The organism is Pantoea sp. YU22 (genome assembly GCF_003970755.1).
GTDB classification, from domain to species: domain Bacteria; phylum Pseudomonadota; class Gammaproteobacteria; order Enterobacterales; family Enterobacteriaceae; genus Pantoea; species Pantoea piersonii.
The window spans coordinates 57,672-172,166 of the sequence record NZ_RYDU01000005.1 but is presented as its reverse complement, the minus strand read 5'-3'; the positions used below and the strand labels follow the sequence as shown (position 1 = coordinate 172,166).

Genomic DNA, 114,495 nt, shown 5'->3' with positions numbered 1-114,495 from the left:
TCGCGAGAATAGTGCCGTCGAGATCGCGAGCGGTGCTGCCGCGCAGACGGTAACCGTTAAGCTGCGCGCCCTGACCGCGTACGGCGGTAAACAGCTCGTTACGCATGGGATCGTAGACCACGGCGACTTCAGTACGGCCTTTAATACGTACGGCGATAGAGACAGAGAAATGCGGCAGGCGTTTGATAAAGTTGGTAGTGCCATCCAGCGGATCGATAACCCATTGAATGTCCTGATCGTCGCCCGCCAGTTCGCCACTCTCTTCGGTAATGATAGAGTGCTGCGGGTAGGATTTGCGAATCACTTCGATAATCAGTCGTTCTGCATCACGGTCAACATTGGTTACAAAGTCGTTGCTGCCTTTCTGGCTGGCTTCGACCGCGTCCGGGGTTTCATAATTCTTGGCAATCAGGTTGCCGGCCTTGCGCGCAGCGCGCACGGCGATGTTGAGCATCGGATGCATCGGTATCTCTCACTGGATGTTAAAGAACGAGGAAAAACGGCGCGAAGTATAGCAGCGCGTTCTTTAAATGTCTCCAGTTATGTTAGCATGCTGCCCATCATTTCCTGACTGACGCCAATTTATGCTGCAGAATATTCGAATCGTGCTGGTGGAAACCTCTCACACCGGCAATATGGGCTCCGTGGCCCGCGCGATGAAAACCATGGGCTTAAGCAATCTTTATCTCGTCAACCCGCTGGTAAAACCTGACTCGCAGGCGATCTCCCTGGCGGCAGGCGCCAGCGACGTTATCGGCGACGCGAAAATCGTCGATACGCTCGACGAGGCGATTGCCGGCTGTAGCCTGGTGGTCGGCACCAGCGCCCGTTCCCGTTCGCTGCCCTGGCCCATGCTGGACGCGCGCGAATGCGGCGTCAAAAGCGTGGAAGAGGGCGAGCAGGCCCCTGTCGCGCTGGTATTTGGCCGCGAACGCGTCGGTCTGACCAACGAAGAACTGCAAAAGTGCCACTACCACGTCGCCATCCAGGCTAATCCAGAGTACAGCTCGCTCAATCTGGCGATGGCGGTGCAGATTATCGCCTATGAAGTGCGTATGGCGTGGCTGGCGGCGCAGGAAAAAGCGCAGCCTGCACCGGTCTATGCTGAGTCGCCTTATCCGCTGGTGGACGATCTGGAGCGCTTCTATCAGCACATGGAACAGATGATGCTTAACAGCGGATTTATCCGCGAAGGCAATCCGGGACAGGTGATGAGCAAGCTGCGTCGCCTCTATACACGTGCGCGTCCGGAACGCGACGAGCTCAATATTCTGCGCGGCATGCTCGCCTCGTTTGAAAAGCGCAAAGGCGAAAAAGAGTAGTTGAGTAAATTACTCGGTTAAATAGTTGACCAAAATACTCGGGAATGTCAGACTTCGGCTATCTTTTGCTAATCCTCCGATAACCGGACGCTATTGAGGTAGTACGCTATGAGACTGACATCCAAAGGACGTTACGCCGTTACCGCGATGCTGGACGTTGCCCTGCATTCCCATGAAGGGCCGGTTCCGCTGGCTGATATTTCCGAGCGTCAGGGCATTTCGCTCTCCTATCTGGAGCAGTTATTCTCGCGTCTGCGCAAGCATGGCCTGGTGGCCAGCGTCCGCGGACCGGGCGGCGGCTACCTGCTGGGCAAAGCGTCCAGCGCCATTGCAGTCGGCGAAGTAATTACTGCCGTCGATGAATCCGTTGATGCCACTAAATGCCAGGGCAAAGAGGGTTGTCAGGGCGGCGAACGCTGCCTGACGCATGTGCTGTGGCGCGATCTCAGCGTACGCATCAGCGATTTTCTGAACAACATCACGCTGGCCGAGCTGGTGAACAACCAGGAGATCCTCGACGTGGCCGATCGCCAGAATTCACAGGACAATCGTCGTTTCCAGAACAATCGCGTTCAGGAAATCAACGTCAATCTTCGCGCTTCCTGATCCCCTTCTGTGCGGCCCTTACTGCTAACGCGGTCAGGGCCGAATCTGCTATAAAGACGTATGATTTTCGATACGGAGCTTTAGCGCAATGAAATTACCGATTTACCTGGATTATGCCGCAACGACGCCGGCCGATCCGCGTGTGGCCAGCAAAATGATGCAGTTCCTGACGCTGGACGGCACCTTTGGTAACCCGGCTTCGCGCTCGCACCGTTTCGGCTGGCAGGCTGAAGAAGCGGTCGACGTGGCGCGCAATCAGGTAGCGGAACTGGTCAACGCCGATCCGCGTGAAATCATTTTCACTTCCGGCGCGACCGAATCTGACAACCTCGCCCTAAAAGGCGCTGCGCATGCCCAGCGCGGGCGCGGCCTGCACATCATTACCAGCCAGACTGAACATAAAGCGGTACTCGACAGCTGCAAACAGCTGGAGAGCGAAGGCTTTACGGTCACTTACCTGACACCGCCCGCCAGCGGCATTATCACGCCAGATGCGGTGCGCGACGCGCTGCGCGACGACACCGTGCTGGTATCGCTGATGCACGTTAATAATGAAATCGGCGTAATCCAGGATATCGCCGCTATCGGCGAACTGTGCCGCGCGCGCGATATTCTCTTCCATGTCGACGCCACGCAAAGCGTCGGCAAGCTGCCGATCGACCTCAGCGAATTAAAAGTCGATCTGATGTCCTTCTCCGCCCATAAACTCTACGGCCCGAAAGGCATCGGCGCGCTCTATGTGCGCCGTAAACCCAAAGTGAACATCGAGGCGCAGATGCACGGCGGCGGTCACGAGCGCGGCATGCGCTCCGGCACCCTGCCGGTGCATCAGATCGTCGGCATGGGCGAGGCGTTTTCGCTCGCCCGTGAAGCACGGGAAACGGAGATGGCGCGTCTGGCCGCGCTGCGTGCGCGACTGTGGCAGGGGCTAAGCGCGCTGGACGGCGTACAGCTTAACGGCGACCTGGCGCAGAGCGCGCCCAATATTCTGAATATCAGTTTCGCTGGCGTCGACGGTGAATCGCTGATTATGGCGTTAAAAGATCTGGCGCTCTCTTCCGGCTCGGCCTGCACCTCCGCCAGCATGGAACCCTCTTACGTGCTGCGCGCGATCGGCCTTGACGAAGCGCTGGCGCACAGTTCGCTGCGCTTTTCGCTCGGCCGCTTCACCACGGAAGAGGAGATCGACTACGCCATTGCGCTGGTGCAAAAGGTGCTTCCCCGCCTGCGTGCGCCGGTGTCCGCTTCACGCTAATTTCTGCGCCGTCTCCCCGGTGAAATCTGGAAACGGCGCGCCTCCGACTAGATCCGCTGGCGTCACCCGGCAATATCTGTTATCAGGTCTGACGTTTAACGGCTAAAGCCTGCGCTTCTGGCTGGATGATACTTATAACGCATATGGAGTTTCGCGATGACAACACAACCGATGAACATTACGCTGAGCCACCAGCCCGCTGATGCGCGCTGGGGCGAGAAAGCGATTCTGACCAGCAACGACGACGGCATGACCATTCACCTGAGTGGCGCGGATCAGCTCAATACCATCCAGCGCGCAGCGCGCAAAATTGACGGGCAGGGTATTCGCCATGTGGCGCTGAGCGGCGAAGGCTGGGATCTGGAGCCATGCTGGGCGTTCTGGCAGGGCTACCGCAGCCCGAAAGGGCAGCGCAACGTGGTCTGGCCGACGCTGAATGAACAGGATCAGGCGGAGTTTGCGCGTCGTCTGCGCATTATTGACTGGGTGCGCGACACCATTAACCTGCCGGCGGAAGAGCTGGGGCCGGAAGATCTGGCGCACAGCGCTATCGATCTGATCAGCGAAGTGGGCGGCGAAGCGGTCAGCTATCGCGTGACGCGCGGCGACGACCTGCGCGAGCAGGGTTATCTCGGCCTTCACACCGTAGGACGCGGCTCCAGCCGCCCGCCGGTGCTGCTGGCACTGGACTACAACCCGACCGGCGACGACAGCGCGCCGGTATTCGCCTGTCTGGTGGGCAAGGGCATCACCTTCGATACCGGCGGCTACAGCCTGAAGCAGAGCGCTTTTATGGACTCGATGAAGTCCGATATGGGCGGCGCGGCAACCCTGACCGGCGCGCTGGCGCTGGCTATCTCTCGCGGCCTTAAGCAGCGCGTTAAGCTGTTCCTCTGCTGCGCCGACAATATGGTCAGCGGCAACGCTTTCCGCCTGGGCGATATCATCCGCTACCGCAACGGTAAATCAGTGGAAGTGATGAATACCGATGCGGAAGGGCGTCTGGTGCTGGCCGATGGCCTGATCGACGCCAGCGAACAGCATCCGACGCTGCTGATTGACGCCGCGACGCTGACCGGCGCGGCGAAAACCGCGCTCGGCAATGACTACCACGCGCTCTTTACGTTCGACGATGTGCTGGCGCAGTCGCTGATGGGCAGCGCCACCAGTGAGAACGAGCCGTTCTGGCGTCTGCCGCTGGCGGAGTTCCACCGCAACCATTTGCCGTCTAATTTCGCCGATCTCAATAATATCGCCAGCGCGGCGCATTCGGCGGGCGCAAGCAGCGCGGCCGCGTTCCTGTCGCACTTCGTGACCCGCTATCAGGAGGGCTGGCTGCATATCGACTGCTCGGCTACCTACCGCAAGAGCGCGGTGGATCAGTGGTCGGCAGGCGCAACCGGCATCGGCGTGCGTACCCTGGCGAATCTGCTGCTTAAGTAAAGGATCTGGCGGCGGCCTTGCCGTCGCCTTATGTAGAAAGGCAAAACATGAACCGTCTTGAAGAGGTGCTGAAGCTGGCGGCTACCGAGCCGGCGCACCGCCCGGAATTTTTTCAGTTGTTGCTGGCCGCGGACGTCTGGGTGCCAGGCGAAAGCACTGAGACGCAGTTCGCCGCGGATACGCCGGTCGATCTGCAACACTGGGAAAAAGAGGATGGCCGCAGCGTCATTCCTTTTTTTACCTCGCAGGAGGCGATGAGCGAAGCGATCGCGGGCGAGCAGGCTTATTTGCGCCTGCCGGTGCGCACGCTGTTTGAGATGACGCGCGGCGAAACGCTGTTCCTCAATCCCAAACTGCCTGCCGGCAAAGAATTCTCTCCGGCGGAGATCGCCCACCTGCTGGGTGAAGAGGGCGACGCCCTGAGCCAGCAAACCGTGCTGGAAGGCGGCCAGGCGCTGCTGCTGTCAGAAATAGCAACGCCGCCCGCGCAGATGATCGACTCGCTGACGCAGCTGTTCAGTAAATACAAACAGGTGCGCCGCGCCTTTGTCGCCAGCATTCGCGAAAGCGCGGATCAACAGCCGAACCTGCTGATTGGCATCGAAGCGGAAAGCGATATTGAGGCGATTATTCAGGCGGCGGGCAGCGTCGCGACCGATACGCTGCCGGATGACGCGCCGATTGATATCTGCGAAGTGGTGGCGGACGAGAAGGGCGTCAGCCACTTTTTTACTGCCCACATCACGCCCTTTTACGAACGTCGCTGGGGCAGTTTTTTGCGCGACTTTAAAGGCAGTCCGCGTATTATCTGAATCGGGTGCGGCGTCTGCCGCACCTCTCTGTTACTTCTCGATCGGCAAATCATCTCTGCTGCCCCATTCGCCCCACGATCCGTCATAGAGCGTAACGTTGCGCGCGCCCAGTACGGTCAGCGCCAGGATCACCACCGCGGCGGTGACGCCGGAACCGCAGCTCGCCACGATCGGCTCATCCAGCTTCACGCCTGCTCTGGCGAAGATAGCGCGCAGTTCGGCTTCCGGCTTCAGCGCGCCGTTCGTCACCAGATCGTTCCAGGGCACATTGCGGCTGCGGGGAATATGGCCGCGGTGCAGACCCGGACGTGGCTCATCGACCTCGGCGTTAAAGCGGTTCGCCGCGCGAGCATCGACAATCTGCGCGCCGCCTTCATGGCTAATCAGCAGCACATCGGTCAGACGCTTGACCTGCGCCTCATCGAACGTCGCCTCAAATTCGCCCTCTGGCAGCGCGACCTGTCCGGTCGCCAGCGGCAGGCCAGCCGCTTTCCAGCCCTGCAGGCCGCCTGCCAGAATCGAGACCTGCTCAACGCCGAACGTGCGCAGCATCCACCAGGCGCGCGGCACGGAGAAGAGGTTGCCCTCATCGTAAACCACCAGATGCCTGTCGCTGTGAATGCCCAGTTCGCGCATCGCCACGGCGAAACGCTCGGCGCGCGGCATCATATGCGGGTAAGGACTGCTGTGATCGGAAAGCGCTTCAATATCGAAGAAAGGCGCGCCCGGCAGATGGCCCGCCAGATACTCCGCTGTGATATTGCGCACGGCCTCCTGGCCCGGCGGCAGCATACGGGCATCCAGCACCTGCACGTTACCTTCGGCGTAATGTTCATTTAACCAGTCGGCGGAGACAAATATGGCTGTCATAGCAACCTCTTCTTATCATCAGGAAAAGCCCAGTGTCGGGGAATGTGAACGCTATCTCAAGGGCAGCATTGCTAAAATGGCGGGTTTGCGGTGAAATTGCGCGGCGAAATTATACCTTCGGGACGGGTGAGGGATTTACCATGGCAAGAGCTGTAAAACGTCTGCTCTCTGGCGTCGTACTGGGCGCGGCGCTGCTTGGCGGCGCAACTACCTTTACGCTGCCCGCCGCAGAGCCTGCCGCAACGCAGCAAGCGGTAAAAGTCGTGTCCGTTATCGACTTTTCTGAGCTTCAGCTGGACGGCGCGGCCGCGCTGGTGCTCACCTTTAACACCCCGCTCGACGACAAGCAGGATTTTGCGGCGCGGGTGAAGCTGGTTGATGACAAAAGCGGCAAGGTGGACGGCGGCTGGGAGCTGGCGCAGAACGGCAAGTCGCTGCGCTTTCGCCATCCTGAGCCGTCGCGCAAGCTGACGGTGAGCGTAGAGGCGGGATTGCGCGCCGCCAACGGCACCACTTTATCGACCCCCTTCAGCCAGTCGCTGACCACGCGCGATATTCAGCCGATGGTCGGTTTCGCCAGCCGCGGCTCGCTGCTGCCGCTGCGCCTGACCCAGGGCCTGCCCGTACTGGCGCTAAACGTTTCGCGCGTCGATGTCGACTTCTTCCGCGTTAAAAGCGCGTCGATGAACGATTTTCTTGCGCAGTGGAACTACGGCAACAACCTTTCTTACTGGTCCTCGCGCGAGCTGCTCAATAACGCCGATCTGGTCTATAGCGGACGCTTCGAACTTAATCCGGCGCGTAACACGCGCGAAAAACTGCAGCTGCCGCTGGGGGATGTGGCGCCGCTGAAGCAGCCGGGTGTTTATCTGGCGGTAATGAAACAGGCTGGCTCCTATAACTATACGCTGCCCGCCACGCTGTTTACCCTCAGCGATATTGGTCTGTCCCTGCACCGCTTTCCCGGCGAAATGGAGCTGTTTACGCAGAGCCTCGCCAGCGGCGCGCCGCTGGCGGACGTCACTGTGCAGCTGCTGGATGAGAAGGGACGGAAGCTTGCCGGCGGCGTCACCGACGGTAGCGGTCATCTGCGTCTGCCGACGCAGGCGAAAGGCAAGGTGCTGATCGCCACGCAAAAGGAGCAGACGTCGCTTATCGACCTCAATCTGCCCGCGCTGGACCTGGCGGAGTTTCCTGTCGCCGGACCGCAGGGGTACGACAAACAGCTGTTTGTTTTCGGCCCGCGCGATCTCTATCGCCCTGGCGAAACGGTGATCGTTAACGCGCTGCTGCGCGATGCCGACGGCAGACCGCTGCCTGCGCAGCCGCTGAAGGCTGAAGTGGTGCAGCCCAACGGCGAAGTCGCGCAAACTTTTGTCTGGCAGCCGGAGAACGGCTTTTATCAGCAACGCTTTTCGCTTCCGGCCTCGGCGATGACCGGCGACTGGACGCTGCGGCTGAACAGCGGCGACAGCCAGCCGCGCAACTGGCGCTTTCACGTTGAAGATTTTCTGCCGGAGCGCATAGCGCTGACGTTGCAAAACAGCGACAGTCCGCTGTCGCCTGATGACGACGTCATTTTCAATATTGAAGGGCGCTATCTCTACGGCGCGCCGGCGGCGGGCAACGAACTGCAAGGGCAGCTGATGCTGCGGCCCGCGCGCGAAGCGGTCGCCGCGCTACCGGGCTACCAGTTCGGCGACATCATGGAGGAGAGCAAACGCAACCTGGATGATATCGACGACACCCTGGACGATGATGGCAAGCTGCAGCTGACGGTAGAGAGCGAGTGGGCGCAGATCCATTCGCCGCTTAACTTAACCCTGCAGGCGAGCCTGCTGGAGACGGGCGGCCGGCCGGTTACGCGCCGCGCTACCCAGGCCATCTGGCCCGCGCCCGCGCTGCCCGGCATTCGGCCGCTGTTCAAGAGCGAATCGGTCTATGACTACCGCTACGATCGTTACACCCAACAGCCCACGGTGCCGGAAAACAGCCTCGCCGACTTCGATATCGTTTACGCCAACAGCAAAGGCGAGAAGCTGGCCGCGAAGGATCTTGAGGTTCGCCTGATCCACGAGCGGCGCGACTACTACTGGAGCTTCTCCGACAGCGAAGGCTGGCAGATGCGCAATGATGAGAAGGATCTGCAGGAGGATGCGCAGCGTATTTCGCTGGCCGCGGGCGACAGCAAAAAGGTCAGTTTCCCGGTGGAGTGGGGATCTTATCGTCTGGAAGTGCAGGCCGGAGAGAAGATTATCTCCAGCGTGCGGTTCCGCGCGGGCTACTGGTGGGAAGACAACACCAACGGCACCGGCGCGCTAAGGCCCGATCAGGTGAAGCTCAAGCTCGATAAAACCGCTTTGCGGCCCGGCGAGACCGCCCATGTGCAGGTGGAGTCGCCTGCAGCAGGGAAAGGCTATCTGATGGTTGAGTCAAGCAGCGGCACCCTGTGGTGGCAGCCGATTAACGTGCCTGCGGGCGGCGCAACCATCAACGTGCCGCTTGATGCCAGCTGGAAGCGCCATGACCTGTATCTCAGCGCTATTGTGGTGCGCGACGGCGATAAGGTCAGCGGTGCCACGCCGAAGCGCTCCATCGGCCTGCTGCATCTGCCGATAGCGATCGACGCGCGCCGTATCGACCTGGCGCTGGACGCGCCGCTGAAAATTCGCCCCGAGCAGACGCTGAAGGTAAAAGTTAAAGCCAGCCGCGTCGGCGGCGAACTGCCGGAGAAAATTCAGGTGCTGCTGTCGGCGGTGGACAGCGGGGTACTGAACATTAACGATTACAAAACGCCCGACCCCTGGGAAGGCTTCTTTGGCCGCAAGCGCTATAACGCCGACCAGTATGATGTCTTCGGCCAGCTGATTGAAGGCGGCGGACGTCTGGCGACGCTGCGTTTTGGCGGCGATGGCGACGACGACGCCCAGTCGCGCGGCGGTAAAAAGCCGCTGACCGAGGTGAATATCGTGGCGCAGCAGCTTCAGCCGGTCACGCTCGATAAAAACGGCGAAGGCACGCTGGAGTTGCCGATCCCGCAGTTTAACGGCGAGCTGCGCCTGATGGCGCAGGCGTGGAGCGCCGACAGCTTCGGCTCGGCGGAGCGAAAAGTGGTGGTTGCCGCGCCGCTGATCAGCGAACTGGCGACGCCGCGCTTTATGGCGAGCGGCGATCAGGCGATGCTGGCGCTCGATCTCACCAATCTCACCGAACAACCCCAGGCGCTTAAGGTGGATGTGCAAACGCAGGGCCAGATTACGCTGAGCGGCGGTGCCACGCACCGCGTTCAGCTGGCGAAAGGGGCGCGCACCACGCTGCATATACCGGTGAAAGCGCAGGGCGGTTTCGGCGAGGGCGCGGTGCAGGTGCGGGTCTCCGGCCTTACGATCGCGGGCGAGGCGCTGGCCGACAGTCAGCGCAGCTGGAAGATTGGCGTGCGTCCGGCTTATCCGGCGCAAACGCTGAGCTTCGATGGCGTGATGCAGGCGGGGCAGAGCTGGCAGGTGCAGGCCGCTGCCTTTAGCGGCCTGCAGCCTGAGACGCTGAGCGGACAGTTTACGCTCAGCAATCAGCCGCCGCTGAATATCGGCCACTATATCAGCGCGCTTTACGCTTACCCCTACGGCTGCCTGGAGCAGACCGCCAGCGGCATCTGGCCGTCCGTTTTCACTAATCAGGCGCAGCTCGCCGCAATGGGCATCAAAACCAGCAGCGACGAGGCGCGGCGCGCCGCCATTGATACCGGCATAGCGCGCCTGGCGGGCATGCAGCGCGGCAACGGCAGCTTTGGCCTGTGGAGCAAAGAGAGCGACGAAGAGTTCTGGCTAACCGCCTACGTCACTGATTTCCTGCTGCGCGCCAGCGAGGCGGGCTACAGCGTGCCGCAAGAGGTTATCACGCGCGCTGACGAGCGGCTGCTGCGCTATTTGCAGGATCCGGCGCAGATCGAAACCCGCTGGAGCAGCAATGAAGAGGCGATGCGCTTCAGCGTGCAGGCCTATGCGGGTATGGTGCTGGCGCGTCAGCAGCAGGCGCCGCTCGGCGCGCTGCGCGCGCTCTATGAGAAGCGCGACAAGGCTAAATCGGGACTGGCGCTGGTGCAGCTCGGCGTGGCGCTGAAGCTGATGGGCGATCCGCAGCGCGCGCAGCTGGCGCTGGCGCAGGGCGTCGGGCTGACGCGCGAATCAGACGGCTGGCTGGGCGATTACGGCAGCCCGCTGCGCGACCGCGCGCTGATTCTGGCGCTGCTGACGGAAAATCAGCTGTTGCCGGAAATGCAGGACGCGCTGATGCAGGATCTGGCGAAAGCGGCGCGCGGCCAGGTCTGGTTCTCTACGCAGGAGAATAACGCCCTGTTCCTGGCGGCGCGCACGTTGCAACAGCATAAAGGCGAAGCCTGGCAGGCGGCGCTGGAGGGCGACACGCAGCCGCTGGAGGGCACCGGCGCGCTGACGCAGGGGTTGAACGCCGACCAGCTGCAGCGCGGCGTCACGCTGACGAGTCACAACCAGTCGCCGCTCTACGGCGTGCTGAACGTAACGGGCTATCCGTTCGCTGCGCCGAAGCCGATGCACAACGTGCTGAACGTGACCCGCGACTATTTCACCCTCGACGGCGAACCGGCGGATCTTGATAACCTCAGCAGCGGTCAGCTGCTGGTGGTGCGTCTGAAGGTCTCCGCCAGCAAACGCGTCAGCGATGCGCTGGTGGTGGATCTGCTGCCTGCGGGGCTGGAGCTGGAGAATCAGAACCTCAGCGACAGCAGCGCCAGCCTCGGCGACGGCGCGGATGCGTTGAAGGAGAGCATGACGGAAATGCAGCAGGCGGATATCCGCCATATTGAATTCCGCGACGATCGTTTTGTCGCGGCGCTGGCGCTGAGCGGCTACAAAACGGAGACGCTGCTCTATCTGGCGCGCGCCGTGACGCCGGGCAGCTACCGTCTGCCGCCACCGCAGGTCGAGTCGATGTACGTGCCGGAGTGGCGCGCCGTCGGCGCGACGCCGGAGAAGATCAGTGTACGTTAAGGCATGAAACTGCAAGGCTGGAAAAAGCGGTGGCTCTGGCCGCCGCTTGTTTTTGTCGCGCTGTTTCTGGCGCTGCTCGGCATGGATCGGCTGTTTCCTCTGCCGCTGCGGCAGGTACAGCCGGCGCGCGTGGTAGTGGCGGAAGATGGGACGCCGCTCTGGCGCTTTGCCGATAAACAGGGCGTCTGGCGCTATCCGGTCACGCTGGATGAGGTTGCGCCCGCCTATCTTGACGCACTGCTCAACTATGAGGATCGCTGGTTCTGGCGTCACCCCGGTGTCAACCCGATCGCCATCCTGCGGGCGGCAGGGCAGAACCTGCGCGCCGGCGCCGTTGTCTCCGGAGGCAGCACCCTGACCATGCAGGTGGCGCGTCTGATCGATCCCCAGCCGCGTACGCTGTCTGGCAAAATGGTGCAGGCGTGGCGGGCGTTACAGCTGGAGTGGCATCTGTCGAAGCGCGAGATCCTTACCCTCTATCTCAATCGCGCGCCCTTTGGCGGCACGGTCGAAGGGGTGGGCGCGGCAAGCTGGATCTGGCTCGGCAAGCCGCCTTCACAGCTGACTAAGGGCGAAGCCGCGCTGCTGGCGGTGCTGCCACAGGCGCCTGGCCGCTTACGTCCGGATCGCTGGCCGCAGCGCGCCGAGGCGGCGCGCAATAAGGTGCTGAAGCGGCTGGCGGAGAATCATGTCTGGCCGCAGCAGGAAGTCGATGAAATCCGTCAGGAGCCGGTCTGGCTGCCGCCGCGTCAGATGCCGCAGAGCGCGCCGCTGCTGGCGCGTCGTCTGCTGTCGCTCTCCAGGCGCGATAAGATCGTCTCGACGCTGGATAGCTCGCTGCAGCGCGAGCTGGAAACTCTGGCTCTCTCCCTTAAGCCGCAGCTGCCGCCGCGTACCTCGCTGGCGATTCTGGTGGTCGATCACACCGATATGAAGGTGCGCGGCTACGTCGGCTCGGTGGATTTTCGTGACGAGAGGCGTTTCGGCCATGTCGATATGATCGCCAGCGTGCGCTCGCCGGGATCGGTGCTGAAACCTTTTATTTATGGCATGGCGCTGGATGACGGCCTGATCCACGGTGAATCACTGCTGCAGGACGTGCCGCGCCGCTTTGGCGATTACCGGCCCGGCAATTTCGACAGTGGTTTTCACGGCCCGGTGAGCGCGAGCGAAGCGCTGAAGCGATCGCTTAATCTTCCCGCCGTACAGCTGCTTGACGCGCTCGGGCCGAAAAGCGTGACGGCGCGGCTGCGCAACGCTGGCCTGAACCTGCGGTTTCCGGCGGGCGCGGAGCCTAACCTGTCGCTGGCGTTAGGCGGAACCGGCACCCGAATGGATGAGCTGGTGGCGGCCTACAGCGCCTTTGCGCGCCAGGGCAACGCTGCCCAGCTGCGCTTGCTGGCGGATCAGCCGCTGCAGCAGCGTCGTCTGCTGTCGCCGGGCGCGGCCTGGATCGTGCGGCGCATACTGGCGGGCGACGCGCAACCTTCCGCCAGCGGCGCGGTGAGCGACATTGTACCGCTGGCGTGGAAAACCGGCACCAGCTACGGCTATCGCGATGCCTGGACCATCGGCGTCACGCCGCGCTATCTCATCGGCGTCTGGGTTGGCAGACCGGACGCCACGCCGGTCGCCGGTCAGTTCGGTTTCGCATCGGCGGTGCCGGTTATGCATCAGGTGGCGAATCTGCTGGCTGGCCATATGCCCGTCGGCGGCACGCCGCGCGATCCGCGTCCCGCGACGGTCAGCGCGCAGAGCATCTGCTGGCCGGGCGGTCAGCCACTGCCCGCCGGGGATGATAGCTGTCGTCAGCGCCGTCAAAGCTGGGTGCTGAACCAGACCCTGCCGCCGACACTGCTGGCGCCAGGGCAGGAAGGGGTTAACGGCCTGCGGCTGCGCTACTGGCAAAATCCGCAGGGAAGACGCGTGGCGGCGGACTGCCCCGATGCCCAGAGTCGCGAACGGCTGCTGTGGCCGCTGCCGCTTGAGCCCTGGCTGCCAAAAAGCGAACAGCGCGCGCAGCGTTTGCCGCCGGTTGACGAAGCCTGCCCGCCGCTGCATCAGGGCAATGCGGCGCCGATGGTGATTACCGGCGTCATCAATGGACAGCATGTGCAGCCGCTGCCTGGCAAAGCGGTGCTGATATTGCCGGTAGCGGTGCAGGGCGGGCAGGGCGAGCGCCGCTGGTGGTTTTTAAACGGCGAGCCGGTAGAGCAGGGCGTAGAGAAGGATCGCGCGCAGCTGGCGTTGCGCGACGCCGGCGCCTGTCAGCTGGTGGTGATGGATGAGGCGGGGCAGCTCACTACCGTCTCCTTTACCCGCGACTGAAAATGACGCAATGCACATTATTTGCCTGCCTGCATCGACAATTATCAATAATTTTCAATAAATCATACGATAGCTAATAGGCAACGCCCGTTGATCTCCCTATAATCGGCGCGTTTTCTTACCGGGAGTGGGTTCCCGGTTTCTTCAGGATGCTAAAGACAGAGGTCAACATGGCAATCGAACGTACCTTCTCCATCATTAAACCAAACGCCGTTGCTAAAAACGTAATTGGCGCCATCTACAACCGTTTTGAGAGCGCAGGCTTCAAAATCGTTGGCGCTAAAATGCTGCAGCTGAGCAAAGAGCAGGCTGAAGGTTTCTACGCTGAGCACCAGGGCAAACCGTTCTTCGACGGTCTGGTTGAGTTCATGACTTCTGGTCCGGTTGTGGTGTCTGTGCTGGAAGGCGAAAACGCCGTTCAGCGTCACCGCGATCTGATGGGCGCGACCAACCCGGCTAACGCGCTGGCTGGCACGCTGCGCGCTGACTACGCTGACAGCTTCACCGAGAACGCGACCCACGGTTCTGACTCCGCTGAGTCTGCCGCGCGTGAAATCGCCTACTTCTTTGGCGAAAACGAGATCTGCCCGCGCACGCGTTAATCGCGTCGAGGCCAGCCGGACCGCGCGCTTTACAAATTTATCGCTAACGCGCGCCGTCTACCCTGGCATCACACCGCAGATGTTGTACAATATCGCGCCCTTGTTGAGCTTGTCTCAGCAAGGGCGTCTTTTTTTTCTATCCTTAACCAGAGCCATAACGTGTAATAACGAGGCCAGAGAACATTATGTCCGAACAGATTGTGACGCCGTCGTCCGCTTCCCCCGTTGCCGTTGCCCCCAAAAGCGAAAAAATTAACCTGCTCGATCTCAATCGCCAGCAGATGCGCGAGCTTTTTCTCTCTATGGGCGAAAAGCCGTTCCGCGCCGATCAGGTGATGAAGTGGATGTACCACTACTGCTGCGATGATTTCGAGCAGATGACCGACATCAATAAGGTGCTGCGCGGGAAGCTGAGCCAGATTGCGGAAATCCGCGCGCCGGAAGTGGCGGAAGAGATGCGCTCCAGCGACGGCACCATCAAATGGGCGATCCGCGTCGGCGATCAGCTGGTGGAAACCGTTTATATCCCGGAAGACGATCGCGCCACGCTCTGCGTCTCTTCGCAGGTTGGCTGCGCGCTGGAGTGTAAATTCTGCTCAACGGCGCAGCAGGGCTTTAACCGCAACCTGCGCGTTTCGGAGATTATCGGCCAGGTATGGCGCGCGGCGAAAATTATCGGCGCCGCGAAGGTCACCGGTCAGCGTCCCATCACCAACGTGGTGATGATGGGCATGGGCGAGCCGCTGCTCAACCTCAACAATGTCGTACCGGCGATGGAAATCATGCTGGACGATTTCGGTTTCGGCCTTTCCAAGCGTCGCGTCACGCTCTCCACCTCAGGCGTAGTGCCAGCACTGGACAAGCTCGGCGATATGATCGACGTCGCGCTGGCGATTTCGCTGCACGCGCCGAACGATAAACTGCGCGACGATATCGTGCCAATTAACAAAAAGTACAATATCGAGATGTTCCTCGGCGCAGTGAAGCGCTATCTGGCGAAGTCGAACGCCAATCAGGGACGCGTCACTATCGAATATGTGATGCTGGACCATGTGAACGACAGCACCGACGATGCGCATGAGCTGGCGGCGCTGTTAAAAGATACGCCGAGCAAAATCAACCTGATCCCATGGAACCCCTTCCCGGGCGCGCCTTACGGCCGTAGCTCCAACAGCCGGGTTGACCGCTTCGCTAAGGTCTTGATGGAATATGGATTTACGACTATCGTGCGTAAAACGCGCGGCGACGATATCGATGCAGCCTGTGGTCAGCTGGCGGGCGACGTTATTGACCGCACCAAGCGTACGATGCGTAAGAAAATGGCGGGCGAACCCATATCTGTGAAGGCGCTCTGAAACAGGGAACATCGCAGTTTTCCCTGGTCGTGACGCGTGGCAGGCTGCTGCCACGCAATTAACGTCGCGAACAGGAGAATGAAGATGGGTAAGGGATTACCAGCCAGCCTGCTGGCCCTGATTGTTGTAACCGGGTGTGTCAGTCGTAGCCCTTATTCGGGCGCGGCGGAGACCCGCCTGGCGCTGGGTATGCACTACCTGGCGGCGGACGATTTCGTCGCCGCGCGCCGCAACTTTCAGCGGGCACAGGCCGCCGCGCCGCGCGACTACCGAATGGCCCTGGCGCTGGCGCGTCTGGCGGAAAAACAGGGCCGCCGCGATGAGGCGGCGCGCGACTATCAACAGGCGCAGCGGCTGGCGCCGACAAATGGCTACGTCGCTAACAATTACGGTGCGTTTCTCTGCGCTTTAGGGCAGTATGACGAAGCGCATCAACAGTTTAAGCGGGCGATGAGCGCGTCGGAGAGCGAAGCGCGCATCGATGCGTGGGAGCTGTCGGGATATTGTTATCTTCAGGCGGAAGATATGCTGGCCGCGCAAGCGGCGCTGAGTCGGGCGCTTGGGGCGAACCGCGCGAAAGGCGACGCATTACTGGATGAGGCGGAAAAACAACGCCCCCTCTATCCGGCGCGTGCTCTACTGTTAATGGAGCTTTATCAGCAATATCTGCCTGCTACGGCGCGCAGCTTAGAGTTACAGATACGTTTCGCCGCGCAACAGGGAAACGCTGCTGACGTTACACGTTATGGCGACCGGTTGGCGCGAAGTTTTCCACAATCGATACAGTACCAGCGTTATTTAGCTAATGAATACTGAAGCCACTCAAGACAACTCTGCAGTACATTCCACAGGCGAACGCCTGCGTCTGGCCCGTGAGAAAATGGGGCTGACTCAGCAAAACGTGGCTGAACGCCTGTGCCTGAAACTTACGACCGTACGCGATATCGAAGAGGACAAATCGCCTGCCGATCTGGCGTCGACCTTTTTGCGTGGATACATTCGCTCTTATGCGCGTCTGGTGCACATTCCTGAAGAGGAACTGTTGCCGATGATGGCGAAGCAGACGCCGGTGCGTGCCGCCAAAATCGAACCGATGCAGAACTTCTCGCTGGGCAAACGCCGCAAAAAACGCGACGGCTGGCTGATGATTTTCACCTGGCTGGTGTTATTTGTGGTGATCGGCCTGACCGGCGCGTGGTGGTGGCAAAACCATAAAGCTTCGCAGGACGATCTGGTCTCTATGGCCGATCAAAACGGCAGCAGCGGCGACAATAGCCAGTCGATTCCGCTCGACGGCGGCAGCAATGACGCCAGCAATGAGACGGCTGCGCCTGCCGCGCCGGACGAAACTAACAGCGCGGACGCCAGCGCGGCGGCGCCTGCCGCCAGCCAGCCCTCCAGCACCGCGCCTGCACAGCCAGCCGCCAACAGCGCCGCGCCAGCCGCAACGTCGGCGAACAGCGCCGTCGTGTCGCCGAGCCAGGCGCCGGTCGGTAACGCAGCCAGCCCGTCAGCTACCGCTGGCCAGCTGCCGACCAGCGGCGCAGCCGTTGGCGAAGCGGCCGCCGATCCTAATACCGTCGTAATGAACTTCAATGCCGACTGCTGGCTCGAAGTCTCCGACGCCACCGGTAAAAAACTGTTCAGCGGAATGCAACGTAGCGGTGGTAAACTCAGCCTTTCCGGTACTGCGCCTTATCGCCTGAAAATCGGCGCGCCGTCTGCGGTGCAGGTGCAATATCAGAACCAGCCGGTTGATTTAAGTCGTTTTATCCGTAATAACCAGGTTGCTCGCCTGACGTTGGGTGCGCAATAACGCTGCATCGCGCCCCGGGCAATTGTGGAGAAAGAATATGCATAACGAAGCACCCATCATCCGTCGTAAATCGACCCGGATTTATGTCGGCAAGGTGCCTGTCGGCGATGGCGCGCCTATCGCCGTTCAGTCGATGACCAATACCCGTACAACCGATGTAGAAGCCACGGTCAATCAGATTAAAGCGCTTGAGCGCGTCGGCGTAGATATCGTCCGCGTCTCTGTGCCGACCATGGATGCCGCCGAAGCCTTTAAGCTGATCAAGCAGCGCGTAAACGTACCGCTGGTGGCGGATATCCACTTTGACTATCGCATCGCGCTGAAAGTCGCCGAATATGGCGTCGACTGCCTGCGTATCAACCCAGGCAATATCGGCAACAACGAACGTATCCGCCAGGTGGTGGATTGCGCGCGCGACCACAATATTCCGATCCGTATCGGCGTGAACGCCGGTTCGCTGGAAAAAGATCTGCAGGAAAAATATGGCGAACCGACGCCGCAGGCGCTGCTGGAATCAGCGATGCGCCACGTCGATCATCTCGATCGCCTTAACTTCGATCAGTTCAAAGTCAGCGTAAAGGCTTCGGACGTTTTTCTCGCCGTTGAGTCCTATCGCCTGCTGGCGAAACAGATCGATCAGCCGCTGCACCTCGGCATTACCGAAGCGGGCGGCGCGCGTGCGGGCGCGGTGAAATCAGCTATCGGGCTGGGGCTGCTGCTCTCTGAAGGGATTGGCGATACGCTGCGTATTTCGCTGGCGGCCGATCCGGTAGAAGAAGTGAAAGTCGGCTTCGACATTCTGAAGTCGCTGCGCATCCGCGCGCGCGGCATAAACTTTATCGCCTGCCCGACCTGTTCGCGTCAGGAGTTTGACGTTATCGGCACGGTGAACGCGCTTGAACAGCGGCTGGAAGATATCATCACGCCGATGGACGTCTCAATTATCGGCTGTGTGGTTAACGGTCCCGGCGAAGCCACGGTGTCGACGCTGGGCGTGACCGGCGGCAACAAGAAAAGCGGCTTCTACGAAGATGGCGTGCGTCAGCGCGATCGTCTCGACAACGACGATATGATCGATCAGCTTGAAGCGCGTATTCGCGCCAAAGCGACTATGCTGGACGAGAATCGCCGCATCAACGTACAGCAGCTGGAAAACTAAGCGTCGGCGCGCGCAGCGCGACTTTGTTTAATGAACCTGTGCGGTTTCATCCTCATAAGGTATGATGCCGGACAGGTTTTTTTGTATTAAGAGATTTTAACGTGGCGAAGAATATTCAAGCTATCCGCGGCATGAACGACTACCTGCCAGCGGATACGGCTATCTGGCAGTGCATTGAAGGCACGCTCAAGCAGGTGCTGGCCAGCTACGGCTACAGCGAAATACGCATGCCGATCGTAGAGCAGACTCCGCTGTTTAAACGCGCCATCGGCGAAGTCACCGACGTGGTCGAGAAAGAGATGTACACCTTTGACGACCGCAACGGCGAAAGCCTGACGCTGCGTCCCGAAGGGACCGCGGGCTGCGTGCGCGCCGGTATCGAACATGGCCTGCTCTACAATCAGGAGCAGCGTCTGTGGTATATGGGTCCGATGTTCCGCTATGAGCGTCCGCAGAAGGGCCGCTATCGCCAGTTTCATCAGATGGGCGCCGAGGTGTTCGGCCTGCAGGGCCCGGACGTGGACGCCGAGCTGATTATGCTGACCGCACGCTGGTGGAAAGCGCTGGGCATCGCTGACCATGTGCGCCTGGAGCTTAACTCCATCGGTTCGCTGGAGGCGCGCGCCAACTATCGCGAAGCGCTGGTGGCGTTCCTTGAGCAGCACAAAGAGACGCTGGACGAAGACAGCAAGCGCCGTATGTACACCAACCCACTGCGCGTGCTGGACAGCAAAAATCCAGAGGTGCAGACGCTGCTTAACGACGCGCCGCAGCTGATGGATCACCTCGACGATGAATCACGCGAGCATTTTCAGGGGCTGTGTGCCTTGCTGGACGATGCGGGCATCGCCTATCGCGTCAATCAGCGCCTGGTTCGCGGCCTCGACTACTACAACCGCACCGTTTTCGAATGGGTGACCGAGAGCCTCGGCGCGCAGGGCACTGTGTGCGGCGGCGGTCGTTATGACGGGCTGGTCGAGCAACTGGGCGGCCGCGCCACGCCGGCGGTGGGTTTCGCCATGGGCATGGAGCGTCTGGTGCTGCTGGTTCAGGCGGTGAATCCTGAATTTGAACCGACGCGCGTTGTTGATGTCTATGTTATCGCTTCGGGCCAGGGCGTTCAGTCCGCTGCTATGCAGCTGGCGGAAAAACTGCGCGACGAAGCGCCGGAACTGAAGCTGATGACCAACTTTGGCGGCGGCAACTTCAAGAAACAGTTTGCCCGCGCCGACAAGTGGGGCGCTCGCGTCGCGCTGGTGGTAGGCGAAGATGAAGTGAAAGCCGGTCAGGTCGTTATCAAAGATCTGCGCAGCGGCGATCAGCAAACGCTGGCGCAGACAGAGGCTGCTGCTGCATTGCGCACGCTGTTACAGTAAGCGTGGCACGGCGCCAACCAGAGAAAGGAGAGGGATCGCGTGGAAGTTTATAGCAATGAAAATGAGCAGGTTGACGCGTTACGTCGCTTTTTTGCTAATAACGGCAAGGCGCTGGCGGTCGGCGTGATTATCGGCATTGCCGCGCTGGGCGGCTGGCGCTACTGGGCCAGTCATGAAGAGGGCTCCTCAAAAGCGCTTTCCGCACAGTATCAGCAAGTGACCACTGCCATGAAAGCCGATCAGCCAGCGACGCTGGATGCGGTAGCGAAATTCGTCAGCGAAAACAGCAATACCTACGGTGCGCTGGCGGCGATGGACGTGGCGAAACAGTATGTTGACGCCAACCAGCTGGACAAGGCTTCTTCCCTGCTGGAAAACGGTCTGAAGAACACCAAGGATGCCAATCTGCAGGCGGTGATTAACCTGCGGCTGGCGCGCATTCAACTGCAACAGAATCAGGCGGATGCCGCCCTTAAAACCCTCGACGCTGTCAAGGGCGATGGCTGGACAGCCATTGTGGCGGATATTCGCGGCGAAGCGCTGCTGAGCAAAGGCGATAAGCAGGGCGCGCGCGATGCGTGGAGCAAAGGCGTTGAGTCAGACGCTTCTCCGGCGCTGAAGCAAATGATGCAGATGAAGATGAATAACTTAAGCTAAGCCAGTCAAGAGAGAGCGCATGGAATTACGTAAATACCTGCTGCCAGGACTGATTTCAGTCACTTTGCTCAGCGGTTGTTCGCTGTTCAGCGGCGAAGAAGATGTAGTGAAAATGGCCCCGCTGCCAAAGGTGGAAAACCAGTTTACTCCCCAGGAAGTGTGGAGCACGTCGGTTGGTGACGGCGTTGGCGATTTCTACTCTAACCTGCATCCGGCATGGCAGGACAATACCGTATTTGCGGCTGATCGTTTCGGCGTGGTAAAAGCGCTGGATGCGTCCAACGGCAAAGAAAAATGGAAAGTCGATCTCTCTGAGAAAACCGGCTTTTTCTCGAAAAATATCTCAGCACTGCTCTCCGGCGGCGTGACCGCTGCAGGCGATCATCTCTACATCGGTAGTGAGCGCGGTCAGCTGTTCGCCCTGAACAGCAGCGACGGCAGTCTCGCCTGGCAGACCAAAGTCGCTGGCGAAGCGCTGTCGCGCCCGGTAGTGAGTGACGGTCTGGTGCTGGTGCATACCAGCAACGGTATGCTGCAGGGACTGGATCAGAGCAGCGGCGTAGTGAAGTGGAGCGTTAACCTCGACATGCCTGCGCTGTCGCTGCGCGGCGAGTCTGCGCCAGCGACCGCCTTCGGCGGCGCGATTGTCGGCGGCGATAACGGCCGCGTCAGCGCAGTGATCATGAATCAGGGCCAGTTAATCTGGCAGCAGCGTATCTCCCAGCCGAGCGGCGCGACCGAAATCGATCGCCTGAACGACGTCGATACGACGCCGGTAATCGTCAACGGTGTCGTCTATGCGCTGGCGTACAACGGCAACCTCACCGCGCTCGATCTGCGTTCCGGCCAGATCCTGTGGAAGCGTGAAATCGGCGGCGTCAAAGATCTGATTGTCGATGCCGGCCGCATCTATCTGGTGGATCAGGATGACCGCGTTATCGCGCTGAATGCTGATGGCGGCGTCGCCATCTGGCGTCAGAGCGATCTGCTGCACCGCAACCTGACGGCGCCGGTGCTGTTTAACGGCTACCTGGTCGTGGGCGACAGCGAAGGCTATCTGCACTGGCTTAATACCGCTGACGGCCGTTTCGTGGCGCAGCAGAAAGTGGACAGCGATGGCTTCCAGACCGAGCCGGTCGTCGCCAGCGATAAGCTGATCATTCAGGCTAAAGGCGGCGAGGTTTACGCGATTACGCGTTAATCCGCTACCGGAATTTGCCTTCCGTCTAACGGCTCCTGACGCGTCAGGAGCCGTTTCGTTTTTAGTCAGGCATGATATTCTTAGCGCCTTCAGCCTGAACCTGGCGGTTAAAACCGTTATAATCACGCCATTCGGGCGATTAATTTTTTTATTGAGGCATTGTTATGATACCTGTGGTCGCGCTGGTTGGGCGTCCCAATGTGGGGAAATCCACGCTGTTTAACCGCTTAACGCGCACTCGTGATGCGCTGGTGGCGGATTTTCCTGGACTGACTCGCGATCGCAAATATGGTCGCGCCGAAGTGGAAGGGCGCGAATTTATTGTTATTGATACCGGCGGTATCGACGGCTCTGAAGAGGGCGTCGAAACGCGTATGGCTGAGCAGTCGCTGCTGGCGATTGAAGAGGCCGATGTCGTGCTGTTTATGGTGGATGCGCGCGCGGGCCTGATGCCGGCGGACAAGCAGATCGCTAACCATATCCGTTCGCGTAAAAAGCCGACGTTCCTGGTGGCGAACAAAACCGACGGCCTCGATCCCGACTCAGCGGTTGCCGATTTTTACTCGCTGGGGCTGGGTGATATCTACGCTATTGCCGCATCGCACGGTCGTGGCGTCACCAGCCTGCTGGAAACCGTCTTGCTGCCGTGGATGGATGAAGTCGATCCGCGCGAAGTAACGGAAGAGGACGAGAACGAAGCCTACTGGGCGGCGCTCGCGGCGGAAGAGAACGGCGAAACGCTGGAAGAAGAGGAAGAAGAGGCGTTTGACCCGACCGGTCTGCCGATCAAGCTTGCTATCGTCGGCCGTCCCAACGTCGGCAAGTCCACGCTGACTAACCGTATCCTCGGCGAGGATCGCGTGGTGGTGTACGACATGCCGGGCACCACGCGCGACAGCATCTATATCCCGATGGAGCGCGACGATCGCGAATATATCCTGATTGATACCGCTGGCGTGCGTAAGCGCGGCAAGATCACCGATACAGTCGAAAAGTTCTCGGTTATTAAAACCCTGCAGGCGATTGAAGACGCTAACGTTGTGTTGCTGGTAATCGACGCGCGTGAAGGTATCTCCGATCAGGATCTGTCGCTGCTTGGCTTCATCCTTAACAGCGGCCGCTCGCTGGTGATCGTGGTGAACAAATGGGACGGCCTGACGCAGGAGATCAAGGACGAGGTCAAAGAGACGCTGGATTATCGTCTCGGCTTTATCGACTTTGCCCGCGTGCACTTTATTTCTGCGCTGCACGGCAGCGGCGTCGGCAACCTGTTCGAATCGGTCACCGAAGCCTATGACTGTTCGACCAAACGCGTTAACACTTCTATGCTGACGCGCATTATGAATATGGCTGCCGAAGACCATCAGCCGCCGCTGGTGCGCGGACGCCGCGTGAAGCTCAAGTATGCGCATGCGGGGGGATATAACCCGCCTATCGTAGTGATCCATGGTAACCAGGTGAAAGACCTGCCGGATTCCTACAAGCGCTATCTGATGAACTACTTCCGTCGTTCGCTCAACGTTATGGGCACGCCGATTCGTATTCAGTTTAAAGAGGGCGACAACCCCTTTGCAGGCAAACGCAACCTGCTGACGCCGACGCAGCAGCGCAAGCGTAAGCGCCTGCTCGCGCATTTGAAGAAAAACAAGCGTTAAACCCAAGGGACCGAAAGGTCCCTTTGTTGTTTTCAGGGGCAGAGAAAAACCTCTGACGCTTTTCTCACTTTTGCAAATGATCCTGGGCGGGTTGTAAGAAGCAATGAAACAGCGCGGCTTGCCCGGGTGTTTGTAGCAAAAATGCTATTGTCGCGTTTACATCCCGTTATAAATGTTCACCTCATAATGTACCAGGTGGTACAATCCTGCCCTGTATTGCGACGAGGGCAGAACATCATTTATGCCTCCTCGCTCACAATGCCTGCAACCTGGACATGGGTCCGTACTATTACGAAATAAAATAAAGCTATATCCGGCGCGTCAGACAACGTCACGCTTAGCGACATTGTTCGGTGCGTTCGCTGCGGCGCGGATGCTTTATTTTTTCAGGAGAGTTTGTGTTATGGCTGAAACAACATCCCGATCCGGCAAAGGATTGGGTATCTGGTCGATCTTGCTGGGGCTGGTGCTGCTGGCAATCGGCCTGTTCTTTGCTATCGGCGGCGGTAAGCTGGTTTCGCTGGGTGGTAGCTGGTATTTCCTGATTGCAGGTATTGTGACTCTGCTGTCAGCGATCCAGTTCTTCCGTCGTAAGTCCTCTGCCGTTGTGCTGTTTATTCTGGTATTCGTCGGCACGCTGATTTGGGCGCTGGCGGACGCGGGCTGGTCGTTCTGGCCGCTGGTATCGCGCCTGATGGTGCCGGCTGGTCTGATGCTGCTGGCGTTTCTTACCTGGCCTGCGCTGCGCAAGCGCGAAGGAAAGTCTTCGCTGGCGAAAATCTCTTATGCGCTCTCAGCGCTAATCGCTGTTGGCATGGTCGGCACGCTGGTGCAGATGTTCCAGCCGCATCCAACCGTGGCGTTCACCGGCAAAGAGCTGCCGCTGATCCCGGTTGATAAAAGCAAACCGCAGCAGGACTGGAATAACTATGGTCGCACTCCAGGCGGCGATCGCTTTGCCGCTGTGGATCAAATCACGCGCGACAATGTAAAAGACCTGCAGGTCGCCTGGACATTCCATACTGGCGATACGCCGATTAGTCCAACCGGCAACGGCGCGGAAGATCAGCAAACGCCACTGCAGATTGGCAACACGATCTATCTCTGTACGCCGCACAATAACGTGATTGCGGTTGAAGCGGACAGCGGCAAGCAGATCTGGAAACGCGAAATCAACGCGCAGGCGGAAGTCTGGCCGCGCTGTCGCGGTCTGGCCTACTTCGACGCCACCAAACCGCTGACCCAGCCGAGCAAACCAGGCTCAACGCCGGTGCCGGCAGCCAACCTGGCGGCGGGCGATACCTGTCAACGCCGTATTCTGATGAACACCATTGATGCGCGTCTGATCGCCATCAACGCCGACAACGGCGAGTTCTGCGAAAACTTCGGTGACCATGGCGTGGTCAGCCTGAAAGAAGGGCTGGGCGAAGCGCAGGATCCGAAATATCAGCTGACTTCAGCGCCGACGCTGGCGGGCACGACGGTAGTGGTCGGCGGCCGCGTTGCGGATAACGTTCAGACCGATATGCCGGGCGGCGTTCTGCGCGGCTTCGATGTTATTACCGGCAAGCAGCGCTGGGCGTTCGACCCAGGCAATGTCGATCCAAACGCCGTGCTGATGCCGGGTCAGAATTACAAACGCAGCACCCCGAACTCCTGGGCACCGATGTCATACGATCCGGCGATGAACACGGTGTTTATCCCGATGGGCAGCTCTTCTGTGGATCTCTGGGGCGCTAACCGTACCGCGCTGGATCATAAATATGGCGCCTCCGTACTGGCGCTGGATGCAACCACCGGTAAAGAGAAGTGGGTTTATCAGACCGTTCATAACGATCTGTGGGACTTCGATCTGCCGATGCAGCCAAGCCTGGTCGATTTCCCGATGAAGGACGGCACCACTAAACCCGCGGTCGTTATCGGCGGGAAAACCGGCATGATCTTCGTGCTGGATCGCGAAACCGGCAAGCCGCTGACCAAAGTCGAAGAGCTGCCGATGCCGCAGGGCCATATCCCGAACGAGCAGTACACCAAAACCCAGCCGCATTCGACCGAGATGCCGCAGATTGGCAACCAGACGCTGACCGAGTCGGACATGTGGGGCGCGACGCCGTTTGACCAGCTGGCGTGCCGCATTGCATTTAAATCAATGCGTTACAATGGGCTGTTCACCGTACCGGACACCGATAAGTCGCTCAGCTTCCCGGGTTCGCTCGGCGGGATGAACTGGGGCAGCATCTCCTTTGACCCGAACAACCAGTACATGTTCGTCAACGATATGCGTCTCGGCCTGTGGGTGCAGATGATCCCGACCGATACCAGCAAAATCGCTCGCGGCAGCAACGGCGGCGAAGCGATCAATACCGGTATGGGCGCGGTTCCGCTGAAAGGCACGCCGTATGCGGTCAACAAAAACCGCTTTATGTCGCCGCTGGGCATCCCATGCCAGGCGCCGCCGTTTGGCACGCTGTCGGCGATCGATATGAAGACGCGTAAAATCGTCTGGCAGGTGCCGGTAGGCACGGTGCAGGATACGGGTCCGTTCGGTATCAAAATGCATGCGCAGATGCCGATCGGCATGCCGACGCTGGGCGGTACGCTGGCGACGCAGGGCGGTCTGGTGTTTATCGCCGGTACGCAGGATTACTATCTGCGCGCCTTTGACAGCTCAACCGGTAAAGAGGTGTGGAAAGCGCGCCTGCCGGTGGGCAGTCAGGGCGGCCCGATTAGCTACGTATCACCGAAAAACGGTAAGCAGTACATCCTGATCTCCGCAGGCGGCGCGCGTCAGTCGCCCGATCGCGGCGACTATGTGATTGCCTATGCGCTGCCATAACGGCTAAGCGTTTTTACTAAAAACCCTGCGCTCCGGCGTGGGGTTTTTTTATTTGGCACACAAGGAATTGTAAGCGTGACGGCAATTGCATAAACGCCTGATAAGCAGCTCGCTAAGTAGTAGCGTGCGGGTTGGGCAGGGGAGAGAAGAGGGTATAATTGCGGTGGCGCTTGAGGTTTCTGCCTTAAGCGATCGGCATGCTGATTGTCAGGCAGCGCGGAAATCGCTGTGTGAAATTCGCTACCGGGACAACCAGCGCGAGGTGGCTGCTTCGATGGCTTACGAATCTGGTAAGTAGCAACCGGAAGGCGGGGAGTGAATCCCCGCCTTAACCGACTGTTGGCTGGACAGGCCTGAAGCGCCTTCATAAGGCCGTCACTTGCGTGACGGCCTTTACTCTTCAGGATCTTCGCCGTCACGCCAGAGCGCCTCCAGCGCCGGCGGCGCGATCTGTTCCGGGATCAGCAATACAATGGTGCCGACTTCACGGTGCGTGGCATAGCTGATTTGTATGCGGAAGTAGCGTTGATCGCTGCGCCCCATCTCCGGCGCTTTATCTTCAGGCTCGCCCAGCGGCAATGCCTGTTCCAGAACCTGACAGACGCGCTGCTTTTGCGGTTGCGGCAGCTGAGCCAGCGCGAAGCGCCGCGCGCCGCGCAGGCCCGGGATAAAGGCCAGCCCGCCTTCGCGTTCGACCTCAATGACCGCATCGTCGGTCAGTTCAGGAAAGGAACTCATAGCACACCAACCTCCTTCCACGCTTGCTCAATCGACTGCGCCACCGAACGGTTAAAGCGACGTTCGCCGTGCTGAATAGTCAGGCGCGCAAAGGTGCTGAAATCGGCATCCTGAGGCAGGGATTTATCGCACACCGTGTCGTACCAGGCCCAGCCCGCCAGCTCCCAGGCATAGCCGCCTAGCGCTTTCGCTGCGAGGTAAAAGGCTCGGTTAGGTATGCCGGAATTAAGGTGAACGCCGCCGTTATCTTCACGCGTCTGCACATAGTGATCCATATGCGCGGGCTGAGGATCCTTACCCAGCATTGGATCGTCATAGGCCGTACCCGGCTCTGCCATCGAGCGCAGCCCACGTCCTTTAATGCCGCTTGCCAGCAGCCCTTCGCCGATAATCCAGTCGGCGCTATCGGCGCTCTGCTTGAGATGGTACTGCTTCACCAGCGAGCCGAATACGTCGGAAAGCGATTCATTCAGCGCACCCGCCTGCTCGAAATAGATCAGCCCGGCTTCGGTTTCGGTTACGCCATGCGTCAGCTCATGCGCGACCACGTCGATAGCGATGGTAAAGCGATTGAATATTTCGCCGTCGCCGTCGCCAAACACCATCTGCTGTCCGTTCCAGAAGGCGTTTTGATACGCCTTGCCATAGTGAACGGTGCCAAGCAGCTTCAGCCCCTGATTGTCGAGCGAATTACGTTGATAGGCCTGCCAGAAAAAATCGTAGGTGACGCCAAGATAATCCCAGGCTTCTCTGGCGGCGATGTCGCCCGTATCTGACTGACCTTCGGTGCGCAGCAGATCGCCTGGCAGGTTTTGAGTGTTTTTCGCATCGTAGATTTCACGCTCAACATGACCGCCCGCCGCCGTCTTTGGCGCAACCGGCTTCTGCCAGTTCTCTGCCATCAGATGCTGAACGTGCAGCAGCGTACGGCGTGCATAATCCTGTTGATGACTGGAACCGTGGGCGACGATGTTACGCAATATATAGGGAGGAATAACGCTGTAGGACATACCCGACTCCTTGGCACAAGTGATGTGTCAAAAAGTATAGTCTTTGCTCAGGAAGTGGTCTTACGGCGTCGTTTTTTTTCTGGCAGCAGGCTGGTCACCTGGCTTTCCACCCAGCCGTCGTCGAGACGCGTGCGCAGCGTATCGCCGCTCTGTAGCTGGGCCGTTTTTTTCACCACCTGACCCGTGATATCGGTGGTGACGCTGAAGCCGCGCGCCAGCGTCGCCAGCGGACTGACGCCTTCCAGCTGCGCGGCAAGCGTCGCAAAGCGTTGCCTGTCGCGGTTGAGCATCTTTTCCATGCCTTGCTGCAGGCGATAGCGCATCTGCTCCAGCTGGCGCTGCGCCTGAAACAGACGCGGCTGCGGCTGATGGGCGGCGAGACGCTGCGCAAGGCGATCCTGCTGGCGCAGCGTCTGACGCAGCTGGTTTTCCATCGCCTCGCTCAGCCGCTGTTGCAGGCGGAACAGGGCGGTCTGCTGTCGTGCCAGGCGAAGCTGAGGATGCTGCTGCTGCAGGCGGTGATCGAGGCGGGAGAAGCGGCGTTGTTGCTGCGCCAGATAATAATCCATGGCCATTTCCAGCCGTTGTTGCTGGGAGAGCAACTGTCGCAGCAGTTCTGTCTGATTTCTGCTCACTATTTCAGCAGCGGCAGAAGGGGTGGGCGCGCGCAGGTCGGCGACAAAATCGGCGATAGTCACGTCGGTTTCATGGCCGACCGCGCTGACGACAGGAATGCGGCTGGCGAAAATGGCGCGTGCCACGCGCTCTTCGTTAAAGCTCCAGAGATCTTCCAGCGAGCCGCCGCCGCGCCCGACAATCAGCACGTCGCATTCCGCACGCTGGTTCGCCAGTTCAATTGCGCGCACGATAGCGGCTGGCGCGTCGGCGCCCTGAACTGGCGTAGGATAGATAACGACCGGCAGTGAAGGATCGCGACGATGCAGCACGCGCAGCACATCATGCAGCGCCGCGCCGGTCGCCGAGGTGATCACGCCGACCTGTTTCGCCGGTTCGGGCAAGGGCTGTTTGTGCTGCTGGTCGAACAGGCCTTCGCTCGCCAGTTTCGCCTTCAGCAATTCGAACTGCTGCTGCAACGCGCCTTCGCCCGCCGGATGCATGCTTTCGATAATCAGCTGGTAGTCGCCGCGCGGCTCATAAAGCGTAATGGTAGCGCGCACCAGAATCTGCTGGCCATGCTGTGGACGAAAGGTGACGCGACGGTTGCTGTTACGGAACATGGCGCAGCGCACCTGTGCGCCGTCATCCTTCAGCGTGAAATACCAGTGGCCCGAAGCGGGCTGGGAAAAATTAGAGATCTCCGCGCTCAGCCACACCGATCCCATCTCCTGTTCCAGGAGCTGACGCACCGTCGTATTCAGGCGGCTGACGGTAAAAACATTGGCAATCGGCGGTAGCGACATGTGATGGAGATCAAATAGTAAATCAGAGGGTTAATTAACCGATACTACATGGCTGATAGAGAGGATCAAGAGTTTTTCTAAAATAATGCTGGAGGCAAACGATTACGGCCTGTATAATGCCGCGGCAATATTTTATCTGTTCTCATTCACCCCAGGTTGAGATATTGCCATGCTAAGAATCGCTAAAGAAGCCCTTACTTTCGACGACGTTCTGCTCGTTCCTGCTCACTCCACCGTTCTGCCTAACACGGCCGATCTCAGCACTCAGCTGACGAAAAATATTCGTCTGAACATCCCGATGCTCTCCGCCGCTATGGACACTGTGACCGAAGCGGGCCTGGCTATTGCGCTGGCGCAGGAAGGCGGTCTGGGCTTTATCCATAAAAATATGTCAATTGAGCGCCAGGCGGAAGAAGTTCGCAAGGTGAAGAAACATGAAAGCGGCGTGGTAACCGAACCGCAAACCGTACTGCCGACCACGACGCTGGCGGAAGTGAAAGCGCTGACCGAGCGCAACGGCTTTGCCGGCTATCCTGTGGTGAACGAAAGCAACGAGCTGGTCGGCATCATCACCGGCCGCGACGTGCGCTTCGTCACCGATCTGACGCAGCCGGTTACCGCAGTGATGACGCCGAAAGCGCGTCTGGTGACGGTAAAAGAGGGTGAGGCGCGTGATGTCGTGCTGCAGAGAATGCACGAAAAACGCGTTGAGAAAGCGCTGGTGGTGGACGACAGCTTCCATCTGCTCGGCATGATCACCGTTAAAGATTTCCAGAAAGCAGAACGTAAACCGAACGCCTGTAAAGATGCGCAGGGACGTCTGCGCGTTGGCGCGGCAGTCGGCGCGGGCGCGGGCAACGAAGAGCGCGTCGATGCGCTGGTCGCTGCTGGCGTCGATGTGCTGCTGATTGACTCGTCGCATGGCCATTCAGAAGGCGTGCTGCAGCGTATCCGCGAAACGCGCGCAAAATACCCCGATTTAGACATTATCGGCGGCAACGTCGCGACCGGCGCAGGCGCACTGGCGCTGGCGAAGGCGGGCGTAAGCGCGGTAAAAGTCGGCATCGGCCCTGGCTCTATCTGTACTACCCGTATCGTGACTGGCGTAGGCGTTCCGCAGATCACTGCCGTTTCTGACGCTGTTGAAGCGCTGGAAGGCACCGGCATTCCGGTTATCGCTGACGGCGGTATCCGCTTCTCTGGCGATATTGCTAAAGCTATCGCTGCCGGCGCGGCAGCCGTTATGGTCGGCTCTATGCTGGCTGGTACCGAAGAGTCCCCTGGCGAGATCGAACTTTATCAGGGCCGCTCTTTCAAATCCTATCGCGGCATGGGTTCGCTGGGCGCGATGTCAAAAGGCTCCTCTGACCGTTACTTCCAGAGCGATAACGCCGCTGATAAACTGGTGCCGGAAGGCATTGAAGGCCGCGTCGCCTATAAAGGCCGCCTGAAAGAGATCGTTCACCAGCAGATGGGCGGCCTGCGCTCCTGTATGGGTCTGACCGGTTGCCAGACCATTGACGACCTGCGCACCAAAGCGGAGTTTGTACGCATCAGCGGCGCGGGCATCAACGAAAGCCACGTGCACGATGTGACCATCACCAAAGAGTCACCGAACTACCGTATGGGATCCTGATCCCTTAAGATTTACCGCCCGGCATAAGCCGGGCGCTTTCATTATCAAGTTACCCGCTCTGGAAACGCCTCAATGACGACGGAAAATATTCATAAACATCGCATTCTGATTCTCGATTTTGGTTCTCAATACACGCAACTGGTCGCGCGCCGCGTCCGTGAGCTGGGCGTGTACTGCGAACTCTGGGCATGGGATGTCACCGAAGAGCAGATCCGCCAGTTCAACCCGAACGGCATCATCCTTTCCGGCGGTCCGGAAAGCACCACTGAACTCAACAGCCCGCGCGCGCCGGAGTACGTTTTCAACGCCGGCGTTCCGGTGCTTGGCGTCTGCTACGGCATGCAGACCATGGCGATGCAGCTGGGCGGCAAAGTCGAAGGCTCTAACGAACGTGAATTCGGCTATGCACAGGTAGAAGTCATCACCCCGAGCGCATTGATTCGCGACATTGAAGACGCTATCAGCGCCGCAGGCAAGCCGCTGCTCGACGTCTGGATGAGCCACGGCGATAAAGTGACCGCCATTCCGTCCGATTTTGTGACCGTCGCCAGCACCGAAACCTGTCCGTTCGCCATTATGGCTAACGAAGAGAAGCGTTTCTACGGCGTGCAGTTCCATCCGGAAGTCACGCACACCCGCCAGGGACTGCGCATGCTGGAGCGTTTCGTGCTCGACATCTGCGAATGTGAAGCGTTGTGGACGCCAGCGAAAATCATTGAAGACGCAGTTGAACGTCTTCGTGTGCAGGTCGGCAACGACAAAGTGATCCTCGGCCTGTCAGGCGGTGTAGATTCCTCCGTAACCGCGATGCTGCTGCACCGCGCTATCGGCGAGCGCCTGACCTGCGTATTCGTCGACAACGGTCTGCTGCGTCTGAATGAGGCGGAGCAGGTGATGGATATGTTCGGCGACCACTTTGGCCTCAATATCGTCCACGTACCGGCTGAAGCGCGCTTCCTTGACGCGCTGGCGGGCGAAAACGATCCAGAAGCCAAGCGTAAAATCATTGGCCGCGTCTTTGTGGAAGTGTTCGACGAAGAGGCAAGCAAGCTGACCGACGTGAAATGGCTGGCGCAGGGCACCATCTATCCGGATGTGATCGAGTCCGCCGCCTCCGCTACCGGCAAAGCGCACGTAATCAAATCGCACCACAACGTGGGCGGCTTGCCGAAAGAGATGAAGCTGGGCCTGGTTGAGCCGCTGAAAGAGCTGTTCAAAGATGAAGTGCGCAAGATTGGTCTGGAACTGGGCCTGCCGTACGATATGCTCTATCGCCATCCGTTCCCGGGTCCGGGGCTCGGTGTGCGCGTGCTGGGCGAAGTGAAAAAAGAGTATTGCGATCTGCTGCGTCGCGCCGATGCGATCTTTATTGAAGAGCTGCGTAAAGCAGATCTCTATAACAAAGTGAGCCAGGCGTTTACCGTGTTCCTGCCGGTGCGTTCAGTGGGCGTGATGGGCGACGGTCGTAAATATGACTGGGTCGTTTCGCTGCGTGCCGTAGAGACCATCGACTTTATGACCGCGCACTGGGCGCATCTGCCGTACGATTTCCTCGGCCGCGTCTCTAACCGCATTATCAACGAAGTCAACGGCATCTCCCGCGTGGTATACGATATCAGCGGCAAGCCGCCAGCGACCATTGAGTGGGAATAACCTTTCCGCTTACACTGAAGCGCGTTGATTAATCCATCGCCAGCCTGTCGCCAGACAGGCTGGCGATTTTCTTTCTGCCCCTTACTCCCGGATACCCCTATGCTGCCACTTAAAGCACTGAGCCTTTGCATTCTGCTGGTGATCCTGCTGTCGCTGGGCGCCAGTCTGGCGCAGGCGACGCGCCATGGAGAACTCTCCGGCGGTCAGGGAGGCTGGTGGTCAGCACGGCGCGACTCCGCGGGCCTGGCACCCGATCCGCAACGCTATGCAACTCAGGCTATTGTGCAGGTCTATGCCGCGCCGACCTACGGCTGGAAAGGGGCGGTAGCGGTGCACCCGTGGATTATCTTCAAGCGTGCGGGCGAGACGCATTACAACCGTTATGAAGTGATCAGCTGGGGCAGCGGCGACAAAGTACGCCGCAACAGCAATTTGCCGGACGGCTACTGGTATGGCGCGAAGCCGCGCCTGCTGGTAGAGCACCGCGGCGCGGAGGCTGAAGCGATGATCCCACACATTGAGGCGGCGATTAAATCCTACCCCTGGCCAAATACTTATCACGCCTGGCCGGGACCGAACAGCAATACCTTTCTTGCGCATATTGGACGTGAAGTGCCGGCCTTGAAACTCGACATGCCAGCCAACGCGCTCGGCAAAGATTACCGGCCGCTGTGGCGTCCTGTTGGTTTGCCGCCCTCGGGCCGTGGAATTCAGATTTCCATTCTGGGCGTCGCTGGCGTGACGCTGGGGGCGGAAGAGGGGGTTGAGCTTAACGTCCTGGGACTAAATATGGGCGTGGATTTTACCCCGCTGCGTCTGCGTCTGCCCTTTATCGGCGGTCTCGGTAACCAGAACGTTCAGCAGGACAATCCGCCGGGCTAAAGGCCCGGCGCAGGCGTCAGCAGACGCCGAAATCTCCATCTTCGTGGTAGAGGTTAACGCTGTCCGCCTTCACTTCGATCTCTTTTTTCGTCGCGTCATCAACGCGCGCGCACCACAGCGTTTCGTCTTCCACACGCAGCACCAGCATCTTTGGTCCACCGGTTTTCGATTGCACAAAATCATCAGGTTTAAACATGCTTTTCTCCTTTGGTTTTAAGGAAGTGTAGGGCGCACGGCGTCCCCCTGCATAAAATTTTTTGCGGCGGCTCTTCCATGATTTTTCATGGAATTCCCTGAACAAAGCAACATAAGGCATGCTGCTGAGCAGACAAAAAAAGCAGCCTGGTTGTCAGTTGACAACCTGAGGTGTTCAGGGTAAGGTGCATTACGATGGAAAGAAGACGGCATCCAGCTAAAGAGATTGAAACGGCGCTGCGTCATGCCGAAGCGTACGGGTGGCAGATAGTGACAATGGGGCATCATGGCTGGGGCAAAATGTATTGTCCCATGCACTCGGTGGCATGCCGCTGCGGAGAGTTTTGCATCAGCGTTATCTGGAGTACGCCGCGGAACGCTTTTAACCACGCGCGAGCGCTGCGGCGGGTGATTGATAAATGTATTGCGGTGCGCAAACTGCATTAAGGAGCAAACATGGAATATATTTTTACGCTGCGTTTTCAGCTGCCGAAACCTCTTTTACCGGAAGAAGAGCTGTTAAAGCAGCTGATCGACGCGGGCTGTGACGATGCGCTGGTGGGGCTGGGCGTGCCGGGAAAAGTGGCGCTGGAGTTTACCCGAGAGGCGTCCAGCGCACAGCGAGCGGTGCTGAGCGCCATCAGGAATGTGCAGAGCGCAATGCCCGGGGCGCAGCTCACCGAGGCTGCGCCCGACCTTGTCGGCCTGACGGATGTCGCCGACATTATCGGCGTTTCCCGACAGAATATGCGTAAGCTGATGCTCAGCCACAGTTCGCAGTTTCCGCTACCGGTGCATGATGGCAAAACCGCGCTCTGGCATCTGGCGGATGTGCTGGAGTGGCTGGAACAGCGCGGCAGCTACGCTATTCCCAATGCGACGCGTGAGCTGGCGCAGGTGACGCTGCGGCTCAACCTGCAACAGACGATGCAGCGCTATGCGCACTGCATAGCCTCCGCCGCTGACGGCAACAATCAGTGATGGAGCAAAAACAGCGTCGCCAGACCGAGGAAGATAAAGAAGCCGCCGGTATCGGTAATTGCCGTAATCAGCACGCTGGAGCCTACCGCCGGGTCGCGTTTCAGTCTGGTCATGATCAGTGGGATCAACACGCCCATTAGCGCCGCCAGCAGCAAATTAAGCATCATCGCCAGCATCATTACCCCACCCAGCTCGAGATTGTCGTACATCAGCCAGGTAATCAGCCCCATTGCGCCGCCCCAGAACAGGCCATTAAGCAATGCGACGCCGAGTTCGCGCGCAATCAAAAACGAGAAGTTGCCCGGTTCGACCTGATGCAGCGCCAGCGCGCGCACAATCATCGTGATGGTCTGGTTGCCAGTATTGCCGCCGATACCGGCTACAATCGGCATCAGCGTTGCCAGCGCCACCAGTTGGGAGATGGTGTCTTCAAACAGGCCGATAACGCGCGACGCGATAAAGGCGGTACAGAGATTGATTGCCAGCCAGGCCCAGCGTCGGCGCACGGCTTTGCGCACCGGCGCAAATACATCCTCCTCCTGACTGATGCCGCCCATGCGGCGAATATTGCTTTCGTTCTCTTCGTTAACCAGATCGACCACGTCCTCAATGGTGACGCGCCCAATCAGCTTGCCTTTCGCGTCGATGACCGCAGCGGAGATAAGGTTATAGCGTTCAAACGCGCCCGCCGCGTCCTCGGCTTTATCATTGAGCTGAAAGGTGGTAGGCGAGGTGTTCATCACCTCCTCGACGCGTTTTTTCGGCTTGTTCAGCAGAATATCGGTCAGCGACAGCTCGCCCAGCAGCAGGTTGTTTTCATCGGTAATGAAAATTTTATCTGTGCCGTTCGGCATGCTTTTTCTGTGGCGCAGATAGCGCTGCACCGTTGCCAGCGTGACGTCGGCACGCACCGTCAGGATATTGAAATCCATAATGCGCCCGACGCGATCGCGATCAAAATCGACCACGCTGAGCACGCGTGCACGCTGGCCCGGCTCCAGCGTCGCCAGCAGACGCCCGGTCAGATCGCGCGGCAGGTAGCGCGCCAGCCAGACCTGATCGTCAATATCGAGCGGCTCAATGGCGCGCAGGATATCGCGGTCGCTCATCTCTTCCGTCAGGCTGGCCCAGACGGTTTCAGATGCCTCGACCAGCACATGGCCGCGCTGCACGGTAGGAACCAGACGCCACAGCGCCTGGCGCTCCTCTTCCGGTAGCGCTTCAAGAATATCGGCTAAATCCGCTGCGTGCAGCTGAGCGATATCCTGCTCCAGCGCAGCCTGGTGCGCCGCATTTTCACGTTGCTGTTCAGGGCTGCGCTCGCCAGATTTCTCCAGCAGCGCGTCCACCAGATCCGGCTCACTGAGCAGCAGCGTCAGAATGCGATGACGAATTTCACTTAAACGTTGAGTATGCGAGGCAGACATAACGAGTCCCTTGTGTCTGAAAGTTACAGCACGAAGTGTAGCGGTTCGCCTCGCAAAAGGTCGCAAAAAAAGACGCGGTTATTCAGGCTGCGTTTCGTCTGGAGATGCAAAAGTGAAGGATGGTTAAGTGTTGTCGCGAATAGCTGTGCTCAAAGGGGCAGATTGCGGCGCGGCTTTTTTCTGCTGATGATGTTCAAAAGCGGCAGGCAGGATAAAGATCAGGCGGCTAGCGAGAATAATAAAGCTAATCAGTAAAACGATCCGGGTAAATGAACCGGATTTGGGACGTCTTCGGGAAGGGATGGCGCTGTTCACGCGAGGTGTTTCCTGTAAAGACCCTGTCGGGCGATGGCAACATTTAGTCATAATGCTGCGTTGAAATCAACCGCCGATTAAAAAAAGAGCAGGGCTGGAGGGCCGCGTTACGCAGCCCCGGTTTACAGGCTGGCTTTTTGCGCCAGCAGCGTGGCGAAACGGCAGCTGATGCGGTTGCCTTGTTCGTCGCGCTTATGTAACTGACCAACATGCTCGTTGTATTTCAGGATGTGCCAGTTGCGATAGTAGTGGCTCAGCTCGCCCGATTTAAACGTAAAGGGGAACGCAAGCGGGCAGGGGTAATCATCGGTGCTCATCGCCGCGACAATCAGGTTATGCCCGTCTCTCACCGTGCTCGCCTGCATATCGGCAATCAGCTGCGGAATGGTTTCTGGCTGCAGGAACATCATTACAACCGTGGAGAGCACAAAGGTGTAGCCGCCGTTGAAGCGCGTCTGATTCAGGTCACGCTGCTCGGTATGAATATTGGTTATCCCTTCCTGCGCGACGATCTGCTCGAGACGCGCCAGGCTGGCGGGATTGTGGTCCCAGGCGGTAACGTCGAAGCCATTCTGGCTCAGAAACAGGCTGTTGCGGCCATTGCCACAGCCGAGATCCAGCGCTTTGCCTGGATTGAGATGAGGCAGCGCCGCCAGCACTTCAGAGTGCGTCGGCGTCAGCCCATAGGTTTCGGCAAAATAGTTTTCAGTTTTAATCATGGTTCGCTTTCATTACGTGGGCGCAGGCGCCCACCTCCTCAGGCTTCTTCTTCCAGCGTCAGTTTCCAGCCGGTGACCTCAGTCCAGTAGGTCTGTTCACGCTCCAGATCGAGCTGTACCAGATTGTTCTGGCTGAAATAGCCCGCCGGGAACGTCAGCGTCCAGTGCCCCTCATCGGTGGTCAGCTTGAGCGAATCGGGTCGCGTAGTCGCCTGACGCTGATTATTGAGTAAGGTGCCAAGGCGCAACAGAAACAGCAGCGGCAGGAACTGTTTTTTCTTGAACAGCGTGACGCGCGGCAGATCTTCGACCTTGACGGCTTTGCGATGGAAGCGTACCAGCGCAGCCAGCAGCGTTTGCTGATCCTGGTTAAAACCGGGCAGGTTAGTGTTTTGCAGAATATAGGCAGAGTGGCGTTGCATGCCGCTGTGGTTAATGGTCAGTCCGACTTCATGCAGCATCGCTGCCCACTTCAACAGCGCCGCCAGCTGCGGGTTCGCCAGCTTGGGATTCTGATCGCGCCACTGCAGATAGAGCTGATCGGTGGTATCCAGCACGCGACGCGCTTGATCGTTGTCGATGGCGTAATGGTTCGCCAGGCTCTGCGCCGTACGGCTGCGGATATCCTGATGGCGGAAGCGGCCCTCCATCTCGTAGAGGACGCCTTCGCGCAGCGCGCCGTCAGAGAGGCGCAGCTCGCGAATCGCCAGCGCGTCGAACACGCCGCAGATAATCGCCAGCCCCGGCACGAACACCGATTTACGCTCTTCAGAGAGGCCCGGCAGGCTCAGCGCGCTGAAAGATTTATGCTTCATAACCTCGTCATAGAGCATGTCCAGCCGCTCTGGCGTGATCATTTTTTCTTTTTCGCCCATCGCCTGCAGCACTTCGCACGCCGCCTTGATGGTGCCTGACGCGCCGAGCGCGTACTGCCAGCCGTGCAGGCGATACTGCCACGCCAGCGTTTCCAGCTTTTGCGTCGCCGCAAGGCGCGCGCGGCGGAAGTTTTCGCGGCTGATTTCACCGTTGGGGAAGTAGAGCTGGGCGAAACTGACGCAGCCCATGCGGCGGCTTTCAACCAGCTGCGGCTCGAAGTTTTCGCCGATCACCAGTTCGGTCGAGCCGCCGCCGATGTCGATCACCAGCTTGCGTCCTTTCTCCGGCTGCGTATGTTCGACGCCCATAAAAATCAGGCGCGCCTCTTCATGACCGGAAATGACCTCGATAGGGTAGGGGATAACCTCCGCCGCGCGCTGCAGAAACTCTTCCGCGTTTACCGCCTGGCGCAAGGTATGGGTGCCGACAATGGTGACGTTGCTCGCGCTGAAACCCTGCAAACGTTCGGCGAACAGCGCCAGGCAGCTCAGCCCGCGCTCCATCGCCTCTTCGCTCAGGCGATTTTTGCTGTCCAGACCGTCAGCCAGATGTACGCGCTGCTTCAGACGACCAAGCACCTGCATAGCGCCGTCGACCACGCGCGCGATGACCATATGAAAGCTGTTTGAGCCAAGATCGATTGCCGCAAATTCTTGCGGTCTCGGCGTACTTTTATGAGAAATGGGCATAGATTATTCAGGCTGTTCCAGTTTCTTGATGTAATCATAAATCGCCAGTTGAGAGCGGACCTTACGACGATTGCCGCGCGGAACATAGCGGTTCCCCAACTCTTTATCAACGATACGCGCTTTCACCGTATCACTAAACAGAATAGCGATAATGTCCAGAATGCGTTGTTTCACGCGCGGATCGAGGATCGCGACAGCGACCTCGATACGATGATCGATATTACGCGTCATCCAGTCAGCGGAAGAGAGAAAGACTTTTTTGTCGCCGCCGTTTTCGAAAATATAGACGCGATCGTGCTCGAGATAGCGATCAACGATACTGATCACGCGAATATTTTCACTGATCCCAGGCAAATCAGGAATGAGCGAACACATGCCGCGTACCAGCAGATTGACCTTCACGCCCGCGCCGGATGCCGCATAGAGACGATCGACCAGACCGTTATCCACCAGGTTATTAATTTTCAGCGTAATGCCACTCGGGCGACCCTGCTGCGCGTTGGCGATTTCCGCATCGACAAGCTGGTAGAGCATCTGACGCGAGTTCTGCGGCGATACCATCAGGTGCTCAAAGCTCACCGGACGATAAGGGTTTTCAATAAAGTTAAACACCCGGCGCACTTCGTTGGTGATGCGCGCATCGGCGGTCAGCAGCGAATAGTCGGTATAAAGGCGCGCGGTTTTCTCGTTAAAGTTGCCGGTGCCGATATGGGCATAGCGCACCACTTCGTCGCCTTCTCTGCGTGAGATAAGAAACAGCTTGGCGTGAATCTTCAGGCCTGGCGCAGAGAAAATAACGTGCACGCCCGCTTCGGTTAAACGTTTGGCCCACAAAATATTGGCCTCTTCGTCGAAACGCGCCTGCAGCTCCACCACAACGGTGACCTTTTTGCCGTTATAGGCGGCGTGCATCATCGCATCCATAATGCGCGAATGCTTCGCGACGCGATAGATGTTGATTTTGATCGCCAGCACGCTCGGGTCAAAGGAGGCCTGACGCAGCAGCTCCAGCACATGCTCAAAGGTGTGGTAGGGGTAATAGAGCAGAATGTCGCGATCGCGAATGGCGTCGAAGCCGTTACGGAAGCCATCAAAGCCAATATGGCGGATCTGCGGCAGCGGACGGTTGACCAGGTTGCTTTTGCCGACGTCCGGAAAACCGATAAAATCTTTAAAGTTATGGTAGCGACCGCCCGGCACGATCGAATCGTAGTTGGAGATGGTCAGCTTATTACACAGCAGCTCTACCATGGCGTCAGGCATATCACGCTGATAGACAAAACGCACCGGCTCGGCAGTCAGACGCTGCTTGAGGCTGGAAGACATCAGCTCCAGCAGGCTCGACTCCATCTCCGTGACCAGATCGTATTCCGCATCGCGCGTCATCTTCATCGAGTAGGCGTTCAGCGCATCGTAATCGAAGAACCCTTTAAAGATATCGTCGAGACAGTAGCGCAGAATGTTATCCAGCAGGATCATCGGCTTGCGGCGGCGCGGCGATTCGGCGGGCAGGTTAACGAAGCGCGGAACCTTATCGGAGGGGATCTCCAGCAGCGCATAGCGAATCTCATCGCCGCGGATGATCTCTACCGCCAGGTAGGTGTAGTCATCTTTTAAGAATTCGGTGAGATCGGTGTCGTGATTAATAAGGATCGGCGTGATGTGCTGACGCAAATCGTGTTTGAAATAGTGACGCAGCCACACCTGCTGATTAGGTGAAAGCTGGCGCTCGTTAATCAAAAAGATTTGGTTGCGCGCCAGTTCCAGCAGCAGTTCGTTATAGAGACCGTCGAATTCCTGTTCCGACTTCATGACGCGCTGCTGAATTTTCTTCAGCAGATGGCGCGGCAGGCCGGGCGATCCCTGTTCTTCGCCAATCAGGATGCGACGCTTAAGATCGGCAAAGCGTACTTTGTAAAACTCATCAAGGTTATTGGAATAAATCCCGAGAAAACGCATGCGCTCAATTAACGGGTTAGTTTTGTCCGCCGCCTCTTGTAAAACGCGCTCGTTGAAGGATAACCAGCTTAATTCTTTTTCTATATACAGCTTTTCCTGACCCATTCTGACTCCATATCGCGTTCGCAGGACTTAAAGAACCAGTGTCCGTCATCATTATGGCGAGAGTATGGCAACCTTGTCCAACGTCAATAGTTGTCTTATCAACCAGCTACGGGCAACATAGCGGCTTACTACCGATCTCATTCAGAGCCGCATGAGCCTAAAGCATATTCCCGTCAACTTCAGCGACCGCCGCCGCCGCGCTATCGACCGTTTTACGCGGCGTCTGGTCACATCCTGCGGCATCGCTATTTTACTGCTGATGCTGCTGCTCTTTTTCTGGTTGATTTGGGTGGTACTGCCGCTCTTCGCCGCGCCGGGCGTGCATCCCCAGGCCGCGCAGCGGCTGTGGGATAGCGAGCCCGCGCTGATAGTGGGAAATCAGGGCGATCGGGGCTGGCGGATCGGACAGGATGGCGCGGCGCGCTTTATTCCGCTTAACGGTCAGCCCGCGGAAACGCCGCTGATGCTGCGTCCGGCGCCGCAGCAGGCGGTCAGCAGCGCCGACCAGCGCACGCTGCTGCTTAACGCGCAGGGCGCGCTGACGCTGCTGCAGCCGGTAGACGGCGCATGGCGCTATCCGCTCGGCGATACGCCTTTGCGGCTGCCGGACGGCGCGGTAAAAGCGATGGCGCTGGCGACGCTAAACGAAACCAAATGGCGTGTCAGCGTGTTGACCGACGCGGGGCTGCGCGTAGTGACGCTGGCGCCTCAGCAGGCACCGCGCATCATCGAGCTGCCGCAGGCGCATGCCGATCATCTGCTTTTGTCGCCGCAGGGCGATCTGCTCTATGCCAGCGAGGGCAATGTGCTGCGCGTCTGGCAGCTCGACGACGATCGCGCAACATTGCGCGAAACGGTGACGCTGGCGCAGACGCCGCGTAGCCTGCATCTGCTGGCGGGCGGGCGGAGCCTGTTGATTCAGGATGGCCGCGGCGTCACGCAGTGGTTCGCTATCGCCGGAGCGGAAGGGCCGCGCCTGCATGAAATTCGCACTTTCGCCGGGAGCAGTCCGACCGCAGATATCGTCACGGAAACGCAGCGCCGCGTCTTCGCCACGCTGGAACCCGGCGGCGCGCTGAAACTGTTCGCCAGCAAGCAGCCTGGCCCCGTTCTGCAACGCCAGCTTGCGCCAGGAATAAAAAGCGCCGCCTTCTCACCGCGCGGCGACGCGCTGCTGCTGGAGCGCGCCGGCAGCTGGCAGGTTTTGCGTCTCGATAATCCCTGGCCGGACGTCAGCTGGCGCAGCTTCTGGCAAAAAATCTGGTATGAAAACTACCCCGCGCCGGACTGGGTCTGGCAGTCCACTAACGCTGCAGACAGCTATCAGGCGAAATTCAGCTTTATGCCGATGGTTACCGGCACGCTAAAAGCGGCGGCGCTGTCGCTGCTGTTCGCCACGCCGCTGGCGCTGGCGGCCGCTATGTATACCGCCTGGTTTATGGCGCCGGGCTTGCGACGCTGGGTCAAGCCGGCGATCGAGATGATGGGTGCGCTGCCCAGCGTGGTTATTGGGCTTATCGCCGGACTGTGGCTGGCGCCGCATATCAGCCAGGCGCTGCTCGGCGTATTGCTGCTGCCGCTGACGCTGGCGGCGACGCTGCTTATCTGCGGCGCGCTCAGTCGGCATCTGCCGCCGCGCTGGCGTCAGCCGGGGCGCGAAGTCATGCTGCTGCTGCCGTTACTGCTGATGGTGACGCTGGCTACGCTGATTATCCCGACGTTCCTGATGCGCGACGCTGCGGAATGGCTGCCGCACTACGAACAGCGCAACCTGCTGGTTGCCGGTCTGGCGATGGGGTTCGCGCTGGTGCCGCTGATTTTTACCCTCTCGGAGGATGCGCTGTTCAGCGTGCCCGCGGCGCTGGGGCAGGGGTCGCTGGCGCTGGGCGCGACGCCGTGGCAGACCCTGACGCGGGTGGTGCTGCCTGGCGCGTCGGCCGGGATTTTCGCCGCGCTGATGATTGGCTTTGGCCGCGCGGTAGGGGAAACCATGATCGTGCTAATGGCGACCGGCAACACGCCGCAGAGCCAGGGCGGTCTTTTTTCCGGGCTGCGCGCGCTTTCCGCTAACATCGCCATTGAGATGCCGGAGGCGGCGGCAGGCAGTGCGCACTACAGAATCCTGTTTCTCAGCGCGCTGATGCTGCTGGTCTTTACCCTGATTATTAACACGCTGGCCGAGCTGATCCGTCAGCGCTTGCGCCAGCGATACAGCCAGCACGAGGGCCAGGCATGAAGGCGATGCGACAAAATGACCGCTGGCGCTGGCTGACCGCAGGCGCGGTCGGCGTCTGTCTGCTGGCTTTTACCCTGATGATTGCGCTGCTGGCATGGCAGGGAGTACGCGCCTTCTGGCCGCAGCGCGTCGATCTCTACCAGCTGACGCAGCCCGGCGGCCAGCCGACGGCGTTGCTGGGCGAAACCCTTGAGCATCAGCCGCATTTCCCCGCGCCAGCGGCGGAAAATGATGCGTTGCCGCCGGTAAGCCAGGTCCATCGTTACCTGATCAAAACCGGCAACCGCGACTGGGACGCGCCCGATTTCCGCGTGATCTATGCGCGTGAGGCGCTGCATGTCAGCCAGCCGAAAGAGGTGATGGTGCTGCAGAGACGCAGCGGCGGCAACGCCTACGGCTGGTTTGCCGGACTGCGCGAAGATAACGAGGCGCTGACGGCGCGCGATCCCGATGCGCTGCTGCACCAGCGGCTGGATCAGGTGCGCGCGCTACTGCATAAAATCAACCGCATTCGTCACGTCGATCTGACGCGCCTTAACGACCAGCTGGCGGCGCTGGATGCGCGCGCCGATCGGCTACGGCAGCAGCAGCAGTTCGATACGCGCGCGCTGTCGGAGTTCGAGGCCAACCAGGCGGCGCTGCAGCGCCGTTTCGCCCGGCTCAGCAGCCAGCTGGCCGACTTGCAGCGCGAGAGCCAGCGCGACGTGTTGATTCTGCGCGACGCGCAGGATCGCGAACATGCCATTCCGCTGGCGCAGGTGGTTGAGGGGCGTGGCGTCCCAACGGCATGAACGCGCTGCAAAAGCTCACGCACACGCTGCGTCAGATCTGGCATTTTGTCAGCGATTCACCCGCGGACGGCGAAAGCGAAACCGGTGCTTTTCCGGCAATTTTCGGCACCGTACTGATGGTGCTGCTGATGTCGCTGGTGGTGATGCCGTTTGGCGTCATCGCCGCCATCTGGCTGCATGAATATGCGGGCCGCAACACCCTGACGCGGCTGGTGCGCATTGCAGTGGTGAATCTGGCGGGCGTGCCGTCGATTGTATATGGCGTTTTCGGGCTGGGCTTTTTTGTCTGGCTGGCAGGCGGCACGCTCGATCAGCTCTTCTTTTCCCGTTCGTTGCCTAATCCCACCTTCGGCACGCCGGGGCTGCTGTGGGCGTCGCTGACGCTGGCGCTGCTGACGCTGCCGGTGGTGATTGTCGCCACTGAAGAGGGATTGTCGCGTATCCCCGACTCACTGCGTCAGGGCTCGCTGGCACTCGGCGCGACCCAGGCGGAGACGCTGTGGCATGTCGTGCTGCCGATGGCGCTTCCCGCGATGCTGACCGGCCTGATTTTAGCGGTGGCGCGCGCGGCGGGAGAGACCGCGCCGCTGATGCTGGTAGGCGTGGTTAAAATGGTGCCGGAGCTGCCGGTCGATGCGGTCTTTCCTTATCTGCATCTCGACCGCAAGTTTATGCACCTCGGCTTCCAGATTTACGATCTCGCCTTTCAGAGCCCCAACGTCGAGGCCGATCGTCCGCTGGTGTACGCTACGGCGCTGTTGCTGGTGGTGATTATCCTGTCGCTCAACCTGCTGGCGATGGCGCTGCGCCATCGGCTGCGCGAACGCTATCGCCTGATGACCCAATAAAAGATGATGACTATGATGCCCGATAACGAAACGGCGCTGACGCTAAACCACCTTTCGTTGTGGTATGGCGAGCGTCAGGCGCTGCACGATATTTCGCTGCGTATTCCTGAGAAGCGCATTACCGCACTGATTGGGCCGTCCGGCTGCGGCAAATCGACGCTGCTGCGCTGTTTTAACCGCATGAACGACGTGGTGGATAGCTGCCGCATTGAGGGCGAGATTCTGCTGGGCGACCACGCCATTATGCAGCCGTCGCAGGATCTGTCGGCGCTGCGGCGTCGTATCGGCATGGTGTTTCAGCGGCCCAATCCGTTTCCCAAATCGATTTATGAGAATGTGATTTATGGCCTGCGGCTGCAGGGCGTGCGCGACAGACGGGTGCTGAACGAGGCGTGCGAACGCGCGCTGCGCGCGGCGGCGCTGTGGAGCGAAGTAAAAGATCAGCTGGGGCAGAACGCCCTGACGCTTTCCAGCGGACAGCAGCAGCGTCTGGTCATCGCCCGCGCCATTGCTATCGAACCGGAGGTGTTGCTGCTGGATGAGCCGACCTCAGCGCTCGATCCCATCTCTACGCTGGTGATTGAGGAGCTGATGACCACGCTGAAGCAGCATTTTACGCTGGTGCTGGTCACTCACAATATGCAGCAGGCGTCGCGCGTCTCCGACTACACCGCCTTTATGCATCAGGGCGCGGTGGTGGAGTTTGATGAAACGGATCGCATTTTTACCTCGCCGCGCAACCGACGCACTGAGGATTACATTACCGGACGCTACGGCTAGCGGAGGGTGATATCAGCCCATTGCAAAAGCGTTAAGGCGTCCCTGACGCGGGACGCCTGCGTGTAACTTTGCGAGCCGCCTGCTGGCAACGGCTCGGTATCTGTTAGTCGTGCGCATAGCCCTGCGGCGGCAGCGGCTGATTATCCAGCCAGGCCTTGCCTTCGCGCATCGCTAAACGTCCCTCGACAAACCAGCTAATCACCAGCGGATAGATTGCATGCTCCTGATGCTGCACGCGCGCGGTGATCTCATCTTCATTGTCGCCGGGGAAGACCGGCACGCTGGCCTGCAGCACGACGGGACCGCCGTCCAGTTCGTCAGTGACGAAGTGCACGGACGTGCCGTGTTCGGCGTCGCCATTCTCCAGCGCCTGACGATGGGTATGCAGGCCGGGGTATTTCGGCAGCAGCGAAGGATGAATATTCAGCAGGCGATCCTGATAGTGAGCGACAAAGGCGCTGCTCAGAATGCGCATATAGCCCGCCAGCACCACCAGATCGGGCGCGTAGGCGTCGATCTCCTGCATCAGCTGGCGATCAAAGGCTTCGCGGTCGGGAAAATGGCTGGCCGCCAGCGTATGGGTCGGCACGCCCGCCTCGCGCGCGCGCGTCAGGCCGAAAGCGGTCGATTTATTACTGAAAACGGCAGCGACGCTGCCGTTAATACGCCCGCTTGCGCAGGCGTCGAGGATGGACTGAAGATTGCTTCCGTTGCCGGAAATCAGCACAACCAGCTTTTTCATGCGTTAATAACCACGCGCTCTTCCGAGTCTGAGGCTTTAATCACGCCGATTTTCCAGGCTTTCTCGCCTGCAGCGCGCATTAGCTCGACCGCTTTATCTGCTTCGGCGGCGCTTAGCGCGATCACCATGCCCACGCCGCAGTTAAAGGTGCGGTACATCTCGTGACGGCTGACGTTGCCTGCCTGCTGCAGCCAGTTAAAGACGGCAGGCCATTCCCAGCTCTTCTCGTCGATAATCGCCTGGGTATTATCTGGCAGTACGCGCGGAATATTTTCCCAGAAGCCGCCGCCGGTCAGGTGAGCAATCGCATGGACATCGACCTGCTCGATCAGGCTCAGAATATTTTTCACATAGATGCGGGTCGGCTCCAGCAGATGATCCGCCAGCGGTTTGCCGTCCAGCTGCTTAGTCTGCGGATCGGTCTGGCTCACCTCGAGGATTTTGCGCACCAGTGAATAACCGTTGGAGTGCGGGCCGCTGGAGCCCAGCGCGATCAGCACGTCGCCGTCCTGCACTTTTGACCCGTCGATAATTTCCGATTTCTCGACCACGCCGACGCAAAAACCGGCCACGTCATAATCTTCGCCGTGGTACATGCCCGGCATTTCTGCGGTTTCGCCGCCGACCAGCGCGCAGCCGGACTGCAGGCAGCCCTCGGCGATGCCGGTGATAACGGAAGAGGCGGTCTCGACGTCCAGCTTGCCGGTAGCGTAATAGTCGAGGAAAAACAGCGGTTCCGCGCCCTGAACCACCAGATCGTTCACGCACATGGCGACCAGATCGATACCGATAGCGTCATGGCGCTTCAGATCCATCGCCAGACGCAGCTTGGTGCCGACGCCGTCGGTTCCGGAGACCAGCACCGGCTCGCGATATTTCTGCGGCAGCGCGCAAAGTGCGCCGAAACCGCCCAGCCCACCCATCACTTCCGGGCGGCGAGTCTTTTTCACTACGCCTTTAATACGGTCAACCAGAGCATTACCAGCATCGATATCAACGCCGGCGTCTTTGTAGCTGAGAGAGGTCTTGTCGGTCACTGCGGAATCCCCACGCGATTGCGGTTGGTGGTTAACAAAAAGCGCGGCAATTCTAACAGCGCAGGCAAACGTTTGCGAGCCCCATTGCCTGGTCAAATTGCGCGCCGGACGATTTTCATCAATCCTTGAATGCAGGATCTAAAGTTTCCCTCTTTGCGCAACGACATATGGCGCGCTTGCGAAAAGGCGGTATAATCCCGCGATTTTTTTTTAGCTCAACTCATTCCGGGAGAACACCAATGAAGATCGTGGAAGTCAAACACCCGCTGGTCAAACATAAACTGGGCCTGATGCGTGAGCACGATATCAGTACGAAGCGCTTCCGCGAGCTGGCGTCGGAAGTCGGCAGCCTGCTGACCTACGAAGCCACCGCCGATCTGGAAACCGAGCGCGTCACCATCGAAGGCTGGAACGGCCCGGTGGAAATCGATCAAATCAAAGGTAAAAAAATCACCGTAGTGCCGATTTTGCGCGCCGGTCTGGGGATGATGGAAGGGGTGCTTGAGCATGTGCCGAGCGCGCGCATTAGCGTGGTCGGGGTCTACCGCGATGAAGAGACGCTGGAGCCGGTGCCTTACTTCCAGAAGCTGGTTTCCAATATCGAAGAGCGCCTGGCGCTGGTGGTCGACCCGATGCTGGCAACGGGCGGCTCGATGATCGCCACTATCGATCTGCTGAAGAAAGCGGGCTGCACCAGCATTAAAGTGCTGGTTCTGGTTGCCGCGCCGGAAGGGATCGCCGCGCTGGAGAAGGCGCATCCGGACGTGGAGCTCTACACCGCTTCAGTCGATCATGGACTCAATGAAAAGGGCTATATCATTCCGGGGCTGGGCGATGCCGGCGACAAAATTTTCGGGACTAAATAACTGAATCAGCCGACCAGAGAGTCGGCTTTTTTTTGGCAAAAAAACACAACCTTTTAAGGGGATAAATGATGACTCGTCGCGCCATTGGCGTTAGCGAACGCCCGCCGTTACTGCAAACCATACCGCTCAGCCTGCAACATCTCTTCGCCATGTTTGGCGCGACGGTGCTGGTGCCGATCCTGTTCCATATCAACCCGGCAACGGTGCTGCTGTTCAACGGCGTTGGCACGCTGCTTTATCTTTTTATCTGTAAAGGCAAAATCCCCGCCTATCTCGGCTCCAGCTTCGCCTTTATCTCGCCGGTGCTGCTGCTGTTGCCGCTGGGCTATGAGCTGGCGCTGGGCGGTTTTATCCTGTGCGGTGTGCTGTTCTGTATCGTCGCGCTGATTGTGAAAAAGGCGGGTACCGGCTGGATCGACGTGATGTTCCCGCCGGCGGCGATGGGCGCAATCGTGGCGGTTATCGGGCTGGAGCTGGCGGGCGTGGCGGCCAATATGGCGGGTCTGCTGCCGGCGGAAGGGAGCAGCGCCGACAGCACGACGATAATCATTTCGCTGGTGACGCTGGCGGTGACGGTTTTCGGCTCGGTGCTGTTTCGTGGTTTCCTCGCCATTATCCCTATCCTGGTCGGCGTGGTCGTGGGCTATGCGCTCTCTTTCGCAATGGGCATCGTCGACTGGACGCCGGTCTATAACGCGCCCTGGTTCGCGCTGCCGACCTTCTATACGCCGCGTTTCGAATGGGCGGCGATGCTGACGATTCTGCCCGCTGCGCTGGTGGTCATCGCTGAACATGTCGGGCATCTGGTCGTAACCGCGAATATCGTGAAAAAAGATCTGATCCGCGATCCCGGCCTGCACCGCTCAATGTTCGCGAACGGTCTTTCAACCGTCATCTCTGGCTTCTTCGGCTCGACGCCGAATACCACCTACGGCGAAAATATCGGCGTTATGGCGATTACCCGCGTCTACAGCACCTGGGTAATCGGCGGCGCGGCGATCATCGCTATCCTGCTGTCGTGCGTCGGCAAACTGGCGGCGGCAATTCAGGCGATCCCGGTGCCGGTCATGGGCGGCGTCTCGCTGCTGCTTTATGGTGTGATTGGCGCGTCGGGCATCCGCGTGCTGATTGAATCGAAGGTCGATTACAGCAAGGCGCAAAACCTGATCCTGACCTCCGTTATCCTGATCATCGGCGTCAGCGGAGCGAAAGTGCATATCGGCGCCGCCGAGCTGAAAGGCATGGCGCTGGCGACGCTGGTCGGCGTGCTGCTGGCGCTGATTTTCCGCGTTATTTCGCTGCTGCGTCCGGAGGAAGTGGTGCTGGACGCTGAAGAGAAGGGCGGTCACTAAGCCCCTGCGGGCAGGGACGCCCGTTATCCTCTCCCGGCGAAAACTGTGGTAGACTTGCCCCGTTTTTTGCCTGTTCTCTTTGAGGTGCTTCTGAACACGCCGGCACAACTGTCACTGCCACTTTATTTACCGGACGACGAAACTTTCGCCAGCTTCTGGCCGGGAGAAAACCCGTCCCTTATTGCCGCGCTCAAAGGCGCCCTCAATCAGCAACACGGCAGCTATCTCTATTTCTGGTCGCGCGAAGGCGGAGGCCGCAGTCATCTGCTGCACGCCGCGTGCGCGGAGATGTCGGCGCGCGGCGAAGCGGTCGGCTATGTGCCGCTGGATAAACGGACCTGGTTTGTGCCGGACGTGCTGGACGGCATGGAGCATCTGGCGCTGGTCTGCATCGACAATATCGAATGCATCGCGGGAGAAGAGGCGTGGGAAATGGCGATCTTCGATCTCTATAACCGCATCCTGGAAACGGGCAAAACCCGACTGCTGATCACCGGCGATCGGCCGCCGCGCCAGCTTAATCTTAATCTGCCCGATCTGGCGTCGCGCCTCGACTGGGGCCAGATCTACCGGCTGCAGCCGCTGAGCGATGAAGATAAACTGCAGGCGCTGCAGCTGCGCGCCGGTATGCGAGGATTTGAGCTGCCAGAGGACGTGGGGCGCTTCCTGCTGAAACGCCTCGATCGCGAAATGCGCACGCTGTTCGATACGCTGGATCGTCTCGATCACGCCTCCATCAGCGCGCAGCGCAAACTCACCATTCCCTTCGTAAAAGAGACGCTCGGTCTTTAAAGGATCGCCAGCACCGCTTCCGGCGGACGGCCGACTCGCGCCCGATCGCCATTGACGACCACGGGCCGCTCCAGCAGGGCCGGGTGCGACGCCAGCGCGTCAAGCAGTTCGCTTTCGCTGGCGTTTTCCAGCCGCAGCGTTTTATAGAGCTCATCTTTGGTGCGCATTAGCTGACGGGCGCTGCTCAGACCGAGTTTTTGCAGCAGGATTTGCAGCGTTTCGCGATCTGGCGGGGTCTCCAGATAGCGCACGATTTCCGGCTCGATGCCCTGCGCCTCCAGCAGCGCCAGCGTTTCGCGGCTCTTGCTGCAGCGCGGGTTGTGATAAAGAGTGACCATCGGCGTTTATCCTTTTTGATACTGTTTAAAACGGCTCTGCAACTGGCGCAGCTGGTCAATTCGCGCGTCGTAGCGCGCCTGCTTCAGGCTGCCGACAGGCACCTGCGCGCTGGCGCTGCTCAGGGCGGTGATCGCCTGATCGAGCTGGCCGTTAAGCGCCAGCGTCTCGGCGCGCGCCGACATCTCTTCGTCATTGAGCCCCTGCTGCGCTGACGCCTGCGCCAGCAGATCCCAGCCGTTGGGGTCGTCAGGATGCGACCAGGTATAGCGGTTAAGAATGCGGCTGGCGTTAGCGGGCTGTTTCGCCTCGACGTAAGCGTTCGCCAGGTTAAGCTGCACCACCGGGCTGTTTTTTGCGCCACCTGCGGCGTTAAGCAGCGCGATCGCCTGCTGCGGCTGGTTCAGACCGATATCGATATCGGTCATAATATCGAGAAACCAGATGTTATCGGGCTGCTTCGCCAGCAGCGGCTCAATGATCTTTTTCGCGCTGGCGAAACTTTTCGCCTGTAAAAACTGCACCGCTTTGCCGTACTGCGCCGCCTGCTGCTGGCGGCTATTGCCGCGGCCATACTCATCCAGCAGCTCGTCGGTAAGCTGGTTGCGGCCGGTGGCGTACATGCCGAGCGCGCGCACTTTCGCCATGTAGTAATCCTGCGAGGACTGCACTACCACCGGGCGCATCTGGTTGGCGCGGTTGCGCGCATCCGCCAGGCGGCTGTCCGGCAAGGGGTGCGTCAGCAGGATTTCCGGCGGTTTCGAGGAGAAGCGGCTCTGATCGGCCAGCTTCTGTAAAAAATTCGGCATCGCTTCGGGGTCGAATCCGGCGCGTTGCAGCACCTGAATGCCGATGCGATCGGCCTCCTGTTCATTGCCTTGGGTAAAGCTGATAATGCCCTGCTGCGTACCCGCCAGCGTACCGGTAAGCGCCGCCATGCCCGCCTGCGGACTGGCCATCGCCAGCAAAATCGATCCCAGCGCGCCGACCCAGGTCAAAGGCGCGTTGCGCTTCTGATCTTCCATTGCGCGCGCCAGATGGCGCTGGGTGACGTGAGAGATTTCATGCGCCATTACCGAGGCGAGCTGGCTCTCATTCTCGGTAAAACGAAACAGCGAGGCGTGCAGCACCACGTTGCCGCCAAAAAAGGCGAAGGCGTTAAGCTCGTCGTTCTGGATCAGAAAAAAGTGAAAGGGCGTCTTTACCGAGTCGGCATGGGCGACCAGCCGCTGGCCGAGCTGGTTAATGTATTGATTAAGCAGGGGATCGTTAATCAAGGGCGCGCTGGCACGCAGCTGCCGCACATAAAAGTCGCCCATCTGCATCTCCTGGCCGATAGAGAGCGTCGAGCCCGCGGTTGTGCCCATATCAGGCAGCGAGTCGCTGACGTCAGCCCAGGCAGGCGCGTGCGGCATCAGCATCAGCGTGGGAAGCAGCGCGGCGAGTAGCGTTTTCTTTAACCGGTTCAACATGCCTGGATCCTGTAGAGAAACTCAGAGGCCTGGAAAGTACATTGTGCTTTTTCAGGGTAAAAGACGCGTCGCGTCTATCTTAACCAGAGCCTTGAGAGAAAGAAACGGTCTGCTCCGCCATTAACGGAGGCCGTAACAGTGCTTTTGCAGCAAAAAATTGAATATTAACGGCTGGCAAGCTTTCATTAAAAAACACGACGCGCATTGACGCTGGTACGCCGCATCGCCAGCATAATCGCGCTGTAGCAGCGAACGCTTTTATTCACGAGCCTGTAAAAGGCGCTTTCTCCAGTTGAATCAGTGGGCTCCCGATCCCTCTCTCGATTAAAGATATGTAAATTTGCTCAAAAAAATTGAATGTGGCATGTTTTTTTCCAGGCTTACTCTGAAAAAAACAGCTGAAAAAGCGCTGGGTAGTGAAAGTGAAAATCAATAATTTTTATTGTGAAATAGCGCTAGTCTTTTGAACAACATTAATCGCTGGCCCGTTATTTAACCCAGACCTTTTTATTCTCCTTGCCTCTTCTCTTTTATATCGATCCACTTCAATACAGACCTGTACACGCAGCGCCATCAAACTCCTTTATTAAGCTGGTGAATTAATAATTTCATTTGAAATTAATAGGGCGCAGCGGCTCAGCGCCGCACCCTTTTGCCACGCCGGGGCTGTGGTATAGATAGCTCACCCGATTCAGGATGTGAATCAGCCCTACGCTGTTGTCCGGAGATAATTTATGCGTTCAGCTGTATCTTACGCGCTCATCGCCATTATTGGCGGTGCTGTTGGCGCGGGCGTTACCCAGAGCGGCGCGCTCTATCAAAAGGTCGTTAACCACTTCGCCGCCAAACCCAGCGATCCCGAAGGCTTCTGGAGCACACCTGCCGTCGAAGGCTACGGAAAGATCCACTACGAGCCGGATGCCGCCTTTAAACCGGTCGCGGGCCTGAGCAATAAAATCGTTTTCCAGATCACCCGCAGCGACGGTGAGATGACCGACGTTAACCTTGGCCTGGAGCGCGTAGCGCGCGTGGTCAATCTCTATGTCGCCTCCGGCGTGCCCGCCGAAGATCTGAAATTCGTGGTCTCGGTGACGGGTGACGCAACGCCAGCGATGCTGGATAACGCCCATTTCAAACAGTTTTATGGCGTAGACAATCCCAACCTTAAGCTTATCGGCGAGCTGAATAAGCTGGGCGTGAAGGTCTCCGTCTGCGACCAGTCGGTGGCTTTCCATCATTACCCCAACGACTGGATCGATAAATCAGTTGTCCATGCGCTTTCCAGCCCGACCACGGTCTCAACCCTGGAGAACCAGGGTTACGCATGGCTACAGATGTAATCACACTTTGAAAATAACAAGCAGGAGAATAACGATGCGTCCAGCGGCCTATATTGTGGTGGCGGCTATAGCCGGTTTTATTGGCGGCAATGTGTTACAGCTGCCGGAATTATATGAAAAAGTAAGCGGCAAATTCGCCGATAACAACACGCAGCCAGCAGATTTCTGGAGTACGCCCGCGATTGAAGGCTACGGCAAAATTCACTATGTCGATACGCCCGCTTATAAGCCAGGCACCGTACCGGGCCTGAGCAATAAAATTGTGTTCCAGATTAACCGCAGTGAAGGCGATATTCGTAAGCCGAACCTGGGGCTGGAGCGCGTTGCCCGTGTGACTAACCTCTATTACGCCGCAGGCGTGCCGCTGAATCAGCTGAATTTCGTGGTATCGATCAACAGCGATGCGGTGTCGGCGGCGCTGAACAACGAGCAGTTCCACAAAGCGTACGGCGTGGACAACCCGAACCTTAAGCTGATCGACGAGCTGGAAAAAGCGGGCGTGAAGGTGTCGATTTGCGACCAGTCGGTGGCTTTCCACAACCTGCAGCGCGAGTGGATCGATCAGCGCGTTACCCACACCATCTCCAGCGGCACCACCGTCGCAACGCTGCAAAACGAAGGCTACGCCTTCCTGATGCTGTAAACCTCTCTCTGACAGCGGCCGCGCGCCGCTGTCATCTGTTCGTCATCCCGCTGCGATTGTTCTGTCATACAACCCCTTTACTTTGAGCGCCAATGAGATCGTTCTCATCAGCGTATTGAGGGGGAAAAATGACGGATTTAGTCAGCGTAGCGAAACTGGCGGGCGTTTCTCGCGCCACGGCGGCGCGCGCCTTTTCCGATCCCCATTTGCTGAAAGAGAGTACGCTGCAGCGCGTGCTGGCGGCTTCCGACCAGCTTGGCTTCCGGCCCAACCATATTGCGCGTCAGCTGCGCACCCAAAGCTCCACCACGCTTGGCGTATTGCTGCCCTCGCTGTTAAACCCGGTATTTGCGCAGCAGCTTCAGGCGATGGAGCGACAGGCGCGGCTGGCCGGATTTGGCCTGCTGGTCGCCACCAGCGACTATCAGGCCGAGCGCGAAGCGGCGATTGTGGAGCATATGCTGCGTCAGCGCGTCGCCGGGCTGGTGTTGACGGTGGCCGACGCGGATCGCAGCGCCGTGCTGCCGACGCTCGCCGCGGCGCAGATGCCGTTTGTGCTGGCGCATAACGTGCCGCAGAGCGCGGGCTGGCCGAGCGTCTGCGTTGATAACCGCCGCGCGATGGCAGAAGCCACTGAACATTTGCTGACGCTGGGCCATTGTCATATCGGCATGGTTACCGGGCCGGTCTGGCAGTCCGATCGCGCGCAGCAGCGCTTTCTCGGCTACTGCGATGCGATGCAGCAGGCGGGGCTGAAACCCTTTCCGCTGATTGAGATGCCGAGCCATACGCGCTCCGATTTTCAGCAGCTGCGGCCACGTCTGCAGGGTGCAAATCCGCTGACGGCGGTGATCTGCAGTAACGACCTGCTGGCCATCAGCCTGATGGGTGCCGCCGCACGCGCAGGCGTTCAGGTGCCGACTCAGCTCTCAATTATGGGCTTTGACGGCATTGAAACCGGCGAACATCTTTCTCCGTCGCTTGCCTCGGTAGTGCAGCCCAGCGATCTGCTTGGCGCATGCGCTATCGATATGCTTTTACAACAATCCAGCGGCGGGCCCCGCATGCTGGCACACCACCTGCGGTTGGGCGAGAGCATCGCGCCCGCGCCGCGCTCTACTTTCGTCAACTCCAGGGAATCCACATGTCAACGCACAATAAAATGAAAATGTTAACCGCTGCGGCGCTGCTGGCTGCATGCGGTATGGCGAGTCAGGTCGCCCACGCGGCGGAAAGCGCGATCTGCTACAACTGCCCGCCGGAATGGGCGGACTGGGGAACGCAGCTGAAAGCCATCGCGCGCGACACCGGCATTCAGGTGCCGCAGGACAATAAAAACTCCGGCCAGGCGCTGGCGCAGATGGTCGCCGAGAAGAGCAATCCGGTCGCCGACGTGGTCTATTACGGCGTAAGCTTTGGCATCCAGGCGGCGGGCACTGGCGTGATCGCCGACTACAAACCGGCGCACTGGGATACGATCCCGGCAGGCATGAAAGATCCCGACGGCAAGTGGGTGGCGCTGCACTCCGGCACCATGGGCTTTATGGTCAATGTCGATGCGCTGGGCGGCGCGCCGGTGCCTCAATCCTGGGATGATCTGCTCAAGCCGGAATATAAAGGTATGGTGGGCTATCTTGACCCCTCCAGCGCCTTTGTTGGCTATGTCGCCGCCGTGGCGGTGAACCAGGCGAAAGGCGGCACCATGCAGGACTTTACTCCGGCGCTCAGCTGGTTCAAAAAGCTGCAGGTCAATCAGCCGATCGTTCCAAAGCAGACCGCCTATGCGCGCCTGATTTCAGGCGAGATCCCGATTCTGCTCGACTACGACTTCAACGCCTACCGCGCAAAATATAAAGACCATGCCAACGTCGCCTTTGTGATCCCGAAAGAGGGCACGGTAACGGTGCCTTACGTCATCAGCCTGGTGAAGAACGCGCCGCACGAAGCCAACGGCAAAAAGGTGATCGACTATGTGCTCTCGGATAAAGGGCAGGCTATCTGGGCTAATGCCTATCTGCGCCCGGTGCGCCCGTCGGCGATGTCCGCCGAGGCGAAGGCGAAGTTCCTGCCTGACAGCGACTACGCCCGCGCCCAGACAGTTGACTACCAGCAGATGGCCGATGCGCAGAAAGCCTTTTCCGCCCGCTACCTGAGCGAGATCCGTTAATGTCGCTGCTGGATACCCGCAGCCGCGCGCCGACGGCCCTGCGCCGTCGGGCGCATCAGGGCGCGCGCTGGCCCTGGATGCTGCTGCCCGCGCTGCTGTTTTTTGCCGCCTTCTGGCTGCTGCCTTTTGCGCGTCTGCTGCAGATCGGCGTCACGCCGGACCGCACCACGCAGCAGAGCGGCTACTGGACGGTCATTAGCCAGCCGCAGTATCTGCAAAGCCTGCTCAACACCGTGCTGCTGTCGCTGGCGGTGACGCTGATGACGCTGCTGATCGCCGCCGTGGTCGGCTGTTTTCTGGCGCGTCAGCGCTTCGCCGGGCGCGGCACGCTGCTGGCGCTGCTGACCTTTCCGCTCGCCTTTCCCGGCGTTGTGGTGGGATTCCTGGTGGTGATGCTGGCGGGCCGCCAGGGCGTGCTGGCGCAGCTGAGCATGAGCCTGTTTCACGAGCGCTGGACGCTCGCCTATTCGCTCAGCGGCCTCTTTATCGGCTACCTCTATTTTTCGCTGCCGCGCGCCATCGTCACGCTGGTGGCGGCGAGCGAAAAACTGGATCGCTCGCTGGAAGAGGCGGCGCGTTCGCTGGGTGCCAGTCAGTGGCGCATTACCTGGGACGTCATCGTGCCGGGACTGAAGCCGGCGCTGCTTTCCAGCGGCGCGCTCTGCTTCGCCACCAGCATGGGCGCCTTCGGCACCGCGTTTACGCTGGGCACCAGCCTTAGCGTATTGCCGCTGACGATTTACGGCGAGTTCACCAACTACGCCAACTTCGCCACCGCTGCGGCGCTGTCGGTGGTTATGGGGGCAGTAGCCTGGCTGGGCCTGATGCTGGCGCGCGCCCTGACGCGGGCATCGGGAGAGGAAGCGTGATGAAACGTCGTACGCTGTTTTATCTGCAGGCCGGCATTACCACGCTGACGGCGCTGTTTATGATCGTGCCGGTGGTGCTGTCGATGCTGGCGGGCGTCACGGAGAACTACTTTATCGGCCTGCGCAGCGGCCTGACGCTGAAGTGGGTCGGACAGGTATGGGAGCTGTACGCCGATACCTTCTGGCTGTCGCTGCTGATTGCGCTCTGCTGCCTGGCTATTACCGTCGCGATCGGGCTGCCCGCTGCCTGGGGTTTGCTGAAGGCGCCGCCGCGCTGGTCCGCCCGCATCGAAGAGTGTCTGATGCTGCCGGTGGCGCTGCCGGGTCTGGCTACCGCGCTCGGCATTATTCTGCTCTATGGTCGGTTTAACGGCCTGCGCGACAGCTGGCTGTTTATTTTGATCGGCCACGTGCTCTTTACGCTGCCCTTTATGATCCGTCCGGTGCTGGCGGTGATGCAGGCGATTCAGCTGCCGCGCCTTGAAGAGGCGGCCGCCAGCCTGGGGGCCGGATTCTGGCGTCGTTTTTTCACCGTTGTGGTGCCCAACTGCCGCAACGGCATCCTGGCGGGCGCGTTTATGGTAATTACGCTCTCGGTAGGCGAGTTCAATATCACCTGGATGCTGCATACGCCGCTGACGAAAACGCTGCCGGTAGGGCTGGCGGACAGCTACGCCTCGATGCGGCTGGAAGTGGGATCGGCCTACACGCTGATCTTTATCGTTATGATTTTACCGCTGTTGCTGATGCTGAACGCCTGCAATCACTGGCTGACGCGCCAGGCGACGCGAAACGCTGTTAAGGAGCTGGCATGAATAACGATGCCGTTACCGTCACGCTGCGCGGCTGCTCGCGCCGCTTTCATCAACATACCGCGCTGCATCCGCTCGATCTTACCGTTCACGCCGGTGAAACCCTGGTGCTGCTCGGGCCATCCGGCTGCGGCAAAACCACCACGCTGCGCATTATCAGCGGGCTGGAGAGCAGCGACGAGGGCGGCAAAGTCTGGTTCGACGATCGCGACGTCACCGCGCTGCCGATCGAGAAGCGCAATGTCGGCATGGTGTTTCAAAACTACGCGCTGTTTCCCAATATGAACGTGGCGCAGAACGTCGAGTACGGCCTGAAAGTGCAGGGCGTGGCGCGTGTTGAGCGTGAAGCGCGGGTGAAAGATATGCTGGCGCTGGTGGATCTCAGCGCGCTGGCGAACCGCGCTATCGACAAACTCTCCGGCGGGCAGAAGCAGCGCGTGGCGCTGGCGCGTGCCCTGGCCGCGCGGCCGAAAGTATTGCTGTTCGACGAGCCGCTGGCGGCACTTGACGCCAAACTGCGCGAGCGTCTGCGGCTTGAGATCGGTGCGCTGCTGAAAAAGCTCGCGATTACCGCCGTTTACGTCACGCACGATCAGCAGGAGGCGATGGCGCTCGGCGACCGCATCGCGGTGATGGAGCAGGGGCGTATCGCCCAGATCGACACGCCGCAGGCGATTTACCAGCGGCCGGCGACGCGCTTCGTCGCCGATTTCGTCGGCGCGATTAACTGCGTCGAGACCGACGTCCACGGCGAGCCGCGTCAGTTCTGCCGCCCGGAGGATATCTTACTGGCGGACGACAACCGCTACGCGCGCCACGGCTACATTGTCGGCAGCACTTTTTTAGGCGCCGCGCAGCGTTTGCAGATCGATATCGGTCTCGCCGCGCCGATTCAGGTGGAGCGTCATGCGCGGGAAGCCTGGCACGCCGGGCAACGCGTTACCTGGACGCTGGCGCCGCGCGCCGCGCTAGAATTTACCGGTTATTAAGGAGAGTTTTGTGTTTGCCAAACCTACGCTGATTGCGCAAATCAGCGATCTGCATATTAAGGCGAACGGTCGCCTGTCCTATAAAAAAGTGGATACGCAGGCCGCGCTACTGCGCGCCATTGACACCCTTAACGCGCTGCGGCCGCAGCCGGACATGGTGGTGATCACCGGCGATCTGGTCGATTTCGGCACGGTGGAGGAGTATCAGACGCTGCGTCTGGCCCTGCGCCGCCTGCAGCTGCCGTTCCGCCTGATGCCGGGCAACCATGACGATCGCCAGGCGCTGCGCGCCGTCTTTATCGATCATGACTACCTCCAGCACGGCGCTACGCTTAACTGGCAGCTGAAGGTAGGGCCGCTGAAGCTGCTCGCGCTCGACTCCAGCGTGCCGGAACAGCCTTGGGGTTATGTCGATGAATATCAGCTGACGTGGCTGGAGGAAAGCCTGACGCGCGAACCGGCTGCGCCGACGCTGGTCATGCTGCACCATCCGCCTTTTACCTGCGGCATCGATCATATGGATCGCCAGCGGCTGCGCAATCCCGACGCGCTCGCGGCCATTATTGCCCGCCATCCGCAGGTAGAGCGGGTCCTGTGCGGCCATCTGCATCGCAGCCTGCAGACACGTTTCGCCGGTACGCTGGCGGTGTGCGCGCCGGGCGTTTCCCATCAGGTGGCGCTTGACCTGCAGCCGGACGGTCCGGCCCATTTCGTGCTGGAGCCGCCAGGCTTCCTGCTGCATTGCTGGCAGCCGGAGCAGGGCATGGTGACGCACCAGTGCGCCATCGGCGACTATTCCGGTCCCTGGCCCTTCTACGATCAGCACGGTTTGATCGATTAGCGCCGGGCGCGAATCGCGGGTTTCAGAGAATGTAACGGTTGGAAAGGTGCTCAGGAGGGCGGCAGGGTGTACACTTGCCTCTTGCCTCACCAGGGCAGATAACCTCCAACAATAACGACATTCTCAGGCCTTTCAGCATGTATTTATCTTTTGCAGCGGGCGCGCTATGTTAATGCGCCTGCGTCCCCGAACCGATCTGCGCACGCTTATCGCGTTACTCGCTATCGTCAGCATCGTGGTTACGCTGACCAACGCGCTCTATGCTACCTGGCGCGTGCAGCGTATGGCGCTAATCGACAGCACGCTGGAGGCGAACCGCGCCTATGCCACCAAGCTGGCCTCCACCACCGAAATCTTTTTCCAGCTGGCGCAGTCGCAGCTGCACTACAGCGCCAGGCTGCTCGGCGACGATTTTAACGATCCCGCGCTGCTGCGTCGGGAGGTCGATCGCCTGCGCGAGCAGACCAGCAGCTTTAACTCAGTGGCGGTGGTCGACGCTAACGGCGTCGTTAAGGCTATCTCGCCAGAATCCCTGATGCTGCAGGGCATGCATCTTACCAGCGAGGCGTCGCGCGAAGCGCTAAGCGCGCGGCAGCCCGCCATCAGCAAACCCACCATTTCGGCGGCGAACAACCTGATTATCTTCGTCTCCTGGCCGATCTGGAGCCGTGACGGACGCTATCTCGGCTATGTGGGCGGCACCATCTACCTGAAAAAGAAAAGCATTTTAAATACGCTGCTCGGCGAGCAGTACTATCGCGACGGCACCAGCGTCTACGTGCTGGACAGCGAGAGCCGGGTGCTCTATCACCAGAACGGTCAGCTGATTGGCAAAACGCTGCCTGCGCTGCTTAACGGTCATGATGAAGAGACCAACGGCTCGCTACAGCTACAGCTGGCGGGCGAACCGTCGCGCCTCGCTGGCTATGCGGTGGTGCCGACTACGGGCTGGACAGTGGTGGCGCTTAAGCCCACCGCCGTAACGCTTGAGCCGCTCTCCGGCCTGCTGATGCAGGTGCTGAAACGCTCGGTGCCTTTCGCGCTGCTGACACTGCTGGTGGCGGTGATCCTGGCGCGGCTGATTGCGCTGCCGCTCTGGCAGCTGGCGCGTAAGGCGCGTCAGATGGATGCGCCCGGCGTCTCACAGGAGCTCAGCGCTGTTCATGCCTGGTATTTCGAGGCGGCGCAGGTAAAACGCGCGCTGCTGACCGGCATCGGCCTGGTGCAGGACAAAATCGGCCGCCTTAAGTCCGAAGTGCAGACCGATCCGCTGACGCAGCTGCTCAACCGGCGCGGCCTGAGCGCGGTGCTCGACTTTTATCAGACGATGCGTCAGCCGTTCGCCGTGCTGGCGCTGGATATCGATCACTTTAAGCGGGTCAACGATAACTGGGGGCATGATGTTGGCGATCGGGTGATTCAGCAGGTGGCGGAAACGCTGAGCGCCAGCGCGCGTCAGAGCGATGTGGTATGCCGCAACGGCGGAGAGGAGTTCCTGATGCTGCTGCCAATGACCAATATCGAAGAGGCGCGCCACATTGCCGAACGCATACGCGCCGAGATCGCCGCGGCATCGCTTGCCGATGTCGGCACTATCACCCTTTCAGTCGGGGTGGCGGCCTGGCAAGATGAATCGGTGCCGCTGGAACAGAGCCTGAAACAGGCAGACGCCGCGCTTTATCAGGCGAAAAATGACGGGCGAAACTGCGTCAGGGTAGCGGAAGCGCAAACGCCGCTTTCGGGAAGTGCTGTCTCGTAAAGAGAGGCGGCGGGATGCGGCGCTAAGCCGCATCCGCGTGTGTTAAAGCGACTTCAGGTAATCCATCACGATATCGTGGTGGTTGGACGTTTTGAAATCGTCGAACACCTTTTCGATCTTGCCGTCGGCGCCGACCAGGAAACTGATGCGGTGAATGCCGTCATAGGTTTTACCCATAAAGGATTTTTCGCCCCAGACGCCGAACGCCGCGCAGACCTGATGATCTTCATCAGAGAGCAGCGTAAAGTTCAACAGCTCTTTTTCAGCGAAGCGCGACAGCTTTTCTGGTTTATCAGTGCTGATACCCAGTACCTCCACGCCCGCTTTTTTCAGTTCATCCATATTGTCGCGCAGGCCGCAGGCCTGCACTGTGCATCCCGGCGTCATCGCTTTCGGGTAGAAATAGACCAGAACGCGCTGTCCCTGGAAGTCGGTTAAATTTACCTGTTCGCCATCCTGGTCGGGCAAGCTAAATTTCGGTGCGGTGTCACCGGCTTTCAGTGGATTCATCACTACTCTCCATTTTTCTTTATGCTGTGGGCGACAGGCTGCCTGACGAACCGCGTCAGGTGGAAAGTCGCCATCAGGGGATATTGCGCCACATAGCCAGACATCAGTGATGTGGAGGAATAGCCCCGGTTTATTTACAGCTTAGCGTGAACCCTGAAGCGTCGCCGCATCTTCATCGGCCAGGCTGTAAAAACGCAGCGTACCTTCGGCATTGAGTTCGCGACACAGTCCATAAAACGCCTGTTCAAACTGCGAGTCGCCGACGCCCGCCGGGCTATGCGCCGTTATTTGAATATAGAGCGTCGGCGTCTGATCCGCCTGACCCGGCTTGATGCGCGAACCCAGCTCAGCGATATTCATCGCATGTTTGTCGAACAGATCGGTGAACCGTTCAATAAGGTGGGGTGAATCAGGCACCTCGACCTGAACCCAGACCGTCGCCGGCATCGGCGGACGCGTTCTGGCGCTGGTGCGCTTCATCACGATCAGCAGCTCAAGCTCCGCGCCTTTCAGCGGCAGCGTCGATTCGATCAGCGCGATGGCGTTCCAGCTGCCGGAGAGCAACATAATAAAGGTGAACTCATCCCCGAGCATGGCGAGACGGCTGTCTTCGATATTGCACCCACAGCTGCTGACGTGGCGGGTAATGGTATTGACGATACCCGGACGGTCAACACCCAGTGCGGTGATCACCAAATGGTGGGGTTGAGACTGCGGCAAAGTGGGATTTCCTGTTCATTCGCTAATAACCATAAGGTAAACATAAAAAAAACTGCTGACAAGCGCAGGAGGGGCGTGGCCTGCTTGCTTTTCAACAGAAGTAAAACGTACCATGAAGCACTTGTTTGTCGAGGGGATCGCCAATGTTCACGGGAAGTATTGTTGCGCTCGTTACGCCAATGGATGACAAAGGTAATGTCTGCCGTACGAGTCTGAAGAAACTGATTGATTATCACGTCGCCAGCGGCACCGCGGCGATCGTCTCCGTCGGCACCACCGGCGAATCCGCGACTCTGAGCCATGAAGAGCATGGCGATGTGGTGATGCTGACGCTGGAGCTGGCGGACGGACGTATTCCGGTGATTGCCGGTACCGGCGCCAACGCCACCGCAGAAGGCATCTCTCTCACCAAACGTTTCGAAAACAGCGGCGTGGTTGGCTGTCTGACCGTAACGCCGTACTACAACCGTCCGACGCAGGAAGGGTTGTTCCAGCACTTTAAAGCGATCGCGGAAAGCACGGCGCTGCCGCAAATGTTATATAACGTCCCCTCACGCACTGGCTGCGACATGCTGCCGGAAACCGTCGCGCGCCTTGCTGAAATCAAAAATATTATCGGAATCAAAGAGGCGACCGGGAACTTATCGCGCGTTAGCCAGATCCAAGCACTGGTCGATGAGGACTTTATTATTGTCAGCGGCGACGACGCCAGCGCGCTGGACCTTATGCAGCTGGGTGGCAAGGGCGTTATCTCGGTAACGGCCAACATCGCGGCGCGTGAAATGGTTGAACTGTGCGCGCTGGCGCAACAGGGCAATTTCGCCGAGGCGCGTCGTCTGAATCAGCGTCTGATGCATCTGCACCAGACGCTTTTCTGTGAACCCAATCCTATCCCGGTCAAATGGGCGGCGAAACAGTTAGGATTAATCGCCAGTGACACGCTGCGTCTGCCGATGACGCCGCTGACTTCAGCGGCCATACCAAAAGTTGAGCAGGCGCTGATTAAAGCGGGTTTGCGATAAGTTAGGGAGTTTCAATGAATCATTCTGTAAAGCGCTCAACGGTTGCGACCGTCGTGGCGCTGTCTACTGCGATGCTGTTAACGGCGTGCTCTAGCGATCAGCGTTATAAACGTCAGGTAAGCGGTGACGAGTCCTATTTACAGGCCAGCGAGCTGCACGATCTGCAGGCGCCGGCTGGCATGATCCTGCCGGTGGCGCATGGCGATTACGACGTGCCGCACACCACCGCCAGCGGCAACGTCGGCAAGCAGCTCGACATTCGTCCGCCGGCTCAGCCGCTGGCGCTGGTTAACGGCGCGCGCGCGCAGTTTACTGGCAATACCGGCGTGCTGATGCTGGAAAAAAACCGCGGCTCCGTCTGGTCGCAGGTGAGTAAAGTTGTCGAATCCAGCAATTTCCCTGTTGCGCAGCGTAACGATGCGCGGCAGCAGCTGACCACCGACTGGGTGCAGTGGAATCGCGCCGACGAAGACAATCAGTATCGCGGCCGCTATGAGATCAGCGTGCAGTCGCAGAGCTACCAGCAGGTGCTGACAGTACGCCTGCTTGAGCTGCAGCAGAAAGGCGAAGCGGTCACGTCGCCGGTGCAGATCCAGCGCTACACCGCGCAGATGCTTAATGCCATCAGCGCCGGGCTGGACAAAATCGACCTCGCCAGCGAAAACGCGGCGGCGGGTCGCGCCAGCGGCAGCATTGATGTGCAGAGCGGTGCGGACGATACCGGTCTGCCGATGCTGGTGCTGCGTACGCCGTTCAACGTCGCCTGGCAGCGTCTGCCGCAGGCGATGAAGCGCGTCGGCATGGAAGTAACCGACAGCAACCGTCCGCAGGGCAGCCTCAGCGTCACCTATAAATCGCCGGGCAGCAGCGCGTGGGATGATGTCGGCGCGAAAGATCCGGAACTGCCGAACGGCGACTATAAAGTACAGGTCGGCGATCTGGATAACCGCAGCAGCCTGCAGTTTATCGATCCCAAAGGCCACGTGCTCACCCAGTCGCAGAACGATGCGCTGGTGGCCGTGTTCCAGGCGGCTCTTAACAAATAAATCGCCTCAGGGCCGGAGATTCTCCGGCCTTTTTTTTTCGTCTCTGGCATAATAGCGCGCGGCGAAGTAAACGATTGCGTCGCGGCAATCCCCAGCGGCCCGCCGTCGCAGAACACCCGAAATTTTCAAGTCTGGAGTTAACAAGATGCAAAAGCGAGCTGAGTTGTATCGCGGTAAAGCGAAAACCGTATACAGCACCGACAATCCGGATCTGCTGGTACTCGAATTCCGCAACGATACGTCAGCAGGCGACGGAGCCCGAATCGAGCAGTTCGATCGCAAAGGAATGGTAAACAACAAGTTCAACCATTTCATCATGACTAAACTGCAGGAAGCGGGCATTCCGACCCAGATGGAGGCGCTGCTTTCCGACAACGAAGCGCTGGTGAAAAAGCTGGAGATGGTGCCGGTGGAGTGCGTAGTACGCAACCGCGCGGCCGGCTCGCTGGTAAAACGCCTGGGCGTGGAAGAGGGGATGATCCTCAATCCGCCGCTGTTCGATCTGTTCCTTAAAGACGACGCGAAGCATGACCCGATGGTCAATGAATCCTACTGTGAAACCTTCGGCTGGGTGAGCAAAGCGAACCTGGCGCGCATGCAGGAGCTGACCTTTAAAGCCAACGAGGTGCTGAGCAAACTGTTTGACGACGCAGGCCTGATCCTGGTCGATTTCAAACTGGAGTTCGGCCTGTTCAAAGGCGAAGTGGTGCTGGGCGATGAATTTTCGCCGGACGGCGCGCGCCTGTGGGACAAGCAGACGATGGACAAGATGGATAAAGATCGTTTCCGCCAGAGCCTGGGTGGCCTGATCGAAGCCTATGAAGAGGTAGCGCAGCGGCTGGGCGTTAAGCTCGACTGAACTAACCGCGTCTGAAAGCGAAAAGGAGAGCCCCGGCTCTCCTTTTTTCATTTAGCCGCAAGGCTGGTAGTTGTCTCGCCGCGCAACTAAAATCACGGTAACTATCTTAATCAGGAGCAGATTATGCGCTGGCAAGGACGTCGCGAGAGCGACAATGTAGAAGACCGTCGAGATCAAGGGCCAGCCTATGGCGGCGGAAGGCAGATCCGGCTGCCGCGCGGGAAGGGCGGCATTATTCTGTTAGTCGTGGTCGCGGTCGCTGGCTATTACGGTTATGACCTGACGGGGCTGCTTACCGGTGGCAATGTCGCGCCCACCAGCCAGCAGCAGCGCGTCAGCACCAATGACGACGAAGCGGCGAAATTTACCCGCGTTATCCTGGCCTCCACCGAAGATACCTGGAGCAAGCTGTTCCAGAAGATGGGCAAAGAGTATACCGCGCCGACGCTGGTGATGTACCGCGGCGCAACCCAGACCCGTTGCGGTACTGGCCAGACGGCGATGGGGCCGTTTTACTGTCCGGCGGATCAACGCGTCTATATCGATCTGTCATTCTACGATGAAATGAAAAACAAGCTCGGCGCGGGTGGCGAGTTTGCGCAGGGTTATGTTGTCGCGCATGAGGTGGGGCATCATGTGCAGAAACTGCTCGGCATCGAACCGAAAGTGCGCGAAATGCAGCAGGGCGCGAGCCAGACGCAAATCAACCATCTGTCGGTAAAAATGGAGCTGCAGGCGGACTGTTTCGCTGGCGTCTGGGGTCACTACGTCAGCAAAGATAACTGGCTGGAAACCGGCGACCTGCAACAGGCGCTCGACGCGGCGCAGGCTATTGGCGACGATCGCCTGCAGCAGCGCAGCCAGGGACGCGTGGTGCCTGACAGCTTTACGCACGGCACCTCGGAGCAGCGCTACAGCTGGTTTAAACGCGGATTCGACAGCGGCGATCCTGGACAGTGCAACACCTTTGCAGCTAACTGATGTCGCCTGAACAGCTCAGCCGTCAGATGCAGCAGGCGGGCGTCAGACGGCTCTGCGTCATTAGCGGCGAGTCGGACTGGTCGCTGGCGCGCGTCGCCGAATGGCGCGCCGCTTTACCCGGCGACTGGCTGGTGGTGAGTGATGCCCCCGTCGACGACAACCTTCCGCACTGCGCGCCAGCGGCGTTACGCACGCTGCTCGGCCGCGAATTTACTCACGCTGTTTTCGATGCGCGCCGCGGTTTTCACGCGGAGGCGTTCGCCGCGCTGGCGGGCACGCTGCGCGCCGGAAGCTGGCTACTGCTGTTAGCGCCGCCGTGGATGCGCTGGCCGCAGCAGCCTGACGAGGACAGCCTGCGCTGGGCCGACGTCGCTCATCCTCTTCCTGCACCGCACTTTGTTCGCCATCTGCAAAAAATGGTGCTCGCCGATCCTGGCGTGGCGCTGCTGCGACAGGATGAGCCTGCGCGTATCGCGCCGTTGCCAATCATGCCTCGCTGGCAGTGCCGCGCGCCGCAGCAACAAAGTGCGATAGTCCAGCAGCTGCTGGCGATGACGTCAGGCGTCGCAGTGCTTACCGCACCGCGCGGCCGCGGCAAATCGGCACTGGCGGGAATGCTGGCGCAGCAGATCCCCCGGGCGCTTATCACCGCGCCGGCGAAAGCCTCTACAGAGGTGGTGATGCGCTTTGCGGCAGATCATTTTCACTTTATGGCGCCCGACGCCATTCTCGCTCAGCCCGATGTTCCCTCCGCTGACTGGCTGATAGTCGATGAAGCCGCGGCGATCCCTGCGCCGCTCCTTACCCAACTGGTGGCACGCTTCCCGCGCGTGCTGCTGACTACCACGGTTCAGGGATACGAGGGCACCGGGCGAGGTTTTATCCTGAAGTTCTGCGCCGGACTGGCGCAGGTGCGTTACTTTACGCTGGATGAGCCGCTGCGCTGGTCGCGTCAGGATCCGCTGGAAGCCTGGATCAACCAGACGCTGCTGTTTGAGGACGCCGCGCCCGTGCCGGTTTCCCTGCCCGCCGCGCCGCGGCTCATGCCCGCCGATGCCTGGCGCGACGACCCCGCGCAGCCGGAGGCCGCATACCGCCTGCTGGCCAGCGCGCACTATCGCACCTCGCCGCTCGATCTGAGGCGGTTAATGGATGCGCCTGGCATGACGCTGTGGCTGAGCGGCGAAGCGTCCGCTTTACAGGGCGCGCTCTGGCTGGTGGAGGAGGGCGGCTTAACGCCCGAACTGGCGCAGGCGGTCTGGGCGGGCAGGCGACGGCCACGCGGCAATCTGGTCGCACAGTCGCTGGCCGCGCACGCCGGATTCGTCGAGGCGGCGACGCTGCGGTCCCGCCGTATCAGCCGCATCGCGGTGGCGGCGGAACAGCGTCGTCAGGGCATCGGGCAGGCATTAGTGGCCGCTGCGCAGAGGCGACAGGATGTTGATTTTCTCTCTGTCAGCTTCGGCTATACCGAGGCGCTGTGGGCCTTCTGGCGCGCCTGCGGCTTTACTCTGGTGCGCATCGGCACGCAGCGCGAGGCCAGCAGCGGCTGCTATGCGGCGATGGCGATGCGCGCGCTGACGCCCGCAGGCGCGGATCTTCAGCAGCGTGCTGCTGAGCGGCTGGCGCGCGACTGGCCGCAGCTGCGTCAGCAGGTAACGGAGTCCATTGCGCTGCCTGAGATGCCGCTCTCTTTCACCGACGAAGACGCCTGGCTGGCGGCGGGGTTCGCCTGGGCGCAGCGACCGCTTGAGGCGAGCCTGCCGGTGCTGCACCGGCTCGCCGCCAGGATTTCTGTTCCTCCGCTGCTGAAGGCCGCGCTGCAGCCGCAGGCGGATATTGGCCACCTCGCGCAGCAGGCGGGGCTGAGCGGGCGCAAGGCTTTGGTCGCTCAACTCCGCCTTGACGCCGCCGCCGCCCTGAGCGCGCTGGACGCGGCGCGCGCCAGTCAGCTGCGTCAGCAAGTGGAATAAATCCACAAACTTGTTCAAATTTTCCCAATAGCGCTCCGCGCAAGGCGGCGTATAGTGATCCGAGGAGGTCGATATGACACTGCAATACGTTATTGTTCAGCAGCCGAGCGCGACAGCGCAGCAGCTGTTCCTGCTCTACCACGGCGTCGGCGATAATCCCCACTCTATGGCGCAGCTGGGTGGCTGGTTCGCGCGCGAGTTTCCGCAGGCGCAGGTAGTGGCGGTCGGCGCGCCTGCGCCGGGCCATTACTGGTTCAGTGAAACCGCGCAGCACGACCAGAGCGAGCAGCAGCGGGTTAACGCCGTACTGCCCCAGTTCGTCGATTCAGTGCGACACTGGCAGGAGCAGAGCGGCGTGCGCGCCGACGCTACCGCGCTGGTGGGATTCTCGCAGGGCAGCACCATGGTGCTGGAGGGCGTGAAAGCGCAGCCGGATCTGGCGGGCCGCGTCGTGGCTTTCAGCGGCCGCTACGCTACGCTGCCGGAGCAGGCGTCGACGCGCACCACTATCCATTTAATCCACGGCGAGTATGACGAGCAGATCCCGATGCAGCACGCCGAGCAGGCTGCGCAGCGGCTGACCGCGCTGGGCGGGGACGTGACGCTCGATATTGTGGAAGATCTGCCGCACGCGGTAGACGACCGCAGCATGGCGCTGGCGCTGAAGCACCTGCACTACACCGTGCCGAAGCGCTATTTCGATGAGGCGTTAAGCGGAGCGAAACCGGGCGACGACGATGTGATTATGATGATGTAAAAACGCCCTCGCGCAGGCGAGGGCGTCAGCAGGGAAGCGTAGTCTGACCTGTTACTTCTTCTTCTTCGGCCAGTCGTCGTCATCGTCCCACTTATCGTTAAAGTCGCGATGCGGCGGCAGGTCGGGTTTATTCGCCATATATTTTTTATGGTCGATGCGTTTCAGATCCTTATAAACATTCATCAGTACGCCGACCAGCAACAGGATCACAATGATCCACCAGTAATCTTTAATAAATTCCATTTGCCTGCTCCTCTCGATCGCGATCAGGCGACCAGCTGTTCCATAATGCGCTGATACATGCGGCTCAGCGTCTGCAGATCGGCTGCCTTCACGCATTCGTTGATTTTGTGAATGGTGGCATTCACCGGGCCAAGCTCAACCACCTGTGCGCCCATTCGCGCGATAAAGCGCCCGTCTGAGGTGCCGCCGGTGGTCAGCAGCTGCGGCTTAATTTCATTATAGTGCGATACCGCCTTAACCACGGCGTCAACCAGCCTGCCGCGCGCCGTCAGGAACGGCTGACCAGAAACCGCCCACTCCAGGGTATAACGCAGCTGATAGCTGTCGAGCAGCGCCGCGACGCGATCTTTAATCATCTGATCGGTGAGTTCGGTGCTGAAGCGGAAATTGAACTGCACAAAGAATTCGCCCGGGATCACATTGTTGCTGCCGGTGCCAGCCTGCACGTTAGCGATCTGCATGCTGGTCGGCGGGAAAAATTCATTGCCGCGATCCCACTCGGTGGCGACCAGCGCATTAAGCGCCGGCATCGCGCGGTGCACCGGGTTATCCGCCAGATGCGGATAGGCGACGTGGCCCTGTACGCCATGAATGGTCAGGTTGGCGGTCATCGAGCCGCGACGGCCGTTTTTCACTACGTCGCCCACCACTTCGGTGCTGGAGGGTTCGCCGACCAGGCAGTAATCCAGGCGCTCGTGACGCGCCATCAGACGCTCTACCACCTTCACCGTGCCGTTTTTCGCGCTCGCCTCTTCGTCAGAGGTAATTAAAAACGCCAGGCGGCCTTTATGGTTGGGGTGCGCCGCGACAAAACGTTCCGCTGCGACCACCATCGCCGCCAGCGAACCTTTCATATCCGCCGCGCCGCGGCCGAACAGCATGCCGTCGCGAATGGTGGGTTCGAAGGGCGGATTGATCCAGCGGCTGGCGTCACCCGGCGGCACTACGTCGGTATGGCCAGCGAACGCCAGCGTTTCGCCCTGACCGCGGGTCGCCCAGAAGTTTAGCGTGTCGTCGATGTGCATCGGCTCTACGTGAAAGCCAATCGCTTCCAGACGCGCGATCAGCAGCGCCTGACAGCCCGCGTCATCCGGGCTCAGCGAGGGGCGGCGGATGAGCTGCTGCGCCAGTTCGATTACAGGACAGAACATATTATGACTTCTCCTGGAGAAACGCGTGGTAAGCGGCTTCGCTGAAGCCGGAGAGCAGCGTGCCATCCGGCGCGCGCAGCAGGGGACGTTTAATGATGGCGGGCTGCGCCAGCATCAGCGCTTTGGCGCTGTCGCTATCGGTAATGGCGTCGCGTTCCGCTTCCGGCAGCTTGCGCCAGGTCGTGCCGCGCGTGTTAAGCAGCGTCTGGTAGCCTAGCTGATCGATAAACTGCGTCAGCAGCGCATCGCTCAGCCCGCTGGCGCGGTAATCATGGAACGCGACGTCGATGTCGGCGGCTTCTAAAAAGCGGCGCGCTTTTTTTATGGTGTCGCAATTTTTTATGCCGTACATCACCCACTGCGCTGTCATCAGGATCCCTCGTCAAAAAATGAGGGCATCAGTTTACCACAGTGAGCCAGCGTGCTAACCCGCCTCGCGGGAAAAGCAGCGAAATAACGCGAATAAAATCATTAGGATTTGTCTTAGTAACCGCTTTCATTCGTGCGGGTTATTGTCACGCTGTTTATCATGATCCTGTTAAGAATTATCTTAGAGTGTGCTTAAGCGAGCTGGTCCGGTTAATAGCAGCTTTTTCTCTGCGTTTATAGCGGTTTGCTGAAATGTGCGTCAGCTAGCAGAGCGAAAAAACTACAGTAATTAATCGCCTTTGCCGATAGTGAAAACAGGTGTAACCGTATTCACCTGACGAAAATTTACGCGTAGAATCGACAGCACAATAAGAGAGAGGTCTATATGATTGACGCTGAAATGGGGAACTGGAAAGAATTCATCGCGGCGATGTTACGCAACAAGTAACGCGCGGCGAACAGGCAGGAAGATTCCCCCTTGCTCTGATTCTGACCACACATAGCAATAAGGCAGCCACTTCGGTGGCTGCCTTTACTTTTGCACTCAGTCGTGCGGCTTTGCCCGCAGCGGGAAGCGACGACGCACCAGCACGAAAAACAGCGGCACAAAGAAGATAGCCAGCAGCGTGGCGGAGATCATGCCGCCCATAACGCCGGTTCCGACCGCGTGCTGGCTGCCGGAGCCGGCGCCTGCGCTGATCGCCATCGGCAGCACGCCGAAAATAAAGGCCAGCGAAGTCATCAGAATCGGGCGCAGGCGCTGGCGCGAAGCGGAGAGCGTCGCCTCGACCAGCTCGCCGCCTTTGCTGTTCATCTCGTTGGCAAACTCTACGATCAAAATAGCGTTCTTTGCCGAGAGGCCCACGACCGTCAGCAGCCCTACCTGGAAATAGACATCATTTTCCAGCCCGCGCAGCCAGGTGGCGACCAGCGCGCCGACCACGCCGAGCGGCACCACCAGCATTACCGAGAAGGGAATCGACCAGCTCTCATAGAGCGCCGCCAGACAGAGGAAAACCACCAGCAGTGAAATGGCGTAAAGCGCAGGCGCCTGCGAGCCTGACAGCCGCTCCTGATACGAGGCGCCGGTCCACTGAAAACCGACGCCGAGCGGCAGTTTTTCCACCAGCTGTTCCATCACATCCATCGCTGTGCCGCTGCTGACGCCTTGCGCCGCCTCGCCGACAATCTCGATTGAGGAGTAGCCGTTGTAGCGTTCCAGGCGCGGCGAGCCGGTCTCCCAGCGGCTGGTGGCGAAAGCGGAGAAGGGCACCATACCGCCGCTGCTGTTGCGCACGTACCACTGATTAATATCGTCCGGCAGCATGCGAAATGCCGGCGCGGCCTGCACGTAGACCTTTTTCACGCGTCCGCGGTCGAGGAAGTCGTTAACGTAGGTCGACCCCCAGGCGGTCGTCAGGGTATCGTTGATCGTATTGATCGAGACGCCCAGCGCCTGCGCTTTGCGCTGATCGACATCGATCTGCAGCTGCGGGCTATCGTCCAAACCGTTGTGGCGCACACGCGACAGCGACGGGTTGCTGTCCGCCATCTCCAGCAGCTTATCGCGCATCGCCATCAGCTGTGTGTGGCCGATACCGGCGTGATCCTGCAGCTCCATATCAAAGCCAGACGAACTGCCCATGCCGGTAATGGCTGGCGGACTGCTGGCGATAACGCGACCCTCTTTAATGGCGCGGAAGGCTTTAGTGGCGCGTTCGATAATGGCGAAAGAGGTGCGATCCGCGCCGGGGCGTGCTTCCCAGTCTTTCAGACGCACAAAGAGTCGCGCCACGTTCTGACCATTGCCGCCCGGCCCTGAGCCGATGGTCGAGAACACCGACAGCACGTTCTCTTTCTCCTGCGTCATATAGTAGTTTTCGACTTTCGCCACGACGTCGGAGGTTTGCTGAAGCGTCGCGCCTGGCGGCAGCTGCACCTGCGTCAGGAAGACGCCGCGATCCTCAAGCGGCAGAAACGAGGTCGGCAGGCGGGTAAACAGGAACGCCATCAGGCCGATAATGGCAAGATAGAGCAGCAGCCAGCAGCCGCCTTTTAGCAGAATGCGCGCGACGCCGCGCTCGTAACGGTCGGCGTTGCGGTTGAAGTGGCGGTTAAACCAGCCGAAAAAACCGCGACGGCCATGATGTTCTCCCTGCGCCAGCGGCTTGAGCAGCGTGGCGCACAGGGCAGGCGTCAGGATCATCGCCACCAGCACCGACAGCACCATCGCCGAAACGATGGTAATCGAGAACTGACGATAGATAGCGCCGACCGTACCACCGAAAAAGGCCATCGGCACGAAAACCGCCGACAGCACCAGCGCGATCCCGACCAGCGCGCCCTGGATTTGCCCCATCGACTTGCGCGTCGCCGCGCGCGGTGAGAGGCCCTCCTCGCTCATAATGCGTTCGACGTTTTCCACCACCACGATGGCATCATCCACCAGCAGGCCGATAGCCAGCACCATCGCGAACATGGTGAGGGTATTGATGCTGAAGCCGCAGGCGTAGAGCACAGAGAAGGTACCAAGCAGCACCACCGGCACCGCGATGGTGGGGATGAGCGTGGCGCGAAAGTTCTGCATAAACAGATACATCACGCCGAATACCAGCACAATCGCCTCCAGCAGCGTTTTCACCACGTCAATAATAGAGGCTTTAACGAACGGCGTCGTTTCATAGGCGACTTTGGCTTCCAGCCCGTGCGGGAAAAAGTGTGACAGCTCTTCCACGCGCTGACGCACCAGCTTGTCGGTATTCATCTCATTCGCGCCGGAGGCGAGCTTAATGCCCAGACCCGACGCCGGCTGGCCGTTATAGCGGCTCAGATAGTCATATTTTTCCGCGCCCAGCGCCACCTGCGCCACGTCGCCCAGCGTCACGACCGAACCGTCGGGATTGGTTTTCAGGGTGATGGCTTTGAACTGCTCCGGCGTCTGCAACAGCGACTGCGCATTGACCGTGGCGTTCAGCGCCTGTTTGTCCACTGACGGCAAACCGCCAACCTGCCCAACGGCGACCTGCGCGTTTTGCGCTTCGATAGCGCTTACCACGTCGTCGGTTGTCAGCGAGTAGGCGATAAGCCTGGCGGGATCGAGCCAGATGCGCATCGCATACTGCGAGCCGTAGGCATCGACCTGGCCGACGCCATCGATACGGCTCAGCGGATCCTGAATATTACTGGCGACATAATCTGCAATGTCTTGTTTATCCATACTGCCGTCGGTAGAGACGAAGGCGAGCATCAGGATATTGCTGTCGCCGGTTTTATTGACCGTCACCCCCTGAGACTGCACCGCCTGCGGCAGCTTGCGCAGCGCGGACTGAAGCTGGTTTTGCACCTGCTGCCGCGCTTCGTCGGGATTGGTGCCAGCGGAGAAGGTGAGCGTGATTTGCGCCTGGCCGGTATTGCTGCTGTTGGAGGACATATACATCAGGTTGTCGATGCCGGTCATGTTCTGCTCGATAACCTGCGTAACGGTATTTTCCAGCGTTTCGGCCGAGGCGCCGGGATAGTTGGCGGTGATACGCACATTGGGCGGCGCGAGGTCGGGATATTGCTCAATCGGCAGAAAAATAATCGCCAGCGTGCCGCAAAGGCTGATTAAAATCGCCAGCACCCAGGCAAAAACGGGACGGTCGATGAAAAAATTCGACATCGAGTCGACACTCCTCAGCAGCGTTTCGCTTTTATTATCAGAATGCGGCCCGCGCTTCGCGCGGGTCGTGCGGGCAGGGAAAGAGACGGTTTCTGCCGAAACTTACTCTACGTGCTGTCAGTCAGGATATCGTGGAGAAATTGTGGAGAAAGTGTAAATCCCCCGTCAGGTCAGCTGTTGCGGCTCTCCAGCCACATTACGGTGGCGGCGACGCGCGAACGAACATCAAGTTTTTTCAGCAGATTGCGGATATGCACTTTTACCGTCTCTTCTGAAATATGCAACGTGGCGGCGATCTCTTTATTCGACAGGCCGCGCGCCACCTCCTGCAACACATCGCGCTCGCGCTCGGTCAGCTGGCGAAACGGGCTGGCGCTGTGCTGGCGCGTGGCAAGATAGTCCCATACTGCGTCGCTGAAGATTTTCTCGCCGCGCGCCGCCTGCAGAATCTGTCCTGGCAGCAGTTCCGGATCGCTGTCTTTGAGCAGATAGCCATCGGCGCCAGCATCAACCATTGCGTCGATATCGCTGCGCGCATCCGATACGGTAAAGATCAGAATACGTGAACTGATCCCTTCATGACGTAGCGCCTTCAGCGTATCCAGCCCCGACATGCCTTTCATATTCAGATCGAGCAGAATGATATCCGGCGCCAGGCGGCGCGCTTCGGCCAGCGCTTCGGTGCCGTTGTTGGCCTCGGCGATCACTTCCAGCCGGGGTTCCAGCGTCAGTAGCTGGCGAATACCGCGGCGCATTAGTGGATGGTCGTCCACGATCATTACCGTCAGCGTGGGTTGTTGCATATTGACTCCCGGGGAATTACGCGAAAAGCGCTTCTGAAAAGGTTAAAAAGGCGCGTTGCAGTCAACGCAATACTATTATGTCAGCCGCGTTGCGGACTGCGGCGGAAAACGCAGCGCCACCTGGGTGCCGCGCGCCTGCGCCTGAATCGTCAGCTCGCCCGCCAGTCGTGCGGCGCGCTCCGACATGGTGGTTAAACCGTAATGGCCTTGCGGCTCTTCTGTAGTGGCGATGCCGACGCCGTCGTCAGTCACCGTAAGTAAATGCTCTCCTGCTGCGTTGCGCTCATAGCGTACGCTTATCGTCGCGGCATCGGCGTGGCGGATGGCGTTCAGCACCGCCTCGCGGGCTATCTGCAACAAGTGAACCTGCTGCTGCGCATCCAGGGTTTCCAGGCCGGGCTGAAAGCTAAAGCTAATTTTAGCCGTAACCTGTTCCTGCAACGAAGCGATCATCGCCTGCATCGCCGCAACCAAATCGGCCTGCTCAATCGTCAGGCGGAAAGTCGTCAGCAGCTCGCGTAGCTGGCGATAAGCATCTGAAAGCGTACGGTCAACGTCAGCGATAATGCTTTGCGCCTCGCTGTTCGAGCCGCCGAGGGCGCGGCGCAGCAGCGTAAACTGTATACGCAAAAAGGAGAGCGCCTGCGCCAGCGAATCGTGCAGCTCGCGCGCGATAGTGGCGCGCTCTTCGATCAGCAGCATTTGCTGAACCTGCTTTTGCGTCTGCCAGATCCAGATGGCGCGCGACAGCATATTTCCCAGGCTCTGCATCAGCGCCTGACGCGGCCGGGTCTGCTCGCTCTGCCAGCGCAGCGCGCCGGTCTGTTCATCATCCTGCTGCAGCGGCACGCTGTGCCAGCTGAGCGTCTTATCGCTTTCGCCTGTGCTAAACCGGCCATGCGCGCTCTCCAGTACCAGCACGCGCAGGTTTTCGCGTTCGCGCACCTGCGCCATGACGCTTTCAAACAGCGCCGCGCTGAGCGGCCGGGCGGTCAGCATCTGCGAGCTTTCATACAGCAGCGACAGGGTACGGTTAGCTTCCTGTAAATCGCGCGTCTTCTCTGCTACCGCGCTGGCGAGGGCCTGATGGTGCGAGTGCAGACGCGCCGCCATGGCGCTGAAAGTCTGCGCCAGCACGCGCAGTTCGTTGTTCTGCTCTACTATCAGCGGCGGAAAGTCGAAGTTGCCGCTTTCAACATAGCGGCTGGCGGTCACCAGCGCATTGAGCGGACGCACGACCTGGCGGCGGCTGTAGCGAATGGTGGCTAACGCCAGCGCCACAATTAACACCAGGCCCAGCAGACTGCTGGCCGCCACCAGCTCCATTTTCCTTTCGCTGTAGTGCTGCAACCCCATGACGAAACGATCGATTTCGCCGACGTAGCTCGCCACCTGCTGTTGATAGAGGCGTGCGTCGCCGCGCTCCAGTTGCTGCTGTAGCGCGGGCCAGGCGGTACGCAGATGGTGATAACGGCTGATGACCTCTTGCGGTACCCAGGGACGATCGAGATCGCGCAGCGCGGGTTTATTGAGCGTCTCTTTATACTCCAGCAGATGCTGCCGGATCTGCTGCGGATCGCTGGTGCTGTCCCAGGCCAGCCGGTAGCTCTGCATGCGCAGCGAACCGGCCAGATTGATCGCTTCGGCGTCGCGCAGGCTGCTGGAGAGCGTCATCAGCGCCAGCCCGGTCGTGAGCAGCGCCAGCAGAACGATAGCACTCAACGCCTGAGCGATACTGCGGGTCACTGAACGTTTCACAATCACGGTAATATCCCTGTTTTTGGTGCGGGCATTATAAAGGAGGGGGCGGTAAGCCGCCAGGCCACTCTGATACTATCGACACGCTGGGTTACATTCTGCACAAAAAAGAAGCTCTGCTGACATAACCCAGGAGAATGCGCAGTGCGATGCCTAAAAAGGAGACAGCTTTACACCGGCCAAAGACTGGCTTTCATTGTGGCGATAATAATTCTAAACGGCATTAAGCAAACCACCTGCAAACCAAGGAGCATGCGATGAAAAAACCTGTTTTGATTCTGGCTGGCGCCCTGTTAGCAACCGCTTCGTTCTCCACGCTGGCGGCCACGCCGGTAAACCAGGCGCAGGCGCAGGGTCTGCAAAGCATCGGCAGCGTCTCCGTAACCAACGCGCGCGGCTCGCTGGATGACGCAACGCGCCAGCTTTCGCAAAAAGCTGAAGCGATGGGCGCAAGCCACTACCGTGTTATCGGCGTCGAAAACCCGGGCGACTCCAGCCTGTGGCGCGGCACCGCAGAGATTTATCGCTAACCCTCAGCCCTGATTTTCCCTCCCTGTAGCCTTTGCCGGTCCGTTAGTGACCGGTTTTTTTGTGCAGCAAACCCGATTATTACAAAACACTTTGTGCGCCTTACCGGTATCTTTTGCTTCGTTCACGCAGAACGGGTAGGATTCATCGCCGTAATTTCCCCTGCCGCTTTACCTATAACTCACAGGCAGATAAGTCGGGCAGTTACCCCATTTCGCATGGCGCGCGCAATCGTTTGTGATCGCCGTGATTGATGGTCAGGACAAACAGGAAGGCTATGAAATCTACTAAAAAAACCGCAGCCGAAATGCGTGCTGCGAAAAGACGCTGGCTGAACTCACATGACACCGGCTACCACAAGGCGATGGGCAATCGTCACGTTCAGATGATTGCTATCGGCGGCGCGATCGGCACCGGCCTGTTCCTCGGTGCAGGCGGACGTCTGCAGGCGGCGGGGCCGGCGCTGGCAATAATCTATCTGGTCTGTGGCATCTTCTCGTTCTTTATCCTGCGAGCCCTTGGCGAACTGGTATTGCACCGTCCGTCAAGCGGCAGCTTCGTTTCCTACGCGCGCGAATTCCTTGGGGAAAAAGCCGCCTACGTTGCGGGCTGGATGTACTTCGTGAACTGGGCGATGACCGGCATTGTCGATATCACCGCCGTGGCGCTCTATATGCACTACTGGGGCGCGTTCGGTGATGTGCCGCAGTGGGTCTTCGCGCTGGGCGCGCTGGCGATCGTCGGCACCATGAACATGATCGGCGTGAAGTGGTTCGCTGAAATGGAGTTCTGGTTCGCGCTGGTGAAAGTGCTGGCTATCGCCATCTTTCTGGTGGTGGGCGTGGTGTTTCTCGGCACCGGCAAGCCGCTCGACGGCAACGCCACCGGCTTCTACTTAATCACCGATAATGGCGGCATGTTCCCGCACGGCCTGCTGCCTGCGCTGGTGCTGGTGCAGGGCGTGGTGTTCGCCTTCGCCTCTATCGAGCTGGTGGGCACCGCCGCAGGCGAGTGTAAAGATCCGGCGACCATGCTGCCGAAGGCGATCAACAGCGTTATCTGGCGTATCGGTCTGTTTTACGTTGGTTCGGTAGTGCTGCTGGTAATGCTGCTGCCGTGGAACGCCTATCAGGCGGGACAGAGCCCGTTTGTAACCTTCTTCTCGAAGCTGGGCGTGCCCTACGTTGGCAGCATCATGAACATCGTGGTGCTGAGCGCGGCGCTCTCCAGCCTTAACTCTGGCCTTTACTCTACCGGCCGTATTCTGCGCTCGATGGCGATGGGCGGTTCTGCGCCGAAGTTCATGTCGAAAATGAGCAAGCAGCAGGTGCCTTACGCCGGCATTCTGGTCACCATTGCGGTCTATGTGATTGGTGTGGTGCTCAACTACTACGTGCCTTCACAGGTATTCGAGATCGTGCTGAACGTCGCGTCGCTGGGCATTATCGCCTCCTGGGGCTTTATCGTGATCTGCCAGATGCGCCTGCGTAAAGCGATCAAAGAGGGCAAGGCGGACGACGTCAGCTTCAAGCTGCCGGGCGCGCCGGTCACCTCCTGGCTGACGCTGCTGTTCCTGCTGAGCGTGCTGGTGCTGATGGCGTTCGATTACCCGAACGGCACCTATACCATCGCCGCTATTCCGGTTCTGGCGGTTATCCTGGTGCTGGGCTGGTTCGGCGTGCGCAAGCGCGTTCAGGCTGTCGCGCAGACCGAGCACGATCATCTGCATGACGACGAAAAACCGCACGCGCTGGCGGACGACGCCGCGCGCTAAGCGACATTGATACGGGCGATACCGCCCGTGCTGAAAAAGCCTGCCCGCTAACGGCAGGCTTTTTTCTTCCCGCCTCTTATAGTTTTCCCGCACGCTTCCGCCTATGATGGCAGGCTCCCTCAAATCGGCAGTGGAGCCATCATGTCGTTCAAGATCAACATCATCAAAGACAAACTTCTCTCCGAAAACTACTTTATTCTGCGTAACTACACCTATGAACTCGCCACCAAAAGCGGCGAAATGGTGCGCCACAAGCGCGAGGTGTATGACCGCGGCAACGGCGCCACCATCCTGCTCTATAACCGCGAGAAGAACAGCGTGGTGCTGACGCGCCAGTTTCGCATCGCCACTTACGTCAACGGCAACGCTAACGGCATGCTGATTGAGGCGTGCGCGGGGCTGCTGGATAACGACACGCCGGAGGATTGCATTCGCAAAGAGGCGATCGAAGAGACCGGCTATGCGGTGGGCAAGGTGGAAAAACTCTACGAAGCTTATATGTCGCCGGGTGGCGTCACCGAGCTTATCCATTTTTTCGCCGCCGAATATAATGAGTCGCTGCGCGATAATGCCGGCGGTGGCGTAGAAGATGAAGATATCGACGTGCTGGAAATGCCTTTCCCTGAGGCGCTGGCGATGGTGAAAGATGGCCGCATCCGCGACGGCAAAACCATTATGCTGCTGCAGCATGCCCAGCTGGCGGGCTGGCTGAAAGCCTGACGATGAAGGATGACGCGTCGGGGCAGGGCGGCGCGTCTTAACGATTGTCCGATAAATCCGATTGAGATAAACCCGCGCGCTACCGATAGTGTAAACGGTGATTTCTGTGGCGCCGCATCGCAATATCGTATGCTTTTTCAGCAGTTAAGTGCGCTTTCCGGACGTGGTCACAGTTTAGGTCCACCGGATGTCCGGCCGTTGCGCTATCATCTCCACTCTGAGATTTTGGGGACCGTTTTTCCTGATGCCGACCTGGACGAAGTCACTGCTGGTATTGCCATTCCTTTTCATTGCCTGCGTTAAAGCCGATCCACTGCAAAAGTCATTTTCCGACTGGCAGGTGACCTGCAATAACGCCGGGTTCTGCGTGGCGCGCAATATACCGGGCGACAAAGGGCTGGTGATGACTATCGCGCGCCATGCCGGCGTTAACGATCGTCCGCTGCTGCGTATCGACTACGGCAGCGCCTACAGCGGAGAAATTCCCGGCGCGCCGCTGCAGGATAATTTGCTGCTCGATCAGCGTCGCCTGCGTCCCGACTTCAAGCACTGGACGGTAGAGCCGCACCATCTTGCCACCAGCAATACTATCGCCATTGATGAATTTTTAGCGCAAATCCTCGACGCGGATGCAATACAGCTCACCTACAACGCGCAGGCGGCTATCTCGCTGCATGGCCTGAAAGCGGCGCTGCTGCTGATAGATGACGTGCAGGGCAGAGTTAACGGCATGAGCGCCTGGATAAAGCGCGGCTCGCGCGCGCTGTGGGATGTGCCGCCTGCGCCACCGCTGCCGCAGCTGCCCGCCCAGGGAACGCCACCGGCCGCGCTGACGCATGAGGAAACCAGCGGGCTGCTTGATTACGGCACCTGGCGACTTAACAGCGATGCCTGCTCGCTCGATCCGATGCGGCGTGAAGTCAACGTCGCGCCGCTGACGGACAGCAAGGCGCTGCTGATGGTGAGCTGCGAGATGGGGGCTTACAACGTGATCGATCTGGCGTTTGAGGTGACGCGCGCCGCACCCTATGTGGCGCGCGGCATTAGCCTGACGCTGCCGTTTACGCCGCCGCGCGGTGAGCGACAGCTGGAGCTGATCAACGCCGACTATGACGCCAACACCGGCCAGCTGTATACCTTCAGCAAAGGGCGCGGACTGGGCGACTGCGGCTCTGCCACGCGCTGGCGTTTTAACGGCAGCGACTTCACGCTGGCGGAATATGCCGAAGAGTCCACCTGCGACGCCTGGCACAGCAGCGACGACTGGCCGACCCTGTGGGTATCCCAGCCGTCGCCCGCGACCGCGCCTTAGCGCATCGCCTGTACCATCATCGGCGAACCGTTCTGGTTGCCGACCAGCTCCGCCAGCATATCGTTGACGCCGTCGCTCATCGCGGTAAAGCGCGTCAGCGGCGAGCGGGTGATCACGACAAACACCCCAACGTTATGCTGCGGCACCATCGCTATATAGGTGATGAAACCACCGCCGCCGCCAGTCTTCTGGATAATGCCGGGGCGGCCATTTTTCGGCCCCATATAGACCCAGCCCATGCCAATCGCATCGGCTCTGCCCGGCACGTCCATGCCTTCCACCTTCGCCAGCTGGTCGCGACGGTAGATTAGCGTCTGCATGCGATCGACCTGCGGCGAACGCGGGCTAACCGCCGAGTCGAGGAACTGCTGCATCCAGCGGCCCATATCTTCCGGCGTCGAGTAGACGCCGCCGCTGCCGATGGCGGCCAGCGTATTATTGCAGGGGCTGGCGCCTTTCTCCGCCACCATCAGGCGGTCGCACTGCTCCGGCGAAGGCGTGAAGGTGGTGTCTTTCATGCCGAGCGGGCGAGTGATGAGCTGTTGCAGCAGCGCCGGATAGGGCGTACCGGCAGCACGCGCCAGCGCGTCGCCCAGCAGGTCATAGCCCAGATTCGAATAGGACGCGTCGGTGCCCGGCGCGGCTTTCAGCTTCGCGCCAGCCAGCCAGTCCCAGCGTTCGCTGCGCGTCGGCCAGACAAAGACCGGACGATGCGGTTTGCCGCCGGGCTGTTCACGCGGCAGGCCGCTGGTGTGGGTAGAGAGGTTAATCAGGCGAATTGGCTGACCGGCGTAGCTCGGCACGCGCGCGCCCGGCGGCGCGTATTTGCTCAGCGGGTCGTCCAGACGAATTTGTCCGCGCTCCGCCATTTTCACCATCACTTCGCTGGTCAGCAGCTTGCTGAGCGAGGCGATGCGGATCAGGGAATCTTTTTGTGGACGCACGTTGTTGCCTGGTCGGGTTTCGCCAAAGCTGGCGAAAACGCGCTGGTTCCCGTCGATAGCGACCAGCGCCATGCCGGTAGCGCCGCTGCCGTAAAAAATGTGTTCAGCGTACCGATCGACAATTTGGGAAGAGAGCAGCGGATCGGGCGTGATCTGCGCTTTGCCTGCTAATGGCATCAGGGAAACCATTAAGGCCAGTAAATAAGGAGTACGTTTTTTCAACGGGAAAGCATCCAGCCAGATGAGTCAGGGAAGGATCCTATAGTAATGGGTTTACGCAAGCGGTGAAGGGGGCTAAAGCGATTTTTTTCTGTTTCAGGCTGTGAAAGGAGAAGGCCCTCTCCGCAGCAAGGGAGAGGGCCTGAAGCATTACGCGGGCTTGAGTAACGACTCCGCCTGCGCCACGACGTTTTCAATCGTGAAGCCGAAGGCAGGGAAGAGTTTGCCAGCTGGCGCGGATTCGCCGAAGGTGGTCATGCCGACGATTTTGCCGTCGATACCGACATATTTGAACCAGTAATCGGCGATGCCCGCTTCCACCGCGACGCGCGCGCGCACCGTGGACGGCAGCACAGATTCGCGATAGGCGATATCCTGCTTGTCGAACACGTCGGTGCTCGGCAGCGACACTACGCGCACCTTATGGCCGTCGGTGGTCAGTTTCTCCGCCGCGCCCAGCGTGATCTCCACTTCCGAACCGGTTGCGATCAGGATGACGTCCGGCGTGCCGTCGCAATCCTTCAGCACGTAGCCGCCGCGCGCGATATTCTCGACCTGGGCAGCGGTACGTTCCGGCTGCAGCAGGTTCTGACGCGACAGGATCAGCGCGGTCGGACCGTGATGACGCTCAATAGCGGCTTTCCACGCCACCGCCGTCTCAACCTGATCGCAGGGACGCCAGGTGCTGAAATTAGGCGTCAGGCGCAGGCTGGCGAGCTGCTCGACCGGCTGGTGCGTCGGACCATCTTCGCCGAGGCCGATGGAATCATGGGTATACACCATAATCTGACGCGCTTTCATCAGCGCCGCCATACGCGCGGCGTTACGCGCATATTCCACGAACATCAGGAAGGTCGCGGTGTAAGGCACGAAGCCGCCGTGGTGGGCGATGCCGTTAGCGATAGCGGTCATACCGAATTCGCGCACGCCGTAGTGAATATAGTTGCCCGCCGGATCTTCTTTAATCGGCTTTGAACCAGACCAGATAGTCAGGTTGCTGGGCGCCAGGTCCGCTGAGCCGCCCAGCAGCTCCGGCAGCAGCGAGCCGAGATGCTCCAGCGTATTTTGCGACGCTTTACGGCTGGCGATTTTCTGCGGATTAGCCTGCAGGTCGGTGATGAATTTAAGGGTCTCTTTTTCCCACGTCGACGGCATTTCGCCGTTCATGCGGCGCTGATACTCTTCGGCCAGCTCCGGATGCGCCTGTTTATAGGCCGCCAGCTTGTCGTTCCAGGCGCGCTCGCGCTCGGCGCCCGCCTCTTTGGCGTCCCACTGCTGATAAATTTCCTGCGGGATTTCAAACGGCGGCGAAGTCCAGCCCAGCTCTTTACGCGCCAGCGCCACTTCCGCGTCGCCCAGCGCCGCGCCGTGCGACTCCTCTTTACCGGCTTTGTTCGGCGAGCCGAAACCGATAATAGTGCGGCAGATAATCAGCGACGGTTTGTCGGTTACGCTCTGCGCTTCTTTAATGGCGCGGCTCACCGCCTCAGCGTCGTGGCCGTCGATCTCGCCGACCACATGCCAGTTATAGGCTTCGAAGCGTTTATGGGTGTCATCGGTAAACCAGCCTTCGGTTTCGCCGTCAATGGAGATGCCGTTGTGGTCGTAGAAGCCGATCAGCTTGCCGAGACCCAGCGTGCCCGCCAGCGAGCAGACTTCGTGGGAGATCCCCTCCATCAGACAGCCGTCGCCCATAAAGACATAGGTGAAGTGGTCGACGATATCGTGACCCGGGCGGTTGAACTGCGCGCCCAGCGTGCGTTCAGCGATCGCCAGACCCACGGCGTTGGCCAGACCCTGGCCCAGCGGACCGGTGGTGGTTTCTACGCCCGGCGTGTAGCCGATTTCCGGGTGGCCTGGGGTTTTCGAATGGAGCTGACGGAAGTTTTTCAGCTCTTCCATTGGCAGATCGTAGCCGGTAAGGTGCAGCAGGCTGTAAAGCAGCATCGAACCGTGGCCGTTGGACAGGATAAAACGGTCGCGGTCGGCCCAGGCAGGGTTAGTCGGGTTGTGCTTCAGGTAGTCGCGCCACAGCACTTCGGCGATGTCCGCCATGCCCATTGGCATGCCCGGGTGACCTGAGTTTGCTTTTTGTACCGCATCCATACTTAACGCACGAATTGCGTTCGCCAGCTCTCTGCGTGATGACATAGGGTTCTCCCTTCGTTGAGCAGAAGTGCGGGCGGGAAAACCCGCCCGACAAAGTTAAACAGACAAAAACTACAGGCGTGCAGCCAGCACGTCTTCGAGTTTCTGCTGATCGACGGCAAACTGACGGATGCCGTCGGAAAGTTTTTCTACCGCCATCGGATCCTGGTTGTGCTCCCAGCGGAACTCCGCTTCAGAGAGCGACGCAGGCTGATGGAAACCTTCGGTAGACGGCTCCAGCTTGCGCTCAACCGGCGCATCGCTGTTCTGCAGCTCTTCCAGCAGGTTCGGGGAGATAGTAAGACGGTCGCAGCCCGCCAGCGCGATAATCTGTTCTACTTTACGGAAGCTCGCGCCCATGATGATGGTGCTGTAACGGTGCTTTTTGTAGTAGTCATAGATGCGACGCACTGATTTCACGCCCGGATCTTCATCAACAACGTACGGGTCGAGCGGTTTACGGCTGTTGTACCAGTCGTAAATACGGCCGACGAACGGCGAAATCAGGAAAACGCCCGCTTCCGCGCAGGCGCGCGCCTGAGCGAAGGAGAAGAGCAGGGTCAGGTTACAGTGAATGCCGTTCTTCTCCAGCTCTTCAGCCGCCTTGATACCTTCCCAGGTAGAAGCCAGCTTGATCAGAATGCGCGAGCGGTCAATGCCGTGATCTTCATACATGCGAACCAGTTTTTCTGCTTTGGTCACACACATGCCACGATCGAAAGAGAGGCGTGCATCTACTTCGGTCGAAACACGGCCCGGTATGCTTTTCAGGATCTCCATACCGAGATTGATCGCGACTTTATCGCTGGCGTTGATAATCTGCGTCTCTTTGCTGCCGCCTTGCTTTTTCGCATAGTCGATGGCGTCGTCGATCAGGTGCTTGTAGCCTTCGAGGCCGGAAGCTTTCAGGATCAGAGAAGGATTAGTGGTGGCGTCTTCAGGATGGTAGTTGCGGATGGATTCGATATCGCCGCTGTCCGCCACGACGGTTGTGAACTGTTTTAGTGCCTCTAGCTGGTTCATCTTTTAACTCCTTGATGAGCAATTCTTTATTGCGAATGATTTCACCCTGCAACACAGTGCATCAGGCGTTCGATGATGAAAATACTCTTTTTCTGATTATTGCGATGGGCTGAACTCATCGGGGCCCCGCGCGGCGAAAACAGCGTGACGTCAAACAGGGATAGCGTGCTGCAACATCCTGTCAGTCAGCCGGGGGGCGAAAATCGCGCATCTCAAAGGTTAGCAGAACTGACGATTTCTGCCGGATTAACCGCACTTTCCGCCCTGCGCGCCCTTTACGTACCGAACTGCCTTATCGCGATCGCCCCGACGTTTTCCTTTCGGTCCGCCTTTTATACTGCCAGCGCACTGAAGCTGAAAAAGGAACCGAAGATGGACGACCAACTCAAGCAGAGCGCGCTGGATTTTCATCAGTATCCCACTCCGGGCAAAATCCAGGTTTCCCCCACTAAACCTCTCGCCACCCAGCGCGATCTGGCGCTGGCCTACTCGCCCGGCGTCGCCGCGCCCTGTCTGGAAATTGCGCAGGATCCGCTGGCGGCCCATAAATATACCGCGCGCGGCAATCTGGTGGCTGTGATCTCCAACGGCACTGCGGTGCTTGGACTCGGCAATATCGGCGCGCTGGCGGGCAAACCGGTGATGGAAGGCAAAGGGGTGCTGTTCAAAAAATTCGCCGGTATCGACGTCTTTGATATCGAGATTGACGAACAGGATCCGGAACGGCTGATCAACGTTATCGCCGCGCTGGAGCCGACCTTTGGCGGCATTAACCTGGAGGATATCAAAGCGCCGGAGTGCTTCTATATTGAGCAGCAGCTGCGCCAGCGCATGAAGATTCCGGTATTTCACGACGACCAGCACGGTACGGCAATTATCTGTACCGCGGCGGTGCTTAACGGGCTGCGCATCGTTAACAAAGAGATTGCCTCGGTGCGGCTGGTGGTCTCCGGCGCGGGCGCATCGGCTATCGCCTGCCTGAATCTGCTGGTGGCGCTCGGCATGCAAAAAGAGAACATTGTGGTGTGCGATTCGAAAGGGGTGATCTACCGCGATCGCGAAGCCAGTATGGCGCCCACCAAAGCCGCCTATGCGGTAGAGGATAACGGCGCGCGCAGGCTGGAAGAGGTGATCGAAAACGCGGATATCTTTCTCGGCTGCTCCGGGCCGCGGCTGCTGACGCCGGAGATGGTGCAGAAGATGGCGCGCGATCCGCTGATTCTGGCGCTTGCCAATCCCGAGCCGGAAATTATGCCTCCGCTGGCCAAAGCGGTGCGCCCTGACGCCATTATCTGCACCGGCCGTTCTGACTTCCCGAATCAGGTCAATAACGTGCTCTGCTTCCCGTTTATTTTCCGCGGCGCGCTCGACGTGGGCGCAACCACCATCAATGAAGAGATGAAGCTGGCGGCGGTGCACGCCATCGCCGCCCTGGCGCAGGCGGAGCAGAGCGATGTGGTCGCTTCCGCCTATGACGATCAGGATCTCAGCTTCGGGCCGGACTACCTGATACCGAAGCCCTTCGATCCGCGCCTGATTGTGCAGATCGCACCGGCGGTGGCGCGCGCCGCGATGGAATCTGGCGTGGCGACCCGTCCCATAGAAGATTTTGATGCCTATCGTGAGAAGCTCGCCGAGTTCGTCTACAAAACCAATCTGTTTATGAAGCCGATCTTCTCTCAGGCACGCAAAGCGCCGAAACGCGTGGTGCTGGCGGAAGGGGAGGAGGTGCGCGTACTGCACGCCACGCAGGAGCTGGTGACGCTCGGGCTGGCGCGGCCGATCCTGATCGGCCGTCCCAACGTGATCGCCATGCGTCTGCAGAAGCAGGGTCTGAAGATCGAAGCGGGTAAAGATTTCGACGTGGTGAACAACGAATCAGATCCGCGCTTCAAGGCGTACTGGAACGAGTATTACCAGATGATGAAGCGGCGCGGCGTGACGCCGGAGCAGGCGCAGCGCGCGGTGATCGGCAATCCGACGCTGATCGGCGCCATTATGGTGCATCGCGGCGAGGCGGACGCGATGATCTGTGGCACCATCGGGGACTACCATGAGCACTATGACGTAGTGGAGAAAGTGTTCGGCCTGCGCGACGACGTGAAGGTGGCGGGCGCGATGAACGCGCTGCTGCTGCCCAGCGGCAATACCTTTATTACCGATACCTACGTCAATGAGGATCCGACGCCGGAACAGCTGGCCGATCTGACGCTGCTGGCGGCGGAGACGGTGCGCCGCTTCGGCATTGAGCCGCGCGTTGCGCTGCTGTCGCACTCCAGCTTCGGCACCTCAAACGCGCCCGGGGCGCGCAAGATGCGCGAAGCGCTGGCGATTATCCAGCGTCGTGCGCCGGAGCTGGAAGTGGATGGCGAGATGCACGGCGATGCGGCGCTGATTGAGAGCATACGCCGCGAGCTGATGCCAGACAGCCCGCTGAAGGGGGCGGCGAACCTGCTGATCATGCCGAACGTCGAAGCGGCGCGCATTAGTTACAACCTACTGCGCGTCTCCAGCTCGGAGGGCGTCACCGTCGGCCCGGTGCTGATGGGCATCAGCAAGCCGGTGCATGTGCTGACGCGCATCGCTTCGGTCAGGCGGATTGTGAATATGGTTGCGCTTGCCGTCGTCGAAGCGCAAACCGCGCCTTTATAACCAGTCGCGCACCGGTAAAAAGTCGCGCGTCAGCGCGGCTTCCGGCGAATCCGGCTCCGGCTGGTAGTCATACTCCCAGCGCACCAGCGGCGGCATCGACATCAGAATGGACTCGGTGCGGCCGCCGGTCTGCAGGCCAAACAGGGTGCCACGATCCCACACCAGGTTGAATTCCACGTAGCGTCCGCGGCGATAGAGCTGAAACTGGCGCTCGCGCTCGCCCCACGTCAGCGCTTTGCGGCGCTCGACAATCGGCAGATAGCCATCGAGGAAGCCGTGGCCCACCGCCTGCATAAAGCGGAAGCTGGTCTCAAAGTCCGGCGTGTTGAGATCGTCAAAAAAGAGGCCGCCGATGCCGCGCTGCTCGTCGCGATGCTTCAGATAGAAGTAGTCGTCGCACCATTTCTTGTAGCGCGGATAAACCTCATCGCCGAACGGCTGGCAGAGATCGAACGCGGTCTGATGCCAGTGCACCGCATCCTCCTCGAAGCCGTAGTAGGGGGTCAGATCGAAGCCGCCGCCGAACCACCACACCGGATCGGCGCCCGGCTTTTCGGCGATAAAAAAGCGCACGTTGGCGTGGCTGGTCGGCACATAGGGACTGTGCGGATGGATCACCAGCGACACGCCCATCGCCTCAAAGCTGCGGCCCGCGAGCTCCGGACGGTGCGCCGTCGCCGACGCTGGCATCTGGTCGCCGTGAACGTGCGAAAAGTTAACGCCTGCCTGTTCAAACACCGCGCCATCGCGCAGCACGCGGCTGCGACCACCGCCGCCGCCGGGACGCTGCCAGCTGTCTTCGATAAACTGCGCGCCGCCGTCGACTGCCGCCAGTTGATTACAGATTGTCTCCTGCAGGTTCAGCAGAAAGGCTTTAACGCGGGAAATATCGGGCATGACATCTGACTCATTGCAAAAAAGTGGCGCGATTATACCTGACCATTGCGGCGATCGTATTCATCAAAATAGCGGGTAATGCCGCCAGCGATGGCCGTCGCGATTTTGCTGCGGAACGCGGCGGTGCCGAGCAGCTGCTCTTCACGCGGATTGGTGATAAAAGAGGTCTCGACCAGCACCGACGGAATCGACGGCGATTTCAGCACGGCGAACGCCGCCTGCTCGGTATGCTCGCTGTGCAGATGATGCACCGGGCGGATCTGATCCAGCACATGCTTGCCCAGCGTCAGGCTGTTGCGGATGGTATCGGTCTGCACCAGATCGAACAGGATCTGGTTCAGATAGTGATCCTGCTGCTCAACCTTCGCGCCGCCGACCTTATCCGCCGCATTCTCTTTATCTGACAGATAGCGCGCCATGGCGCTGCTGGCGCCGCGGTTCGAGAGGGCGAATACCGAGGCGCCGCTCGCCTCGGGGCTGGTAAAGCCGTCGGCGTGAATCGACATAAACAGGTTCGCGCCGTGCTGGTGCGCGATCTCAACGCGCTGATACAGCGGAATAAAGTGGTCGCTGTCGCGCGTCAGCCGCACCTCAATGCGCGGATGCGACTGCAACAGCTGGCGCACGTTGTTCGCAATCTCCAGCACGATATGTTTCTCTTCCGAGCCTTCGCTGCCTACGGCGCCGGAGTCGATGCCGCCGTGGCCGGGATCGATCATCACGATGCGCTTGCCGTTTTTCTGCGGCGGCGCAGGCTGCGCATGGCGCGGGCTGGCGCGCAGCGGGGCGCTTTCCTCTTTCGCCTGAACCGCGCGCGGGGAGAGCACGGCCAGCGCCAGGCCGGAGAGCAGCAGCTGACGACGGTTGGTAAGACGCTTGAGCAGAGAAAGTGTGGGCATAGGCCGGTCCATTAGCGGAAATTGTGCAGAGTGTTATATCGTAACATTTTGTCCGCTGCGAGGACCTAACCCTTTCAGCTCTTTACTTTGTATGTCAGGTTGCTAACGGGAAAACTGGCGTTTTTTGCTCCAGGCTGCGTTAGCCGGGGTTGCACGCGGCTCCGAATGCGTGATAATCAGCGAATTGTGCTTATTTGCAAGGTAAAGAAGATGGAAATCCGCGCCTTCCGCCAGGAAGATTTTGAAGAGGTGATTACGCTCTGGGAGCGTTGCGATTTGTTACGTCCGTGGAATGACCCGGAACTGGATATCGAACGCAAGATGAACCACGATGCTGACCTCTTTCTGGTTGCGGAAGTCGGCGGCGAAGTGGTCGGCACGCTGATGGGCGGCTACGATGGCCATCGCGGCTCCGCCTACTATCTGGCGGTGCATCCTGACTATCAGGGCCGCGGCTTCGCCAATGCGCTGATGAACCGGCTGGAGAAAAAGCTTATCGCCCGCGGCTGCCCTAAAATCAACCTGATGGTGCGTGAAGAGAACGATCAGGTCGTCGCCTTCTATGAGAAGCTGGATTACGAACCTGTGGATTCAGTGCTGCTCGGCAAGCGGCTGATTGAAGACCGCGAGTATTGATGCAGTGAACTATCTGCCGGATGAATATGATGCGAAAGGGCAGCTGCGGCTGCCGTTTCTTTTTTGGCTGACGCTGCTGCTGCTGGCGCGCACCTGGATCCTGCTGGTGATGGCGGGCGCGTCGCGCCAGCAGGGCAGCGATCTGCTGGGGCTCTTCTATCCCGACCGCCAGGCGTTCTGGCTCGGGCTGGCGCTTGGGGCGCCTGCGCTCATCGGCCTGCTGCTGACCGGCTATCGCGCACGCTGGCCGCGGCTGTGGCAGATGTGGCGCTGGGTGCTGGCGCTGTCGCTGGCGGTCAATCTGGCGTGGCAGGGCGCAACGTTCGCCTCTGGCGATCTGCTCACCTCGCCCTGGCCGCTGCTGCTCACGCTGTTCGACGGCCTGGCGCTGCTGTGGCTGCTGCTCAACGTCAGGCTGCGCGACTGCTTTCTGCCGGAACATCAGCTGACGGAATAAACTTTTTTGCCGCTGGCGACTCCAATGAGTTCTGCCGTTTGGCACCGTGTTAACAGGAGTTTTAATGAAAGCGTTACCCTCTTCGCTGCTGGTAGCCGCCGCGCTGCTTAGCAGCTGTGCCAGTACCGGTTCCGCCTCTGAGTCAGACGTAAGCTGGTATAACCCGCTGAGCTATCACTGGTCGTCTGCGCTGCCGTGGAACTGGTTCGGTTCATCGCTGACGGCTACCGAGCAGGGCGTCGGCGGCGTCGGCAGCGCGACCGCAATGAGCGAAAGCGCGATCGGCGACGGCCTGAAAGGCAACTACAAGCTGCGTCAGGGCATGCGCAGCGAGAACGGCGATGTCATCGCTTTCTGGCAGGCGCTGGACGACGGTAAAGTGAAACTGCAGATCAGCGGGCGCAGCAGCGTAGAGCGTATTGAGGTGATGGACAGTGATATCGCCGCGCAGGATGGCGCTAAAATTGGCGACGCCTTTAGCGACAAATTCAGCAAGGCTTTTAACAACTGTAAGCTGGCGGGCGGCGCGGGCAATCACGACGTGGAGTGCCGCGCGCCGGGCAGCCAGCATCTTTCCTATGTCTACAGCGGCGACTGGCATGGCCCGGACGGCCTGATGCCGTCGGACGACGTGCTGAAAAGCTGGAAGCTGAGCAAAATTATCTGGCAGCGTTAATCCTTTAAAAGCCATAGCCCGTCCCCTTCCGCAGGGTGCGGGCAAAACGGCTTGTGGCATAGCGCCGTAACAGCCGCTGTCACTCCCTCCGGGCCGCCTGACGCGGCCCGCGCTTTTGCTGCCTGGCGCATAAACTTTTGCGCTGTCTTATGCCATTTTCGACTTTGAAATCATCAAACGATATATAAAACCGCTACTGCTTTTCACAGGGTTATAAATACACTGGGCAAACGGCTGGCGTAAGCCGGATCTCTTGTTTTCTCAGGGTGCCCAATGACCAAAAGAACGATGAAAAATATCGTTGGCGGTATCGCCTTGTCGCTCAGTCTTGCAGGCGCGGCCAGCGCCACTGAACTGCTCAATAGCTCGTATGACGTTGCGCGCGAGCTGTTTGTCGCCCTGAATGCGCCGTTCGTAAAACAGTGGGATGCCAGCCATCCCGGTGACAAACTCACCATTAAGATGTCGCACGCCGGTTCCTCGAAACAGGCGCTGGCGATCCTGCAGGGGCTGCGTGCCGATGTCGTCACCTATAACCAGGTGACTGACGTGCAGGTGCTGCACGATAAAGGCAACCTGATTGCCGCTGACTGGCAAAGCCGCCTGCCGAACAACAGCTCGCCGTTTTACTCCACCATGGCGTTCCTGGTGCGCAAGGGTAATCCGAAGCAGATTCACGACTGGGCCGATCTCGGCCGCGACGATGTGAAGCTGGTCTTTCCTAATCCGAAAACCTCCGGCAACGGCCGTTATACCTGGCTGGCGGCCTGGGGCGCGACCAGCAAAGCTAACGGCGGAGACGAGGCGAAAACCCGCGCCTTTATGGCGAAATTTTTGAAGAACGTCGAAGTGTTTGATACCGGCGGACGCGGCGCGACCACCACCTTTGCCGAGCGCGGTCTGGGCGACGTGCTCATTAGCTTTGAGTCCGAGGTCAACAATATTCGTAACCAGTACGGCAAAGATGAGTATGAAGTGGTAGTGCCGAAAACGGATATTCTCGCCGAATTCCCGGTGGCCTGGGTCGATAAAAACGTCGCGCACAATAATAACGCCGACGCGGCGAAAGCCTATCTCAACTATCTCTATACGCCGCAGGCGCAGCAAATCGTTACCGACTTCTACTACCGCGTGAACAACCCGCAGCTGATGAACGAGCATAAAGATCGTTTCCCGCAAACGCAGTTGTTCCGCGTGGAGGATCAATTTGGCGGCTGGGATAAGGCAATGAAGAGCCACTTCGCCAGCGGCGGCGAGCTGGATCAACTGTTATCAGCGGGGCGTGGATAATGTTTGCGTTAACTCAGAAACGCGTGCTGCCGGGATTTGGTCTGAGCCTCGGCACCAGCCTGCTGTTTACCTGTCTGATTCTGCTGCTGCCGGTCAGCGCGCTGCTGATGCAGCTGTCGAAGATGACGCTGGCGCAGTACTGGGAAGTGATCAGCAACCCGCAACTGGTCGCAGCCTACAAGGTTACGCTGCTCTCGGCAGCCGTTGCCTCGCTGTTTAATGCGGTGTTCGGCATGATTATGGCGTGGATCCTCACGCGCTATCGCTTTCCTGGCCGCACGCTGCTGGATGGCCTGGTGGATCTGCCGTTCGCCTTGCCGACGGCGGTCGCAGGCCTGACGCTGGCCGGGCTTTTCTCGGTAAACGGCTGGTATGGCGAGTGGATCTACAACGCCTTCGGCATCAAAGTCTCCTATACCTGGCTCGGCATTGCCGTCGCGATGGCTTTCACCAGCATCCCCTTTGTGGTGCGCACCGTACAGCCGGTGCTGGAAGAGCTGGGGCCAGAATATGAAGAGGCGGCGCAGACGCTAGGCGCGACGCCATGGCAGAGCTTCCGCCGCGTGGTGCTGCCGGAAGTGGCGCCCGCGCTGCTGGCGGGCACCGCGCTCTCCTTTACCCGCAGCATCGGCGAATTCGGCGCGGTGATTTTTATCGCCGGTAATATCGCCTGGAAAACCGAGGTCACCTCGCTGATGATTTTTGTGCGCCTGCAGGAGTTTGACTACCCGGCCGCCAGCGCTATCGCGTCGGTGATCCTCGCGGCGTCGCTGGTGCTGCTGTTTGCGATTAACACTCTGCAGAGCCGCTTCGGCCGCCGTCTGGGAGGCCACTAATGGCGGATATCTCCCACATCAACGCCGCTGACCGCCAGCCGGTCAACTGGAGCAAATGGCTGCTGATCGGCATCGGCGTGCTGGTATCGCTGCTGCTGCTGGTGGTGCCGATGATCTCTATCTTCTACGAAGCGCTGAAGATGGGACTGGGCGTCGCTTTTCAGAATCTCGGCGACAGCGACATGCTGCACGCCATCTGGCTGACGGTGCTGGTCGCGCTGATTACCGTGCCGGTCAATCTGGTGTTCGGTACGCTGCTCGCCTGGCTGGTGACGCGCTTTAACTTCCCTGGTCGCCAGCTGCTGCTGACGCTGTTCGATATTCCCTTCGCCGTCTCGCCGGTGGTGGCTGGTCTGATGTATCTGCTGTTCTGGGGTGTTAACGGGCCCGCAGGAAGCTGGCTGGATGCGCATAACATTCAGGTGATGTTCGCCTGGCCTGGTATGGTGCTGGCGACCGTGTTCGTTACCTGTCCTTTTGTTGTGCGCGAGCTGGTGCCGGTCATGCTGAGCCAGGGCAGCCACGAAGATGAGGCGGCGGTGCTGCTTGGCGCGTCCGGCTGGCAGATGTTCCGCCGCGTTACGCTGCCGAATATCCGCTGGGCGATGCTGTACGGCGTGGTCTTGACCAATGCGCGTACCCTCGGCGAGTTCGGCGCGGTCTCGGTGGTATCGGGATCGATTCGCGGCGAGACCTATACGCTGCCGCTTCAGATTGAATTACTGCATCAGGATTACAACGTGGTAGGCGCCTTTACCGCCGCCGCGCTGCTGACGCTGATGGCCATCGTCACGCTGTTTCTGAAAAGCATGTTGCAGTGGCGTTTAGAGCAACAGCAGCATCGCCTGCAACAGGAGGAAAATCATGAGCATTGAGATTAAACAGATCAATAAATCTTTCGGCCGCACTTCGGTGTTGAACGATATCTCTCTGGATATTCCTTCTGGCCAGATGGTGGCGCTACTGGGGCCGTCTGGCTCGGGGAAAACCACGCTGCTGCGCATTATCGCCGGACTGGAGCACCAGAACAGCGGGCAAATCCGCTTTCACAATAAAGATGTCAGCGCCCTGCATGCCCGCGACCGTCAGGTCGGCTTCGTGTTTCAGCACTACGCGCTGTTCCGCCATATGACGGTATTCGACAATATCGCTTTTGGTCTGACGGTGCTGCCGCGCCGCGAACGGCCTTCCTCGGCTGAAATCAAACAGCGTGTGACGCGCCTGCTGGAGATGGTGCAGCTGGCGCATCTGGCGAACCGTTTTCCGGCGCAGCTGTCGGGCGGCCAGAAACAGCGCGTAGCCCTGGCGCGCGCGCTGGCGGTCGAGCCGCAGATTCTGCTGCTCGACGAACCTTTCGGCGCGCTGGACGCGCAGGTGCGTAAAGAGCTGCGCCGCTGGCTGCGTCAGCTGCATGAGGAGCTGAAGTTTACCAGCGTTTTTGTCACCCACGATCAGGAAGAGGCGATGGAAGTAGCCGATCGCGTGGTGGTGATGAGCCAGGGCAATATCGAACAGGTGGGTACGCCGGACGAGGTATGGCGCGATCCCGCCACCCGCTTCGTGCTGGAGTTTCTCGGCGAAGTAAACCGCTTCGACGGGGAGATCCACGGCTCGCAGTTCCACGTCGGCGCTCACCGCTGGCCGCTGGGCTATACGCCGGCGCATCAGGGCGCAGTCGAACTTTTCCTGCGCCCGTGGGAAATTGACGTTTCGCGGCAGAGCAGCCTGGAAACGCCGCTGCCGGTGCAGGTTCTCGAAGTGAGCCCGCGCGGGCATTTCTGGCAGCTGGTGGTCCAGGCGACCGGATGGCAGAGCGAGCCTTTTTCGCTGGTATTCGACGGCGATCGAAGCGCGCCGGTACGCGGCGAGCGCCTGTTCGTCGGCCTGCAGCAGGCGCGTCTCTATCAGGGTGCGACGCCGCTGCGCGCTGTTGCCTTTGCCGAAAGCGCCTGATATTTTCTCACGCGACAGCGGGTGGGACCTCGTCCCGCCCCTTTTTTTGCTCGCTTATGTTCGCCGGGAAACGCATCTTGACCACTCTGCAAAACACCATCGGCAATACGCCGCTGATCAAACTCCAGCGCCTGACGCCTGCCAACGGCAGCGAAATCTGGCTCAAGCTGGAGGGCAATAATCCTGCCGGTTCCGTTAAGGATCGCGCCGCCTGGTCGATGATTAATCAGGCCGAACTGCGCGGCGAGATCGCGCCAGGCGATCGCCTGATTGAGGCCACCAGCGGCAATACCGGCATTGCGCTGGCGATGATCGCCGCGATGAAAGGCTACGCGCTGCGCTTGCTGATGCCTGAAAATATGAGCCGGGAGCGGCAGGACGCGATGCGCGCTTACGGCGCGGAGCTGGTGCTGGTAAGCCGCGAGCTGGGTATGGAGGGCGCCCGCGACCTGGCGCTGGCGATGATGGCGCGCGGCGAAGGTCGCGTGCTTGACCAGTTCAATAACCCCGATAATCCGCTCGGCCATTACCAGACCACCGGTCCGGAAATCTGGCAGCAGAGCGGCGGGCGTCTGACCCATTTCGTCTCCAGCATGGGGACCACCGGCACGATTACCGGCGTTGGCCGCTACCTGAAAGAGAAGAGCGACAGCGTAACCATTATCGGCCTGCAGCCGGAAGAGGGGAGCGCCATTCCCGGCATTCGTCGCTGGCCGCAGGCCTATCTGCCTGGCATCTATCGGCCCGAGCTGGTCGATGTGGTGATGGATATGGGGCAGTCCGAGGCGGAAGAGACGATGCGGGCGCTGGCGCGGCGTGAAGGCATCTTCTGCGGCGTCAGCTCCGGCGGCGCGGTGGCGGGTGCCTTACGCATCGCCCAGGCGCAGCCTGGCAGCGTGATCGTCGCTATCGTCTGCGACCGCGGCGACCGCTATCTTTCGACCGGCATCTATCGGTAATTCCTCTCTTGAGCGGCCCGGCGGCGCCAGAGTGGAGGGGTCGGGCCGTTTTTGTCTATAGTCATCCTGAGCATCGTCTGACGGCAAATCTGTAAGGAACGCGTAAAACCGGCTGCGTCCGGCGCTCGCTCGGGACAAAATAGCGTCAATTCAGGCGAGAGACCACCATGAAAATTTTGTTAGTTGATGACGATGTGGAGCTGGGCACCATGCTCAGCCAGTACCTTATTGCAGAAGGGTTTGAAACCCAGCTGGTATTAACGGGCAGCGCGGGCATTGAAGGCGCGCTTTCCGGCCATTACACCGCAATGATCCTTGATATTATGCTGCCGGATATGAGCGGCATCGACGTGCTGCGGCAGGTGAGGCAGAACAGCCGCCTGCCGGTAATCATGCTGACCGCCAAAGGCGACAATATTGACCGCGTGATCGGGCTGGAGATGGGCGCGGACGACTATATGCCGAAGCCCTGCTACCCGCGCGAGCTGGTAGCGCGTCTGCGCGCGGTTTTGCGTCGCTTTGAAGAGCAGGCACCCCTGCCAGATAAAAAAGAGCTGCTGCGCTGGGGCGAACTGACGCTTAATCCCGCCACGCGCATTACCGAATGGCAGGGCAAACCCTTCGATCTCACCGCCTCGGAATTCAACCTGCTGGATCTGCTGATGCGCTCACCGGATCGCGTGGTGTCGAAAGATGAGCTGTCGGAAAAAGGGCTGGGCCGCCCGCGTGAAGCCTACGATCGTAGCGTAGATGTGCATATCAGCAATATCCGTCAGAAACTGTCGGCGCTTACCGCCGACAGCGTCAATATCGAAACGGTGCGCAGCATCGGTTATCGCATTCGATGAAGCAAAACTATCGCGGACGCATGTTCTGGAAGATTTTGATCGGCTTCTGGATCGTGTTCGTTATTATCAGTCAGCTGCTCTGGCTCGGTTTTACGTTTGCCGGAAATCACCACGAGCCGCCGGAGATCATCGCCACGCGCCGCATCGTTAATCTGCAGATGGCGTCAGCGGTATCGGTGCTGGAGCGCGGCGGTCTCAGCTCGCTGGACAATATGATGGCGGACTGGGAGCCGAACGATCGTCAGTTCTTTTCCGTCATCCAGCATGCGCGGCCTGCTCATAGCGAATCGCTGCCGGAAACCTTTAACCCGCCGTTTCAGGGCAAATTCCCGGACGTTATTGTGCGCTGGGTGAAAGGCGCGGACGGCAAGCAGTATGAGCTGCGCTATGACGTCAAAGGCCTGCGCGAAGACAGCTCGATGGGAATGACCGGGCCGCGTCACATTCTGAATATCCCTGAACCGATGTTCGTGTTTGCCGGGTCGGTCGGGTTGCTGTTTAGTCTGCTGCTGGCATGGAACCTGACGCGGCCGATGCGCCAGCTGCGCGAGGGCTTTGCACGCGTATCGAACGGCGATCTCAGCGTGCGGCTCTATCCCATGATGCGCAAGCGTCATGATGAGCTGTCTAACGTGGCGGAGGCGTTTGATGCCATGGTAGAGCGGCTTGATACGCTGGTGCGCGCGCGTGAGGAGTTGCTGCATGATATTTCGCATGAGCTGCGTTCGCCGCTGGCGCGCCTGCAGCTTGCGACCGGCTTAGCGCGCCAGACGCCGGAGAGCGTTAACGCCTCTCTGGATCGCATCGACGAAGAGGCGCGGCGGCTGGATAAGATGATTGGCGAGCTGCTGACGCTGTCGCGCGCCGGGCATGAGAGTATGCCTGACGAGCAGTATTTCGATCTGACCGGCCTGGTGCATGCGGTTGTCACCGACGTGCGCTACGAGGCGCAGATCCCCGGCGTGAACGTTAATTTTCAGGTTGACGAAAGCGCCGATTACACGGTGCGCGGCAACGCCGAGCTGATCCGCCGCGGCATCGAGAACGTGCTGCGCAACGCGCTGCGTTTCTCGCTGCCCGGTCAGCATATTCAGGTCAGGCTTCAGGCGGAGCAGCAGTGGCTGGCCATCCGCGTGCGCGATCAGGGGCCGGGCGTGGATGATGAAAAGCTCTCCAGCATCTTCGATCCCTTTGTGCGGGTTAACTCGCCGCTGCTGGGTAAAGGTTATGGCCTGGGACTGGCTATCGTGCGTAAGGTGGTGCTGGCGCATCACGGCGAGGTGCAGGCGGTAAATCGCCCTGAGGGCGGGCTGGAGCTGACTATTCGTCTGCCGCGCTGGCAATCGCAGGATAAGCGCGCATAAGGAGCGCGGCTGCGCCCGCTTCAGGGGACGGAACAGATAAACAAAAACGGCACCCTGAGGGTGCCGTTTCTCTTAGCTGAATCTGTTACTTTTTGATGCGGATCACCGGCGTTTCGCCAACGGTAACCTGACCAGAGAGCTTAACCAGCTCTTTGATCTCATCCATGTTGGAGATCACGACAGGCGTCAGTGTAGATTTGGCTTTCTCTTCCAGCAGCGGCAGATCAAACTCGATCACCACATCGCCTTTCTTGACCTTCTGGCCTTCTTCTGCGATGCGCTTGAAGCCTTCGCCTTTCAGCTCGACCGTGTCGATGCCAAAGTGCACAAACAACTCGATGCCGTTGTCAGACTCGATTGAAAACGCATGGTTGGTTTCGAAAATCTTGCCGATGGTGCCATCGACCGGCGCAACCATTTTGTTGCCGGTTGGTTTGATGGCGATGCCGTCGCCAACGATCTTCTCGGCAAACACCACATCCGGTACGTCTTCAATGTTTACGATTTCGCCTGACAGAGGCGCAACAATATCAATCGTCCCAGATGTGCTTTCTGATTTATTGCCAAAAAGCTTGTCAAGAAAACCCATATTCTTCTCCTAAACAGTATTGTTGGGCCAGCGTCTCGTGGATCAGCAGAGTGTTTTCTCTTTAATGAACTTGTTAACCAGGTTCATCAGTTCTTCCGCTGTAGGTTGAGCCAGAGCCTGCTCCGCCAGAGCTTTCGCATCTTCGAAATTCGTATTACGAATAATTTTCTTAATGCCTGGGATCGAAATGGCACTCATGCTGAATTCGTCCAGCCCCATACCCAGTAACAGTAGTGTAGCACGTTCATCACCAGCCAGCTCACCGCACATGCCGGTCCACTTACCTTCGGCATGAGAAGCATCGATCACCTGCTTGATCAAGCCCAGCACCGACGGCGACATCGGGTTATAGAGGTGCGAAATCAAATCATTACCACGATCGACCGCCAGAGTATACTGCGTCAGGTCGTTTGTCCCAATACTGAAAAAATCCACTTCTTTAGCCAGATGGCGTGCAATAACCGCTGAAGCAGGGGTTTCCACCATAATGCCGACTTCAATAGTTTCGTCGAACGCTTTGCCTTCTTCGCGCAGCTGCGCTTTCAGAAGCTCCAGCTCGCCCTTCAGGATGCGTACCTCTTCAACAGAGATAATCATCGGGAACATAATGCGCAGCTTGCCGAAAGAGGAGGCGCGTAAAATCGCGCGCAGCTGGGCATGCAGGATCTCTTTACGATCCATGGCGATACGAATCGCGCGCCAGCCGAGGAACGGGTTCTCTTCTTTCGGCAGGTTCATGTAAGGCAGATCTTTGTCGCCGCCGATATCCATAGTGCGCACGATAACGGCCTGCGAGCCAACGGCTTCAGCAACCGCTTTATACGCCTGGAACTGCTCTTCTTCGGTTGGCAGCGAGTCGCGGTCCATAAACAGGAACTCGGTGCGGTAGAGGCCGACGCCTTCCGCGCCGTTGCGCTCTGCGCCAGCAACATCGCGCACGGTGCCGATGTTGGCGCACACTTCAACCTGATGTCCGTCCAGCGTGATCGCCGGCAGATCTTTCAGCTTAGCCAGCTCATGTTTTTCGCTCAGATACTGAGTCTGAACAGCCTTCAGCTCTTCCAGCTCGCTCTCCGACGGGTTGACGTAAACTTGATTGTTAACGCCGTCCAGAATCAGGAAGTCGCCGTTTTTCACCGTCGCGGTCACGTTGCCGGTGCCGACAATCGCAGGCAGCTCCAGCGAGCGCGCCATAATCGACGTGTGCGACGTACGGCCGCCGAGATCGGTAATAAAGCCCAGCACCTTTTTCAGGTTCAGCTGCGCGGTTTCCGACGGCGTTAAATCTTTTGCTACCAGAATCGATTCGTCCTGGATAGCGCTCAGGTCAACAATATGCAGACCGAGAATGTTTTGCAGCAGACGTTTGCCGATATCGCGAACGTCAGCGGCGCGTTCTTTGAGGTATTCGTCATCGAGCTCTTCGAGCGCCTTTGCCTGACCGTCGATAACGGAGTAGGCGGCAGCGTCGGCCGACGCGTGATCTTTTTTGATCAGGTCGATGATTTCCTGCTCCAGCTCTTCGTCTTCCAACAACATGATGTGGCCTTCGAAGATGGCTGCTTTCTCTTCACCAAACGTTTCACCCGCTTTCACTCTGATCGCTTCCAGCTGCTGCGCAGCCTGAGCGCGGCCGTCGAGGAAGCGTTTTACTTCCTGATCGACCTGGTCTTCAGAAATCTTTTTGCGGTTGATGACGATCTCATCCTCAATCAACAGCAGAGCTTTGCCGAAAGCGATACCTGGTGATGCTAAAATGCCTGAAATCATAACCCTACCTTTTAATCACGATGGCTCTTTGACCCAATGCGTTGCCATTGTCGCGGGAGCTGTACTCTACGGATGTGATAACGCGGACAAGTTGTCCGCGATCAAGATGTTTGCACTCAATGGGGCAAAGGAGTCGGTATACAGCAAAAGCTGAGTGGATTACTCCAGTTCAGCCATCAGTTTAACCAGATGCTCCACGGCCTGCTGCTCATCTTCGCCTTCGGCAGAGAGCGTGACAACCGTGCCCTGAGTCAGACCCAGCGTCTGCAGTTTGAACAGGCTCTTGGCGCTGGCTGATTTGCCGTTAGAGGTGACGGTGATTTCTGACTGGAACGCTTTCGCTTCTTTAACAAACTGCGCGGCAGGGCGAGTGTGAAGACCATTAGGCGCGGTGATAGTAACTTCTTGCTGGAACATTCTGTTTCCCCAACGTTATCAGGTTTGGTGTTATGGACTTAAAGTCTAGCCTGGAGCCGTAACTTTAGCCTGTGTAGGTGCGCGGGTATAGCGTTACGCTGACCAATAAATGCGCTTGAATGAGTACGTCATTCCAGTTGAAGGGTCAAATTCCCTGTCGAGCGCTTCAGCTGCTAATTATGCCGTGATTCGCCATATCGCCAAATCCTTAAATCGATTCAGCTTGATCCACTTCAAAGGCGGATTAATTTCAGGCACCGAAATAATTGGCAGCTTAAATACCAGAGCAGCGTCACTGAAATCAATCTGGGCGGTGGCGAAAGTGGGATCTACGCCACAAAAAAGCACCCGTTTGGGTGCTTTTTTCAGCATTTTCAGAATCTGGCGTTACTGCTGCAGCTCTTTCTCGGTGAAAAGATCGGCAAACAGCGCGGTACTCAGATAGCGCTCGCCAGAGGAGGGCAAAATGACGACGATGTTTTTGTTGGCGAACGCCTCATCTTCCTGCAGCTTCAGCGCCGCCGCGACGGCTGCGCCGGAGGAAATCCCGGCGAGAATGCCTTCTTCTTCCATCAGCTGGCGCGCAGTGTTGATCGCTTCTTCGTTGGTGATGGCCACCACGCGATCGATCAAATCGAGATCCAGGTTGCCGGGAATAAAACCGGCGCCGATGCCCTGAATCTTATGCGGCCCGGGTTTAATCTCTTCCCCTGCCATAGCCTGAGCGATGACCGGCGAGTCGGTTGGTTCGACCGCCACGGTAATCAGATCTTTTTTGCCTTTGGTATTTTTGATATAGCGAGAGACACCGGTCAGCGTGCCGCCGGTGCCGACGCCTGAGATAAACACATCCACAGCGCCGTCGGTATCTTCCCAGATTTCAGGGCCGGTGGTCTTCTCGTGGATTTCCGGGTTGGCCGGGTTGCTGAACTGCTGCAGCAGCACATATTTGTCCGGGTCGCTGGCGACAATCTCTTCTGCTTTAGCGATAGCGCCTTTCATACCCTTGGCCCCTTCGGTCAGCACCAGGTTGGCACCCAGCGCTTTCAGCAGCTTGCGACGCTCAACGGACATGGTTTCCGGCATGGTCAGCGTCAGCTTGTAGCCGCGCGCGGCAGCGACGTAGGCCAGCGCGATGCCGGTATTGCCGCTGGTCGGCTCGACCAGTTCGACGCCAGGTTTCAAAATACCGCGTTTCTCTGCGTCCCAAATCATATTGGCACCGATACGGCATTTTACGCTGAAGCTCGGGTTACGGGATTCTACCTTCGCCAGAATGCGGCCGTTACCGATGCGGTTCAGTCGAACCAGTGGCGTATGACCAATTGTCAACGAGTTATCTTCATAGATCTTACTCATAGCCTGTCCTTAACTGTATGAATTATTGGGAGCCCTCTGAGCATACCCTTTCTGTCTGCGCGCGGAAGGAAAGAAAACGCATATCTATATGTCCCTGCGCAATAAGCCTCTGCAAAAAATGCATAAGGCGTTCTGATGAGTACTAGCGTAGCTCACTACGACCCAGTTGCCCGCGATAGCGATCGACCCACATCGCCGTTGCGCCGCACACCGCTACCGGCATTATCGCCAGGTTGAGGATGGGGATCATGGTAAACAGGCTGACCAGCGCGCCGAACTGCATATTGGCCGATTTATGTCTGCGCAGGGCGCTGCGCATCTGCTGGAAACTCACCTTGTGGTTATCGAACGGATAGTCGCAATATTGCACGGAGAGCATCCATGCGCTGAACAGGAACCACAGCACCGGCGCCACCGTCTGGCCAAAGCCTGGAATAAAGTAGAGCAGCAGCAGGCCGAGCGCGCGCGGCAGATAGTAACCGAGCTTTTGCAGTTCGCGCTTCATAATGCGCGGTACATCTTTCAGCATCGCCAGCCAGCCGCTGTCCGGCATCGCTTTGCCCGTCAGGCGACCTTCCAGCTGTTCCGCCAGCAGCCCGCAAAACGGCGCGGCGATCCAGTTGGCAATAGTAGAAAAGAAGTAGCTGAACACCAGCACGATAGAGATAACTGACAGCGGCCAGAGCAGATAACTCAGCCACTGCAGCCAGTCGGGGATATACGCCATAAGCTGCGGGATCCAGCTGCCCAGCCGGTAAAACAGCCAGACGAATGCGCCGCCCAGCAGCAGGATATTGACCAGCAGCGGGACAATGACGAAACGTCGGATGCCTGGCAGACGAACCAGTCTCCAGCCTTCGCTAAAATAGTGCACGCCGTTGAAACTTGAGACAGTGTTCTTGTTGGCCATACAGGCAACTCTCCAGAAAATAATCAGGCGAGACCATGATAACCTGGCTTTTTCTCCTGACCATGAGGCGATTGTGTGAAAAAAGAGCAAAAAAACGTGGGGTGACTATCTTATTTGTCAGAAAATACTGCACGAGCTTGCACTTGTTTAGCTGGGCAAATACAGTTAGAGGATAAAGTTTGCCGCGGTGGCAAGGTATTGGAACAACAGAGAATACAATGATGCAGGATTTGCGTCTGATATTAATCGTTGTTGGCGCGATCGCCATTATAGCGCTCCTTCTTCACGGGCTGTGGACCAGCCGTAAAGAGCGCTCGTCAGTGTTCCGCGATCGCCCGCACAAACGGCTCAAACAGCGCGACCAGCGCGATGATGATGAAGATAGCCTGACTGACGATGAAGAGGGCGTCGGCGACGTTCGCGTGCGCCATGAACGGCCGCATCAGGAGCCGCGCATCGATAATTTCCGCGACGAGCCGCAGGATGATACGCCTCCCTTCAGCGCGACGCCGGAGAAGCCGCGTCAGCCAGCCGCGCGCCCTCAGCCGCAGCCGGAAAACGATCCGTTGCTGACGCCGCAACAGCCGCGTACTCAGCAGCCGCGCCCGCAACCACAACCGCAGCCGGTTCAGACACCAGCGCCGCAGCAACCTGCGCCGCGCTTTGCGCCAGCGAAGCCCATACAGGCCGATCCGCTGCTGGATTTAGATCCGCTGGAAGCTGTACAGCCTGAGCCGGAATTCCAGGCCGAGCCGGAGCATGAGCCGCAGCACGCTGCTCATCACCAGCCGGAATATCAGGAGCCTCAGCACGAAGAACCGGTTCGCCAGGAGACGCCTAAAGCGCCGGGTAAGCCGAAGGAGACGGTGCTGGTGCTTCACGTCGCTGCGCACACCGGCGGCACGCTGAACGGCGAAGCGCTGCTGCAGGGCATCCTGCAGGCGGGCTTCCAGTTCGGCGAAATGAATATTTTCCATCGTCATCTCAGCCCTGCGGGCAGTGGCCCGGTGCTGTTCAGCCTGGCCAATATGGTTAAGCCAGGCTCGTTTAATCCAGACGAGATGTCTGATTTTTCCACGCCGGGCATCTCTATCTTTATGATGGTGCCTTCCTACGGCGACGCGAACCAAAACTTTAAGCTGATGCTGCAGTCCGCGCAGCGTATCGCCGATGATGTCGGCGGCGTGGTGCTGGACGATGAGCGTCGTATGATGACGCCGCAGAAGCTGGAAACCTACAAGACCCGCATCCGCGAGGTCATTGAGTCCAGAGAATAATCCAGGCCATTAATCCTGATTCACCAAACCCCCGCCTGTCGGGGGTTTTTTATCTGATGGGGCAATATGAAATCCGTTCAGGACCAGATCACCGAACTGCGCACCACGCTGCGCCATCATGAATATCTTTATCACGTTATGGACGCGCCCGAGATACCGGACGCCGAATATGACCGCCTGATGCGCGAACTGCGCGCGCTGGAAGAGCAACATCCCGATCTCATTACGCCCGATTCGCCGACCCAGCGCGTTGGTGCGGCGCCGCTGACGGTATTTGAACAGGTGCGCCATGAGGTGCCGATGTTGTCTCTGGACAATACCTTTGACGAAGCCGGTTTCCTCGCCTTCAACAAGCGCGTGCAGGATCGCCTGAAAAGCAGTGACGATATCGCCTACTGCTGCGAACTGAAGCTGGATGGCCTGGCGGTAAGCCTGCTCTATGAAAATGGCCTGCTGACGCGCGCCGCAACCCGCGGCGACGGCACCACGGGAGAGAACATCACCGCTAACGTTCGCACCATCGGCGCGATTCCGCTGCGCCTGAAGGGCGATGATTTTCCTGCGCGGCTGGAAGTGCGCGGCGAAGTCTTTATGACGCAGCGCGGCTTTGAAAAGCTCAATGCCGAAGCGCGTCGCACCGACGGCAAGGTCTTCGCCAACCCGCGCAACGCCGCTGCTGGCTCCCTGCGTCAGCTCGACCCGCGCATCACTGCGAAGCGCCCGCTGACCTTTTTCTGCTACGGCTTCGGCCTGCTGGAAGGGGGGGAACTCCCTGGCAGCCACTATGCGCGACTGCAGCAGTTTAAAGCCTGGGGATTGCCGGTCAGCGACCGGATCCGGCTGGTACAGGGCGCGGAAGAGGCGCTGGCGTTTTACCGGAATGTAGAAGAGACGCGTCCCGATCTGGGTTTCGATATCGACGGCGTGGTGATCAAAGTCGACTCGCAGGCGCTGCAGGAACGCCTCGGTTTTGTGGCGCGCGCGCCGCGCTGGGCAGTGGCGTTCAAGTTTCCGGCGCAGGAACAGATGACGTTCGTGCGCGACGTGGAATTTCAGGTAGGCCGTACCGGCGCCGTGACGCCGGTAGCGCGTCTGGAGCCGGTTCTGGTGGCGGGCGCGATGGTGAGCAACGCGACCCTGCACAACGCGGATGAGATCGAGCGTCTCGGCCTGCGCATTGGCGATAAGGTTGTGATCCGCCGCGCGGGCGACGTCATTCCGCAGGTTGTAAACGTGGTGCTCTCCGAGCGTCCGGCCGATGCGCGCGAAGTGGTTTTCCCCACGCACTGTCCGGTATGCGGATCTGACGTTGAACGCGTCGAGGGTGAGGCCGTGACGCGCTGTACCGGCGGGCTAATCTGCGGCGCGCAGCGCAAAGAGGCGCTGAAGCATTTTGTCTCGCGTCGCGCGATGGACGTCGATGGCCTGGGCGATAAAATTATCGACCAGCTGGTGGAGACCGAATATGTCAAAACGCCTGCGGATCTGTTCCGCCTGACGCCAGAGAAGCTGCTTGGCCTGGATCGCATGGGGCCGAAATCCGCGCAAAACGTGGTAAACGCGCTGGAAAAGGCGAAATCGACTACGCTGGCGCGTTTTCTCTACGCGCTCGGCATTCGTGAAGTGGGCGAAGCGACCGCTGCCAACCTGGCGAATCACTTTGGCGAGCTGCAAAAAGTGATGGATGCCGATCTGGAGGCGCTGATTGCGGTTCAGGATGTCGGCACCGTTGTCGCCACCCACGTGCGCAACTTTATGGAAGAAGAGAGCAACCGCGAAGTCATTCGTCAGCTGGTGGAAGAGGCGGGGGTGCACTGGCCCAGGATCGAGGTGGTGAAGGCGGAAGAGATCGACAGCCCGTTCGCCGGTAAAACCGTGGTGCTGACCGGCTCGCTGACGCAGCTAACGCGCGATGAGGCTAAAGATCGCCTGACCGCGCTTGGCGCGAAGGTGAGCGGTAGCGTCTCGAAGAAAACCGATCTGGTCATCGCGGGCGAAGCGGCTGGCTCCAAGCTGGTCAAAGCGCAGGAGCTGGGCATTGAGGTTATCGACGAAGCCGAAATGATTCGGCTGCTGGATGCCTGATATGGACAAGGCGTTCCTGGTTGAGATCGCCAATACGGCGATGCCGTTCGGCAAGTATAAAGGTTGCCTGCTCATCGATCTGCCGGAGCCTTACCTGCTGTGGTTCGCGCGCAAAGCGGAGTTTCCCTCCGGCCATTTAGGCGAGCTGATGCAGATGACGCTCGCTATCAAAATTGAAGGTCTGGAAGGTCTGGTCAAACCGCTTAAACGCAACGCGTAAAAAAGCCCGCTTCGGCGGGCTTTTTTATTACTTCTGCGACTCCACGACGGTCGGCCTCATCTCTTGCTTCAGCTTCTTCTCATGGCTGGCTTTGTAGCGCTGCGCGATATAAGAGCAGATCATCAGCTGCACCTGATGGAAAATCATTAGCGGCAGCACGATAATCCCCACCGCGCTGGCCGGGAAGAGAATGTTCGCCATCGGCACGCCGTTCGCCAGGCTCTTTTTCGAACCGCAAAACAGCACCACGATTTCATCAGCGCGATTAAAGCCAAACAGGCGCGAGGCGCAGAGATTAATTGTCAGTACCAGCGCCAGCAGCAGCAGACAGCCCGCCAGGATCCACAGCAGGGTATCAATGCCGACGCGATGCCAGATGCCGTTAACTACTGCTTCGCTAAAGGCGGAGTAGACCACCAGCAGGATCGAAGTCTGGTCAGTTTTGCCAATCAGGCTGCGATGCCTTTCCACCCAGCCGGCGATCCAGCGGCGTGACAGGTGACCCAGCACGAAAGGCACCAGCAGCTGCAGCATAATTTTGCCGACCTGCTCAAGCCCGTTGGTGGGCGCGCTGCTGTGCACGTCCATAACCAGATTCACCAGCAGCGGAGAGATAAAGACGCCCAGCAGGCTCGACGCCGAGGCGCTGCATACCGCCGCCGCTACGTTACCGCCCGCTATTGAGGTAAAGGCGATAGCGGACTGTACGGTGGCGGGCAGAATGCAGAGATAGATAAAGCCGGTGTAGATCTCTGCGCTGACCTTAACCGGGTGCCACCAGACGATCAGCAGGCCGATAATCGGGAAGAGCACGAAGGTGCTGAACATAATCCACAAATGCAGCCGCCAGTGGCTGCTGCCCGCAATGATCTTTTCGCGTGACAGCTTGGCACCGTGCATAAAAAACAGCAGGGCGATGGCGGCCGTGGTCAGGTATTCGAAGATATCGACAAAGATGCCTTTAGCAGGCAGGAAGGTGGCCAGCAGCACCGTGATGATCAGTTTGATCATCATCGGATCGAGTCGCAGAAATCCCATTGTTAAAATCCGGTTAAAATTTACATGGTGTGATTGTGCGGGAAGTGGGTTTAGAAATAAAATTGATTTATTGCATCAATCTATGAGCCATTTCGATGAATTACACTTTACGCCAGCTGCGCACCTTTGTCGCTGTCGCCCACTATGGCGGATTCAGCCAGGCCGGACAGGCGATTGGGTTAAGCCAGTCGGCCGTCAGCCACAGCATTAAAGAGCTGGAAGCCGTTACTGGCGTGCGGCTGCTCGACAGAACGACCCGCGAAGTGATGCTGACGGAAGCGGGGCAGCAGCTCGCCTCGCGCATGGCGAGCCTGCTGGAAGAGATGAACTCTACGCTGCTGGATATTCGCAGCTACGGCGAACAGCGCAGCGGTACGGTGCGTATCGCCGCCAGCCAGACCATCTCCGCGCATCTGATGCCGCAATGCCTTGCCGCGAGTCAGCAAAGCTATCCCGACATCAGGATTATTTTGCATGACCGGGTGCAGGAGATGGTTTTGCAGAGCGTACGCAATGCAGAAGTCGATTTCGGTATTGTTATTGGCCCGCTTAACGACAGCGATCTCGACTGCCAGGCGATTCTGGACGAGCCTTTTTTGCTGCTATGCCGCAGCGACGATCCGCTCGCCCGGGTGGATAAAGCGCAGTGGCGTATGCTGGCGGGACGCACTATGGTGTTGCAGGACTACGCTTCTGGCAGTCGGGTGTTAATCGACGCGGCGCTGCGGCAGCAGCAGGTCGAGGTAAACGTCGTGCAGGAAATTGGACATCCGGCGACGCTGTTTCCCATGGTCGATGCGGGTATCGGCATCAGTATCTTACCGGCGCTGGCGCTGCCGCTTCCGGCGGGCAGGGCGCTGACCGTGCGCCGACTCTATCCGGAAATCAACCGCAGCCTGGTGCTGGTTAAGCGCAAGAACCGGTCGCTGACGCCTGCGGCGCAGGCGATCTGGCAGGAAGCGCGTCAGCAGGCGGCGCTGCTGACGCAACAACGCGCGATAAATCCGGCGTTTTAGATATAGACGTTAACCTGATTGGTAGCGGTCGGACGATTAATGCCGTCAGCAGCCTGAACGCTCGCGGCCTGTTTCGCCGGTTCGCTGTTCTGCTGCGCCTGCTCGGTCTGCTTCTGCTCAAGCTGAGCAATCTGCGCTTCGAGCATGGCGATTTGCGACTGGTACATCTGCTCCATTTCAGATTTCTGCTCGTCGGTCAGATCCTGATTATCCGACAGCTCTTTAACCTGCTTCGTGATGCTCTGGATCTGCTTATTAAGCGCGGAAATCTGCGACGAGACGCTGGCGCTGCTGCTGCCGGTGCTACTGCCTGTACTGCCAGATAAAGCGGATATTGCGGACATCTTTTTTCTCCTTGCATGCAAATAGACAAAATCGTTATCGGTTCAGGAAAAAAAGGCTTGAGGCAAGAAAGCGTTAAGGTTTGGAAAAGGTATTGTCGGGGCCGCGGCGCAGTGGCCGGAAACGAAAAAAGCGCCCGTTGGGCGCTTTTCTCTGAATTTGGTGGGTCGTGCAGGATTTTCCTCGGCCCGTCCGGGGCCTCGCCCTGCGGGTGATGCTTTGCATCAGCCTGAATCGCTCCGGCGATTCAGTCGAACCTGCGCAGGTTCTCATCCTGCACGTTAACCTTATGTGCACAGAAACGAAAAAAGCGCCCGTTGGGCGCTTTTCTCTGAATTTGGTGGGTCGTGCAGGATTTGCCTCGGCCCGTCCGGCGCCTCGCCCTGCGGGTGATGCTTCGCATCAGCCTGAATCGCTCCGGCGATTCAGTCGAACCTGCGCAGGTTCTCATCCTGCACGCTAACCTTACGTGTACAGAAACGAAAAAAGCGCCCGTTGGGCGCTTTTCTCTGAATTTGGTGGGTCGTGCAGGATTCGAACCTGCGACCAATTGATTAAAAGTCAACTGCTCTACCGACTGAGCTAACGACCCGAAGTGGTGGGTGATGACGGGCTCGAACCGCCGACCCCCTCCTTGTAAGGGAGATGCTCTACCAACTGAGCTAATCACCCATATCTTATCTCTTGTTCACTGCGGGCCACCTTAAGAGTGGTGGGTGATGACGGGCTCGAACCGCCGACCCCCTCCTTGTAAGGGAGATGCTCTACCAACTGAGCTAATCACCCATATCTTATCTCTTGTTCACTGCGGGCCACCTTAAGAATGGTGGGTGATGACGGGCTCGAACCGCCGACCCCCTCCTTGTAAGGGAGATGCTCTACCAACTGAGCTAATCACCCATATCTTATCTCTTGTTCACTGCGGGCCACCTTAAGAGTGGTGGGTGATGACGGGCTCGAACCGCCGACCCCCTCCTTGTAAGGGAGATGCTCTACCAACTGAGCTAATCACCCCCGCTGTGTGGAGTCGCATTATAGGGATCCTTCGAAGTGAGTCAACGCTTTTTAAAACTAAAATGCGCGTTCGCTTCAAAATTAGACATCCCGCGCTGCTTTTAGCCAATGTGCTGGTTTTATTAGCAGAAACCCGCCGCTTTACCCCTTTGCGCAGGCGCGCAGTCATTGAGGATTCAACGCCAGGTGCTAGAATGTGCGCACGGTTTTTCGCGTCTAACCCGTTTTTTGTCATCCAGACAAAGAACCTGCGCATCTAAGGCACTGCTGAATGAAAATCAAAACTCGCTTCGCGCCCAGCCCGACCGGCTACCTGCATGTCGGCGGCGCACGCACCGCGCTCTACTCCTGGCTTTTCGCACGCCATAACCAGGGCGAATTTGTCCTGCGTATCGAAGACACCGATCTGGAGCGTTCCACGCCGGAAGCCATCGAAGCCATTATGGATGGCATGAACTGGCTGAGCCTGGACTGGGACGAGGGCCCGTACTACCAGACCAAACGCTTCGATCGCTATAACGCGGTTATCGATGACATGCTGGAAGCGGGCACCGCCTATAAATGCTACTGCTCGAAAGAGCGCCTGGAGCAACTGCGCGAAACGCAAATGGCGAACGGCGAAAAGCCGCGCTACGACGGCCACTGCCGCGACAGCCATGAACATCACGCGGCGGACGAGCCTTGCGTGGTGCGCTTCCGCAACCCGCAGGAAGGTTCGGTTATTTTTGACGACCAGATCCGCGGCCCGATCGAGTTCAGCAACCAGGAGCTGGACGACCTGATTATCCGCCGCACCGACGGTTCGCCGACCTACAATTTCTGCGTCGTCGTCGATGACTGGGATATGGGCATCACCCATGTGATTCGCGGCGAAGACCACATCAACAATACGCCGCGCCAGATCAACATCCTTAAAGCGATCGGCGCGCAGGTGCCGGTTTATGCGCACGTCTCTATGATTTTGGGCGACGACGGCAAAAAACTCTCCAAGCGTCACGGCGCGGTAGGGGTTATGCAGTACCGCGACGACGGCTACCTGCCGGAAGCGCTGCTTAACTACCTGGTGCGTCTGGGCTGGTCCCATGGCGATCAGGAGATCTTCTCTGTTCCAGAGATGAAAGCGCTGTTTACGCTGGATGCCGTCAGCAAATCTGCCAGCGCGTTCAACACCGAAAAGCTGCAGTGGCTCAATCACCACTACATTAACAGCATGCCGCCGGAATATGTGGCGACCCATCTGCAGTGGCACATCGAACAGCAGAATATCGACACCCGCACCGGTCCGGAACTGGCGAAGCTGGTCACGCTGCTGGGCGAACGCTGCAAAACGCTGAAAGAGATGGCGGCTTCCTGCCGTTACTTCTATGAAGAGTTTGATGAGTTCGATGCTGACGCGGCGAAAAAGCATCTGCGTCCGGTTGCGCGGCAGCCGCTGGAAGTCGTGCGCGATAAACTGGCCGCCATTAGCGACTGGACGGCGGAAAACGTGCACCAGGCGATTCAAAGCACGGCGGATGAGCTGGAAGTCGGGATGGGCAAGGTCGGCATGCCGCTGCGCGTCGCCGTCACCGGCGCAGGCCAGTCACCAGGGCTGGACGTTACTGTCGAAGCTATCGGACAGCGCCGTAGCGTGGCGCGTATTGAAAAAGCGCTGGCTTTTATTGCTGAACGCGAAGCGCAGGCCTGACAGACAAAAACCGGAAGCGCGATGCTTCCGGTTTTTTTATTCTTCGCTAATCCCCAGCCGCTGCAGTACGCCTTTAATCCCTTCACGCAAAATCAGCGCGACAAGCTTATCCTGCTCACTCTGTGACATTTGCTGTACAGAACTTAATAGTAACGCAGGTAAAGAGTTCTGTTGCGTGGTGTAGGAGGCGTTGGGTTCGTTCAGGTTGCGCATGGACTGAATAAAGTTTTTCACGCGCTCGTCAATATGAATCAATCTCGCTTTACCGCCCTGTACGCCCGGCTTCGGCGTGGTGGTCCAGTTTTCGCGCTTAATCCATTTATTGACCGTTTGACGACTGTAACCTGTTTCGTTCGCGAGCTCTTCGGGGGTTAACCATTCCTTTTTCACGATGCTGTCCCTGTGTAATACATTAGCCATACATATTACAGCAAATCGTAACGCGTGAAAGTAACGCGAATGGAAATTGCCTTTTGCCTGGCGACAAAAGGCAAAAAAAAATTACTGCGCGGTACCTACTGCTTCAGCAGAAGGACGGAAGGCGAGGTAGTAAGCGAGGCCGACAAAAACAGCGCCGCCGACGCCGTTACCCAGGAACACGGCAACGAAGTTAGGCAGGTAATCCGCCCAGGTCAACTGGCCAGCGAAGATGGCCGCAGGCACGATAAACATGTTAGCGACGACGTGCTGAAAACCGATAGCGACGAACGCCATAACCGGGAACCACATACCGAAGATTTTGCCCACCACATCTTTACTGGCGAATGCCAGCCATACCGCCAGGCAAACCAGCCAGTTACAGCCGATGCCGGAGATAAAGGCGTGCAGGAAATCCGCGTGCACTTTCGCACTGGCAATAGCGACGGTCTTCTTCAGATAGTCGCCTTCGGTCATGCCCAGCATATGGCCGAAGAACCAGGCGATGGCAAGGCTGCCGATAAAGTTAGCGATAGTGACCCAGAACCAGTTGCGCAGCACGGCGAAACCGCTAATACGGCGCGCAAACCAGGAGACTGGCATCGTCATCATATTGCCGGTCAGCAGTTCGCCGCCCGCCAGTACGGTCAGGATCAGGCCGACCGGGAACACGGCAGCGCCCAGCAGGCCGCCAAACGAGCCCCACTCAGCCGGTAGCGAGTTGATCACGTGCAGATCAAGCAGAAAGCCGGTGGCGATAAAGGCGCC

General features: G+C 59.1%; 101 protein-coding genes, 5 tRNA genes, 2 other RNA genes and 2 pseudogenes (2 of these 110 running past the window's edge). 65 read left to right on the top strand and 45 right to left on the bottom strand.

Annotated elements, in window-relative coordinates; genetic code table 11:
• Nucleotides 1–463, bottom strand: the 5' portion of a protein-coding gene (gene suhB / locus EKL29_RS10130) for an inositol-1-monophosphatase (RefSeq protein WP_120457521.1). Its footprint begins 341 nt before the window's first position; the window shows 463 of its 804 coding nt (coding positions 1–463); its start codon is at nucleotides 461–463; its stop codon lies beyond the left edge, outside the window.
• A 121-nt stretch (nucleotides 464–584) separates the two neighbouring features.
• Between suhB and trmJ the strand changes: the two genes are divergently transcribed.
• The 5 genes from trmJ to sseB all read left to right on the top strand — a co-directional run bounded on the left by trmJ (nucleotide 585) and on the right by sseB (nucleotide 5,438).
• A complete protein-coding gene (trmJ, locus tag EKL29_RS10125) occupies nucleotides 585–1,322 on the top strand; it encodes a tRNA (cytosine(32)/uridine(32)-2'-O)-methyltransferase TrmJ (RefSeq protein ID WP_120457523.1) in 738 nt (245 codons plus the stop codon).
• Nucleotides 1,323–1,430: 108 nt separating this feature from the next.
• Nucleotides 1,431–1,928 (top strand): Fe-S cluster assembly transcriptional regulator IscR, encoded by a 498-nt coding sequence (gene iscR, locus EKL29_RS10120; RefSeq protein ID WP_120457525.1) that lies wholly within the window; start codon nucleotides 1,431–1,433, stop codon nucleotides 1,926–1,928.
• A gap of 88 nt (nucleotides 1,929–2,016) precedes the next feature.
• The gene (locus EKL29_RS10115) at nucleotides 2,017–3,183 is read left to right on the top strand and encodes an IscS subfamily cysteine desulfurase (protein WP_126689550.1); all 1,167 of its coding nucleotides are present in this window, start codon (nucleotides 2,017–2,019) and stop codon (nucleotides 3,181–3,183) included.
• 156 nt (nucleotides 3,184–3,339) lie between these two features.
• The gene (gene pepB / locus EKL29_RS10110; protein WP_126689549.1) at nucleotides 3,340–4,626 is read left to right on the top strand and encodes an aminopeptidase PepB; all 1,287 of its coding nucleotides are present in this window, start codon (nucleotides 3,340–3,342) and stop codon (nucleotides 4,624–4,626) included.
• Nucleotides 4,627–4,673: 47 nt separating this feature from the next.
• Nucleotides 4,674–5,438 (top strand): enhanced serine sensitivity protein SseB, encoded by a 765-nt coding sequence (gene sseB / locus EKL29_RS10105; protein ID WP_126689548.1) that lies wholly within the window; start codon nucleotides 4,674–4,676, stop codon nucleotides 5,436–5,438.
• A gap of 30 nt (nucleotides 5,439–5,468) precedes the next feature.
• Here the strand turns inward: sseB and sseA are convergent, their stop codons facing one another.
• On the bottom strand, nucleotides 5,469–6,308 hold the full coding sequence (sseA, locus tag EKL29_RS10100; RefSeq protein ID WP_126689547.1) for a 3-mercaptopyruvate sulfurtransferase: 840 nt from the start codon (nucleotides 6,306–6,308) through the stop codon (nucleotides 5,469–5,471).
• Between the two features lie 140 nt (nucleotides 6,309–6,448).
• On the opposite strand from sseA, the gene EKL29_RS10095 reads away from it, so the two are divergent.
• From EKL29_RS10095 to EKL29_RS23285, 13 genes and pseudogenes are all read left to right on the top strand, one after another.
• The gene (locus tag EKL29_RS10095; RefSeq protein WP_126689546.1) at nucleotides 6,449–11,335 is read left to right on the top strand and encodes an alpha-2-macroglobulin; all 4,887 of its coding nucleotides are present in this window, start codon (nucleotides 6,449–6,451) and stop codon (nucleotides 11,333–11,335) included.
• 3 nt (nucleotides 11,336–11,338) lie between these two features.
• Nucleotides 11,339–13,663 (top strand): peptidoglycan glycosyltransferase PbpC, encoded by a 2,325-nt coding sequence (pbpC, locus tag EKL29_RS10090; RefSeq protein WP_126689545.1) that lies wholly within the window; start codon nucleotides 11,339–11,341, stop codon nucleotides 13,661–13,663.
• A 170-nt stretch (nucleotides 13,664–13,833) separates the two neighbouring features.
• A complete protein-coding gene (gene ndk / locus EKL29_RS10085; protein WP_003848684.1) occupies nucleotides 13,834–14,265 on the top strand; it encodes a nucleoside-diphosphate kinase in 432 nt (143 codons plus the stop codon).
• 185 nt (nucleotides 14,266–14,450) lie between these two features.
• The gene (locus tag EKL29_RS10080; protein ID WP_120457538.1) at nucleotides 14,451–15,620 is read left to right on the top strand and encodes a bifunctional tRNA (adenosine(37)-C2)-methyltransferase TrmG/ribosomal RNA large subunit methyltransferase RlmN; all 1,170 of its coding nucleotides are present in this window, start codon (nucleotides 14,451–14,453) and stop codon (nucleotides 15,618–15,620) included.
• 78 nt (nucleotides 15,621–15,698) lie between these two features.
• Nucleotides 15,699–16,436, top strand: a complete 738-nt coding sequence (gene pilW / locus EKL29_RS10075) for a type IV pilus biogenesis/stability protein PilW (protein WP_376749680.1) — start codon at nucleotides 15,699–15,701, stop codon at nucleotides 16,434–16,436.
• A complete protein-coding gene (rodZ, locus tag EKL29_RS10070; protein ID WP_120457542.1) occupies nucleotides 16,426–17,436 on the top strand; it encodes a cytoskeleton protein RodZ in 1,011 nt (336 codons plus the stop codon). The genes pilW and rodZ overlap by 11 nt, the downstream gene beginning before the upstream one ends.
• Nucleotides 17,437–17,473: 37 nt before the next feature.
• On the top strand, nucleotides 17,474–18,595 hold the full coding sequence (ispG, locus tag EKL29_RS10065) for a flavodoxin-dependent (E)-4-hydroxy-3-methylbut-2-enyl-diphosphate synthase (RefSeq protein WP_120457544.1): 1,122 nt from the start codon (nucleotides 17,474–17,476) through the stop codon (nucleotides 18,593–18,595).
• A gap of 101 nt (nucleotides 18,596–18,696) precedes the next feature.
• Nucleotides 18,697–19,971, top strand: a complete 1,275-nt coding sequence (gene hisS, locus EKL29_RS10060) for a histidine--tRNA ligase (protein ID WP_126689543.1) — start codon at nucleotides 18,697–18,699, stop codon at nucleotides 19,969–19,971.
• 39 nt (nucleotides 19,972–20,010) lie between these two features.
• Nucleotides 20,011–20,628, top strand: a complete 618-nt coding sequence (locus tag EKL29_RS10055; RefSeq protein ID WP_120457548.1) for a YfgM family protein — start codon at nucleotides 20,011–20,013, stop codon at nucleotides 20,626–20,628.
• A 19-nt stretch (nucleotides 20,629–20,647) separates the two neighbouring features.
• Nucleotides 20,648–21,829, top strand: a complete 1,182-nt coding sequence (gene bamB, locus EKL29_RS10050; RefSeq protein ID WP_120457550.1) for an outer membrane protein assembly factor BamB — start codon at nucleotides 20,648–20,650, stop codon at nucleotides 21,827–21,829.
• 164 nt (nucleotides 21,830–21,993) lie between these two features.
• Nucleotides 21,994–23,484, top strand: a complete 1,491-nt coding sequence (gene der, locus EKL29_RS10045) for a ribosome biogenesis GTPase Der (RefSeq protein WP_120457551.1) — start codon at nucleotides 21,994–21,996, stop codon at nucleotides 23,482–23,484.
• A gap of 403 nt (nucleotides 23,485–23,887) precedes the next feature.
• Nucleotides 23,888–26,320 carry a glucose/quinate/shikimate family membrane-bound PQQ-dependent dehydrogenase gene (locus EKL29_RS10040; RefSeq protein WP_126689542.1) on the top strand — a complete coding sequence of 811 codons (2,433 nt, stop codon included), beginning with the start codon at nucleotides 23,888–23,890 and terminating at the stop codon, nucleotides 26,318–26,320.
• Between the two features lie 217 nt (nucleotides 26,321–26,537).
• Nucleotides 26,538–26,618, top strand: a pseudogene (locus EKL29_RS23285) (Hok/Gef family protein); the annotation flags it as partial.
• 95 nt (nucleotides 26,619–26,713) lie between these two features.
• On the opposite strand, the gene EKL29_RS10030 reads toward EKL29_RS23285, so the two are convergent.
• The 3 genes from EKL29_RS10030 to xseA are packed head-to-tail and all read right to left on the bottom strand — an operon-like array spanning nucleotide 26,714 to nucleotide 29,489.
• A complete protein-coding gene (locus tag EKL29_RS10030) occupies nucleotides 26,714–27,058 on the bottom strand; it encodes a protealysin inhibitor emfourin (protein WP_120457555.1) in 345 nt (114 codons plus the stop codon).
• A complete protein-coding gene (locus EKL29_RS10025; RefSeq protein ID WP_120457557.1) occupies nucleotides 27,055–28,068 on the bottom strand; it encodes a M4 family metallopeptidase in 1,014 nt (337 codons plus the stop codon). The genes EKL29_RS10030 and EKL29_RS10025 overlap by 4 nt, the downstream gene beginning before the upstream one ends.
• A gap of 47 nt (nucleotides 28,069–28,115) precedes the next feature.
• A complete protein-coding gene (gene xseA, locus EKL29_RS10020; RefSeq protein ID WP_126689541.1) occupies nucleotides 28,116–29,489 on the bottom strand; it encodes an exodeoxyribonuclease VII large subunit in 1,374 nt (457 codons plus the stop codon).
• A 169-nt stretch (nucleotides 29,490–29,658) separates the two neighbouring features.
• On the opposite strand from xseA, the gene guaB reads away from it, so the two are divergent.
• The 3 genes from guaB to EKL29_RS10005 all read left to right on the top strand — a co-directional run bounded on the left by guaB (nucleotide 29,659) and on the right by EKL29_RS10005 (nucleotide 33,660).
• A complete protein-coding gene (gene guaB, locus EKL29_RS10015) occupies nucleotides 29,659–31,125 on the top strand; it encodes an IMP dehydrogenase (RefSeq protein ID WP_120457561.1) in 1,467 nt (488 codons plus the stop codon).
• A 72-nt stretch (nucleotides 31,126–31,197) separates the two neighbouring features.
• Entirely contained in the window at nucleotides 31,198–32,778 is a 1,581-nt protein-coding gene (gene guaA, locus EKL29_RS10010) for a glutamine-hydrolyzing GMP synthase (RefSeq protein WP_126689540.1), read from the top strand.
• A gap of 99 nt (nucleotides 32,779–32,877) precedes the next feature.
• Nucleotides 32,878–33,660 (top strand): DUF3750 domain-containing protein, encoded by a 783-nt coding sequence (locus EKL29_RS10005; RefSeq protein ID WP_126689539.1) that lies wholly within the window; start codon nucleotides 32,878–32,880, stop codon nucleotides 33,658–33,660.
• A gap of 16 nt (nucleotides 33,661–33,676) precedes the next feature.
• On the opposite strand, the gene EKL29_RS10000 is transcribed toward EKL29_RS10005, so the two are convergent.
• Nucleotides 33,677–33,856, bottom strand: a complete 180-nt coding sequence (locus EKL29_RS10000; protein ID WP_126689538.1) for a DUF2158 domain-containing protein — start codon at nucleotides 33,854–33,856, stop codon at nucleotides 33,677–33,679.
• Between the two features lie 194 nt (nucleotides 33,857–34,050).
• On the opposite strand from EKL29_RS10000, the gene EKL29_RS23280 reads away from it, so the two are divergent.
• The gene (locus tag EKL29_RS23280) at nucleotides 34,051–34,302 is read left to right on the top strand and encodes a hypothetical protein (protein WP_126689537.1); all 252 of its coding nucleotides are present in this window, start codon (nucleotides 34,051–34,053) and stop codon (nucleotides 34,300–34,302) included.
• Nucleotides 34,303–34,311: 9 nt separating this feature from the next.
• A complete protein-coding gene (locus EKL29_RS09990) occupies nucleotides 34,312–34,836 on the top strand; it encodes an AlpA family transcriptional regulator (protein ID WP_126689536.1) in 525 nt (174 codons plus the stop codon).
• On the opposite strand, the gene mgtE is transcribed toward EKL29_RS09990, so the two are convergent.
• From mgtE to ppk1, 5 genes are all read right to left on the bottom strand, one after another.
• On the bottom strand, nucleotides 34,830–36,263 hold the full coding sequence (gene mgtE, locus EKL29_RS09985) for a magnesium transporter (protein ID WP_120457572.1): 1,434 nt from the start codon (nucleotides 36,261–36,263) through the stop codon (nucleotides 34,830–34,832). The two genes, EKL29_RS09990 and mgtE, sit on opposite strands and share 7 nt — an antisense overlap.
• 123 nt (nucleotides 36,264–36,386) lie before the next feature.
• Nucleotides 36,387–36,578: a YfgG family protein gene (locus tag EKL29_RS09980; protein ID WP_120457574.1), complete on the bottom strand. Its 192-nt coding sequence runs from the start codon at nucleotides 36,576–36,578 to the stop codon at nucleotides 36,387–36,389.
• 122 nt (nucleotides 36,579–36,700) lie between these two features.
• Nucleotides 36,701–37,297 carry a tellurite resistance methyltransferase TehB gene (gene tehB / locus EKL29_RS09975; RefSeq protein WP_126689535.1) on the bottom strand — a complete coding sequence of 199 codons (597 nt, stop codon included), beginning with the start codon at nucleotides 37,295–37,297 and terminating at the stop codon, nucleotides 36,701–36,703.
• 38 nt (nucleotides 37,298–37,335) lie between these two features.
• Complete coding sequence (gene ppx / locus EKL29_RS09970) at nucleotides 37,336–38,862, bottom strand: exopolyphosphatase (protein ID WP_120457578.1); 1,527 nt, start codon at nucleotides 38,860–38,862, stop codon at nucleotides 37,336–37,338.
• Nucleotides 38,863–38,865: 3 nt separating this feature from the next.
• Nucleotides 38,866–40,926: a polyphosphate kinase 1 gene (gene ppk1, locus EKL29_RS09965; protein ID WP_120457580.1), complete on the bottom strand. Its 2,061-nt coding sequence runs from the start codon at nucleotides 40,924–40,926 to the stop codon at nucleotides 38,866–38,868.
• 151 nt (nucleotides 40,927–41,077) lie between these two features.
• Here ppk1 and EKL29_RS09960 point away from each other — a divergent pair, with 151 nt between their 5' ends.
• The 3 genes and pseudogenes from EKL29_RS09960 (at nucleotide 41,078) to pstB (ending at nucleotide 45,581) form a co-directional block, all read left to right on the top strand.
• Nucleotides 41,078–43,162, top strand: a complete 2,085-nt coding sequence (locus tag EKL29_RS09960) for an ABC transporter permease subunit (RefSeq protein WP_126689534.1) — start codon at nucleotides 41,078–41,080, stop codon at nucleotides 43,160–43,162.
• Nucleotides 43,159–44,801 (top strand): annotated as a pseudogene (pstA, locus tag EKL29_RS09955) (phosphate ABC transporter permease PstA). The gene EKL29_RS09960 and the pseudogene pstA overlap by 4 nt, the downstream one beginning before the upstream one ends.
• Nucleotides 44,802–44,807: 6 nt before the next feature.
• Nucleotides 44,808–45,581 (top strand): phosphate ABC transporter ATP-binding protein PstB, encoded by a 774-nt coding sequence (gene pstB, locus EKL29_RS09950; RefSeq protein ID WP_311779006.1) that lies wholly within the window; start codon nucleotides 44,808–44,810, stop codon nucleotides 45,579–45,581.
• A 103-nt stretch (nucleotides 45,582–45,684) separates the two neighbouring features.
• Here the strand turns inward: pstB and purN are convergent, their stop codons facing one another.
• The gene (gene purN / locus EKL29_RS09945) at nucleotides 45,685–46,323 is read right to left on the bottom strand and encodes a phosphoribosylglycinamide formyltransferase (protein ID WP_120457588.1); all 639 of its coding nucleotides are present in this window, start codon (nucleotides 46,321–46,323) and stop codon (nucleotides 45,685–45,687) included.
• Nucleotides 46,320–47,360: a phosphoribosylformylglycinamidine cyclo-ligase gene (purM, locus tag EKL29_RS09940; RefSeq protein ID WP_126689532.1), complete on the bottom strand. Its 1,041-nt coding sequence runs from the start codon at nucleotides 47,358–47,360 to the stop codon at nucleotides 46,320–46,322. Before purM ends, purN begins: the two co-directional genes overlap by 4 nt.
• Before the next feature lie 239 nt (nucleotides 47,361–47,599).
• On the opposite strand from purM, the gene upp reads away from it, so the two are divergent.
• The 3 genes from upp to hda all read left to right on the top strand — a co-directional run bounded on the left by upp (nucleotide 47,600) and on the right by hda (nucleotide 50,370).
• Complete coding sequence (upp, locus tag EKL29_RS09935) at nucleotides 47,600–48,226, top strand: uracil phosphoribosyltransferase (protein WP_120457591.1); 627 nt, start codon at nucleotides 47,600–47,602, stop codon at nucleotides 48,224–48,226.
• 68 nt (nucleotides 48,227–48,294) lie between these two features.
• Complete coding sequence (gene uraA / locus EKL29_RS09930) at nucleotides 48,295–49,578, top strand: uracil permease (RefSeq protein WP_126689628.1); 1,284 nt, start codon at nucleotides 48,295–48,297, stop codon at nucleotides 49,576–49,578.
• 90 nt (nucleotides 49,579–49,668) lie between these two features.
• Complete coding sequence (gene hda / locus EKL29_RS09925; RefSeq protein ID WP_218834638.1) at nucleotides 49,669–50,370, top strand: DnaA inactivator Hda; 702 nt, start codon at nucleotides 49,669–49,671, stop codon at nucleotides 50,368–50,370.
• Here the strand turns inward: hda and arsC are convergent.
• Together arsC and EKL29_RS09915 are read right to left on the bottom strand one after the other, a co-directional pair.
• Complete coding sequence (gene arsC / locus EKL29_RS09920; protein ID WP_120457595.1) at nucleotides 50,367–50,708, bottom strand: arsenate reductase (glutaredoxin); 342 nt, start codon at nucleotides 50,706–50,708, stop codon at nucleotides 50,367–50,369. The genes hda and arsC overlap by 4 nt on opposite strands.
• A 6-nt stretch (nucleotides 50,709–50,714) precedes the next feature.
• The gene (locus tag EKL29_RS09915; RefSeq protein ID WP_120457597.1) at nucleotides 50,715–52,178 is read right to left on the bottom strand and encodes a M48 family metallopeptidase; all 1,464 of its coding nucleotides are present in this window, start codon (nucleotides 52,176–52,178) and stop codon (nucleotides 50,715–50,717) included.
• A 734-nt stretch (nucleotides 52,179–52,912) separates the two neighbouring features.
• Here EKL29_RS09915 and EKL29_RS09910 point away from each other — a divergent pair.
• The 9 genes from EKL29_RS09910 (at nucleotide 52,913) to EKL29_RS09870 (ending at nucleotide 61,598) form a co-directional block, all read left to right on the top strand.
• Entirely contained in the window at nucleotides 52,913–53,518 is a 606-nt protein-coding gene (locus EKL29_RS09910) for a DsrE family protein (protein WP_120457599.1), read from the top strand.
• Nucleotides 53,519–53,552: 34 nt separating this feature from the next.
• Entirely contained in the window at nucleotides 53,553–54,161 is a 609-nt protein-coding gene (locus EKL29_RS09905; RefSeq protein WP_120457601.1) for a DsrE family protein, read from the top strand.
• Between the two features lie 128 nt (nucleotides 54,162–54,289).
• Nucleotides 54,290–55,327, top strand: coding sequence for a LacI family DNA-binding transcriptional regulator (locus tag EKL29_RS09900; protein WP_120457659.1), 1,038 nt, complete (start codon nucleotides 54,290–54,292; stop codon nucleotides 55,325–55,327).
• Nucleotides 55,306–56,328: an ABC transporter substrate-binding protein gene (locus tag EKL29_RS09895; RefSeq protein ID WP_126689531.1), complete on the top strand. Its 1,023-nt coding sequence runs from the start codon at nucleotides 55,306–55,308 to the stop codon at nucleotides 56,326–56,328. Before EKL29_RS09900 ends, EKL29_RS09895 begins: the two co-directional genes overlap by 22 nt.
• Nucleotides 56,328–57,197 (top strand): ABC transporter permease, encoded by an 870-nt coding sequence (locus tag EKL29_RS09890; RefSeq protein ID WP_120457606.1) that lies wholly within the window; start codon nucleotides 56,328–56,330, stop codon nucleotides 57,195–57,197. Before EKL29_RS09895 ends, EKL29_RS09890 begins: the two co-directional genes overlap by 1 nt.
• Nucleotides 57,197–58,012: an ABC transporter permease gene (locus EKL29_RS09885; RefSeq protein ID WP_120457608.1), complete on the top strand. Its 816-nt coding sequence runs from the start codon at nucleotides 57,197–57,199 to the stop codon at nucleotides 58,010–58,012. The genes EKL29_RS09890 and EKL29_RS09885 overlap by 1 nt, the downstream gene beginning before the upstream one ends.
• Nucleotides 58,009–58,998 (top strand): ABC transporter ATP-binding protein, encoded by a 990-nt coding sequence (locus EKL29_RS09880; protein ID WP_126689530.1) that lies wholly within the window; start codon nucleotides 58,009–58,011, stop codon nucleotides 58,996–58,998. Before EKL29_RS09885 ends, EKL29_RS09880 begins: the two co-directional genes overlap by 4 nt.
• A gap of 10 nt (nucleotides 58,999–59,008) precedes the next feature.
• Nucleotides 59,009–59,839: a phosphodiesterase gene (locus EKL29_RS09875; RefSeq protein ID WP_120457612.1), complete on the top strand. Its 831-nt coding sequence runs from the start codon at nucleotides 59,009–59,011 to the stop codon at nucleotides 59,837–59,839.
• A gap of 166 nt (nucleotides 59,840–60,005) precedes the next feature.
• Nucleotides 60,006–61,598, top strand: coding sequence for a sensor domain-containing diguanylate cyclase (locus EKL29_RS09870; RefSeq protein ID WP_126689529.1), 1,593 nt, complete (start codon nucleotides 60,006–60,008; stop codon nucleotides 61,596–61,598).
• A 42-nt stretch (nucleotides 61,599–61,640) separates the two neighbouring features.
• Here EKL29_RS09870 and bcp read toward each other — a convergent pair whose 3' ends face one another.
• Both bcp and EKL29_RS09860 read right to left on the bottom strand, forming a co-directional pair.
• Nucleotides 61,641–62,108, bottom strand: coding sequence for a thioredoxin-dependent thiol peroxidase (bcp, locus tag EKL29_RS09865; RefSeq protein ID WP_120457616.1), 468 nt, complete (start codon nucleotides 62,106–62,108; stop codon nucleotides 61,641–61,643).
• Between the two features lie 141 nt (nucleotides 62,109–62,249).
• Complete coding sequence (locus EKL29_RS09860) at nucleotides 62,250–62,828, bottom strand: glycine cleavage system transcriptional repressor (protein WP_120457618.1); 579 nt, start codon at nucleotides 62,826–62,828, stop codon at nucleotides 62,250–62,252.
• A gap of 143 nt (nucleotides 62,829–62,971) precedes the next feature.
• On the opposite strand from EKL29_RS09860, the gene dapA reads away from it, so the two are divergent.
• The 6 genes from dapA to ypfH all read left to right on the top strand — a co-directional run bounded on the left by dapA (nucleotide 62,972) and on the right by ypfH (nucleotide 69,466).
• Nucleotides 62,972–63,850: a 4-hydroxy-tetrahydrodipicolinate synthase gene (gene dapA / locus EKL29_RS09855; protein WP_126689528.1), complete on the top strand. Its 879-nt coding sequence runs from the start codon at nucleotides 62,972–62,974 to the stop codon at nucleotides 63,848–63,850.
• A 14-nt stretch (nucleotides 63,851–63,864) separates the two neighbouring features.
• Entirely contained in the window at nucleotides 63,865–64,896 is a 1,032-nt protein-coding gene (bamC, locus tag EKL29_RS09850) for an outer membrane protein assembly factor BamC (RefSeq protein WP_120457621.1), read from the top strand.
• Between the two features lie 145 nt (nucleotides 64,897–65,041).
• The gene (gene purC, locus EKL29_RS09845) at nucleotides 65,042–65,755 is read left to right on the top strand and encodes a phosphoribosylaminoimidazolesuccinocarboxamide synthase (RefSeq protein WP_033753802.1); all 714 of its coding nucleotides are present in this window, start codon (nucleotides 65,042–65,044) and stop codon (nucleotides 65,753–65,755) included.
• Between the two features lie 123 nt (nucleotides 65,756–65,878).
• On the top strand, nucleotides 65,879–66,736 hold the full coding sequence (locus tag EKL29_RS09840; protein ID WP_120457623.1) for a neutral zinc metallopeptidase: 858 nt from the start codon (nucleotides 65,879–65,881) through the stop codon (nucleotides 66,734–66,736).
• Nucleotides 66,736–68,709: a tRNA(Met) cytidine acetyltransferase TmcA gene (locus EKL29_RS09835; protein WP_126689527.1), complete on the top strand. Its 1,974-nt coding sequence runs from the start codon at nucleotides 66,736–66,738 to the stop codon at nucleotides 68,707–68,709. Before EKL29_RS09840 ends, EKL29_RS09835 begins: the two co-directional genes overlap by 1 nt.
• A 73-nt stretch (nucleotides 68,710–68,782) precedes the next feature.
• A complete protein-coding gene (gene ypfH / locus EKL29_RS09830) occupies nucleotides 68,783–69,466 on the top strand; it encodes an esterase (protein ID WP_120457627.1) in 684 nt (227 codons plus the stop codon).
• 51 nt (nucleotides 69,467–69,517) lie between these two features.
• Here the strand turns inward: ypfH and EKL29_RS09825 are convergent, their stop codons facing one another.
• From EKL29_RS09825 to EKL29_RS09815, 3 genes are read right to left on the bottom strand one after another with little or no spacing between them, the layout of a single operon-like run.
• Complete coding sequence (locus EKL29_RS09825) at nucleotides 69,518–69,709, bottom strand: YpfN family protein (protein ID WP_120457629.1); 192 nt, start codon at nucleotides 69,707–69,709, stop codon at nucleotides 69,518–69,520.
• A 23-nt stretch (nucleotides 69,710–69,732) separates the two neighbouring features.
• The gene (gene dapE, locus EKL29_RS09820; protein ID WP_120457631.1) at nucleotides 69,733–70,860 is read right to left on the bottom strand and encodes a succinyl-diaminopimelate desuccinylase; all 1,128 of its coding nucleotides are present in this window, start codon (nucleotides 70,858–70,860) and stop codon (nucleotides 69,733–69,735) included.
• A gap of 1 nt (nucleotide 70,861) precedes the next feature.
• A complete protein-coding gene (locus tag EKL29_RS09815) occupies nucleotides 70,862–71,230 on the bottom strand; it encodes an ArsC family reductase (RefSeq protein WP_120457633.1) in 369 nt (122 codons plus the stop codon).
• Between the two features lie 384 nt (nucleotides 71,231–71,614).
• On the opposite strand from EKL29_RS09815, the gene ypfM reads away from it, so the two are divergent.
• The gene (ypfM, locus tag EKL29_RS23560) at nucleotides 71,615–71,677 is read left to right on the top strand and encodes a protein YpfM (protein WP_143806259.1); all 63 of its coding nucleotides are present in this window, start codon (nucleotides 71,615–71,617) and stop codon (nucleotides 71,675–71,677) included.
• 96 nt (nucleotides 71,678–71,773) lie between these two features.
• Here ypfM and acrD read toward each other — a convergent pair whose 3' ends face one another.
• The 3 genes from acrD to narQ form a co-directional block, all read right to left on the bottom strand.
• A complete protein-coding gene (gene acrD, locus EKL29_RS09810; RefSeq protein ID WP_126689526.1) occupies nucleotides 71,774–74,890 on the bottom strand; it encodes a multidrug efflux RND transporter permease AcrD in 3,117 nt (1,038 codons plus the stop codon).
• Nucleotides 74,891–75,060: 170 nt separating this feature from the next.
• Nucleotides 75,061–75,693: a response regulator gene (locus EKL29_RS09805; protein ID WP_126689525.1), complete on the bottom strand. Its 633-nt coding sequence runs from the start codon at nucleotides 75,691–75,693 to the stop codon at nucleotides 75,061–75,063.
• 75 nt (nucleotides 75,694–75,768) lie between these two features.
• On the bottom strand, nucleotides 75,769–77,457 hold the full coding sequence (narQ, locus tag EKL29_RS09800; RefSeq protein ID WP_126689524.1) for a nitrate/nitrite two-component system sensor histidine kinase NarQ: 1,689 nt from the start codon (nucleotides 77,455–77,457) through the stop codon (nucleotides 75,769–75,771).
• A 251-nt stretch (nucleotides 77,458–77,708) separates the two neighbouring features.
• Between narQ and EKL29_RS09795 the strand changes: the two genes are divergently transcribed.
• From EKL29_RS09795 to EKL29_RS09780, 4 genes are all read left to right on the top strand, one after another.
• Nucleotides 77,709–77,981 carry a YdgH/BhsA/McbA-like domain containing protein gene (locus EKL29_RS09795; protein ID WP_120457641.1) on the top strand — a complete coding sequence of 91 codons (273 nt, stop codon included), beginning with the start codon at nucleotides 77,709–77,711 and terminating at the stop codon, nucleotides 77,979–77,981.
• A 275-nt stretch (nucleotides 77,982–78,256) separates the two neighbouring features.
• Entirely contained in the window at nucleotides 78,257–79,753 is a 1,497-nt protein-coding gene (gene ansP, locus EKL29_RS09790; RefSeq protein WP_126689523.1) for an L-asparagine permease, read from the top strand.
• A gap of 141 nt (nucleotides 79,754–79,894) precedes the next feature.
• Nucleotides 79,895–80,473, top strand: coding sequence for a GDP-mannose pyrophosphatase NudK (gene nudK / locus EKL29_RS09785; protein ID WP_126689522.1), 579 nt, complete (start codon nucleotides 79,895–79,897; stop codon nucleotides 80,471–80,473).
• Between the two features lie 244 nt (nucleotides 80,474–80,717).
• On the top strand, nucleotides 80,718–81,785 hold the full coding sequence (locus EKL29_RS09780; RefSeq protein ID WP_120458158.1) for a DUF1176 domain-containing protein: 1,068 nt from the start codon (nucleotides 80,718–80,720) through the stop codon (nucleotides 81,783–81,785).
• Here the strand turns inward: EKL29_RS09780 and ampH are convergent.
• The 3 genes from ampH to tal all read right to left on the bottom strand — a co-directional run bounded on the left by ampH (nucleotide 81,782) and on the right by tal (nucleotide 86,119).
• A complete protein-coding gene (gene ampH, locus EKL29_RS09775) occupies nucleotides 81,782–82,951 on the bottom strand; it encodes a D-alanyl-D-alanine-carboxypeptidase/endopeptidase AmpH (protein WP_120458159.1) in 1,170 nt (389 codons plus the stop codon). The genes EKL29_RS09780 and ampH overlap by 4 nt on opposite strands.
• Nucleotides 82,952–83,098: 147 nt before the next feature.
• Nucleotides 83,099–85,099 carry a transketolase gene (gene tkt / locus EKL29_RS09770; RefSeq protein ID WP_126689521.1) on the bottom strand — a complete coding sequence of 667 codons (2,001 nt, stop codon included), beginning with the start codon at nucleotides 85,097–85,099 and terminating at the stop codon, nucleotides 83,099–83,101.
• Nucleotides 85,100–85,168: 69 nt separating this feature from the next.
• The gene (tal, locus tag EKL29_RS09765; RefSeq protein WP_120458161.1) at nucleotides 85,169–86,119 is read right to left on the bottom strand and encodes a transaldolase; all 951 of its coding nucleotides are present in this window, start codon (nucleotides 86,117–86,119) and stop codon (nucleotides 85,169–85,171) included.
• A 372-nt stretch (nucleotides 86,120–86,491) separates the two neighbouring features.
• On the opposite strand from tal, the gene maeB reads away from it, so the two are divergent.
• Nucleotides 86,492–88,771, top strand: a complete 2,280-nt coding sequence (gene maeB, locus EKL29_RS09760; protein WP_120458162.1) for an NADP-dependent oxaloacetate-decarboxylating malate dehydrogenase — start codon at nucleotides 86,492–86,494, stop codon at nucleotides 88,769–88,771.
• On the opposite strand, the gene hemF is transcribed toward maeB, so the two are convergent.
• Together hemF and amiA are read right to left on the bottom strand one after the other, a co-directional pair.
• Nucleotides 88,766–89,668 (bottom strand): oxygen-dependent coproporphyrinogen oxidase, encoded by a 903-nt coding sequence (gene hemF / locus EKL29_RS09755; protein WP_126689520.1) that lies wholly within the window; start codon nucleotides 89,666–89,668, stop codon nucleotides 88,766–88,768. The genes maeB and hemF overlap by 6 nt on opposite strands.
• 32 nt (nucleotides 89,669–89,700) lie before the next feature.
• On the bottom strand, nucleotides 89,701–90,567 hold the full coding sequence (amiA, locus tag EKL29_RS09750) for an N-acetylmuramoyl-L-alanine amidase AmiA (RefSeq protein ID WP_120458164.1): 867 nt from the start codon (nucleotides 90,565–90,567) through the stop codon (nucleotides 89,701–89,703).
• 210 nt (nucleotides 90,568–90,777) lie between these two features.
• Here amiA and EKL29_RS09745 point away from each other — a divergent pair, with 210 nt between their 5' ends.
• The 10 genes from EKL29_RS09745 to EKL29_RS09700 all read left to right on the top strand — a co-directional run bounded on the left by EKL29_RS09745 (nucleotide 90,778) and on the right by EKL29_RS09700 (nucleotide 99,586).
• Entirely contained in the window at nucleotides 90,778–91,203 is a 426-nt protein-coding gene (locus tag EKL29_RS09745; protein WP_120458165.1) for a GNAT family acetyltransferase, read from the top strand.
• Entirely contained in the window at nucleotides 91,184–91,660 is a 477-nt protein-coding gene (locus EKL29_RS09740; protein WP_269949975.1) for a DUF2919 family protein, read from the top strand. Before EKL29_RS09745 ends, EKL29_RS09740 begins: the two co-directional genes overlap by 20 nt.
• 64 nt (nucleotides 91,661–91,724) lie before the next feature.
• Nucleotides 91,725–92,336: an RpoE-regulated lipoprotein gene (locus EKL29_RS09735; RefSeq protein ID WP_126689519.1), complete on the top strand. Its 612-nt coding sequence runs from the start codon at nucleotides 91,725–91,727 to the stop codon at nucleotides 92,334–92,336.
• A 273-nt stretch (nucleotides 92,337–92,609) separates the two neighbouring features.
• Nucleotides 92,610–93,626, top strand: coding sequence for a sulfate ABC transporter substrate-binding protein (locus EKL29_RS09730; protein ID WP_126689518.1), 1,017 nt, complete (start codon nucleotides 92,610–92,612; stop codon nucleotides 93,624–93,626).
• Nucleotides 93,626–94,462: a sulfate/thiosulfate ABC transporter permease CysT gene (gene cysT, locus EKL29_RS09725; RefSeq protein ID WP_120458168.1), complete on the top strand. Its 837-nt coding sequence runs from the start codon at nucleotides 93,626–93,628 to the stop codon at nucleotides 94,460–94,462. Before EKL29_RS09730 ends, cysT begins: the two co-directional genes overlap by 1 nt.
• Nucleotides 94,462–95,337 (top strand): sulfate/thiosulfate ABC transporter permease CysW, encoded by an 876-nt coding sequence (gene cysW, locus EKL29_RS09720; protein WP_120458169.1) that lies wholly within the window; start codon nucleotides 94,462–94,464, stop codon nucleotides 95,335–95,337. The genes cysT and cysW overlap by 1 nt, the downstream gene beginning before the upstream one ends.
• Nucleotides 95,327–96,415, top strand: a complete 1,089-nt coding sequence (cysA, locus tag EKL29_RS09715; RefSeq protein WP_120458170.1) for a sulfate/thiosulfate ABC transporter ATP-binding protein CysA — start codon at nucleotides 95,327–95,329, stop codon at nucleotides 96,413–96,415. Before cysW ends, cysA begins: the two co-directional genes overlap by 11 nt.
• A 77-nt stretch (nucleotides 96,416–96,492) precedes the next feature.
• Entirely contained in the window at nucleotides 96,493–97,374 is an 882-nt protein-coding gene (cysM, locus tag EKL29_RS09710) for a cysteine synthase CysM (RefSeq protein ID WP_126689517.1), read from the top strand.
• Nucleotides 97,375–97,541: 167 nt separating this feature from the next.
• Nucleotides 97,542–98,222: a response regulator transcription factor gene (locus tag EKL29_RS09705; RefSeq protein WP_120458171.1), complete on the top strand. Its 681-nt coding sequence runs from the start codon at nucleotides 97,542–97,544 to the stop codon at nucleotides 98,220–98,222.
• A complete protein-coding gene (locus EKL29_RS09700) occupies nucleotides 98,219–99,586 on the top strand; it encodes an ATP-binding protein (RefSeq protein WP_120458172.1) in 1,368 nt (455 codons plus the stop codon). Before EKL29_RS09705 ends, EKL29_RS09700 begins: the two co-directional genes overlap by 4 nt.
• 85 nt (nucleotides 99,587–99,671) lie before the next feature.
• Here EKL29_RS09700 and crr read toward each other — a convergent pair whose 3' ends face one another.
• From crr to cysZ, 6 genes are all read right to left on the bottom strand, one after another.
• Complete coding sequence (gene crr / locus EKL29_RS09695) at nucleotides 99,672–100,175, bottom strand: PTS glucose transporter subunit IIA (protein WP_033753703.1); 504 nt, start codon at nucleotides 100,173–100,175, stop codon at nucleotides 99,672–99,674.
• A 42-nt stretch (nucleotides 100,176–100,217) separates the two neighbouring features.
• Complete coding sequence (ptsI, locus tag EKL29_RS09690) at nucleotides 100,218–101,945, bottom strand: phosphoenolpyruvate-protein phosphotransferase PtsI (protein ID WP_126689516.1); 1,728 nt, start codon at nucleotides 101,943–101,945, stop codon at nucleotides 100,218–100,220.
• Nucleotides 101,946–102,104: 159 nt separating this feature from the next.
• Nucleotides 102,105–102,362: a phosphocarrier protein Hpr gene (gene ptsH / locus EKL29_RS09685; RefSeq protein WP_007889063.1), complete on the bottom strand. Its 258-nt coding sequence runs from the start codon at nucleotides 102,360–102,362 to the stop codon at nucleotides 102,105–102,107.
• 177 nt (nucleotides 102,363–102,539) lie between these two features.
• Nucleotides 102,540–102,734: a hypothetical protein gene (locus tag EKL29_RS09680; protein WP_126689515.1), complete on the bottom strand. Its 195-nt coding sequence runs from the start codon at nucleotides 102,732–102,734 to the stop codon at nucleotides 102,540–102,542.
• Nucleotides 102,735–102,749: 15 nt separating this feature from the next.
• Nucleotides 102,750–103,721: a cysteine synthase A gene (cysK, locus tag EKL29_RS09675; RefSeq protein ID WP_120458175.1), complete on the bottom strand. Its 972-nt coding sequence runs from the start codon at nucleotides 103,719–103,721 to the stop codon at nucleotides 102,750–102,752.
• Nucleotides 103,722–103,863: 142 nt separating this feature from the next.
• A complete protein-coding gene (gene cysZ / locus EKL29_RS09670) occupies nucleotides 103,864–104,631 on the bottom strand; it encodes a sulfate transporter CysZ (protein ID WP_126689514.1) in 768 nt (255 codons plus the stop codon).
• 218 nt (nucleotides 104,632–104,849) lie between these two features.
• Here cysZ and zipA point away from each other — a divergent pair, with 218 nt between their 5' ends.
• The 3 genes from zipA to EKL29_RS09655 all read left to right on the top strand — a co-directional run bounded on the left by zipA (nucleotide 104,850) and on the right by EKL29_RS09655 (nucleotide 108,213).
• On the top strand, nucleotides 104,850–105,908 hold the full coding sequence (gene zipA / locus EKL29_RS09665; protein ID WP_126689513.1) for a cell division protein ZipA: 1,059 nt from the start codon (nucleotides 104,850–104,852) through the stop codon (nucleotides 105,906–105,908).
• A 66-nt stretch (nucleotides 105,909–105,974) separates the two neighbouring features.
• A complete protein-coding gene (gene ligA / locus EKL29_RS09660) occupies nucleotides 105,975–107,993 on the top strand; it encodes an NAD-dependent DNA ligase LigA (protein ID WP_126689512.1) in 2,019 nt (672 codons plus the stop codon).
• 1 nt (nucleotide 107,994) lies between these two features.
• Nucleotides 107,995–108,213, top strand: a complete 219-nt coding sequence (locus tag EKL29_RS09655) for a DUF3820 family protein (protein ID WP_120458179.1) — start codon at nucleotides 107,995–107,997, stop codon at nucleotides 108,211–108,213.
• Nucleotides 108,214–108,240: 27 nt separating this feature from the next.
• On the opposite strand, the gene EKL29_RS09650 is transcribed toward EKL29_RS09655, so the two are convergent.
• Nucleotides 108,241–109,251, bottom strand: a complete 1,011-nt coding sequence (locus tag EKL29_RS09650; RefSeq protein ID WP_120458180.1) for a bile acid:sodium symporter family protein — start codon at nucleotides 109,249–109,251, stop codon at nucleotides 108,241–108,243.
• A gap of 95 nt (nucleotides 109,252–109,346) precedes the next feature.
• On the opposite strand from EKL29_RS09650, the gene EKL29_RS09645 reads away from it, so the two are divergent.
• On the top strand, nucleotides 109,347–110,267 hold the full coding sequence (locus EKL29_RS09645) for a LysR family transcriptional regulator (RefSeq protein WP_126689511.1): 921 nt from the start codon (nucleotides 109,347–109,349) through the stop codon (nucleotides 110,265–110,267).
• Here the strand turns inward: EKL29_RS09645 and EKL29_RS09640 are convergent.
• From EKL29_RS09640 to EKL29_RS09605, 8 genes are all read right to left on the bottom strand, one after another.
• Nucleotides 110,264–110,611 carry a FlxA-like family protein gene (locus EKL29_RS09640; RefSeq protein WP_126689510.1) on the bottom strand — a complete coding sequence of 116 codons (348 nt, stop codon included), beginning with the start codon at nucleotides 110,609–110,611 and terminating at the stop codon, nucleotides 110,264–110,266. The two genes, EKL29_RS09645 and EKL29_RS09640, sit on opposite strands and share 4 nt — an antisense overlap.
• Nucleotides 110,612–110,769: 158 nt before the next feature.
• A non-coding RNA gene (locus tag EKL29_RS09635) (RtT sRNA) lies at nucleotides 110,770–110,903 on the bottom strand.
• Between the two features lie 44 nt (nucleotides 110,904–110,947).
• Nucleotides 110,948–111,081: non-coding RNA, RtT sRNA (locus tag EKL29_RS09630), on the bottom strand.
• 44 nt (nucleotides 111,082–111,125) lie between these two features.
• A tRNA-Lys gene (locus tag EKL29_RS09625) sits at nucleotides 111,126–111,201 on the bottom strand.
• Between the two features lie 4 nt (nucleotides 111,202–111,205).
• Nucleotides 111,206–111,281: transfer RNA gene (locus EKL29_RS09620), tRNA-Val, on the bottom strand.
• A 38-nt stretch (nucleotides 111,282–111,319) separates the two neighbouring features.
• Nucleotides 111,320–111,395, bottom strand: a tRNA-Val gene (locus tag EKL29_RS09615).
• Nucleotides 111,396–111,433: 38 nt separating this feature from the next.
• Nucleotides 111,434–111,509: transfer RNA gene (locus tag EKL29_RS09610), tRNA-Val, on the bottom strand.
• Between the two features lie 38 nt (nucleotides 111,510–111,547).
• Nucleotides 111,548–111,623 (bottom strand) — tRNA-Val (locus tag EKL29_RS09605).
• A gap of 271 nt (nucleotides 111,624–111,894) precedes the next feature.
• Between EKL29_RS09605 and gltX the strand changes: the two genes are divergently transcribed.
• Nucleotides 111,895–113,310 carry a glutamate--tRNA ligase gene (gene gltX / locus EKL29_RS09600; protein WP_126689509.1) on the top strand — a complete coding sequence of 472 codons (1,416 nt, stop codon included), beginning with the start codon at nucleotides 111,895–111,897 and terminating at the stop codon, nucleotides 113,308–113,310.
• Between the two features lie 36 nt (nucleotides 113,311–113,346).
• On the opposite strand, the gene EKL29_RS09595 is transcribed toward gltX, so the two are convergent.
• Both EKL29_RS09595 and EKL29_RS09590 read right to left on the bottom strand, forming a co-directional pair.
• Nucleotides 113,347–113,700: a YfeC-like transcriptional regulator gene (locus tag EKL29_RS09595; RefSeq protein ID WP_120458184.1), complete on the bottom strand. Its 354-nt coding sequence runs from the start codon at nucleotides 113,698–113,700 to the stop codon at nucleotides 113,347–113,349.
• A gap of 111 nt (nucleotides 113,701–113,811) precedes the next feature.
• Nucleotides 113,812–114,495: the 3' portion of a formate/nitrite transporter family protein gene (locus tag EKL29_RS09590; protein WP_120458185.1), read on the bottom strand. It continues 105 nt past the right edge of the window; the window shows 684 of its 789 coding nt (coding positions 106–789); its start codon lies beyond the right edge, outside the window; the stop codon is at nucleotides 113,812–113,814.

Coding starts and splice junctions, on each gene's coding strand:
- EKL29_RS09835 (WP_126689527.1), top strand. CDS start 66,736: ATGTCGCCTGAACAGCTCAGCCGTCAGATGCAGCAGGCGGGCGTCAGA.
- EKL29_RS09650 (WP_120458180.1), bottom strand. CDS start 109,251: ATGGGATTTCTGCGACTCGATCCGATGATGATCAAACTGATCATCACG.
- ypfH (WP_120457627.1), top strand. CDS start 68,783: ATGACACTGCAATACGTTATTGTTCAGCAGCCGAGCGCGACAGCGCAG.
- EKL29_RS09915 (WP_120457597.1), bottom strand. CDS start 52,178: ATGTTGAACCGGTTAAAGAAAACGCTACTCGCCGCGCTGCTTCCCACG.
- maeB (WP_120458162.1), top strand. CDS start 86,492: ATGGACGACCAACTCAAGCAGAGCGCGCTGGATTTTCATCAGTATCCC.
- EKL29_RS10030 (WP_120457555.1), bottom strand. CDS start 27,058: ATGAGTTCCTTTCCTGAACTGACCGACGATGCGGTCATTGAGGTCGAA.
- guaB (WP_120457561.1), top strand. CDS start 29,659: ATGCTAAGAATCGCTAAAGAAGCCCTTACTTTCGACGACGTTCTGCTC.
- EKL29_RS09870 (WP_126689529.1), top strand. CDS start 60,006: ATGTTAATGCGCCTGCGTCCCCGAACCGATCTGCGCACGCTTATCGCG.
- EKL29_RS10115 (WP_126689550.1), top strand. CDS start 2,017: ATGAAATTACCGATTTACCTGGATTATGCCGCAACGACGCCGGCCGAT.
- EKL29_RS09880 (WP_126689530.1), top strand. CDS start 58,009: ATGAATAACGATGCCGTTACCGTCACGCTGCGCGGCTGCTCGCGCCGC.
- gltX (WP_126689509.1), top strand. CDS start 111,895: ATGAAAATCAAAACTCGCTTCGCGCCCAGCCCGACCGGCTACCTGCAT.
- ptsI (WP_126689516.1), bottom strand. CDS start 101,945: ATGATTTCAGGCATTTTAGCATCACCAGGTATCGCTTTCGGCAAAGCT.
- der (WP_120457551.1), top strand. CDS start 21,994: ATGATACCTGTGGTCGCGCTGGTTGGGCGTCCCAATGTGGGGAAATCC.
- cysW (WP_120458169.1), top strand. CDS start 94,462: ATGGCGGATATCTCCCACATCAACGCCGCTGACCGCCAGCCGGTCAAC.
- rodZ (WP_120457542.1), top strand. CDS start 16,426: ATGAATACTGAAGCCACTCAAGACAACTCTGCAGTACATTCCACAGGC.
- EKL29_RS09680 (WP_126689515.1), bottom strand. CDS start 102,734: ATGCTGAAAAAAGCACCCAAACGGGTGCTTTTTTGTGGCGTAGATCCC.
- zipA (WP_126689513.1), top strand. CDS start 104,850: ATGATGCAGGATTTGCGTCTGATATTAATCGTTGTTGGCGCGATCGCC.
- ndk (WP_003848684.1), top strand. CDS start 13,834: ATGGCAATCGAACGTACCTTCTCCATCATTAAACCAAACGCCGTTGCT.
- acrD (WP_126689526.1), bottom strand. CDS start 74,890: ATGTCGAATTTTTTCATCGACCGTCCCGTTTTTGCCTGGGTGCTGGCG.
- nudK (WP_126689522.1), top strand. CDS start 79,895: ATGTCGTTCAAGATCAACATCATCAAAGACAAACTTCTCTCCGAAAAC.
- mgtE (WP_120457572.1), bottom strand. CDS start 36,263: ATGTCTGCCTCGCATACTCAACGTTTAAGTGAAATTCGTCATCGCATT.
- EKL29_RS09780 (WP_120458158.1), top strand. CDS start 80,718: ATGCCGACCTGGACGAAGTCACTGCTGGTATTGCCATTCCTTTTCATT.
- pilW (WP_376749680.1), top strand. CDS start 15,699: ATGAAGATGGGTAAGGGATTACCAGCCAGCCTGCTGGCCCTGATTGTT.
- EKL29_RS09735 (WP_126689519.1), top strand. CDS start 91,725: ATGAAAGCGTTACCCTCTTCGCTGCTGGTAGCCGCCGCGCTGCTTAGC.
- ptsH (WP_007889063.1), bottom strand. CDS start 102,362: ATGTTCCAGCAAGAAGTTACTATCACCGCGCCTAATGGTCTTCACACT.
- EKL29_RS23280 (WP_126689537.1), top strand. CDS start 34,051: ATGGAAAGAAGACGGCATCCAGCTAAAGAGATTGAAACGGCGCTGCGT.
- ligA (WP_126689512.1), top strand. CDS start 105,975: ATGAAATCCGTTCAGGACCAGATCACCGAACTGCGCACCACGCTGCGC.
- pstB (WP_311779006.1), top strand. CDS start 44,808: ATGACTATGATGCCCGATAACGAAACGGCGCTGACGCTAAACCACCTT.
- EKL29_RS09960 (WP_126689534.1), top strand. CDS start 41,078: ATGAGCCTAAAGCATATTCCCGTCAACTTCAGCGACCGCCGCCGCCGC.
- dapA (WP_126689528.1), top strand. CDS start 62,972: ATGTTCACGGGAAGTATTGTTGCGCTCGTTACGCCAATGGATGACAAA.
- crr (WP_033753703.1), bottom strand. CDS start 100,175: ATGGGTTTTCTTGACAAGCTTTTTGGCAATAAATCAGAAAGCACATCT.
- EKL29_RS09910 (WP_120457599.1), top strand. CDS start 52,913: ATGCGTTCAGCTGTATCTTACGCGCTCATCGCCATTATTGGCGGTGCT.
- cysT (WP_120458168.1), top strand. CDS start 93,626: ATGTTTGCGTTAACTCAGAAACGCGTGCTGCCGGGATTTGGTCTGAGC.
- EKL29_RS10095 (WP_126689546.1), top strand. CDS start 6,449: ATGGCAAGAGCTGTAAAACGTCTGCTCTCTGGCGTCGTACTGGGCGCG.
- cysA (WP_120458170.1), top strand. CDS start 95,327: ATGAGCATTGAGATTAAACAGATCAATAAATCTTTCGGCCGCACTTCG.
- EKL29_RS09895 (WP_126689531.1), top strand. CDS start 55,306: ATGTCAACGCACAATAAAATGAAAATGTTAACCGCTGCGGCGCTGCTG.
- EKL29_RS09730 (WP_126689518.1), top strand. CDS start 92,610: ATGACCAAAAGAACGATGAAAAATATCGTTGGCGGTATCGCCTTGTCG.
- purN (WP_120457588.1), bottom strand. CDS start 46,323: ATGAAAAAGCTGGTTGTGCTGATTTCCGGCAACGGAAGCAATCTTCAG.
- tal (WP_120458161.1), bottom strand. CDS start 86,119: ATGAACCAGCTAGAGGCACTAAAACAGTTCACAACCGTCGTGGCGGAC.
- EKL29_RS09990 (WP_126689536.1), top strand. CDS start 34,312: ATGGAATATATTTTTACGCTGCGTTTTCAGCTGCCGAAACCTCTTTTA.
- EKL29_RS09840 (WP_120457623.1), top strand. CDS start 65,879: ATGCGCTGGCAAGGACGTCGCGAGAGCGACAATGTAGAAGACCGTCGA.
- EKL29_RS09815 (WP_120457633.1), bottom strand. CDS start 71,230: ATGACAGCGCAGTGGGTGATGTACGGCATAAAAAATTGCGACACCATA.
- trmJ (WP_120457523.1), top strand. CDS start 585: ATGCTGCAGAATATTCGAATCGTGCTGGTGGAAACCTCTCACACCGGC.
- EKL29_RS09640 (WP_126689510.1), bottom strand. CDS start 110,611: ATGTCCGCAATATCCGCTTTATCTGGCAGTACAGGCAGTAGCACCGGC.
- bamB (WP_120457550.1), top strand. CDS start 20,648: ATGGAATTACGTAAATACCTGCTGCCAGGACTGATTTCAGTCACTTTG.
- EKL29_RS10000 (WP_126689538.1), bottom strand. CDS start 33,856: ATGTTTAAACCTGATGATTTTGTGCAATCGAAAACCGGTGGACCAAAG.
- EKL29_RS09645 (WP_126689511.1), top strand. CDS start 109,347: ATGAATTACACTTTACGCCAGCTGCGCACCTTTGTCGCTGTCGCCCAC.
- guaA (WP_126689540.1), top strand. CDS start 31,198: ATGACGACGGAAAATATTCATAAACATCGCATTCTGATTCTCGATTTT.
- xseA (WP_126689541.1), bottom strand. CDS start 29,489: ATGTCGCTACCGCCGATTGCCAATGTTTTTACCGTCAGCCGCCTGAAT.
- pepB (WP_126689549.1), top strand. CDS start 3,340: ATGACAACACAACCGATGAACATTACGCTGAGCCACCAGCCCGCTGAT.
- EKL29_RS09805 (WP_126689525.1), bottom strand. CDS start 75,693: ATGCAACAACCCACGCTGACGGTAATGATCGTGGACGACCATCCACTA.
- sseA (WP_126689547.1), bottom strand. CDS start 6,308: ATGACAGCCATATTTGTCTCCGCCGACTGGTTAAATGAACATTACGCC.
- amiA (WP_120458164.1), bottom strand. CDS start 90,567: ATGCCCACACTTTCTCTGCTCAAGCGTCTTACCAACCGTCGTCAGCTG.
- EKL29_RS09905 (WP_120457601.1), top strand. CDS start 53,553: ATGCGTCCAGCGGCCTATATTGTGGTGGCGGCTATAGCCGGTTTTATT.
- purC (WP_033753802.1), top strand. CDS start 65,042: ATGCAAAAGCGAGCTGAGTTGTATCGCGGTAAAGCGAAAACCGTATAC.
- tkt (WP_126689521.1), bottom strand. CDS start 85,099: ATGTCATCACGCAGAGAGCTGGCGAACGCAATTCGTGCGTTAAGTATG.
- EKL29_RS09795 (WP_120457641.1), top strand. CDS start 77,709: ATGAAAAAACCTGTTTTGATTCTGGCTGGCGCCCTGTTAGCAACCGCT.
- ansP (WP_126689523.1), top strand. CDS start 78,257: ATGAAATCTACTAAAAAAACCGCAGCCGAAATGCGTGCTGCGAAAAGA.
- bcp (WP_120457616.1), bottom strand. CDS start 62,108: ATGAATCCACTGAAAGCCGGTGACACCGCACCGAAATTTAGCTTGCCC.
- EKL29_RS09655 (WP_120458179.1), top strand. CDS start 107,995: ATGGACAAGGCGTTCCTGGTTGAGATCGCCAATACGGCGATGCCGTTC.
- dapE (WP_120457631.1), bottom strand. CDS start 70,860: ATGTTCTGTCCTGTAATCGAACTGGCGCAGCAGCTCATCCGCCGCCCC.
- EKL29_RS09900 (WP_120457659.1), top strand. CDS start 54,290: ATGACGGATTTAGTCAGCGTAGCGAAACTGGCGGGCGTTTCTCGCGCC.
- tehB (WP_126689535.1), bottom strand. CDS start 37,297: ATGATTAAAACTGAAAACTATTTTGCCGAAACCTATGGGCTGACGCCG.
- EKL29_RS09890 (WP_120457606.1), top strand. CDS start 56,328: ATGTCGCTGCTGGATACCCGCAGCCGCGCGCCGACGGCCCTGCGCCGT.
- arsC (WP_120457595.1), bottom strand. CDS start 50,708: ATGGTCACTCTTTATCACAACCCGCGCTGCAGCAAGAGCCGCGAAACG.
- EKL29_RS10025 (WP_120457557.1), bottom strand. CDS start 28,068: ATGTCCTACAGCGTTATTCCTCCCTATATATTGCGTAACATCGTCGCC.
- EKL29_RS09885 (WP_120457608.1), top strand. CDS start 57,197: ATGAAACGTCGTACGCTGTTTTATCTGCAGGCCGGCATTACCACGCTG.
- EKL29_RS09705 (WP_120458171.1), top strand. CDS start 97,542: ATGAAAATTTTGTTAGTTGATGACGATGTGGAGCTGGGCACCATGCTC.
- EKL29_RS09700 (WP_120458172.1), top strand. CDS start 98,219: ATGAAGCAAAACTATCGCGGACGCATGTTCTGGAAGATTTTGATCGGC.
- iscR (WP_120457525.1), top strand. CDS start 1,431: ATGAGACTGACATCCAAAGGACGTTACGCCGTTACCGCGATGCTGGAC.
- upp (WP_120457591.1), top strand. CDS start 47,600: ATGAAGATCGTGGAAGTCAAACACCCGCTGGTCAAACATAAACTGGGC.
- ppk1 (WP_120457580.1), bottom strand. CDS start 40,926: ATGGGTCAGGAAAAGCTGTATATAGAAAAAGAATTAAGCTGGTTATCC.
- pbpC (WP_126689545.1), top strand. CDS start 11,339: ATGAAACTGCAAGGCTGGAAAAAGCGGTGGCTCTGGCCGCCGCTTGTT.
- cysZ (WP_126689514.1), bottom strand. CDS start 104,631: ATGGCCAACAAGAACACTGTCTCAAGTTTCAACGGCGTGCACTATTTT.
- bamC (WP_120457621.1), top strand. CDS start 63,865: ATGAATCATTCTGTAAAGCGCTCAACGGTTGCGACCGTCGTGGCGCTG.
- hemF (WP_126689520.1), bottom strand. CDS start 89,668: ATGCCCGATATTTCCCGCGTTAAAGCCTTTCTGCTGAACCTGCAGGAG.
- ppx (WP_120457578.1), bottom strand. CDS start 38,862: ATGCCCATTTCTCATAAAAGTACGCCGAGACCGCAAGAATTTGCGGCA.
- sseB (WP_126689548.1), top strand. CDS start 4,674: ATGAACCGTCTTGAAGAGGTGCTGAAGCTGGCGGCTACCGAGCCGGCG.
- EKL29_RS10040 (WP_126689542.1), top strand. CDS start 23,888: ATGGCTGAAACAACATCCCGATCCGGCAAAGGATTGGGTATCTGGTCG.
- uraA (WP_126689628.1), top strand. CDS start 48,295: ATGACTCGTCGCGCCATTGGCGTTAGCGAACGCCCGCCGTTACTGCAA.
- EKL29_RS09745 (WP_120458165.1), top strand. CDS start 90,778: ATGGAAATCCGCGCCTTCCGCCAGGAAGATTTTGAAGAGGTGATTACG.
- cysK (WP_120458175.1), bottom strand. CDS start 103,721: ATGAGTAAGATCTATGAAGATAACTCGTTGACAATTGGTCATACGCCA.
- EKL29_RS09825 (WP_120457629.1), bottom strand. CDS start 69,709: ATGGAATTTATTAAAGATTACTGGTGGATCATTGTGATCCTGTTGCTG.
- EKL29_RS10005 (WP_126689539.1), top strand. CDS start 32,878: ATGCTGCCACTTAAAGCACTGAGCCTTTGCATTCTGCTGGTGATCCTG.
- ispG (WP_120457544.1), top strand. CDS start 17,474: ATGCATAACGAAGCACCCATCATCCGTCGTAAATCGACCCGGATTTAT.
- EKL29_RS10080 (WP_120457538.1), top strand. CDS start 14,451: ATGTCCGAACAGATTGTGACGCCGTCGTCCGCTTCCCCCGTTGCCGTT.